The 81916-nt window shown below is 42.1% G+C and carries 75 protein-coding genes, 3 pseudogenes and 2 other annotated features (1 of these 80 cut by a window edge); of the genes and pseudogenes, 7 read left to right on the top strand and 71 right to left on the bottom strand.

Annotated features, from left to right (window positions below; all coding sequences use genetic code 11):
* The 14 genes and pseudogenes from D8791_RS03500 to treP all read right to left on the bottom strand — a co-directional run.
* Positions 1–245: pseudogene (locus D8791_RS03500) on the bottom strand (accessory Sec system glycosylation chaperone GtfB); the annotation flags it as partial.
* A gap of 30 nt (positions 246–275) precedes the next feature.
* Positions 276–1805, bottom strand: a complete 1530-nt coding sequence (gene gtfA / locus D8791_RS03495; RefSeq protein ID WP_125446261.1) for an accessory Sec system glycosyltransferase GtfA — start codon at positions 1803–1805, stop codon at positions 276–278.
* 14 nt (positions 1806–1819) lie between these two features.
* Positions 1820–2668, bottom strand: a complete 849-nt coding sequence (locus D8791_RS03490) for a hypothetical protein (protein WP_125446260.1) — start codon at positions 2666–2668, stop codon at positions 1820–1822.
* Between the two features lie 267 nt (positions 2669–2935).
* The gene (locus D8791_RS03485; protein WP_061910790.1) at positions 2936–4111 is read right to left on the bottom strand and encodes a family 1 glycosylhydrolase; all 1176 of its coding nucleotides are present in this window, start codon (positions 4109–4111) and stop codon (positions 2936–2938) included.
* 63 nt (positions 4112–4174) lie between these two features.
* Positions 4175–7075 carry a serine-rich family protein gene (locus D8791_RS03480; protein WP_125446259.1) on the bottom strand — a complete coding sequence of 967 codons (2901 nt, stop codon included), beginning with the start codon at positions 7073–7075 and terminating at the stop codon, positions 4175–4177.
* Positions 7076–7144: 69 nt separating this feature from the next.
* Positions 7145–9532 (bottom strand): accessory Sec system translocase SecA2, encoded by a 2388-nt coding sequence (gene secA2 / locus D8791_RS03475; RefSeq protein WP_125446258.1) that lies wholly within the window; start codon positions 9530–9532, stop codon positions 7145–7147.
* On the bottom strand, positions 9522–10556 hold the full coding sequence (gene asp3 / locus D8791_RS03470; protein ID WP_125446257.1) for an accessory Sec system protein Asp3: 1035 nt from the start codon (positions 10554–10556) through the stop codon (positions 9522–9524). The genes secA2 and asp3 overlap by 11 nt, the downstream gene beginning before the upstream one ends.
* A complete protein-coding gene (gene asp2 / locus D8791_RS03465) occupies positions 10553–12112 on the bottom strand; it encodes an accessory Sec system protein Asp2 (protein ID WP_125446256.1) in 1560 nt (519 codons plus the stop codon). Before asp2 ends, asp3 begins: the two co-directional genes overlap by 4 nt.
* Entirely contained in the window at positions 12099–13700 is a 1602-nt protein-coding gene (gene asp1, locus D8791_RS03460; RefSeq protein ID WP_125446255.1) for an accessory Sec system protein Asp1, read from the bottom strand. The genes asp2 and asp1 overlap by 14 nt, the downstream gene beginning before the upstream one ends.
* A gap of 6 nt (positions 13701–13706) precedes the next feature.
* Entirely contained in the window at positions 13707–14966 is a 1260-nt protein-coding gene (gene secY2 / locus D8791_RS03455) for an accessory Sec system protein translocase subunit SecY2 (protein ID WP_125446254.1), read from the bottom strand.
* 167 nt (positions 14967–15133) lie between these two features.
* Positions 15134–16357, bottom strand: coding sequence for a glycosyltransferase (locus D8791_RS03450; protein WP_125446253.1), 1224 nt, complete (start codon positions 16355–16357; stop codon positions 15134–15136).
* 348 nt (positions 16358–16705) lie between these two features.
* On the bottom strand, positions 16706–17503 hold the full coding sequence (gene pflA, locus D8791_RS03445) for a pyruvate formate-lyase-activating protein (protein WP_005590787.1): 798 nt from the start codon (positions 17501–17503) through the stop codon (positions 16706–16708).
* 378 nt (positions 17504–17881) lie between these two features.
* Positions 17882–19507 carry an alpha,alpha-phosphotrehalase gene (gene treC / locus D8791_RS03440; RefSeq protein ID WP_125446252.1) on the bottom strand — a complete coding sequence of 542 codons (1626 nt, stop codon included), beginning with the start codon at positions 19505–19507 and terminating at the stop codon, positions 17882–17884.
* A gap of 62 nt (positions 19508–19569) precedes the next feature.
* A complete protein-coding gene (gene treP, locus D8791_RS03435; RefSeq protein ID WP_125446251.1) occupies positions 19570–21537 on the bottom strand; it encodes a PTS system trehalose-specific EIIBC component in 1968 nt (655 codons plus the stop codon).
* Between the two features lie 186 nt (positions 21538–21723).
* On the opposite strand from treP, the gene treR reads away from it, so the two are divergent.
* Positions 21724–22437, top strand: coding sequence for a trehalose operon repressor (gene treR, locus D8791_RS03430; RefSeq protein ID WP_125446250.1), 714 nt, complete (start codon positions 21724–21726; stop codon positions 22435–22437).
* A gap of 355 nt (positions 22438–22792) precedes the next feature.
* On the opposite strand, the gene D8791_RS03425 is transcribed toward treR, so the two are convergent.
* From D8791_RS03425 to typA, 18 genes and pseudogenes are all read right to left on the bottom strand, one after another.
* Complete coding sequence (locus D8791_RS03425; protein ID WP_125446249.1) at positions 22793–24133, bottom strand: hemolysin family protein; 1341 nt, start codon at positions 24131–24133, stop codon at positions 22793–22795.
* Between the two features lie 90 nt (positions 24134–24223).
* Positions 24224–25870 carry a phosphoenolpyruvate carboxykinase (ATP) gene (locus tag D8791_RS03420; RefSeq protein ID WP_125446248.1) on the bottom strand — a complete coding sequence of 549 codons (1647 nt, stop codon included), beginning with the start codon at positions 25868–25870 and terminating at the stop codon, positions 24224–24226.
* A 97-nt stretch (positions 25871–25967) separates the two neighbouring features.
* Positions 25968–27092, bottom strand: a complete 1125-nt coding sequence (locus D8791_RS03415; RefSeq protein WP_062004497.1) for an AI-2E family transporter — start codon at positions 27090–27092, stop codon at positions 25968–25970.
* A gap of 343 nt (positions 27093–27435) precedes the next feature.
* Positions 27436–27738 carry a DUF1827 family protein gene (locus tag D8791_RS03410; protein WP_125446247.1) on the bottom strand — a complete coding sequence of 101 codons (303 nt, stop codon included), beginning with the start codon at positions 27736–27738 and terminating at the stop codon, positions 27436–27438.
* Positions 27739–27837: 99 nt separating this feature from the next.
* Positions 27838–28290 carry an NUDIX domain-containing protein gene (locus D8791_RS03405; protein ID WP_125446246.1) on the bottom strand — a complete coding sequence of 151 codons (453 nt, stop codon included), beginning with the start codon at positions 28288–28290 and terminating at the stop codon, positions 27838–27840.
* 194 nt (positions 28291–28484) lie between these two features.
* Positions 28485–31277: an isoleucine--tRNA ligase gene (gene ileS / locus D8791_RS03400; protein ID WP_125446245.1), complete on the bottom strand. Its 2793-nt coding sequence runs from the start codon at positions 31275–31277 to the stop codon at positions 28485–28487.
* A 52-nt stretch (positions 31278–31329) separates the two neighbouring features.
* Positions 31330–31533, bottom strand: a binding site (T-box leader).
* Positions 31533–32318 carry a DivIVA domain-containing protein gene (locus tag D8791_RS03395; RefSeq protein WP_125382407.1) on the bottom strand — a complete coding sequence of 262 codons (786 nt, stop codon included), beginning with the start codon at positions 32316–32318 and terminating at the stop codon, positions 31533–31535. Its footprint overlaps the feature before it by 1 nt.
* 9 nt (positions 32319–32327) lie before the next feature.
* Positions 32328–33113, bottom strand: a complete 786-nt coding sequence (locus D8791_RS03390; protein ID WP_125446244.1) for a YlmH family RNA-binding protein — start codon at positions 33111–33113, stop codon at positions 32328–32330.
* Complete coding sequence (locus D8791_RS03385) at positions 33107–33382, bottom strand: YggT family protein (protein WP_061910824.1); 276 nt, start codon at positions 33380–33382, stop codon at positions 33107–33109. The genes D8791_RS03390 and D8791_RS03385 overlap by 7 nt, the downstream gene beginning before the upstream one ends.
* A gap of 3 nt (positions 33383–33385) precedes the next feature.
* Positions 33386–33754 (bottom strand): annotated as a pseudogene (locus D8791_RS03380) (cell division protein SepF); the annotation flags it as partial.
* A 207-nt stretch (positions 33755–33961) separates the two neighbouring features.
* Positions 33962–34633, bottom strand: coding sequence for a YggS family pyridoxal phosphate-dependent enzyme (locus D8791_RS03375; protein ID WP_125380417.1), 672 nt, complete (start codon positions 34631–34633; stop codon positions 33962–33964).
* Positions 34634–34637: 4 nt separating this feature from the next.
* Complete coding sequence (gene ftsZ, locus D8791_RS03370) at positions 34638–35903, bottom strand: cell division protein FtsZ (protein WP_125371315.1); 1266 nt, start codon at positions 35901–35903, stop codon at positions 34638–34640.
* Positions 35904–35919: 16 nt separating this feature from the next.
* On the bottom strand, positions 35920–37284 hold the full coding sequence (ftsA, locus tag D8791_RS03365; RefSeq protein ID WP_125446287.1) for a cell division protein FtsA: 1365 nt from the start codon (positions 37282–37284) through the stop codon (positions 35920–35922).
* A gap of 123 nt (positions 37285–37407) precedes the next feature.
* Positions 37408–38601, bottom strand: coding sequence for a cell division protein FtsQ/DivIB (locus D8791_RS03360; RefSeq protein WP_125446243.1), 1194 nt, complete (start codon positions 38599–38601; stop codon positions 37408–37410).
* Complete coding sequence (locus D8791_RS03355; RefSeq protein WP_125446242.1) at positions 38598–39668, bottom strand: UDP-N-acetylglucosamine--N-acetylmuramyl-(pentapeptide) pyrophosphoryl-undecaprenol N-acetylglucosamine transferase; 1071 nt, start codon at positions 39666–39668, stop codon at positions 38598–38600. The genes D8791_RS03360 and D8791_RS03355 overlap by 4 nt, the downstream gene beginning before the upstream one ends.
* Position 39669: 1 nt before the next feature.
* Positions 39670–41022, bottom strand: a complete 1353-nt coding sequence (gene murD, locus D8791_RS03350; RefSeq protein ID WP_125380459.1) for a UDP-N-acetylmuramoyl-L-alanine--D-glutamate ligase — start codon at positions 41020–41022, stop codon at positions 39670–39672.
* 395 nt (positions 41023–41417) lie between these two features.
* Positions 41418–41675 (bottom strand): DUF3165 family protein, encoded by a 258-nt coding sequence (locus D8791_RS03345; protein WP_005590808.1) that lies wholly within the window; start codon positions 41673–41675, stop codon positions 41418–41420.
* Positions 41676–41709: 34 nt separating this feature from the next.
* Positions 41710–43557 carry a translational GTPase TypA gene (gene typA / locus D8791_RS03340; protein WP_125446241.1) on the bottom strand — a complete coding sequence of 616 codons (1848 nt, stop codon included), beginning with the start codon at positions 43555–43557 and terminating at the stop codon, positions 41710–41712.
* Between the two features lie 185 nt (positions 43558–43742).
* On the opposite strand from typA, the gene D8791_RS03335 reads away from it, so the two are divergent.
* Positions 43743–44468 (top strand): pseudouridine synthase, encoded by a 726-nt coding sequence (locus D8791_RS03335; RefSeq protein WP_125446240.1) that lies wholly within the window; start codon positions 43743–43745, stop codon positions 44466–44468.
* A gap of 35 nt (positions 44469–44503) precedes the next feature.
* Here the strand turns inward: D8791_RS03335 and D8791_RS10585 are convergent.
* From D8791_RS10585 to D8791_RS03310, 4 genes and pseudogenes are all read right to left on the bottom strand, one after another.
* Positions 44504–44671 (bottom strand): annotated as a pseudogene (locus D8791_RS10585) (DUF4190 domain-containing protein); the annotation flags it as partial.
* A 39-nt stretch (positions 44672–44710) separates the two neighbouring features.
* Positions 44711–45091 (bottom strand): rhodanese-like domain-containing protein, encoded by a 381-nt coding sequence (locus D8791_RS03325; protein ID WP_125446239.1) that lies wholly within the window; start codon positions 45089–45091, stop codon positions 44711–44713.
* Between the two features lies 1 nt (position 45092).
* The gene (locus tag D8791_RS03320; RefSeq protein ID WP_005590812.1) at positions 45093–45311 is read right to left on the bottom strand and encodes a YqgQ family protein; all 219 of its coding nucleotides are present in this window, start codon (positions 45309–45311) and stop codon (positions 45093–45095) included.
* A gap of 380 nt (positions 45312–45691) precedes the next feature.
* Complete coding sequence (locus D8791_RS03310) at positions 45692–46207, bottom strand: Dps family protein (protein WP_015605512.1); 516 nt, start codon at positions 46205–46207, stop codon at positions 45692–45694.
* Between the two features lie 165 nt (positions 46208–46372).
* Here D8791_RS03310 and D8791_RS03305 point away from each other — a divergent pair, with 165 nt between their 5' ends.
* Entirely contained in the window at positions 46373–47035 is a 663-nt protein-coding gene (locus D8791_RS03305; RefSeq protein WP_125446238.1) for a prepilin peptidase, read from the top strand.
* Here the strand turns inward: D8791_RS03305 and trpA are convergent.
* From trpA to D8791_RS03145, 31 genes are all read right to left on the bottom strand, one after another.
* A complete protein-coding gene (trpA, locus tag D8791_RS03300; protein ID WP_125446237.1) occupies positions 47004–47783 on the bottom strand; it encodes a tryptophan synthase subunit alpha in 780 nt (259 codons plus the stop codon). The genes D8791_RS03305 and trpA overlap by 32 nt on opposite strands.
* Positions 47776–48999 carry a tryptophan synthase subunit beta gene (trpB, locus tag D8791_RS03295; RefSeq protein WP_125446236.1) on the bottom strand — a complete coding sequence of 408 codons (1224 nt, stop codon included), beginning with the start codon at positions 48997–48999 and terminating at the stop codon, positions 47776–47778. Before trpB (D8791_RS03295) ends, trpA begins: the two co-directional genes overlap by 8 nt.
* Entirely contained in the window at positions 48989–49576 is a 588-nt protein-coding gene (locus D8791_RS03290) for a phosphoribosylanthranilate isomerase (protein ID WP_125446235.1), read from the bottom strand. Before D8791_RS03290 ends, trpB (D8791_RS03295) begins: the two co-directional genes overlap by 11 nt.
* A complete protein-coding gene (trpC, locus tag D8791_RS03285) occupies positions 49563–50330 on the bottom strand; it encodes an indole-3-glycerol phosphate synthase TrpC (protein WP_125446234.1) in 768 nt (255 codons plus the stop codon). The genes D8791_RS03290 and trpC overlap by 14 nt, the downstream gene beginning before the upstream one ends.
* The gene (trpD, locus tag D8791_RS03280) at positions 50327–51331 is read right to left on the bottom strand and encodes an anthranilate phosphoribosyltransferase (protein ID WP_125446233.1); all 1005 of its coding nucleotides are present in this window, start codon (positions 51329–51331) and stop codon (positions 50327–50329) included. Before trpD ends, trpC begins: the two co-directional genes overlap by 4 nt.
* Positions 51332–51341: 10 nt before the next feature.
* Positions 51342–51905, bottom strand: coding sequence for an aminodeoxychorismate/anthranilate synthase component II (locus D8791_RS03275; protein WP_125446232.1), 564 nt, complete (start codon positions 51903–51905; stop codon positions 51342–51344).
* The gene (gene trpE, locus D8791_RS03270) at positions 51902–53260 is read right to left on the bottom strand and encodes an anthranilate synthase component I (protein ID WP_125446231.1); all 1359 of its coding nucleotides are present in this window, start codon (positions 53258–53260) and stop codon (positions 51902–51904) included. Before trpE ends, D8791_RS03275 begins: the two co-directional genes overlap by 4 nt.
* A 402-nt stretch (positions 53261–53662) precedes the next feature.
* Entirely contained in the window at positions 53663–54844 is a 1182-nt protein-coding gene (gene trpB / locus D8791_RS03265) for a tryptophan synthase subunit beta (protein ID WP_125446230.1), read from the bottom strand.
* A 61-nt stretch (positions 54845–54905) separates the two neighbouring features.
* Positions 54906–55144, bottom strand: a binding site (T-box leader).
* A gap of 88 nt (positions 55145–55232) precedes the next feature.
* Positions 55233–55772 (bottom strand): VanZ family protein, encoded by a 540-nt coding sequence (locus D8791_RS03260; protein WP_125446229.1) that lies wholly within the window; start codon positions 55770–55772, stop codon positions 55233–55235.
* A complete protein-coding gene (gene rlmN, locus D8791_RS03255) occupies positions 55759–56847 on the bottom strand; it encodes a dual-specificity RNA methyltransferase RlmN (protein ID WP_125446228.1) in 1089 nt (362 codons plus the stop codon). Before rlmN ends, D8791_RS03260 begins: the two co-directional genes overlap by 14 nt.
* Before the next feature lie 9 nt (positions 56848–56856).
* Positions 56857–57420 carry a YutD family protein gene (locus tag D8791_RS03250; RefSeq protein ID WP_125446227.1) on the bottom strand — a complete coding sequence of 188 codons (564 nt, stop codon included), beginning with the start codon at positions 57418–57420 and terminating at the stop codon, positions 56857–56859.
* A 182-nt stretch (positions 57421–57602) separates the two neighbouring features.
* Complete coding sequence (locus D8791_RS03245) at positions 57603–58700, bottom strand: SepM family pheromone-processing serine protease (RefSeq protein ID WP_376739475.1); 1098 nt, start codon at positions 58698–58700, stop codon at positions 57603–57605.
* The gene (gene coaD / locus D8791_RS03240) at positions 58693–59178 is read right to left on the bottom strand and encodes a pantetheine-phosphate adenylyltransferase (protein ID WP_125446226.1); all 486 of its coding nucleotides are present in this window, start codon (positions 59176–59178) and stop codon (positions 58693–58695) included. Before coaD ends, D8791_RS03245 begins: the two co-directional genes overlap by 8 nt.
* On the bottom strand, positions 59168–59707 hold the full coding sequence (rsmD, locus tag D8791_RS03235) for a 16S rRNA (guanine(966)-N(2))-methyltransferase RsmD (protein WP_125446225.1): 540 nt from the start codon (positions 59705–59707) through the stop codon (positions 59168–59170). Before rsmD ends, coaD begins: the two co-directional genes overlap by 11 nt.
* An 85-nt stretch (positions 59708–59792) precedes the next feature.
* Positions 59793–60053, bottom strand: coding sequence for a membrane protein insertion efficiency factor YidD (gene yidD / locus D8791_RS03230; protein ID WP_185760545.1), 261 nt, complete (start codon positions 60051–60053; stop codon positions 59793–59795).
* A complete protein-coding gene (locus D8791_RS03225) occupies positions 60050–60781 on the bottom strand; it encodes a pseudouridine synthase (protein ID WP_005592340.1) in 732 nt (243 codons plus the stop codon). Before D8791_RS03225 ends, yidD begins: the two co-directional genes overlap by 4 nt.
* Before the next feature lie 133 nt (positions 60782–60914).
* Complete coding sequence (gene scpB, locus D8791_RS03220) at positions 60915–61460, bottom strand: SMC-Scp complex subunit ScpB (RefSeq protein ID WP_005590827.1); 546 nt, start codon at positions 61458–61460, stop codon at positions 60915–60917.
* Positions 61453–62163, bottom strand: a complete 711-nt coding sequence (locus D8791_RS03215; protein WP_125446224.1) for a segregation/condensation protein A — start codon at positions 62161–62163, stop codon at positions 61453–61455. The genes scpB and D8791_RS03215 overlap by 8 nt, the downstream gene beginning before the upstream one ends.
* 2 nt (positions 62164–62165) lie before the next feature.
* The gene (gene xerD, locus D8791_RS03210) at positions 62166–62897 is read right to left on the bottom strand and encodes a site-specific tyrosine recombinase XerD (RefSeq protein WP_005590831.1); all 732 of its coding nucleotides are present in this window, start codon (positions 62895–62897) and stop codon (positions 62166–62168) included.
* Complete coding sequence (gene cbpB, locus D8791_RS03205; protein WP_125446223.1) at positions 62894–63355, bottom strand: cyclic-di-AMP-binding protein CbpB; 462 nt, start codon at positions 63353–63355, stop codon at positions 62894–62896. The genes xerD and cbpB overlap by 4 nt, the downstream gene beginning before the upstream one ends.
* A complete protein-coding gene (locus tag D8791_RS03200; protein ID WP_125446222.1) occupies positions 63352–63873 on the bottom strand; it encodes a metallophosphoesterase in 522 nt (173 codons plus the stop codon). Before D8791_RS03200 ends, cbpB begins: the two co-directional genes overlap by 4 nt.
* Positions 63849–64826 (bottom strand): nucleoside-triphosphate diphosphatase, encoded by a 978-nt coding sequence (locus tag D8791_RS03195; protein ID WP_125446221.1) that lies wholly within the window; start codon positions 64824–64826, stop codon positions 63849–63851. Before D8791_RS03195 ends, D8791_RS03200 begins: the two co-directional genes overlap by 25 nt.
* Positions 64823–65617: a glutamate racemase gene (gene racE, locus D8791_RS03190; protein ID WP_125446220.1), complete on the bottom strand. Its 795-nt coding sequence runs from the start codon at positions 65615–65617 to the stop codon at positions 64823–64825. Before racE ends, D8791_RS03195 begins: the two co-directional genes overlap by 4 nt.
* A 99-nt stretch (positions 65618–65716) precedes the next feature.
* Complete coding sequence (locus D8791_RS03185; protein WP_015605536.1) at positions 65717–65965, bottom strand: YneF family protein; 249 nt, start codon at positions 65963–65965, stop codon at positions 65717–65719.
* Between the two features lie 57 nt (positions 65966–66022).
* Positions 66023–67273: a diaminopimelate decarboxylase gene (locus D8791_RS03180; protein ID WP_125446219.1), complete on the bottom strand. Its 1251-nt coding sequence runs from the start codon at positions 67271–67273 to the stop codon at positions 66023–66025.
* Between the two features lie 471 nt (positions 67274–67744).
* Positions 67745–69436 (bottom strand): AIPR family protein, encoded by a 1692-nt coding sequence (locus tag D8791_RS03175; RefSeq protein ID WP_125446218.1) that lies wholly within the window; start codon positions 69434–69436, stop codon positions 67745–67747.
* A 1-nt stretch (position 69437) separates the two neighbouring features.
* Entirely contained in the window at positions 69438–72095 is a 2658-nt protein-coding gene (locus tag D8791_RS03170) for a valine--tRNA ligase (protein ID WP_125446217.1), read from the bottom strand.
* Between the two features lie 1131 nt (positions 72096–73226).
* Entirely contained in the window at positions 73227–73808 is a 582-nt protein-coding gene (locus D8791_RS03160) for a GNAT family N-acetyltransferase (protein ID WP_125446216.1), read from the bottom strand.
* 345 nt (positions 73809–74153) lie between these two features.
* Complete coding sequence (locus D8791_RS03155; RefSeq protein ID WP_125446215.1) at positions 74154–74408, bottom strand: DUF1912 family protein; 255 nt, start codon at positions 74406–74408, stop codon at positions 74154–74156.
* 26 nt (positions 74409–74434) lie between these two features.
* Positions 74435–75796: a DUF438 domain-containing protein gene (locus D8791_RS03150; RefSeq protein WP_125446214.1), complete on the bottom strand. Its 1362-nt coding sequence runs from the start codon at positions 75794–75796 to the stop codon at positions 74435–74437.
* 2 nt (positions 75797–75798) lie between these two features.
* On the bottom strand, positions 75799–76029 hold the full coding sequence (locus tag D8791_RS03145; protein WP_005590851.1) for a DUF1858 domain-containing protein: 231 nt from the start codon (positions 76027–76029) through the stop codon (positions 75799–75801).
* A gap of 292 nt (positions 76030–76321) precedes the next feature.
* Here D8791_RS03145 and D8791_RS03140 point away from each other — a divergent pair, with 292 nt between their 5' ends.
* Entirely contained in the window at positions 76322–77254 is a 933-nt protein-coding gene (locus D8791_RS03140) for a nitronate monooxygenase (RefSeq protein ID WP_125446213.1), read from the top strand.
* Positions 77255–77625: 371 nt separating this feature from the next.
* On the opposite strand, the gene D8791_RS03125 is transcribed toward D8791_RS03140, so the two are convergent.
* From D8791_RS03125 to rlmD, 4 genes are all read right to left on the bottom strand, one after another.
* Positions 77626–77940, bottom strand: a complete 315-nt coding sequence (locus tag D8791_RS03125) for an ATP-binding cassette domain-containing protein (RefSeq protein WP_260473500.1) — start codon at positions 77938–77940, stop codon at positions 77626–77628.
* A 40-nt stretch (positions 77941–77980) separates the two neighbouring features.
* Positions 77981–78145, bottom strand: a complete 165-nt coding sequence (locus tag D8791_RS03120; protein ID WP_125446212.1) for a hypothetical protein — start codon at positions 78143–78145, stop codon at positions 77981–77983.
* Between the two features lie 12 nt (positions 78146–78157).
* Positions 78158–78499, bottom strand: coding sequence for an ATP-binding cassette domain-containing protein (locus D8791_RS03115; RefSeq protein WP_260473503.1), 342 nt, complete (start codon positions 78497–78499; stop codon positions 78158–78160).
* 181 nt (positions 78500–78680) lie between these two features.
* Complete coding sequence (gene rlmD, locus D8791_RS03110; protein ID WP_125446211.1) at positions 78681–80039, bottom strand: 23S rRNA (uracil(1939)-C(5))-methyltransferase RlmD; 1359 nt, start codon at positions 80037–80039, stop codon at positions 78681–78683.
* A 55-nt stretch (positions 80040–80094) separates the two neighbouring features.
* Between rlmD and D8791_RS03105 the strand changes: the two genes are divergently transcribed.
* The 3 genes from D8791_RS03105 to ntdP form a co-directional block, all read left to right on the top strand.
* Complete coding sequence (locus tag D8791_RS03105) at positions 80095–80871, top strand: aminoglycoside 3'-phosphotransferase (RefSeq protein WP_125446210.1); 777 nt, start codon at positions 80095–80097, stop codon at positions 80869–80871.
* Positions 80872–80896: 25 nt separating this feature from the next.
* A complete protein-coding gene (gene recX, locus D8791_RS03100) occupies positions 80897–81673 on the top strand; it encodes a recombination regulator RecX (protein WP_125446209.1) in 777 nt (258 codons plus the stop codon).
* A gap of 86 nt (positions 81674–81759) precedes the next feature.
* Positions 81760–81916: the beginning of a nucleoside tri-diphosphate phosphatase gene (gene ntdP / locus D8791_RS03095; RefSeq protein WP_005590859.1), read on the top strand. It continues 377 nt past the right edge of the window; 157 of the gene's 534 nt are visible here — the first part of the coding sequence; the start codon lies at positions 81760–81762; its stop codon lies beyond the right edge, outside the window.

Here is an 81916-nt window from a genome sequence, read left to right as displayed (position 1 = left end):
ATTTCGCCATTCACATTGCTGGAGCGAATCTCCCATAGGTGCGGTTTGCGGACAAGATTAAAATAAATCGGCCGGCCTTCTGGTGTATCCAAATCTCCTGTAAAATAACTGTAAGGAGACTCGACATCTGGTGAAAGATAGCCATCGTCTTGTACAACAACAACAGGACAATCAAGTCCTGTTGCTTTTAATGAACGTAACAAATCAAAACTTGCTTGATCATAGCGGTCAAACAAACAAATCATAGTGGTTATGCCTTTCTTTCTGAATCCTACTTAGTTGGTCTGAGCCGATCGAACTAGATCAGACCAGCGCTGGGCAATATGCTCATCAAGGTAAGGTTCAGCTACCTCATAGGATACACGGGACAAATCTTCTTGAGAGTGTTGAGTTAATAGCTGAACAATCTTTTCCGCATACTCTGTCGTCATGGCATCTAGATCATCTGGACGAGCCTTAGGAATCAGGTAGCCATTTTCTCCATCACGGATAAAGGTCGGATTGCCATAACGAACATCAAAGCCAATGATGGGCAGGCCAGAACCTACTGCTTCCAACAGAGTCAGACCAAAGCCTTCACTTGTTGATGCTGCTAGATAAGCGGAATAATTTTTGTAAATATCCGCCATATGATGATGTCCCATCAGTCGAATATACTCTTCTGCTTGCAGATCCGCAATCAGCTTCCGCAACATAGCTTCCTCACCACCGGTGCCATAGATATCAAAGGTGATTTCCGGTAATTGCTCATGCGCCTTCACTACAGAGTGAATTAGCCAATCGATATGCTTTTCACTGGCCAAACGAGAAGCTGTCATCAAACCAAACGGCTTGCGCTCGCCTTCTGGATGACGCAATTGATCCAGACTTCCTACCGGAATAGTCAAGATTTCCTTTGGTTTGATGTTCGTATATTGAGCAAACTGCTCTTTCAGCAGCTCTGTTTGAGCATCCGTCGAGTTGATGATGTAGTCCACTTCTTCTGCGTATTCAAATTGATACTCGTAGTAATTATTCCACAGGATATAATCTTGTTCTGCGGGATTTTCACTAAAGTGGTCTGCGTGAACGATGACAGCTAGTTTGGCAGCCCCCTTATTGGCGAAGATTGGCTGGCCAATATCTGTCTCTCGGTCTAGAATCAGTAAATCCTTGTCTGTCAACTTCAAGCTTCTCATGAAATGAGCAACAAACTCCTGCTTGGAGTAGAAAACCTGATCTGGAAAACGATAAACTTGCGTTTCCGGCTTACCGTCTACTTCATCGATAATCTCTTCGTAAGCCACACTACCATCTTCATTGAGCCAAGTCCGTTGGTAGAGACGAGCCCGACCATCTACAGGACTATAGTATTCAATAAAGTTTTTGGTATACGTATAATATTCTTTCTGAATGAGACAGCCACGCGAAACAATCTCTGCCCGCTCAATCAGTTCATTATCCATATCGCAAGCATAGCACGTTACGAAATCATTATCTCCAAATATAATCCGAAAGGTTTTATTCTCAGGATTACGGACGATTTCTAGAGGTTCTCTATTAAAACTAGCTAAAACATGTGCTAGAGTGTAGGTCGTTGGAGCAATCTTAACATCTGTAAAATACTGATAGAGCCAAATGACCTCAAAGTCTTCAAAGCCGATATTCTTCGTCAAATGTTCAATATTATCGGCTGAAATAAAATCCATAAAGATGAATTTTGCCTCTAAGCCCACACTGCGAAGTAATTTTGCACGATAAATTTGTGCGTACTCAACCCCGCTACTTGCCCAACCAATTCCTAGGTTGATGTTATAAATTGTCATAAACCATGTTCCTCTTACAAAAGATTATCTTTTTTAATTCTTGAAAGGCGTTTGATGATTTTTCCTTTCTTCTTTTTGTCTTTTTCTTTGTCTTCGTCTTTAGACTTCTTGACAGGAGAAGTGAAGTAAGTAACGGGAACAGAGCTATCTGTACCTGTCTTAGCAAATGTTTGCTCGATATTAACAACTTCTTTTTGTGGAGCAGAGATTTCTACTGGGACTTCTTCCTCACCAAAAACATCTGATTCATTTACTTCTTCTTCATGCGCTTCAAGAGAAGCTTCATCAAATAAACTTTCAGCTTCAACTTGCTCATTTGAAGCCTCGGCTTCTTCCAAAGGCGTATCAAACAAATGCGTAGCTTCATCTTCCTCTAAAGGAGTATCAAATATGCTTGCAAATTCGTCGTCTTCCGAAGCTTCCTCGATTAGACTTGCGATGTCAATTTGACCCTCTAAAGTTTCTTCGTCTAGAATCTGACCAATTTGACTAAGAAGCTCTTTGATCTTTTCCTTTTGCGCCTTATAAAGTTGTTCTGTTTCAAGACGTTTTTTCGTCAATTCATCGATCTCTTCAAGGATAGACGATCTTACTTGTAAGAAGTCTTTCTGAGCTTTCTCGAGAACCTCTTGAGCCTCTTTTTCTGCCTTTTCATGTGCTTCAATAATCAGCGATTTAGCATAAACAACGGCTTCACCGATTTCTCTTTCTTGGTTCTTTAAAGCATCAATTTTTTTACGTAAAGATTCAATTTTCTCATTCTTTTTACGAATTTCACTATCAAATCCTTCTTCTAACGATTCAATGTATTCTTCAACTTCCTTGGCACGATAGTTACCAAATAGGGTCTTTTTAAGTCTCATTCCGCTCCCTCTATTCTTCATTTATTCTAATTATATACTATCTTATCAATTGTAGCATAAAATGACGCTTATTACCATTGTTTTATAAGTCTCCGAGCAAAAAAATCCGGATACTACAGGAGCAAATATAATTCTATCCACCTGCTAGTTCCATGGTTCTCTTAGTTTTGTAACCTTATTCTTTTATAAACAAAAATACCTGAATAGATGACATATAATCCATTCAGGTATTTTCTTAAAAGGTAACTAGATGTAAACGCATCTACTTTAGAAATTGAGATCTACCCAGCTGAGAGGTGTATAGCCAAGAAGCTCAACGCCATCATATTCTACTGTTTTAACGATCTCTTGAATATTCGTTTTTAGCTCTTCTATTGATCGGCTGTCTGACTCATCTAATACTAGATCATCTTCCACAATAAATAGTGGCTTTTGATAGCGGTCATAAAGATTATTCATAGCTAGGCGAAGACCTACAGGATCAATTGGATTCTTATTGGTGTTATTATAGCCATATTTATTGATAAAGACTTCTTGAGAATTACTAGATGCATGGTAACTAAAGCTCACAAAATCAACCTTTCCGACTCGTAAGTCAAAGAAGTCATCATTTTCAATATCCAAAGCAATCTGCTCACGTTCTAAACGGCGCAAGAAATGGTTTGGATAAGAACCACGAACTTGTACATCTGTAAAGACATAGTTTTCACGGTTCTTAACTTCTGCTTCCATCGCATCAATCGCACTATCTAGATTTTGACTATAGTTACGACTGACTACCAACATGCCACCAAATTGAAATTCTGGATTGATTGATTTTCCAAGCTTAACAGCACGTGCCGAAGCGACCAATTGATAGTGAGCCGCCTGCCAGATTCGTTGGTTCCGATTTTCTCCATCTTCAAAAGACAGACCGCCACCAAGATATGGTAAATGATGTAAAATATTAAATTCATTAAAGGTAATCCAATATCTTACCTTGTCTTTAAAATGTCTGAAAACAGCTTCTGTATAATGCTCATAAAGTTCAATCATCTTGCGGCTCTTCCACGCACCGTATTTTTCATACAGATGAAGAGGAAGATCGAAATGACTTAAAGTTACAATCGGTTCAATGTCCTTTTGCAACACTTGATCAATGATAGCTTCATAATATTTCAAACCTTCTTCACTTGGCTGCGCTTCTTCTCCAGTTGGGAAAATGCGCGCCCAAGAAATAGAAATTCTATAAACATTGAAGCCCATTGATTGAATCATATTCAAATCACTAACATAATCCGGTTGACTCGCTAAAGTAAATTGCCCCAGAAGATCATAGGCGCCTATTGGTACCTTTTTGTAGTTGATTTCCCCTGTCAGTACTCCTATACGTGGTTCACTAATTGGTAATACATCCGTCGTTCCCAAACCTTTATTGCTGTTGGGCATCGTATTTCTAATCATAATGACTCCTTTTGATTTTGTGAATATATATGGATACTATTGTATCCTCTAGTATCTTTAAAATTATCGCTGGTCTTTCTTATTCTGAGCGATAGAAGCCAATCCAGATAATGTACTAGCGACATTTTTTAAGTCAGGAGAAATTGGCTGTAAACCTGGTCTTACCATCTGATATGCATCTTGATCTGTCACGCTCAAGTTTGGAGTTGTAGACACTTGAACAGACAGGATTTCTTGAGATAGTGCAACTGCCTCTGAAAGTTCCTGAGATGCAAGGTTCATACTATCAAGCGATTCTTGTTGATAGGCAAGACGCATTGACTCTGTTCGAGACAAGCTAAGTGAAAGAGATTCTGAGACTTGTAAACTATGTGATACTGACTTAGACTCTGAAACACTCTGTCTGTAAGAAAGCAACTCTGAGACTGAAATGCTATAAAACTCAGATAAGGAAACTCTCACAATACTTTGACTGATTTGCTCTGATTCACTCAGGGAAATCGACTCACTCAAACTAAAGGAAGTTGAGATGCTGACACTATGACTAAGAGATTCTGAAAGACTAATAGAGACTGATGTACTCTGACTAACCGACTCTGAAACTGAAATCAACTTGCTCTCATATGCAGATTGGGCAACAGAAGCACTAACTGAGAGTGAAGAACTGAGCCAATTATACTCTGAAATTGATTGACTCAAACTTAAAGAAGTTGAAAGGCTCGCACTTTCACTTAATGATTCAGAGATACTGAGACTCTGGCTAAGGCTTTCGGACTCACTCAAACTCAAGGAGCTTGAAACACTCAGGCTTTGACTCAAGGATTCTGAAACACTGAGGCTCTGACGAAGGCTTTCAGACTCACTCAAGGAAGCTGATTCACTTAAACTAAAGGCAGTTGAAAGGCTTGCACTCTGACTGAGAGATTCTGAAACACTCAGAGAGATTGAAGCACTCTGACTAATAGAGTCGGAAATCGATGTTAACTTGCTTTCCAATTCAGATTGGGCAACAGAGGCACTAACTGAGAGTGACGAACTGAGCCAAGTATACTCGGAAAGTGATTCGCTCAAACTAAATGAAGTCGAAATGCTTGCACTCTGACTCAAGGATTCTGACACACTAAGGCTCTGACTTTCTTGTTCAGATTGACTGACTGAAATTGACTCACTGAGGCTCAAAGAGTGTGAAGCGCTGATACTTTGGCTCAAGGATTCTGAAAGGCTGAAACTCTGACTAAGGCTTTCAGATTCACTCAAAGAAGCGGACTCACTCAAACTGAAGGAGATTGACGCACTGAGGCTTTCGGATTCACTCAATGAAACTGACTCACTCAAGCTTAAAGAAGTGAAGACGCTCACACTCTGACTGAGAGATTCTGAAATACTAATAGACTCGGAAATTGATGTCAATTGGCTTTCCAATTCAGATTGAGCAACAGAGGCACTAACCGACAATGAAGAACTTAACCAAGTATACTCGGCAATGGACTCACTCAGGGAGATTGAATCGCTCAAAGAGACTGACTCGCTGAGGCTAAGAGAGGTTACTGTCCATTCACTCAAAGATTCTGACAGAGAAAGGGACTGGCTATAGCTAAGTGATTCTGATAGCTGCTGACTCTCCTTGGCTGATTCGGATTCGAAAAGAAGTTGAGAAAAAGCTTCACTCAAAGAGAGAGACTGACTGATGCTCAAAGATTCAGATGCCGAAAGGCTAAGTGAAGTGAACTCAGACTGAGCTAGCCATTCAGAAGTAGAGAGGCTCAGGCTAGTGCTAAGAGAAATCAAGAAAGTATCCGGCTTATTCTCGTTTACTGAAGATGAATCAGCTTCCTCCTCATAAACTGAATCTGAAAGACTCATAGAAGTCTCTTCTAAGGCACTTAGAGACTCAGATTCTGAAAGGCTCAGACTAGCACTAATGGATTCTGACAGAGAAACTGACTGACTATCCGCTACCGAAGTTGAAACGAATTCGCTAAGAAGGATAGAAGCTGACTCGGAAAGACTCTCGCTTGCACTGATAGAAGCGGATAACCACTCACTCTCATAAAGCGAATCTGACTCTGATATGCTGAGAGATTCAGATTCAAAGATACTCCAGTACTCAGACTCAGAAAGGCTCTCACTGGCGCTTATAGAAGCGGATAGCCATTCACTCTCATAAAGCGAAGCCGACTCGGAAATGCTGAGAGATTCAGTTTCGAAGATACTCCAGTATTCAGACTCAGAAAGACTATCGCTTGCACTGATAGAAGCGGATAACCATTCACTCTCATAAAGCGAATCTGACTCTGATATGCTGAGAGACTCAAATTCGAAGATACTCCAGTATTCAGACTCGGAAAGACTCTCGCTGGCGCTTATGGAAGCGGATAACCACTCACTCTCATAGAGTGAATCTGATTCTGATATGCTGAGGGACTCAGATTCGAAAATACTCCAGTATTCAGACTCAGAAAGACTCTCACTCGTGCTGATAGAAGCGGATAGAGATTTATCCTCAAGAGCCAGCTCAGATTCTGAATCTGACTGATCGATACTGTGAGAAGAAGAGTCTAAAGAATAAGTCTCTAATGAATCATTCTCCCACAGCGAATCTTGAAGAGGACTCTCGCTTGTTGAAACAGAGTCACTATCGAAATGTTCAGCAGACAAACTCATTGAGGTCGAAACGCTCATTGATAAACTTTGACTGACATTTTTTATCAGATCATCTACTACCAAACTATTGTTGGCTTGAAAATCCTCAAAGTCTTTCATAATAGAAATTGGTTCTGCCTGTGGTTTTAATTCTTCATTAATACCTAACACAACCTGATTCTGCTCTTGGGGTTTTCGGCTAATCGGTTTTAAGATGGCTGCATCCGGATCATAATAATTATCATCCTCCGTCACCAATCGTTTAAACTTCGATATAACGCGCTTAAACCCCTTTGATTTTGCTTTATTATTCTTACCCATAAATATACATTTTCTCCCGAATGCAGTTATATCCTTATTATAAAGTCTATAGCACAATCTGTCAAAACTTTAGCCAAAGAAAACCTCTAATTTCCCTGTAGGCTGAACATTGACATAACTAAGCGCCATATTTTTTATAATTTTAAGATTCATGTCTGCATTCATTCTCTTATATGACTCAAAAGCCTCTTTATGAAACTCATATACAGGATTCTTTTGTGCATAACCTTGACTAACCACTAAAGTTTGAAATTGTTGGAGATAGTCAACTTGCTCCACCCAGCAATCATCCACTGCTCTTAACACTGCAATGCGTTGAAGCTGCCCAAATAGTTCTGAATCCTCAATTCTATCGCGTTTTCGCTGATATTCTTCAATGAAAAGTTTAGATAGAAACTTCTTAACTTGACGAATGTTTGTCACATCTAAATCTCTCGGAATGCCTTGACAATAGTAGCTAATGTTATCCAAAACAAATCGATACAAATCAGCCTGCTCTCTAAATGGATGCTTATTTATATAGGCGTCCATAGCATCTGATAAAACAGATAAAAAATATTCTAGTTTAAAGTCAGGATGAGCAATAATGTCATTGCGCTTGTTATAAATGATTTGCCGTTGAATTCGGATACTTTCGTCATACTGCTCCGTTGATCGTCTTGAAGCAGCTGCCGCATTATCGCTGTTTCTCTGAGCTTCTGTCACCTCATATTTAATACGAACCGATTTTAGATGAACCTTCTGTTTTTCCTCTGGCTTGGCGACTTCTTTTTGATAAAAATCATTGATCCACTTACTGCCAGTCTTTGTAATAATATCATCTTCAAGTGAAACAAAGAATTTACTTAGTCCAGGTGCGCCTTGACGGCCTGCACGACCACGAAGCTGCAAGTCCACTCGTTCACTGGACATTCTCTCTGTTCCGATAACCGCCAGTCCGCCTAATTTAGCAACGCCTTCTTCTAAGATAATATCCGTTCCCCGACCAGCCATAGAGGTTGCGACGGTTACCGCAGAACGCCGACCAGCCTGTGCAATCATCTCTGCTTCTTTTGCTGCATTGTAGGCATTTAGCACATTATGAGCAATCCCTTCCTGCAACAGGAGCATGGAGTAAATTTCTGACATTCTTACCGATCCTGTCGCAATCAAAACTGGCTGCCCCTTTTTGTGTAGTTTTTTAATATAATCCAAAGAAGCATAAAGTTTTTGAGGGATAGTTAGATAGATCTCATCTGGATAATCAATCCGTTGATTGGGTTTTCTAGTTGGTACAACGACCACTCCCAAGTCATACACTTCACGAAATTCATCTTCACAGACCTTCCCTGTACCCGTCATCCCCGCCAATTTAGGGAACATCTTGAACAGATTTTGATAGGTAATAGAGGCCATGGAACGTGTTTCTAAGGAAATCTTCACGCGTTCTCTCGCTTCCAAGGCTTGGTGCAAACCAGATTGAAGTTTATTCCCTTCTAAAACTCGCCCTGTTGCCTCATCCATCAACTTGACTTCGCCATTTTCTACAGTATACTGACGATCTTTTTCAAATAAATGATTGGCCCTTAAGGCCAAATTGATTTGACGGATCAGTTGGTAGTTATTTGGATCGTAGGCATTTTGCACACGGAAGTAAATTTCTGCTTCTTTGACACCTTTTCTCGTCAACCAGACTGAAGTCCGAGTCGAATCCAGCTTGAAGTCTTCCCCTTCTTTCAAGGTCTTAACAAACTCATCACAGGTAATAAATAGATTGGACTGAACCCGCGGAGAGCCTGATATAATCAGAGGCATCTGTGCACTATCCAAGAGAGCTGCATCAACCTCGTCAACCAAACAGAAATAGAACTTAGGCAAAAATTTCTTTGCTTGAGAGGTCGCTAAATTTTCTTCAAGGTAATCAAATCCCAGCGCACTATGTGTTGTATACACGATATCACTTTGATAAATCCGCTGCTTTTGCGCAACCTTCAATTTTTTAGCTGGATTTTCTGAAACACCAATCCCAACTGTCATCCCTAAGTAATGAAAAACAGGAGCCATTTGTTTAGCATCGCGTATCGCCAAATACTCATTGGCCGTAACTAAGACGGTGCTGTTTCCAGTCAAAGCATTTAAATACAAGGGAAGAACCGCTGTCAGCGTTTTGCCCTCTCCTGTCCTCATCTCGGCAATCTGATTGTCTTGCATGACTAAGGCACCTAAGATTTGTACATCGTAAGGATAAAGCCCCAAGACGCGCTTAGCCGCTTCACGAATAGTGGCATAGGCTTCTGGTAAAATTTCCTGCAGCCTTTCTCCCTTAGAAAGACGGCCTTTAAACCATTGAGTTTTAGACTGCAATTCTTCATCTGACATGGCTGCATAATCGTCAGAAAGCTGATTAATCTTTTCTAAGATCTTTTTATACCGCCTTAGTTTAAAGGAATTAGCTAAATGTAATTTTTTAGACTTCATTCTTTCTCATCCACTCTTCCGTTTTCTCCAAGTCTATTTTTTGAAGCAAAAAGGACTGATCCAACAAATAATCAATTTGGGTTAGTACCCGTGGCCTATTTTTCAGATGGGCATATTCTTTTACTCTAGCTGAGTTGAAGCGTTCCAGTAGCAAATCTCTAAATAAAGGATAATTTACCCTATTTTGATAGCGAACAAGAACATGCTGATAATCCAATTCTGGCATGAAATCATCAGTCACTAAAGCATAGGCATTTTCAAATTGCTGTGAGTAAAGCAAGGCTGCGATATTTGAAATCGGCCCATAGCCAGCAAAAGCGACCTTTTCAAAAGAATATTCTCGAGACAGCTTTTCAATTGTTCCAAGTAAGATTTCGAAGAACTCTTTTTCCATATACAAAAGAGCGTCTTTATAGGAAGAATTGACTACCAACAAATTTGGAAAATGCTCCCGAACAATTTCTGGAATGTAACCCGTCCGATTAAAATCAGGCTCCGTAAAGCAAACGTAAATCGTCTCTTGATTGACGTCCTTATGCAACAATTTCGAAATCCAATAGCGATCGACAGTATAATCTGCCACACCTTCTTCAGCAATATAGATGCTTTCAAACAAGAAACGATGGCAACCTGAACTCACTAATTGAATTTTATAATGATGGGTATTATTAGGAACACGAACGCTCATGGTCTCACCCTGCTTAATGATTTGATTAAAAATCTCCTCATCACGCGCATTCATAAATTCAATCTTCAAGTAGGTCGAATTTTCAGGAAGAGTCTCCAGATGGCTGCCAAAGATATAGTTTTCTCCTCGCTTCAATTCAGGAAGCTGGCTTGTATTTCGTAAAGCCTGATAATTTGCTTGCGAATGCCATTCATGAATGACTGTACCAGACGGCATGAACTGATTCTCATATAAAACATGCCCATCTGCTAGCAGCTTCACAGACGATCCATATAGATACTGTGATACACTTTGCATATCCCAATAAGCAAAATAGATTTCTTCCTTGTATCTCACGAATCAAACTTCCTTTCAAAACTATTCACTAATAAAGTTTTATATTGATTAAAGAACCATTCGACAATTCCTTGCGTATCATCATTGTGTCGTCCTGTCAATCCTTTACTAATGATATTAACGCGATAAGCTCGCTTTCCTAGCTCTTCTAGCATATCAGGGTAGGCCGTACCATCGTAGTCATCATGATACATATAAGACACAATAAATTTCGTCCTTGAAAAATCAGCTTCTTTGAATGCTGACCAGAAGTGCTCATTAAGTTGAGCTATTCCTTCCTCTGATAATTCTCCTGTTGTACGAAGCACCAAATCTAAAGAAGTAGGAAAACCTCCAGGACGAATCGTGGATTCATTCTCTGCAATATCGCCTAAATTTACTAAGGGCTTACCGACAATCACTGCATGAGGCTCTAACTTGGAAGCATAATACAGAGCTCCAAAGGTCCCCATTGATAGTCCAGATAAGGTCAACTGATCCCTTGTAAAGCCTAATTCATCTAAACAGTGATGAATGACCTGAACAAGCTTTTGCTCTAGCTCTTCTGAGCCGAGATAGAAAGCACCACCCTCAGAACGCGGATCTCCAATCAATAAGAAAGGCGCTCCCAAATTGTTCATCATCCAGTATCCCTCAAATCCTTCAGCTGGACGATAACCAGAAAAATAAATATTGAGAGGTGGCTTCAAATCACCAGGATGGAAGTAGTAAATCAATTCCTCCCGATTTTTATCCACGACACGATTTCCACCAATCAACAAGTCGCCATAACCCAAATGAGACTGGCGATGGTGGAATGGTCCAATTTTCACAATTCCTTGCCCCTTCACTTGAACACTGACGCTTAGGTAATAAGAATCGCTGGTATCCAAAACGAGAGGCTTATCAAAAGATTCTTCATCATAAATCCATTCTTGCATAGGAGAATTGCCAACTGGATAACCCTTGATGACATAACGAATTGCGCAATCTTCAGAATTTCTGAACTCTGGCCATAAATCCAAAGGGGCGTCTGCACTCAGAAAGATATTGTACTGATAGGTTGCTACAGTTTGGTAATCCTCACCATATTGGCCACACAGACGGAGATAGTTAGTTCCTTCATAGTTAATCTGACCTGAGAAGGAGGGATTGACAGCTAGGTGATTAACACTGAGCTTGGTACCACTTTGCTTGGAAGAAAAGCCCCGTGAAAATAGATACAGCATCTGAGCTGGATCTTCAAAAGTAGACTGAACGGCCCTTTTGCGTAAAAGGAATCTTTCCAAAGTTTTTGTAGTGATTTGACAGCGCTCATGATAAAACAAGCGATAAACCTGAATTAAGCTGTCCAATACTGTAATGTACTCAAAATGCTCAACAGTATCGACCAATACAACATCATAGGGCTTAGCAGCCTTCGGTTTCTTCCCATCCTTTTTTAAAATACCGATATCTTCTGGCAAGAGAGACATGATATCTTCTGGTTTAACAAATGTCCATGCGATATTACTAGGAATCTCATATTGGTGCTGCCAATTCTCATTGGCAATCTGTAGGACACTAATTCTGTTCATTTAGCTTTAATTCCTTTATCGTATTTTTCCACATTTCGACAATTTCTCCCCTTGTATACAGCTCAATCCTCTTAACCGAATGCACCAAAGACTGATTCCAGTGTTCCAAATCTGTGAGGTAATACAAGAGTGCCTCTATCAGGTTAGAAATATCATTCATGATCCAACCATTTTCGCCATGCTTCACATAGGAAGAATTATACAAATTCACTTGAGGAATCCCTCCGCTGATACCCGCAATTTGAGTTCGGATATCTGCCGGGCTTCCCAAATCCAAGATGACCCGAACATACTTCAGAGCCTTCGCCAAATCGGTATCACTATGAATCACTACAGTATCAATTCGCTCTCTGAGGCTATCATCATCTTCTAAGCGTGGATCACCACTCTTAGCAGCCTTATCCTTGTCAACAAGGAGCAATTTTTCTGCATACTTTGTTGATGATAAAGATTCCTCAAGAAACTGTCGAATAGAAGCTTCTCGACCAAAATCCTGACTCTGCGTCCCGACCAATAAGTCAATCCACTCATGTTGCAACATCATATCAAACAAGGAAGTAAAAACATATTGAAGATGATGTTCTGGTAAAGTATCGAAATTGACATAGATGATCAACTCTTTTTTCCGCTGACTATGCCCAAGATTCAACTGTGTATCATAAGGTGGAATTTCATAATAAGCAGGAAGTTGCTCTTCTTCTACTTCCCCCACTTGTTCTGCAATCTTCACGATTTTATCCAAGCTATCTACCACAAAAAATGGGGTATCTTTTAAATCAGCCAAGAGCTGTTCTGTATTCGTAATCGGATAACGATTGCCAAAGAAGGACAGAACAACAAGATGATCCTTCTTAATCTGTTGGAAAAAATGATTATGCTGCACATCTGCTGAAACAATAATCGAATCATCCTTGGTTAAAACAGAAGCCAAATGCTGCTCTAGCTTTTCTTTAACAAGCTCTTCAATATTCTGATAGACATCCTTAGCAAATGTGCCCTGTGCCTCAGGATTGATAATGACCTGCTGGTTATCAGCTGTCAAAAATTCTCTGAATTGCCATATTCCTTGTGCATTCAGATAGTCCTGATAATAAGGCTGATTATGCTCAAAATAGATAATACTGGAGACAAAGCCACGGTCATCAAAAACAAGCTGATAATCTATCTGATTATTTTCAAAATAGGTAATATCAAAAATATTACCTATTTGTGAAAAATTAATCTGAGCATGAGGTAGGTGATCGACGTGAACATCTATAATAAAAGGAGTATAAAAGATTTCTGCTCCTTGCGGCCATTTCAAATCATCCAAACAAATTTTTCGTGCAGGCACATCTGTCAGACCTTGTATGCTATCAAATAGATTCCACATTTCATCTGATGAAAGTCTTTGTTGATAAAAGAAAGTCCGAATATGAGGTGAATAATTCAAAATCAAGACAGAATTGGCTTCTCCTGATTGTTGAAACATCCGCAATAAATTTACGGCATCGTCAAACATCATATTTTTCGGTTGCAGATAGAAAGGTAGGGCAGTAGAATACCATTTTCGATCTTGTTTATACCAAGAAGGTACAAAGTAAAACATATCCCTCTATTCTCCTTTTACTTCTAGTTCTTTATGATAATAAGTCCCGATTCTTAAGATTCGTATTTCTTCACGCAAGGGCAAGAGCATGCTGATCAAAATGACTAGTGTGCTTGGCAAGGTCAAAAAGAAACTTGGCAAAGGCAAGAAGAAATTAATAAAATAGGGCAGGCCGACATACAAGATGAGATAAATAGCTCCTATATTTGATTGCAAAGAAATATAGTGTTTTAACACTTTTAAGGTTTCTTTCCCAGGCTGAATATAGTCAAAATATTCTCCCTGACGCTGCAAGCGCTTGGCAGTCTCTTCCGGTTCTAAATTGATATAGGCAAACAAAATACCCAACAAGTAAATCGCAACTAGATAAACAAGGAGACCCAAGGGCTTTGTAAAGTCAAACAAATTCCCAAATTTTAGTGAAAGTCCTTTCCCCGTCCAGTCTAGTAATAATTGGAATAACATCAAGACACTTGTTGCATACATAATGGGCATTCCACCAGAAGGAATGAACTTAATTGGCAAATAAGATTTATCATTGTAACGACTGCTTAACATGATCCGATTAAGAGGCAGACGTATCTCGGCTTTCTCACATACGACAGCAACAAAGGTCAAGAGAAGATAGGCTAATAGAGCCACAACTAACATCATTCCTCCTCGGACAGAAGACAAGGATTTCCCAAGCAAGACTATTAATTGGTCAGCAAACTGGAGTAAAATCCCTGAAATGATAATAATGGTTGACCCTCCCACTCCTTTACGAGTATTAAGACTTGACAACCAAATAATGATAAAACTACCTGTCACAACTGTAAGTAAAACTGCTAGATTATAGAGCCAATCATCCACGAGAAGTAGAAAGCGACCATTTCCTCTATAAGCCGTGTACATAATGGCCAGTCCCTGCACAATCGCAAAGAACAAGGTTAAGATTTTTTGAAAGAAATCCGTTTTTTTAAGGGACCAAGATTGTATATTCCAGCTTTTCTTTAGATTCATGACTTGCCATACAATCATCGTCGTAATCCAAGGTCCTAAACCCAAAGAAAATACTGAAATCTGAGAAACATCAATTCCTGCCAGCAAATACAAAGCGGCCAAGGGATTGTCTTCCTTTATCCGAAAAGCTTCCATACTGCCATTGTAGCCTGGAAGCAAGATATGTCTTCCTAATATATAAATAGCAATAATGAACAGTGTAAAGAAGATTCTCTTTCTAAAAATATTCTGATGCTTCTTTTTCTTAAGACCAAAGTGCTCCATTTATTATCCTTTATTTGTATTTTGGACTTGCCCAGAGTCCTCTTTTCATACATAAACTTGTCTTTTAAGCCAAAGACTTAAGAAAGCAAGCCCATTCCATAGAATTATAGATAAGGAATCAACTTGCTTTCTCTATTTTGATTACAAAATGTGGGGCAGTTCGTCATTTAATTAAAATCTGATCGAATTTTTTCCACCATTTCCTGATAATTCTCATGTGAGAATACTCGCTCTGAAACCCCTTCTGTTTGTACATTATCAAAGGCATAAACAGGCTTACCAGACTCTTGAAACTCTCTAATTACAGTATCGAATTTCTGATCGTGATTGATATCAAGATAAATGTCGCTGCTCGCAAGTAAATCTCTCAAAGGATATGGCAAAATTGCAGGGTGCAAACGAACATTTTCATAAGCCATCAGTTTGAGTAACTTATCAGACATCTGTGTATAGGCAGCAATATGAAATAGACAGTTTGGTAATGCATTCACCAAATCTTCAATTCCCTCTAACCTATCTGAGTTTGTCAAGGTTACACAGTGGAGAGCAAAGCCTTCATCCCTCTGTTTAATAGCCTTCTCGACATCAAATTCATCTGTCTCAATAATTGTGGACCAATCGAGAGAATTGTAAAACCACCATACTTCACGCAGACGCATGTTGGAAACAGTGTTCCATGGTTTTTGACCAGAAATATAATGCAAAACAGCAGGTAGTGGAGAAAGTGGAATTTCGAAAATCCAGTCATGCTTATCTAGCGCAGCTCCCATGTCAAAACCGATTTGAAAATTGTAAGTATCTTCCAAATCAAGTTTTTTGCCCTCAAACATCAAATTCAAGATAGACTGATCACCTTCAGTAAAATTAGCTAATTCTCTATCTGTCAACTCGACCAATTGCTGAGCCATGTTTTCTTCACGCCAACGCTTATTATTAATGAGCATCATTCCAGAATTAAAGCCAAAGCCTACTCCATATGTCGCGCGAATCGTTGCTACATAATAATCCTCCAGATCTATCTCAAAAAGATGGTCCAGATTTCGTGTCACAACAATATCACAATCTAAATATAAAACTTTATCTGCTGCAACATAATTCGGTATAAAATAGCGCCCATAAGCCATGTAGTTAATGTGAGCGTAAGTTCCAGCTTCCCATTTTGATTTCACCTGATCATCAATCTGATCATTGAATAATTTCACATCGTTCAACTGACTGCCAGCTGCTTCTACCTTCCGACGCGTATAGTAAAACCATTCTTGAGGAATATCCTGATTAAAAACATAAATATCTAGATTTTTATGATGACAGCAAAGAGATTTTATGGTCGTCTCGATCTGTCTAATATACCCATAATCTCCCGAAACCACAATGGCTTTTTTCTTTTCCAAAACACTACTCCTTCTACGCTTATTCTATTCTCTTAAAAAATCGCTATTAGGCCTTATTATACCATAAATTCCGCCTTTATTCAAACACCTTCTTGAAAGCTAGACCTAACTTTTCTAGCCTTAAAATAGAGGTGAAAGCTAATCAGGCAAAAAGAAGAAAGCTTGCTATAAGCTCTTCTAATATATCCATTCTTTTAAAATCAGACAGCCACTACCTGCAACGTACTTAAATGTGTGCTTCCATGCTATCAAATCTTATAAAATTAGGCTATCCCGAAGAATTAGCCGGTGTTTTATTGAAAAAAATGGACTGGTTTCTCTCCAGTCCATTTCCCCTACTTGCATCACTTAGTTATTATGCACCCGATTCATGTATTCGGTGTAGGATTCTGTTTGCATCAGTTCCTTGGCATTCTTGACCCGGTCAGCAGTCGGTGGCTTCACGCCTTCCAGTGAATAAGGAATGCCCAGCTCCCGCCACTTGAATTCTCCCATAGTATGGTAAGGAAGGATTTCAAACTTATCAACGTTCTTGAGTGTTTTGACAAACTTACCTAACTCAATCAAGTCCTCATCACGGTCCGTTAAGCCTGGCACCAGAACGTGACGAATCCACACTGGCTTTCCAATATCTGAGAGATATTTTGCACAGGCCAAGATGTTTTTATTGGTCTGGGTAGTCACGATTCTATGCTGCGCCTCATTAATTTCCTTGATATCCAGCAAGACCAAATCCGTCACCGCCATCAGTTTATTAAACTTTTCTAGATAACGAGGCGTATTTCTAAAAGGCAGGGCGCAAGTATCCAGCGTACAGTGAATCCCCAGCTCTTTGGCCTTGGTAAAGAAGGCAATCAAAAAGTCGATTTGCAGAAGGGCTTCTCCCCCGCTGACGGTAATGCCACCTTTATTGCCCCAGAAACCTTTGTAACGAAGGGCTTCTTGTAGGATATCATCCACAGTCCGCAGCTGAGACTTGTTAGTCTCCATCTCCCAAGTATCTGGATTGTGGCAATATTGACAACGCATATGACATCCTTGCAAAAAGACGATGAAGCGGATACCTGGTCCATCCACTGCTCCAAAACTCTCCGTAGAGTGCACCATTCCTGTTACTTTCCCATAATCAATCGCTTCTTCAACCATAATAATCCTCTTGTACCTGAAAACGTTTTACTATAACTACATTATACCACGATTCGAGTGAAAATAGATAGATTCTGCCTATTTTTTAGAAAATAAACTGTTTTTCAGTTTCATTTTCATTGTGTTACAACAGATAGAGTTTTTCAGTTTTTCTTGAAATTGCTTTTCTCCGTTTCCAGCTTTCTCCATAAAAAAAGCCGCCCTAGAGGGCGACCTTTTCGGAGATTGTTATGAAAAAAAGTGCGGAACTATAGCTATAACAGCTGCTCATCTGTTAAACTAAAGGATTCCTTCTATCAAATAAAGTTAAGAGGTCTTCATTTGATGCTTTTAGTATACTGCACCATACTTAAAAGAAGCTTAAGCTGGTTTTAATCATTATTTCACTAGAATAGCTAACGTTTCATAGGGTTTCAAGGTCATAGTCGCGGCTACTGCTGGCTCCTCGTAATTCGAAATCAGCACCTGGCCATTTTGATAGTCTGGTAGGATGTCCACGGTAATTGGGTCAGCATAGAAGTTGTTAAAGACTAAAAGTTTTTGTCCTTGCCACTCCCGCTCAAAGGCATAGACCTGAGGACTGTCCTCATAGGCTGGCTGATAGCTGCCCTCTGCGATGATCGGCAGTTCCTTACGCAGGGCAATCAATTTCTGATAAAAGGTAAAGATCGGACCCTTGATTTCATTTTCCACATTGATGAGAGGATAGGATTTGCCCGCCTTCAGCCATGGAGTTCCTGTTGTAAAACCTGCATTGACTGAATCATCCCACTGCATAGGCGTTCGAGAATTATCACGAGATTTAGCCTTGATGATCCTGAAGGCTGCTTCTGGCGATTGACCTTCAGCAAGTAAGCTCTGGTAAGCATTGAGAGACTCGACATCCACATAATCTTCCATGGAGTCGTAGTCAGGATCCACCATGCCAATCTCCTCACCCATGTAGATATAAGGCGTCCCACGCGACAGATGAATACTGGCTGCAAGCATAGTCGCTCCTTCATTGCGGAAATTTTCTACATCAACAAAGCGGTTGAGAGCTCGCGGCTGATCATGGTTGTTCCAAAAGAGAGCTGACCAACCGTCGTGATTGCTCATTTCCTTGCCCCAAGTATGGAAGAGGCGTTTTAACTCTTCAAAGTCAAAGGCCTTAAGCGTCCACTTCTGTCCAGCTTCATAGTCCACCTTGAGATGATGGAAATTAAAAGCCATGGACAGCTCCTGCCGGTCTGGTGCGGTGTAAAGGATGCAATTTTCAATCGTCGTAGCACTCATTTCACCAACCGTCATAACGGATTCGTCTTGCCCAAAAGTTGCTTCGTTCATCATACGCAGATAGTCATGCACGATTGGCTTATCAGTATAGGCTGGCTTGCCATCCTGCTCTGGACAGTCCGCCAGAACCTCATCTTTTCCGATAACATTGATGACATCAAAGCGGAAGCCCTTGACTCCTTTGTCTCGCCAAAAATTCACCACTTTAAAGAGCTCTTGACGAACATTGGTGTTGCGCCAATTGAGGTCAGCTTGAGTGACGTCATAAAGATGCAGATAATATTTGCCCGTATCGCCAAATGGCGCCCAGGCACTGCCGCCAAATTTGGACAGCCAATCCGTCGGCTCATCTCGCAGGATAAAGAAGTCCCGATAGTAGGAATCCCCAGCCAGTGCCTTTTGGAACCACTCATGTTCAATCGAGCAGTGATTGAGAACCATGTCCAGCATGAAGTCAATACCATGCTGCTGACCAACCTTGACCATCTCTTCAAAATCTGCCATATCTCCAAAGATAGGGTCTACCGCAGTATAGTCAGAAATATCATACCCATTGTCCCGCTGCGGACTCGGATAGAAAGGATTGAGCCAGATCATGTCCACTCCCAGCTCTTTCAAGTAAGGAAGTTTTTCAATAATCCCGCGAAAATCTCCCAAACCATTGCCAGTCGTGTCTTTAAAAGACTTTGGATAAATTTGGTAGATAACCTTTGTTTTATCAAGTGTCATATTTTCTCCTTTTTTGATAAAAGGGAGGGGCTCAGAGCCGCCATCCCATGAGTTAACTATTCCTAGATGCGTTTTGCTGTCATCAACTTATCGCCGCGTTTGACATGGCTAGGATATTCTCCACTCATATCTGCTACGAAAGCATCCTGATTGGTGATAATGACAGGTGTTTCTGTCACGAGACCTGCAGCCTTGATAATATCCATATCAAAAATAATCAGTTTTTGTCCAATAGCCACATGATCGCCTTGCTCAATATGGGCTTCAAAGCCCTTGCCGTCTAGACCGACCGTATCCATACCGATATGCATAAGCATTTCCACACCCTCGTCCGATACGATGCCGACGGCATGTTTGGTTGGAAAGAGAACAGTCACCGTACCATTCACAGGTGACACCAACTCACCTTCACTTGGCTCAATCACTAAACCTTGTCCCATCACACCTGATGAAAATACTGGATCTGTTGCCTGACTGAGTTCTTTTACTTGACCCGCAAGAGGACTAACGATTTCTACTGGTGCGACAATCTTTGTTTCCTGATGGGCGAATTCTGCTTCTTCTTGAGCTGCAAATTCTGCTTGTAATTCTGTATCGTCTTCCGTTTTTGTGAAAAATCCTGCTTTGCGGAAGAAAAAGGTCAAAGCCATTGGTACAACGATTGCGACAAGCATCACTCCTGCAAATGGAAGCATATATTTTGCTTGGATAGAAAGAATACCCGGTAAGCCACCAATCCCGATAGCATTGACTGTGATATTAAAGGTTACAGAGAGCAGACCAGCAATAGATGAACCAATCATTCCCGCAACAAATGGATAGATATATTTGACATTGACCCCGAAAAGGGCTGGTTCCGTAACACCAAGGTAAGCCGAAATAGTAGCCGGCAAGGAAATTTGTGCTTCCCGTTCATCATGACGATTCATAAGGTAATAAGCAAAAACAGCTGAGCCTTGAGCGATATTTGACAGAGCAATCATTGGCCAAAGACCAGTACCACCAGCATCCGCTACCAACTGAGTATCAATCGCATTGGTCATATGGTGAAGACCTGTGATAACAAACGGAGCATAAAGGGCACCAAAGACAGCACCAAAGAGCCATTTAACAGGACCAGTCAAACCTGCAAGTACGACTGTTGAAAGTCCCTGACCAATTACCCAACCGATAGGACCCAAGACTGTGTGAGCCAAGATCAAGGCTGGAATCAATGATAAGAAAGGCACAAAAATCATAGATACCACTTCTGGAATATGTTTCCGCCAGAAGATTTCTAGATAAGACAAGGAAAGTCCTGCCAGCAAAGCTGGAATAACCTGCGCTTGGTAACCGATACGATTAACAGTGAAGAAACCGAAATCCCAAACCCAGTCCTTAGCAATTTCCGCTGCTGGTGTGGATGCCACGGCGTAAGCATTGAGCAACTGCGGTGACACCAAGCAGATACCTAATACAATCCCTAGAATCTGGCTAGTCCCCATCTTACGAGAAACAGACCAAGTAATTCCTACTGGTAAGAATTGGAAAATCGCTTCACCTGGAAGCCACAAGAAATGGTTGATCCCAGCCCAAAATTGAGACACTTCTGTGATGGTTTTCCCATCCAACATAGACCAATGCACGCCTTCAAGAACATTCCGAAATCCGAGGATCAATCCACCGACAATCAAGGCCGGAATGATTGGAGTGAAGATTTCAGCTAGAGTCGTCATGACCCGCTGAATTGGATTTTGATTGCTCTTAGCTGCTGATTTAGCTGCTGATTTGGAAACACCCTCGATACCTGATATAGCTGTGAAATCATTATAAAAAATCGGTACATCATTTCCAATGATGACTTGGAACTGCCCAGCATTGGTAAAGGTTCCTTTTACGACCGGAATGGCCTCAATGGCCTTAACATTAGCTTTCTTTTCATCACCAAGTACGAAACGCATCCGAGTCGCACAGTGAGTGACCGCTGTAACATTCTCTTTGCCGCCAATCGCCTTCAGCAAATCCTTAGCTTCCTTTTCAAATTTTCCCATTTGACTTGTGGCTGGAAATCATCCAGCACTCTCCTTATATTTTTGATGTCGCTAGTTTCTTAACTAGCTTACAAACTCAATTGTAATCGATAACAATCCTGTATGCAACTTGTTTGTTGTAAAAATAGAAGATTTCTGCTAAAATTTTGATAGTTGTATGGCAAAGATAATACAAGTGAGGAACTTATGAAGAAATACAAACAATTATTCAAACAACTTGAAAGAGATATTTTAGGCGAAAAATACCAGCTCGGTGACTTTCTTCCTAGTGAACATCAGCTGATGGAAATCTACCAAGTCAGTCGGGATACGGTTCGCAAGGCTTTAGCGCTCTTGCAAGAAGAGGGACTGATTGAGAAAGTGCGGGGGCAGGGCTCCAAAGTCGTTAAACAAGAACAACTAGATTTCCCTGTTTCTAACTTAACCAGCTATCAAGAATTAGTGGCACAGCATCAGCTTCAATCCAAGACCAATGTCATCAGCCTTGATAAAATCACTGTAGATAAAAAGCTCTCAAAAACAACCGGCTTTCCAGAGTACCGCTTGGTTTGGCGCATTGTCCGGCAGCGAGTGGTCGACAGCATCGCTTCTGTCTTGGATATTGACTATCTAGATAAAAGCTTGGTGCCAGATCTGACCAGAGAAATCGGAGAGCATTCTATCTATGCCTACTTAGAAGAAACCTTAAAGCTTAACATTGCCTATGCCAGAAAAGAAATTACAATCGATCATGTTAGTGACCAAGACCAGATCCTTCTGGACATCGGCCGAGACCAACATGTCGTTTCCATTAAATCGCAGGTCTATCTAGCTGATGGCCGCCAGTTTCAGTATACAGAGAGCCGGCACAAACTAGATAAATTTCGCTTTGTAGACTTTGCTACTCGGCAGAAAGAATGAAGTCGATGATTCAGCGAGCATAAAAAATCTCCTCTGTCAGCTAAAATCTAGCGAGCAGAGGAGTTTTCCTGTTCTTTGGTTTGTTGTTTAGTTTTATACGTTTTTTATATTTAAGAGATGATATGAAAAATTTATGAAATGTTGATACGAGAATCTATTTCTTGCTTCTATTGCTAGTACTGGTTAGGCTGCTTTGTTTAACTTGGAGCGAATGAATGATTTCTGATAGGTTACTTTTACTTTATATGTCATTGGACTACCCTCATTTCTTATTTGTTGAGACTAGTATAAGACTTTCAGCTTAAGCATTCCTTATAAAAATCTTGCGGAAAACTTAAAACAAAAGAAGCTGAATTTATTTTTCAGCTTCTTCATCTTCTTCAATCATTTCAGATATTTCCACTTTCACCTTAGTGACACGGCCATTTTTAACCTTGTCATTGGTCAAAATCAGTTTTTTATTCTGGCTTTCCACTTCATAGCTGAGCCGTTCTGTTGGATTTGGAATGGTTCCAACACCAGTCAGATAATAACCAGCAATAGTATCCACATCATCACTATCGATTTCAACTTCAAAATATTCATTAAAGTCATTGAGGGTCATCGTTCCTAAAACAATGTAGGTATTCTCACCGATTTCATGAACCTCGATAGCAACCTTGTCTGTTTCATCTTCGATTTCACCGACGATTTCTTCCAACAAGTCTTCGAGCGTCACGAGACCTGCCATACCACCATACTCATCCAGCAGAATCGCCATTTGATTTTGGGTATTCCGGAGAGATTTGAGCAAATCATCCACGAAAATCGTTTCAGGGACAAAGAGTGGCTCTTGCAGAATCTTACGGAGATTGAGATTGTCGAATCCATTAGCGAAGGCTTCATTTAGCAAGCGCTTGGTATGAATCAAGCCGATCACATTATCCTTATCGCCATCATAGACAGGAATTCGTGAGAAATTTTGCTTGAGGATACTTTCAATGATTTCCTTGGTATCATCCTGAATATCAACCATAAAGGCATCTGTCCGTGGCACCATGAGTTCACGCGCCACCATTTCATCAAGCGAGAAAATCCCCTGCAGCATTTCGATTTCATCTGCATCCAGCGTCTCCTCACTATTGGTCAGCATGTACTCAATCTCATCTCGGGTCATTTTTTCATCCGCATCATCAAACTTCATCGGCGTCATCTGACTGAGAAGATTGGTAGAGGCTGAAAGCAGCCAGACAAACGGACTGACAATTTTCCCGAGGAAGATAATCACTGGTGCAGTCCGAATAGCCAAACTATCCTTAAGATTCATAGCGATTCTCTTAGGATAAAGCTCCCCCAAAACAATGGAAATATAAGTCAAGAGAGCAAGGGCCAAGAAACTAGCAACTGCATGTGCCGTCTTGGAATCACCCATCCAAAAAGCAAAGATTTTCCCTAGATTATCCGCAAAGCTTGCCCCCGACAGGATATTAATGACGGTGATACCGACCTGAATCGTTGACAGAAAGTTATTGGGACTTTCAAGAACTTTTAATAAACGAACGTATTTGGCATCGCCTTCTTCGGCTTTCTGCTCAACGCGAGCTCGATTGAGCGACACCATCGCCATCTCAGAAGCTGAGAAAAAGGCATTTAGTAAGGTTAAAACAAATAGCAGTATTGCTTGCAATAAAATACTCTGACTGCCAGGGTCTTCCATGGATTCTTCTCCTAAAAATTATAATCAATTTTGATTATAACATATTTTTGGGATTCGTGCACAAGGATTTATGGGAAAGCGTTTTGCAGACTAATCCTCTAAGTCCTGCAAGACTTTTTCTAGCCGAGAAATAGCTCCAACAGGCAGGGCAGTCTTGGGATATTTCTGATTAAAGGCCAATAGAAAGTTTAAACGAACCTGCATTCTTTCACGAATGAGCTGTCTATACTTGTCATCAAAGCTTGGAACAGCATAGCCCTTATAATCCAAGTATTCAAAACCTTCCAAAGGACCAAAAGGCTTAAATTTAGCCTTACCGTCTACAATCTGCTCAATAATATCTAAAGATACTTCCTTTGAGATACCTTTACCCATATAAAAGCCAGTATTGATAATGTAGCAAGCGACCCCTGACTCAAATAAATGACGGAATTTCCGATAATCTTCCACCAATGGATAGACTCGGAAAGGGTTGGCATAAGGCTCAATAACCAAGTCTTCGTGCAAGCCAGTGACATTCTCAGCATTGGAACGCTTGGTCATCAGGGTGCAGCCCATTGTGGAAGCCATCAGCGGATCATTGATCTTAACCAGAGGTGGGAGAGAATCATCCTTCATAATCCAGAAGATAGCGTTGATGGGCTCATCAATCCGGTCTACTCGATTTGGAGTCGCAAAACGCGATTTGACAGTCCGACCATTCCCATTGCGGATGTCCTCGGTCACTAGCTTTTTCCGCCCATTTTCATCCAGCGTTACTCCACAGTTCTGCACGGTGACAAAGAAATCCTGCTCACTATGGCCTGTAGGATAGTCATTGGTCTTGTCAAAATAAGACGGTTCGAGGGCAATAGAGGAGCCATCCTTGACTGAGATAATGAAGGCATCGTCGTGGAGAACCTTGATATCATATTTATGGTCATGTTTTGCATGCGTCAATGTGGATTTTCCTGAACCAGATAGACCAAAGAAAGATGCAACATAGTCTTCTTTTTCCGTCTTCTGCTTGAAGATTTTCAGACCTCCGTGGCAGGCAACATAGCCATTTCTAGCAGCCGTTCCCCAAGCTAAAGTCAAGGTCGCCTTTTTCAACTCCCCGAAATAATTTAAGCCCAGAATAACGGCGCAATTATGATTGGTATCAAAATAAACCAAACCTTCTGGATAGTCTGGATGCTTCCATTTAGGGTCAAAAAAGACAAAGATATCATTTTCCTCATACTTTTTAGAAGCTCGTAGGCGGTTCTTAAATTCCTCATCCAAAATCTGGAAATTCAAGAGCCAGGAGTACAGGTTATTGATTTCTTCCTGAGGCACCATCAGGTGGGCGCAAACCATGAAGTCCTCATCCAGCCCTACAACTGCATCTGCCTTATAAAAGGTCCTCTGATGTGCTTGGTAAACAGCACTACGAACCAGAAACAGCAAATGCTCGTCTTCCTGTCGATCTCTGCCATAAATCCGTCTAGCCTTGGCAGTTCGGCCGACAACCGCCCCCGAATTAGTTAATAAAACGCGGGCATAAGAAGGAAGTCCCAGCTCCTTAGTATGAATCACTGGCATGTCCAGCACAACCGTTCCAGCAGCTACCGAAGCCAGTTGATAGGCTTCTTCTACTGTCTTGATTGCCTGCACCTGATTCTCATAAAAGGCTGTCTCTACAATGGTCTTCAAGGGCGAAAAATAAGAAGAATCTTTTCTTATTTCTTGCGGAGAAAATTTACGACGTGTTACCATAACGATACCTCCTTTATGCTATTACTATTATTTTAGCATAAATATCCAATGATGAACCATAAAAAATGCAGTAAAAAAGAGAAAGGCGAGCTTTCTCCTATTTTTTTATAATACCAAATTCTTCATTCTTCTTTTGCTGCTGAGCTTCTTTGTGATTATCATAAAGGTTGGCCAGGAATTTCACGATTTCCTTGAGGATAGAGTAAGTCGGAATCGCTACAATCATGCCCATAATACCATAGATATTACTAGACAGAAGCAAGAGAACCATAATCGTAATAGGGTGCACCTTCATAACGCTCCCAACAATACGAGGATAAAGGATATTTCCATCAATTTGCTGGATAATCAACATATAGATCAAGGCTGCCAGCATTTTATGAGGGTCAGTAAAAAAGTAGGTAATCAGCATGGGAATCAAGCCGATACTAGGACCCACATAAGGGATCAAGTTAGCCAAAGCCGAGAAAATAGCAAAGACTAAGGCATACTTGAGTCCAATAACACTGTAACCAATATAAGCTAAGGTCCCAATCAGCAAGGCGTCTATCGAAATACCACTGATATAACGGGCAACGGTCGCATTGAGATTGGTCAAGAGACTAGATATATTGAGCTTATCGCGCTTGAGAACTGTCCGCTCCAACATTGGTAGGAGCTTGTGACCATCCATCAGGAAGTAGACTAAAAAAATCGGGGTCATGATGAGAATCATGAGGGTATTGATGACAGCAGACACCACACTACCCAGACTATTGGTAACACTATTTAAAATATTTTGCAGAATATCTACATAGGACAGATTGAGTTGCTGGATAGTAGACTGAATATTTAAACTCTTAAAGAGGGGATTTTTGGATAATTGATTGACAAAACTCTGGATTTCCCAATAGAGATTTTGCGTCGAATTAATCAAACTGGACAGCTGGTTAATCAAAATTGGCAAGAGGTAGATTACTCCGACTGTTACTAGGCCAAAGAGTAGGAAAAGAGTGATTAAAATCCCGAAAATTCGATTGATTTTCAACTTTTTTTCGAGCAGTGTCACCAGAGGATTTGTAATATAGTAGAGAAATCCTCCCATAACAAAAGGAATTAAAATCGTATTGATAACGCTCACCACTGGCGTAATCATATCTCCCATCTGGCGCCAGATGAAAAAGATAATCGTCAGCAGCAAGACTTCACTGGTCCAAAACATTAACTTACTTTTATGAAACATCTTTACTCTCCTCCAAGTTATTTTACCATAATTTATCATAAAATAAAGGTGATTTCATAAAAGAAAGAATAAAAATGAAAACATTATTCAGTTAGGAAAGGGAAGCAATTAAGATTGGTGATCATCTTTCTCTTTGGTTTGAACGACACTAACAGATCAATCTTGTTGAAAAGGAATTTTTAGCATGACTGACATCCAAATCATTCTTTATCAGACACAAAAAAATCACCTGAAAGCAAGAGCTGAAAAGCGGAGTCTTTCAAGTGATTTTTGATATCACTTCCATCAGGAAGCAGATGATCAATTGATAATACTATAAAAGTTTAAAATCTTAAGCAGATGATTAGCCCTTAATCGGGATTGAAATCTCAATCAGACTATTGGCATAGATCGTCCGAATGGCAGAGGCGTCAATATTCTTTTGGTCAATTTTTCGTTTCAAAAAGAATTCTCTAATTTTTTCAATTTCTTGCTCTCGTATCGTACGATGCTTATTTGAAATGAGAATTTCGTAATGGCTAGGGGCCTCTGTGAAAATAACATCACTATTGCCTGCAGAATAAACCTCTACCAGCGTTGCATCCGTACTTTCCAACTGATTTTTTACTAATTCTGCGTGGGTATTCGTCGTATTTATAAGCTTCATTCATTTGCCTCCTACCTTAAATCGTCGCTATTATTATAACACGTTTTTCAGGAATTGTGAACGATTGCCTGTAATTTATATCATTTTAAATATAGCAGGCTAGTTATTCTGATATTTGCGCTTCCACTGCTCAATTCCCCATTTATGGCTGCCACGTTTCAATTTTTCAATGGCAAGATCTACAGGAAACCATGCCAGATTATTGAAGTCTTCCAGTGGCTTCTCCACTTCTTGATAAGAAAGGGCTTCGTAAATATAGGCAGGATTATAGAAATGCGTGTCCCGATGGCGTGAATAAAAATATTCGTCCGCTTGACCAAAGTAATCTCCTACCTGGATACTAAAACCAAGCTCTTCCAGCAATTCCCGCTCGAGAGTAGCCAGCTGATCCTCTCCTTCTTCCATTTGGCCTCCAGGAAGAAACCAAGCGCCATTAGGTGCCTGTACCAAAATAATATTTTCTTTCTTTCCATCCGGAATTACTGCGTAAACTCCATAACGCGTCACATACTCGACATTTTCCTCATGAACTCCAAAAACTGGATGGGTCATTATCTTTCCTCATTCCTTCTAATCTTTATTACTATCATAAATAACTTATACTAGCCTGTCAAGAGTTTAAACTTATTTTTTCAGTTTTCACAAGGAAGCTTAGCCCCTTAGTTCTCAAGTAGAAAAAGCCCGCCTCAGTTGAGACGGAACTTTTTCTACTAGCTATCAGTCAAACCTAGTCAGATTAGACTGGATTATTTTTCTTCAAACCCTTGAGCGACTGCATCCGCAAAGTTTTCTTCTACGATGCTTGCACAGTGGTCACAGATAACTGCATGGTAACTGCGTTCAGCAGTAGTTGGATCGATACGACGGCAACGGTCACAAACTTCACCTGCAGCGCGTTCAACTGTGAAGGCAACATCCTCAAAGCTAACTGCACCTTCTGGAGCTACTCCCTCTGCGATGGTCAATTCTGACACGATCAAAAGTTGAGCTACATTGCTGTCTACTGCTCCAAGAAGAGTTTTCACCACTTCATTTGGATAGACGGTCAGGTGTGCTTCTAGTGATTTCCCAATAACCTTTTCATTGCGGGCTTCTTCCAAGGCTTTCTGAGCCTGACTGCGGAAGTCCATAAAGGCAGACCAAGTGTCCAAGATTTCTTCTTGATTTGGGAAAGTCTGTGCTTCTGGCAATTCTGACAACTGAACAAAGTCTTCAGCTTCAAACTCAAGATATGACCAGATTTCTTCCGCAGTGTGAGGAAGGATTGGTGTCAAGAGTTTAGTGATTTTTACAAGAATGTCATAGAATACAGTCTGCATTTGACGGCGTTCGAGTGATTTGGCACCTTCAATGTAGACAACATCTTTGGCAAAGTCAAGGTAGAAGGCTGACAAATCAACGTTGATAAAGTTTACCAAAGCCTTGTAGATTGTCAAGAATTCAAAGTTAGCATAAGCATCAAGAATGGTCTTAACAAGCTGGTTAAAGCGAATAGTCATGTACTTATCAACGGAACGAAGCTCATCGTAAGCTACTGCATCTTGAGCTGGGTTAAAGTCAGAGGTATTAGCAATTAAGAAACGAAGAGTGTTGCGAATCTTACGGTAAGTTTCAGAAACTTGGCTCAAGATATCCATAGAGATACGCACGTCGTTGCTTGAGTCAACACTTGTTACCCAGAGACGCAAGATTTCCGCACCAAATTGTTTTTCAACATCACTTGGAGCAATGGTATTTCCAAGAGATTTAGACATCTTCTCACCTTTACCATCTAATGTGAAACCTTGAGACAAGATTTGCTTGTATGGCGCTACGCCATGGTTAGCAACAGATGTGATGAGTGATGAGTTGAACCAACCACGGTATTGGTCAGAACCTTCAAGATAAAGGTCAGCTGGATAAGTCAGATTTGGACGATTTACCAAAACACCATTCCATGATGAACCTGAATCAAACCATACGTCCATGATGTCTGTTTCTTTCTTGAACTCGCCATTTGGTGAACCTGGGTGGCTAAATCCTTCTGGCAAGAGGTCTTTGGCATCACGTTCCCACCAGATGATAGAACCGTATTCCTCAAAGAGTTGAGCCACATGTTCAATAGTCTCAGCAGTCATGATAGCTGTACCGTCTTCTGCATAGAAGATAGGAAGTGGAACTCCCCAAGCACGTTGACGAGAGATAACCCAGTCGCCACGGTCACGAATCATATTGTAAAGGCGCACTTTACCCCATTCTGAATGGAATTTCACTTTTTCAATTTCATCCAAGATTTCTTGGCGGAATTTTGAAACTGAGGCAAACCATTGTGGAACAGCGCGCCAGATGATTGGTTTCTTGGTACGCCAGTCAAATGGATATGAGTGAGAGATTTCTTCTTGGGCAAGGAGAAGATTACCAAGTTTCTCGATAACAGTTGGTACAACCTTGTCGTAGAATTGACCTTCGAACTCAGCACCTGCATTGGCCATCATAATCCCGCGTTCGTTAACTGTTACAGCAACTTCAAGACCGTTGGCAACACCAACATTGTAGTCATCCTCACCAAAACCAGGCGCTGTATGGACGATACCTGTACCAGAGTCTGTCGTAACGTGGTCACCAAGGATCACCAACTCATCTACTGCTGTATCCCATGGGTGCTTTGTCACGATGTGGTTCAATTCTTGACCACGGTAGGTCGCCAAGACTTGCACATCAACCCAGCCAAATTTCTCAGACAAGCTGTTCAACAATTCTGCAGCAACTACAAACTTACGAGCTTCGCCAGCAGGTTGAATAACTACGTAGTCAATATCCGCTCCAACCGTCAAACCACGAGAAGCTGTGATGGTAAATGGCGTAGTGGTCCATACGACGATGTAGGTATCTGTATCTAGAACGCCTTTGCCATCTTTAACTGGATTGGCATAATAAAGGGAAGTTGAAAGCAAGTCATGGTATTCAATTTCTGCTTCTGCAAGGGCTGACTCAGAAGACCATGACCAGTAAACTGGTTTGGCACCACGGTAGATATAGCCTTTCTTAGCCATTTCACCAAAGACACGGATTTGAGCCGCTTCATAGTCTGGAGTCAAGGTCACATAAGGATTTTCCCAGTCACCAGAAACACCCAAACGTTTAAAGTCTTCTCGTTGTTTATCTACTTGAGAAAGAGCGTACTCGCGGCAAAGTTTCAAGTACTCAACCAAGTCCATTTCTTTACGTTTCACGCCTTGTTTTGCCAAGACTTGCTCGATTGGCAGACCATGTGTATCCCAACCTGGGATGTAAGGCGCATAAAATCCTGACATTGATTTTGAACGAACAATAATATCTTTAGAAATCTTGTTCATCGCGTGTCCAACGTGGATATTTCCGTTTGCATACGGAGGGCCATCATGCAAGGTGAAATGTGGTTTTCCTTGGTTCAATTCTTGACGGCGTTGGTAAAGTTGTGCTTCTTCCCATTCTTTTTGCCAGATTGGTTCTTTAGTAGGAAGTCCAGCACGCATTGGAAATGCAGTTTTCCCAAGATTCAGGGTTTCTTTGAGTTTCATTTAGTCTCCTTGTTTCATCATAATTTTCAAAATAAAAAACCACAAACTTCTCCGAAAGGACGAAAATTCGTGGTACCACCTTTGTTTAGACAGGAAAAAGCCTGTCCCTCTTAGCCCGTAACGTAGGCAAACGTCGTTTCTTACTCAATTCAGAAACGATCAAGCAGAATGATAAATCAAACAAAAGGGATTACAGGTCTCTCACCACCACCTGCTCGCTGAAAATATTCTGTCTGATTTGTGTTTCTGCACTTATTATAAAAGATCTACTGGAACTTTAGAATCTTCATCCGATTCTGAACGTTTTACTGATTCTAAAATTTCTTTCTGTTGTGCTTGGATCAACTCTTCATCTATGGTCTGAAGCGTCTGTGTTTCTGCCAATTCTCGATTTGCTTGCTCAATTCGCTCTTGCAATTCAGCTATTTCCTCAGGTGAGAATTGACGAGTAACATCTACTTCTTCCTCAAGCTCTATTTTTTCACCAAGCGCTTCTTCAACCACTACTTTAAAGGCTTCATCACTGGTTTGGAGATAGGTAGCAGTCGGACGAAGAATGTCTTCCCAATCTTGAGAATCAACAATACTTAGTTGACTTTCAATTGTCGATTTGAGACGCTGATGGAAGACACGCGTTTTATTTTTCAATTCTTCTGTCTCAACAGCTACTCTTTTGGCGTTATCTGTAGCCTGACGAAGAATATCATTTGCCTTATACTTGGCTCTATCTAATAAACGTTGCGCATCTTGCTCTGCTTGCTGCACAATATTTCCTGAACGTTCCTGCGCTGCTTGTTTGACCCGCTCTGCTGTGTCTTGCGCAATCAAAACGGACTGACTAAGCGAATCTTTCATTTCATCAAAATAAATTAGGCGCTCTTCAAGATTGCGGATTTTTGCTTCTTTCTCATGATTCTCGCGGATTAGCTCCTCATAATCATTGACAATGATATCAAGAAATTCCTCAACTTCATCAATATCATACCCTCTAAATTTGGTCGAAAAAGCTTTATCTCTAATATCTAATGATGTTAGTGCCATATTTCCTCCTTATTTGCTAGGTAATAATTCAACTGTTAGTTTATGCTTCCCGTTTTTGGAAAAACCATTTTCTGTTAAAATCTTAAATCTTCCATATTTCCTAACGCTAATCAAATCCCCCAGAGAGAGCTGTTGGCTAGGATTATCAATGGTTCTGTAGTTCTGCTTCACCTGCTTCCCCATGATTAGTTCCACAGCTTGACTACGTGATAACTTAAACACTGTCGCTACCAGCTTATCCAATCTGAGACTAGAGACCAGAACATCTGTTGTTTTAGTCGCCGGTGCGTCTTGTAACCGATTTCTGAAATCAACTCTTCTTAGCCGAACTGGAACTTTAGCTATTTTAGAAACATTCGTAACGAAATATTCTTCTAGTCTTCTATCCACAAATACTTGTGCACGGTCATCCACGACGATAATATCGCCAAACGTCCGCCTCTCAATCCCTAGCTGATGCAAAAGAGTTCCCATAATTTGTGAATGAGTTACCTTGTAGAACTTACTTGCATAGGTAATCTCTAGCAAGACCACACCAAAATCTTCGAGTTCTAATTGATAATAGCTAGGTGCAATCAACACTTTAGCAAACTCACTTGGAAAATAATCTGAACTAGCAAATATTTGCACATCATATTGCTTACTCAAATTTTTGAGAATATTGACCTGATGAGGATTCAAAAAAGCAGTCGTCTCATAGCTATATTGATTTTCTACTCTTTGAAGCAATTCCATGCTTTTATCCAGAAAATCTTGATCATCCTGAGAATAATGCTGATAGATCTTGTTTACCATAGCAATAACAAGGAAGCGAGGAAGTGTAAAAATAAGGTATCAAGCACTCTCAAGGCAAAAAGTGCCACCAGAACGGTAAAGTCTAATCTACCAAACTGCAAAGGCAACCTGCGGAACAAACGCAAAAATGGTTCAACCAGAGAACCGACAAGCCTTCCTAGGGCTGTTTGGTAAGCTCCAGGGAACCAAGACAAGAGTGCATAGACGAAGACGAGAAGGGAGTAAAGATCAATTAGATTAGAAACTAATTTTAAAATAAAGTAAATCATTAATTATCTGCTGCGTTTCATATCAAAATCGTATTCACTCAGATCCACATCGTTTGGAAGGCGAATATCTTCTACATTGACGACAACATTGATTGGAGTGAGCAAGTACATGGTACTAGCAACTTTTCTCAAGTTCCCAGCCAAAACATAGCGTGCCCCATCAAGATAATCCAAGCAACGTCTTGCTTGTACCTCTGTCATATATTGAAAATCAATTAAGATACTCTCATTCGCCACAAGTAAATCAACAACCTCTGTTGCTTCCTCATATTTTTTAGGATAGCGAACATCAATCGTAACCTTCTCACTAGATTTCACTCGATGCTGAGCCAGTTCTTGTTGGCGAGCATGCAATCTAGTAATATTTTCTGTTGTAGGCTTTTGTTGGACTTGTGAAGAAGCTGAACGAGTACGTGCGTTTTCCTTTGCTGATGCAGCCGGAACTGGCTCGATCTCTGCAGGCTTCAAAACAGAATCAGATTCATCTGAAGGCTGTACTGGTAAGTCAGACTTCTCTCCATCTTCTGTAAAGTATTCTATAAATTTATCAAATTTATCTTTAAATGACATAGTTCTTTCCTATTTAAAAAATGCTGTTCCGATTCTGACATAGGTTGAGCCGTTGGCAATCGCTTCTGGATAATCACGGCTCATTCCCATACTCAAATCAGAAAAGGGCATGTTTTTTAACTGTTTGCTTTGTAAGTTTAATTGAAGCTGATGTGCCTCTGAAAAAATCTGATTCAGCTCTTGATGATCAGCTTCGAGTGGAGCCATGGTCATCAGGCCAACAATGCAAATATTTTCTAAGACTGCAAGCTCTGGTAAAACACTATCTAGTTCTTCAACTAAAAAACCGTGCTTGCTTTCTTCTTTTGAAATATTGACTTGCAAGAAACAATTAATCACATGATCTGCTCGCTTATTGATTTCTTGAGCCAATTTGACAGAGTCTAAAGCATGGAAATAATCAACATAGTTGATCACATCTTTCACTTTTCTTCTCTGCAAACTACCAATTAAATGCCAGGTAAGGTTTTCTTCCTTTAAAGCATGATATTTTTCAAGAAACTTATCTACTCGATTTTCTCCAATATGTTTGATTCCTGTATCCACGAGTTTTTTCGCTGTTTCACAGTCAACATATTTGGTAACCGCAATAATGTTTACGGAGTCCTTCAATCGATTTTCTTTTTCAACTATTTGAGCAACATTTTGAAAAATTAAATCTTTATTTGCTTGAAAATCCATTTAATTAGCGATTTCTAAAGAATGGCGGTGTTTCAAGTTCGTCATCTTCTTCCTTAATATCTGTAAAGCGCTCTACACGGCTAGAAGGCACAGGTTCTGCTTGACGAACGATTGATTCACGACGTAAATCCCAATCTCCAAAGGCTGAAGCTCTAGAAGTTTCTACAGTTGAGCGATGAGAAGGAGCTGGCATTTCTCTTGTTTCTGCCATATCGAAGTTTCGATCATAATGAGCAGATGATTGTGCTGAGCGTACTTGCTCAGCTCGACTCGCAGGTTTAACGCCTTGCAATCCACTTACCTTATCAACCTTATCCTCTTTAACACCTGTTGCAACAACAGTCACACGGATTTCATCCTTCATAGATTCATCAATAGAAGTACCGAGCCAGATGTTGACACCATGACCAGCTGCTTGATTAACGATTTCAGAAGCTTCTTCTGCTTCAATCAAGGTCATATCTAGGCCACCAGTAACGTTGACGATCACGTCTTCTGCACCATCAATAGTTGTCTCAAGAAGTGGAGAGTAGATAGCTTTGCGAGCTGCTTCAATAACACGTTCTTCACCGCTTCCGATACCGATACCCATCAAAGCATTACCTTTGTTTTCCATAACAGTCTTCACGTCTGCAAAGTCAAGGTTGATCAAGCCAGGACTAGTAATCAAGTCAGTAATACCCTGAACCCCTTGGCGCAATACGTTATCAGCTTCACTCAAGGCTTCCAGAAGCGGAGTTTTCTTGTCAACAATTTCCAAAAGGTTGTTGTTTGAAATGATCAAAAGAGTATCTACATGTTCACGCAGTTCGTTGATTCCTTCAACGGCAAAATTACCACGTTTGTTTCCTTCAAATCCAAATGGACGAGTTACAACTGCTACAGTTAGGGCGCCTACTGATTTAGCGATGCGGGCAATAACTGGTGCAGCACCTGTACCAGAGCCACCACCCATACCAGCAGTGATAAAGACCATGTCTGCTCCTTGAAGGGCTTCTGTCAAGACTTCTTCGCTTTCTTCAGCTGCTTTACGACCAACCTCAGGTTGACCTCCTGCACCCAGACCACGAGTCAACTTAGGACCAAGCTGGATAACTGTTTCTGCTTTTGCACTGCTAAGTGCTTGCACATCTGTATTTGCTGCGATAAATTCTACGCCAGCAAGACCTTCATCGATCATACGGTTAATAGCGTTTCCGCCGCCACCGCCGACACCAATTACTTTAATGACTGCGCCTTGTGCTGCAGCCGCATCAAATGAAAATGTCATAATCTATTTATTCTCCTTACTCAAACATATTCCCAATTAAATTGCGCATCTTATCTGTAAGACTAGCTTTTGGTTCCTCTTGTGGTACTTCATTTCTAAGCGGTGCAACTTCTGGTTCCACCTCTTGAACTGGTTGAACCGGTTCAACCGGCTGATGATCAAAGCGAGGTACTCTATGACTTGGACGTTCAAAGCTAGTTGCTTGATGACGCAACTGCTCGTCTCCACGAACAGCAGCTTGTGCAATTCGATCCACTTCGGTCAGATTGCCAGCATACTCTGAAAGACTAATCACGTGGGCAAAAGCTGGATTACGGATACCGATTTGATTTGGTACATATAATTTAGCGTGAACGCCAAATACTTCCTGAGCTAATTCTACAACGCCAGGCAAGATCGCTCCACCACCAACGATGACGATACCACCAGGAAGATCTAACACGTGTCTTCTATCTAAATCTTGCTTGATTTGTTCAAAAACATGTTTGATACGAGCAGAGATGATTTCAGCTAGATAGGCTTCTGTTATTTCAACTGGATTAACTTCCCCGATGACTTCAACTGGGAAAGATTCTGTGCCTGCAAATGGTACATAAGCTACACCATAGTTAAATTTCAAGCTTTCTGCCAATTTCTGAGAAGTTTTCAAGACTTTTGAAATGTCTTTTGTGACATAGTCGCCGCCTTCTTGATAGATATTGGTAAATTGTAATTCTTGATTTTTTACAGAAGCAACTGTAGTTTGTCCGCCACCCATATCAATGACTGTCGCGCCAAACTCCCGTTCTCCTTCGTTCAAGATGGATTTTGTCATCGCTAAAGGAGAAATGATAATATTCTCCAATTTCACTCCTGCACGCTCTACTGTTTTACGAAGATTATGCAGGATTGTACGAGGACCAGTGTAGAGTAGGCCGCGCATTTCTAGGCGAATCCCCATCATACCACGAGGATCACGGATCCCTTGGAAGCCATCAACAACAAACTCTTCTGGAATGAAGGTAATTACTTCACGGTCAGGAGTCATGCTCTTGGTCAAGGCAGATCTTACCACGCTCTCGACATCTTCATCGGTAATTTCTTTGGAGTCACTAGTCACAGGAATCATTCCTTGAGTTGGCTCAATTTGCAGTAAATTTGCAGGCAAGCCAACATTCACTAGTCCAATTGAAATCCCCGCTTTTTCTTCTGCTTGAGAAATTGCTGACTTAATAGCCGCTGCTGCTGCTTCAATATCGACAATAATCCCATCTTTAACGCCAGCACTCTTTGCATTGCTGACTCCAATAACATTCATTTCACCGTTGATGTGCTCTGCCACCAACACTTTAATTGTGCTACTTCCTATATCTAATCCAGTAAAAAAGCCATCTCTAGCCATTACATCAGTCCTCTCTGTCTTCCACGTTTCCATTCTAATACAAATAACTCTAGAAAATAGGGTTATCCAAACTTTATTATATCATAAAAATACGAAATTGGCGCAGTTTTTTATCTATAATAATTAGTTATTTTCAGAAATCTCTGGCTTTTCTGCCTGAGATTGAGCAGGATGCTCGGTAGATTGCTCTGCATGTTGAGTTGAAGATTCTGTATCTTGCGCATCTTTACTAGCTTCATGGATAACTTCATTTTCTGTGCCTTGCGCATAGCTAAAAATACCAGCCTCCATATCGATCACGCTTGGCACTTCCAACTGAGGATGAATTCCTTCATAGTAGGGAAGTTTCTTAGCAATATGAGAAATTGGAACTAAAATTTGGTGTTCATCAGACATGGTGATGGTCACTAAATCTTCTGTCACCTTGCTAGGAGTTAAATCAACCCTTCTCATACTTTTTTTGATCGAATCAGGAACATTCTTCAGTTGTTGAACGAATTCCTTGATCAAGCCTGCATCCGAAAAGGTCACATCCATCCGCTCTTCGGGCAAGGCATCAGCCACAACCTCATTTTTTACGTATTCTCCACTCGTTAAAATAGGATAATACTTAGAATCTTTCTGCAAATAACCTAAAATGCCATATTCCTGAACATCGATTTTGAAAGTCAGTGGGAATTGATAGGTCATTTCTACATTTTCAATCCAGGGGCTGGAAGCTTTCAGATTTTGCTCATAATGATGGCGATTTTTGTAAACAGTGACAGTGTAATCGCGCTGATCGATTTTGCTACTGCTTCTTAGTTCTTCCTGACTCACAACCTTGTTCCCAGTAAATTCAATGGTCTTCATAGTTGCAAGCGGTGTGAGAAAATAAAGGGAAGCTAAAAAAACTAGGGAGCTTGTCACTAAAACTGGCAAAGCTCGATACCAATGAATTTTCTCAATTGGAACTTTTGAAAACTCAACCTGCTCTACTTCTTCCTCTTGCTCTTCTTCTTGTTTTTGGACTTCCTCTTGCTCCTCAACTTCAGATTCACTTTCAGAATCTTGAACTGCATCTTCTTCCTCACTTGTAGGAGAGTCTGTGTCAATTTCTTCGGAGACAGTATCCTCTTCGTTAGAAGGCTCCTGATTTTCCAGTTCCGCCTTCATTTCTTCTTTTTTCTGCTCTAGTTCAGCTCTTTTTTTCTCTAACTCAGCTTGCTTTTTTGCCTTTTCTTGAGCTTTTTTCTCAAGATACTCTTTGTTTCTGACTTGCCATTCAGAAAGAGAAAGTTGAGCCGTTTCTTGCTTGTCTTCCTTGCTTTTTTTCATTTTTTCCCTTTGTTAATATCTTGCTTCAAAATTTCATAAAAATCATCTACAGATTTTAATTCCGGCGCTTTTTCCATTCGTTGATAATAAGCATCCTTTTCTCTTAGTAAATCATCCACTGCTACTTGGAGATTGACCCGATTCAAGTTTTCTTCATTGATTTTAAGCGCATAGCCTTTTTCCAAGAAGTAATTGGCATTTTCAATCTGATCTCCTCGACTTGCCCCCAGCCCCAAAGGTACAATTACTTGCAACTTCTTCATCGCCAGTAATTCAAAAATAGTATTGGAACCACCTCGTGTCACGACGACATCTGCCATAGCCATCAGTGGCTGATACAGATCTGTTACATAGGACACCCGGTAGATACGATGGGAAAGCTCATCCAAGCTGGCATCGCCTGTCAGATTGATAATATTATATTTTTCAATCAAGCGATCCTTATTTTTTGTAATAAAATCATTGAAGACTTTCGCTCCTCCTGAGCCACCAACAAAGAGCAAGATAGGTTTTCCTTCTGTGAAATGAGCCTTGATTTTCTCAATCTCAGCTGGTTCCGTTTGAGGGAGGGCCGCAATCTTGGTCACCGCTCCAACATGTTCAGCCTTGCTCAGTCCTTCAGCTTGCTCAAAAGTCGTGAACATCTTTGTCGCGCATTTATAACCGATTTTATTGGCCAAACCAAGCGACAAGTCAGACTCATGGATAAAGACTGGAACGCCCGTCACCTTCGCAGCAATCACTGGCGGAACAGACACAAAGCCTCCTTTTGAAAATAGGGCTTTTGGACGTACTCTCAACATGATGCCCAGCGACTGGAGAATCCCACCTGCCACTTTGAAAACATCCCAGAGATTCTGCCAAGAAAAATAGCGACGGAGCTTGCCAGTTGCAATCGAATGGAAAACAACAGGTAGACCTGATTTCTGAATTTCCTTGTACTCAATCCCATGGCGGTCACCGATATAATGGACTTCCCAGCCCTCCTCAATAAATTTAGGCATCAGCAAAAGATTGAGGGTCACATGACCAACTGTCCCTCCGCCTGTAAATACTATTTTTTTCATTTTATTCCTTTAATTCTTTAAACACGGCAAGGAATTCATCGCCCCGCACTTCAAAATTCTTATACATATCCCAGCTGGCATTGGCTGGACTGAGAAGGACAACATCCCCAGGCTCCGCCACAGAAAAGGCTTTACGAGTAGCATCTCTGATATCTGAAGCGTCCAGATAACTTACCTCTGCCTGATCCGCAGCCCGCTTAACACGCGCAGCTGATTCTCCTAAAATCACCATCTTTTTCAGACCCTTGATATCTGGCACCAATTCATCAAATTCATTGCCACGATCCAAACCACCAGCAATCAGAATGACCTTGCTATTGTCAAAGCCTGATAAAGCTTTTTGTGTCGCTAAAATATTAGTTGATTTACTGTCATTGTAAAATTTGACTTGATTGATTTCGCCCACATACTGGAGACGATGCTTGACACCTCCAAAATGAGCCAGAGTTTCTCTAATAACTTGATTGTCAATCCCACGAAGTTTGGCTACTGCAATGGTTGCTAGAGCATTTTCTACATTATGGCTACCAGGCACGCCTAGTTCAGAAGCTTTCATAATGGCTTCCCCACGGAAAGTCAGCACATCGCCGTCCAAGTAAGCTCCATCGACCTTTTCTTTAGTCGAAAAAGGAAGCACTTTGGCAGCCGTCTTCTTAGCCAATTCTTTCGCCAAGTCTTGATTGAAATTCAACACGACATAGTCAGAAGCTGTCATATTTTTTTGGATATTCCACTTGGCCGCCACATATTCCTCAAAAGAGCCGTGATAGTCCAGATGCGTCGGCATCAGATTTGTAATGACCGCTATTTCTGGATGGAAGGCTTCGATTCCCATTAGTTGGAAAGAAGAAAGTTCCATGACCAATGTGTCTGTTTCACCCGCATCTTGGGCAACTTGACTAGCTGGAAATCCGATATTTCCTGACAAGAGGCCATTTTGTCCGCCTGCTGTTAGCACTTCCGCAATCATGGTTGTCGTAGTCGTTTTTCCATTGGAGCCAGTAATCCCGATAATCGGTGCATCCGAAATCAGATAGGCTAGCTCCACTTCGGTAATAACGGGAATCTGCTTTTCCAAAGCCCTCATGACCATAGGATTGTTGTAAGGAATGCCTGGATTTTTCACCATCCATTCAAAATCTTCATCCAACAGTTCCAGAGGATGACCACCAGTTATGACCTTAATTCCTTCTTCCAGCAAAGATTGGGCAGCCGGATTTTCCTCGAAAGGCTTGCCGTCATTGACCGTCACAATCGCTCCCAGTTTATCCAAAAGGCGGGCAGCTGACTCCCCTGATTTAGCTAAACCCAACACCAAAACTTTCTTATTGGCAAATTTTGAAATAGTCTTCATCATGTACCTCTTCATTCATACTACCTTCTATTTTACCTTTTTTTGCGAAAATAAAAAAGTCATATCAGCCTTTTATTTTAACTGTTATCAGCTTTCAATAAATAAGAAGAAATATTATTCTATTTGAAACCTTTGAAAAACCTATTTATACAAGCAATAACTATCCAAAACATTTAATTGCCAGTGCCTTATCAAACCTGACCTACTCACTGATGGTCAACAACATTCAAAAGAATCGGGCCTTCTTTAAATGAAAAACATCGGTAACTGTATTATATTTCTACTCAGCCAAAGCCACCATCGAAGGATCTCGCTTTAGATAAACAAAAGGAATTAGGCTACCGAAAGTCTACACGAACTTTGGAATCCTAATTCCTTCCTTATAGTTTATGAGTTTAAAGTTCTTTTGATTTCTGAGATGGTACTAGACGCTCGATGTCCATCAAGGCCCACACTGTAATAATAATCAAAAAGATACTCACAAATAATTCTCCAGGCAATTTAAAAATTTGAAAAATTGCCAAAGCAAGCAAAATGATCAAGGCAACCAGCAAAAGTACAAATGTCAAGACATTCAGTGTTCCCTTAATACTAGTTGGAATGGCAAATACATAGAAAAGCAGGATTAATATTCCAATAATCAGGTAAATCATGCTGCTCCTTTCTACCACCAGTTAACTCAATGATTTATTCTGCTGCTTGTTTTTTCTTATTTTTATTAGCTTTTTCGCGTTCTTGCTTGTTCAAGATTTGTTTACGCAAACGGATAGACTCAGGTGTTACTTCCATGTATTCATCGTCGTTCAAGAACTCAAGTGACTCTTCAAGGGTCAAGATACGAGGTGTCTTGATAACAGCTGTTTGGTCCTTGGTCGCTGAACGAACGTTGGTCATTTGTTTTGCCTTAGTGATATTAACAGTCAAGTCGTTTTCACGAGAGTTTTCACCGATGATCATTCCTTCGTAAACCTCAGTACCTGGGTTGACAAAGATGGTACCACGTTCTTCGATAGACATGATTGAGTATGTTGTAGCCTTACCAGCATCGATGGAAACAAGGGCTCCACGGTGACGACCACCAATTTCCCCTGGAATCAACGGTAAGTATTGGTCGAAGGTATGATTCATGATACCGTAACCACGAGTCATTGACAAGAACTCAGTTGAGTATCCAATCAAACCACGCGCTGGAACAAGGAAGACCAAACGAGTTTGACCATTACCAGTTGAAATCATATCCAACATTTCACCCTTACGTTCAGAAAGGCTTTGGATAACAGATCCTTGGTATTCTTCTGGAGTATCGATTTGCACGCGCTCAAATGGCTCGCACTTCACACCGTCAATTTCTTTAACGATAACTTCTGGACGAGATACTTGAAGCTCATAGCCTTCACGACGCATGGTTTCAATAAGAATTGACAAGTGCAATTCCCCACGTCCTGAAACGGTCCACTTATCTGGTGAGTCCGTTGGGTCAACACGAAGTGAAACGTCTGTTTGTAGCTCAGCCTGCAAACGTTCTTCCACTTTACGAGACGTTACCCATTTACCTTCACGACCTGCAAATGGTGAGTTGTTAACCAAGAAGGTCATTTGGAGCGTTGGCTCATCAATGTGAAGGATTGGAAGTGGTTCAATGGCGTCTGTCGGTGTGATGGTTTCACCAACAAAGATATCTTCCATACCTGAAACGGCAATCAAATCACCCGCTTTTGCTTCTTGGATTTCACGACGTTCCAAACCAAAGAAACCAAAGAGTTTCGTAACACGGAAGTTCTTCGTTGTGCCGTCTAGTTTAGAAAGAGTAACTTGGTCTCCAACTTTCACACTACCACGGAAGACACGTCCGATACCGATACGACCTACGAAGTCATTGTAGTCCAAGAGTGATACCTGGAACTGCAAAGGCTCATCTGAGTTATCGACTGGAGCTGGGATATGGTCGATGATGGTATCAAAGATTGGTGCCATTGTTTTTTCTTGATCAGCTGGATTGTCTGACAAAGAAGATGTTCCGTTGATCGCTGAAGCATAAACAACTGGGAAGTCAAGCTGGTCATCATCTGCACCAAGCTCGATGAAGAGTTCCAAGACTTCGTCCACTACTTCTGCTGGGCGAGCAGATGGTTTGTCGATTTTGTTAACAACAACGATTGGGACAAGGTCTTGTTCCAAGGCTTTCTTCAATACGAAACGAGTTTGTGGCATAGTTCCTTCGTAGGCATCTACGACCAAAACAACACCGTCAACCATTTTCATGATACGCTCAACTTCTCCACCGAAGTCCGCGTGTCCTGGCGTGTCCATGATATTGATACGAGTTCCATTGTAAGCAACGGCTGTATTTTTAGCAAGGATGGTAATTCCACGCTCTTTTTCGATATCGTTTGAGTCCATAGCACGTTCTGCCAATTCAGTACGGGCATCAAGAGTTTCAGATTGTTTCAATAATTCGTCAACGAGGGTTGTTTTACCGTGGTCAACGTGGGCGATAATCGCAATGTTACGGATATCTTCTCTTAATTTTGTCATGTTTTCCTCTAAATCTTATTATTTATTTCCAACTAAAAATTATAACACAGTTTTTTCCAAAAAACACGGGCTAACCAAGTGTAAATGTTTTCATAGGTAAATCGTAAACTGTAGCTATTTTTGCAATTTTACTTCCGAAAGTGTATGATAAAAAGAATTGATCCAAACCTTTGAAAGGAAAACTTATGCGCCTTGATAAATTCTTAGCCCTAGCTAAGATTAGCCGAAAAGAGATGAAACAAAAACTGCGACTAAGGCAGATTGTAATTGACGGTCAAGCAGCTCGCTCCCTCAGTCAAAATGTCGATAGTGGCCTCCAGTCCATTAGCCTAGCTGGTAAACCTTTAAACCACCTAGCCCACCATTATTTTCTGATGAACAAGCCCGCCGGTACTGTCACTGCCAATTCTGACTCGGATAAGATGACTGTCCTAGATCTAATTGCCCCAGAAGATTTTAACGACCAGCTTTACGCCATCGGCCGTTTGGATCGCGACACACGTGGCCTGCTCCTGATTACAGATAATGGGCCACTGGGATTTCAGCTCCTCCATCCACAATACCATATCGCAAAGACCTACTATGTCGAAGTCAACGGCCCTCTTGACCAAGAAGCCATAGTTGCTTTTCAGCAAGGCATTATCTTTCTGGATGGCACTCGTTGCAAGCCTGCCCAACTTCAAATTCATACGGCCAGCCCCGAGCACTCCACCGCCTCAGTTACCATTTCTGAGGGGAAGTTCCATCAGGTCAAAAAAATGTTTCTAGCAGTTGGTGTCAAAGTCACCTATCTCAAACGTACTCATTTCGGTGATTTTCAGCTGGATCCCAATCTAGCAGAAGGCAGTTATCGACCATTGAATCCTTCCAAACTCGAGATTATCAGAGGCTATTTAGAACAAACCTGGTAAAAGAAAAAGGCTTATTCAAGCCTTTCTCTTATTTACTACATAAATCCATTCATAGTCAGAAGAATTCCTGCAATCCAGTTGATGACAGAAATGACAATACCGACGATATTCAGAATTCTTTCTGTTTTATAATCTAATTGAGTTTCTTTTTAATGAGAATTGCTCAAAACCAGACCGATAATATCTAAAACAAGGCCAATTAAATTATAAGTAGTTAGCTTTGTATATATTTCTACAAAGAATCAGCTCGTCTTAACCTTACCACTCCAAGAATCGAGGCCGTAAGACAGGATATAAATATCATTAAAACCTTGCTTTTTCAAGTAGATTGCCGCATTGGTCACACGTTGCCCACGGCTATTTTCATAAAGAAGAACTGGTTTGTCTTTGCGAAGTGCATTGATACTAGACTTGAGCTGTTGAGACGGAATATTGCGCGCCCCAAAGATATGCTTGCGATGGAAATCCGATGGATCACGCAAGTCAATCAATTGCCCTTGTCGAATCAAAGCTTCAAACTCACTATTATCTACCACCTTAGCTGCACGACGAATACGGAAATAATTGAAACCCATCCAAGCCAACATTCCCAGCAAGATTGCCCATAAAGTCCAAATTCCCATTCTAGTTTCTCCCTTTATCTTCTAAATACTTTAACTCTACTTGATGTTCTCTGCGCAGGACAGCCTCAGCCTCTAGATAATCAAGCTTATCCATCAGGCCAGCATCGTAAATCCGCTCCAGCTCAATTTTCATCATCTCAATATCATAAAGACGCTTGCCCATATAGATAATGATCCCGAAATTTTTAAGAAATTGCTGCACATCATAGAGTGTTTTCATGAGCTATATTTTATCAGATTTTAGCAAAGTTTTCAAGATGGCAAAACAGAAAAGACAGCCACGAAGACTGCCTTTTCGGGAGATTATTATGAAAAAGAAAAGTTTAGGAGTTCTATCAAACAAAGTTAGGAGGTCTTCATTTGATAATCTTAGTATAAGGTAAGAAGCTTAAACAATCCTTAAGAAAAAACAGAGAGTGGGACAGAAATCGGTCATTCGTTAGAATTCGATTTCGTCGTCCTACCTCCGCACAGTTGAGTAGGGCTGTAAAAGCTGATGAAATCAGCGTAGTAGAGCCCACTCAACCACTGCGTCTTGCTCAAAAATCCAATGACAATTGAGAGGCTAGGACTTTTGTCACAGCCTCTTTAAACATCATTTTACAAACCTGGTGCTTGACCAAGCTCAGCTGTCAACATCCAGATCGTCTTTTCAAGGTCTGCCTTAGCACCAACGAAGATATCATTGGTTACATCATCGCCTTCTTCATCCGTCACATCCATAGCTTCTTGATAAAGATCTGTCAGATAACGGAAAATTTCAATCACGCGCTCCAAGCTTTCTTCAACATTCTTGCTAAATTCGCCAGCTTTTTCTTCAATTTTGCTGTGTTGAATAAACTCTGTCAGAGTTGAATAAGGCTTGCCACCCAGAGTAATCAAGCGTTCGCTGACTTCATCCAAGGTTTCATCAATTGTATCCATGTATTCGTCCATTTTTGGATGCCATACCATGAAGCCTGCACCACGCATATACCAGTGAACTTGGTGAAGAGCGATACGAGCTGTATAAAGATCTGAAACTACTTGGTTAAGAACTGCTTTTGTTTTTGGTAAAGAATTTTGGTTAGTGAAAGTTGCTACATCTGCTGCAGCGCCATGTTTTACTTGAGTCATAATGATACCTCTCTTTTTATTTGTAATCATTCTAATCTTTATTGATTATGTTTTAATTATAATGCTTCTAATTAAGAAAGTCAAGTATTAAAACTCAAAATTTTACTTTATTAGAAAAGTTGTAAAATTTCAGATTTTTCTACTCAAAATCACGAATAAATAAGTATGATTCATCTATACTTTTTTCTAGTCGGAACGGTTCTAGCCTCTTTTCTCGGCTTAGTCATTGACCGCTTCCCTAACCAGTCCATCATCTCTCCAAGCAGTCACTGTGATAACTGTAAGCAGATACTCAAAGCACGGGATTTGGTCCCAATCCTGTCTCAGTTGCTGAATGGCTTCCGTTGCCGTTTCTGCAAGATCCAGCTGTCTGTCTGGTATGCTGTTTTTGAGTTAGTGCTGGGTCTACTTTTTCTAAGCTGGAGCTTAGGCTATCTTTCACTAGCCCAGCTCTTACTGCTAACTATGGGCTTGACCCTAGCTATCTACGATCAGCGTGAGCAAGAATACCCTCTTCTAATCTGGCTGATTTTTCAGTTCTTGCTGATGGCTACAGCAGGTATCAATCCGCTCATGATTTTCTTTTTGGTCCTAGGACTCCTAGCCTTCTTTTTTAATCTTCGCATCGGAGCTGGAGATTTTCTCTTTCTTGCTTCCTGCTCAGCCATTTTCAGCCTGACAGAAATTCTCATTCTCATCCAAATTGCTTGCTTCTCTGGCCTCGCCTGTTTCTGCTTTAAAAAGCAAAAAGACAGGCTAGCATTTGTACCCTGTCTTATGTTTGGTGTGGTGGTTCTTATTTCTTATAAGCTGCTGCTTCTTGGATAAAGGATGCTATGCTGGCGTCCTTTTCATGAAGAGCTTTGACAATCTTGGATCCGACAATGACTCCATCTGAGACTTGATTGAAGCGGTCAACATCCTCTAAAGTTGAAACGCCAAAGCCCGTCAGCACTGGAATCTCTGCAATATCACGAAGCTTGCTCAAGTGCTGGTCCAAATCATTTCGGTAGCTTCCGCTCTTACCCGTCACACCGTTGATGGCTACAGCGTAAATAAACCCTTCTGCATCCTTAATCAGCTCCTGCTGACGTTCTAGGCCAGTCGTCAAACTCACTAAAGGAATAAGAGCAATATCTGAATCTTCCAATAAAGGCAAGATAAAGTTCCTGTGCTCGTAGGGCAGATCCGGAATAATCAATCCTTTAACCGGTGTCCTAGCCAAATCCTTGACGAAATCTTTGAGACCGTATTGGAAAATAGGATTGAAGTAGGTCATGATGATGAGAGGTAGCTGAGTGTCCAACTTCTTCAAGCTTGCCACTAAAGACTTGGCCGAAGTATGGTGGCCTAGACTTCTCAGGCCGGCTTCTTCAATAACTGGCCCATCTGCAACAGGATCTGAAAATGGCAGACCGATTTCAATGGCTGACACGCCCAAGTTTTCCAAAAATGAGATGGTTTCTGGTAATCCTGCCAAACCATTCTCATGATCACCAGCCATGATATAAGGAAGGAAAATTCCCTTACCTGCTTTTTTGATGGCTTCTAAATGCTGAGTGAGTGTTTTAGTCATGGGCACCTCCTTTTTGAGCCGCTTCTTTTTCCAAGCGTTCCTTTACCTGAACGACATCCTTGTCACCACGGCCGGATAGGCAGACAATCATTGATTTATCTGGCCCCAACTCCTTAGCCAGCTTAACTGCGTAAGCAATAGCATGACTAGACTCTAGAGCAGGGATAATCCCTTCAATACGAGACAGGAGCTGGAAGGCTTCCAAAGCTTCTTCATCCGTGACTGGGACATAAGTGGCACGTTTGATAGCATTAAAATGAGAATGTTCAGGACCGATGCCCGGATAGTCCAGCCCGGCAGAGATAGAGAAAGCTTCAAGAATCTGCCCCTGCTCATCCTGCAAGACATCCATCAAGGCACCGTGTAAAACCCCCGGGCGGCCCTTGGTTAAGGTAGCAGCATGTTCATCTGTATCCACGCCTCGCCCAGCCGCTTCTGTTCCATACATAGCCACTGAGCTATCGTCAACGAAGGGATAAAAGAGTCCAATAGCATTGGATCCACCGCCAACGCAGGCCACTAAAGCATCTGGCAAGGAACCTGCATTTTGCTCAGCAAACTGCCGCTTGGCCTCACGCCCAATCACACTCTGATAATCGCGGACAATCTCTGGGAAAGGATGGGGACCTAAGGCTGAGCCCATAATATAGTGAGTATCATCGACCTGAGCCACCCAAGCTCGCAAGGCAGCATTGACTGCATCCTTGAGGACTCGAGAACCATCGGTTACTGACTCTACCTTGGCTCCCAGAAGCTCCATCCGAAAGACATTAAGGGCTTGGCGCTTGACATCTTCTTCACCCATATAGATAGTGCAGTCCATGTTGAAAAGGGCTGCAGCTGTGGCGGTGGCTACTCCGTGCTGGCCCGCACCAGTCTCCGCAATAATTTTCTTCTTGCCCATTCTCTTAGCTAGCAGGACCTGGCCTAGGGCATTATTGATTTTATGGGCACCGGTATGGTTGAGGTCTTCCCGCTTTAGATAAATCTTAGCACCGCCAGCATAGGCTGTCAGATTTTTAGCAAAATAGAGAGGATTCTCACGCCCTACATACTGCTTCAGCAACTCATCCAGCTCTGCCTGAAAGGCTGGGTCTTTTTTACTCTCACGATAGGCTTTGTCTAGCTCCAAAACTGCTGTCATCAGCGTTTCTGGAACAAAGCGTCCGCCAAACTCACCATAAAATCCTTCTTGATTGGGTTGATTATATGCCATATTTCACTCTTTCTATAAATTCTGTTATCTTTTCTAAGTCCTTCTGGCCGTCAGTCTCGACCCCGCTGGAGACATCAACTGCGTAAGGGGCAAAATGCTGAATAGCTTCTCGGACATTTTCTACATTCAAACCACCGGCGATAAAGAAGGGCTGATGGATTTGATCTTTATCAAAAGCTTGCCAGTCAAAGGTCTGGCCACTACCAGCAAGAGGTGCATCAAAGAGCAGGTAGTCCGCTTCTTGGCTGATATCTTTTAACGCTCCCTTAACCTGATAAGCTCGAATAACCGGCCGGCCGATCTCAGTCAGAAGATCTTCATTAAAATCGCCATGAATCTGCACCAAATCTAGATTTGCCACTGAAATAGCTTCCTGCAGCTCTGCCAAGCTCGGAGAAACGAAAACTCCTACCTTTCGGACAGCAGGCGGCACCAAGGCAGCTAGCTTCTGAGCTTGCTCCAAGCCAACCCTCCGACGGCTCTCAGCAAAGACAAAGCCAATGTAATCTGCACCAGCCTGACATGCCGTTTCCACAGCGCTGGCAGTTGATAAGCCGCAAATCTTAACCTTTGTCAATTTTCAGCTCCTTGATTTTTTCTGCCACATTCTCAGCCTGCATCAGGGCTGTTCCGACTAAAACCGCATGGAAATAAGGAGCTACTAGCTCAGCATCTTCCTTGCTGAAAATAGCGGACTCAGATACGTAAACTCTGTCATCTTTGAAATGGGCAGACAGCTGGAGACTGGTATTGATATCTGTCTCAAAAGTAACTAGATTGCGATTATTAACACCGATTATCTGTGCTCCTATTCTATGGGCAATTTCCAGCTCCGCCAGATTATGGGTTTCGACCAGAACTTCCAAGCCTAAACCTGTCGCAAAATCATAGAGTTCTTGCAGCCGCTTCTCAGAAAAGGCAGCCACAATCAGAAGAATAACTGTCGCTCCAGCATTGCGGGCGCGAACAATCTGCTTTTCATCAATAATAAAGTCCTTATTGAGGGTTGGAATGGTCACTTGACTTGAAATCTCTCTCAGGTAATCCAGATGTCCTTTGAAGAAAATCTCATCTGTCAGGACCGAAATCATGGCTGCACCACATCGTTCACAGGTGCGAGCCTGCTCCACAATATCCACACCGAGATTAATATCTCCCAGACTTGGACTGGCTTTTTTAACCTCAGCAATCAGCTGCAGCTCTTTGGACTGGCTTTTGAGGTACTCATAAAGGGAATAGGTCGAGCGCAGGGGCTGCAGCTCTTCATAAGACATTACCGCCACTTCCTGTTCTTTTTGCTTTAGAATGGTTAGGAGAAATTCTTTACTCATTTCTGATACTCCTGTAGTTGCTTGAGTTTTTCATAGGCTGCGCCGCTGGCAATCACCTGGCGAGCCAAAGCTATTCCATCTTCTATGTTTTCCGTTTTCCCATTAGCAAAGAAGCCTAGACCTGCATTCAGAACTGTCATTTCCAGATAGGGGCTGGCTTGATTTTGCAGGACAGATACCAGAATATCTGCATTTTCTTTGGCATTACCTCCACGAATTGCTTCAAGAGGGATTTCTTCCATGCCAATATCTGACGGTAGAAAGCTATGCAGGCTGATCTCCCCATCTGCTAGCAAAGCGTACTGGGTACGACCATGAAGACCGGCCTCGTCCAGACCATCTGGACCCGACACGACCACTGCACGCTTGCGGCCCATATTTTTCAAAACTTCTGCCGTGCTCTCCAGCATATCTGGCCGACTGGTGCCCAAAAGCTGGGTTTCTAAAACCATAGGATGGATGAGCGGCCCTGTCAAGTTCATGATAGTGGGAACACCTAGACTGAGACGAGCTGGCATGATATATTTCATAGCTGGATGAAGGTTTTTAGCGAAAAGAAAGACTATCCCCGTCTGATCAAAGACCTTACCCAAGCTGGCTGTATCCATGTTTAGGTTAATCCCCAAAGCTTCTAAAACATCAGCTGAGCCTGATTTAGAGGTAATGGAGCGATTGCCGTGCTTAGCCATCTTGATCCCACCACCTGCTAATACGAAGGCCGCTGTGGTAGAAACATTAAAACTAAATGATTTATCACCACCAGTTCCACAATTGTCCATGGCTGTGCGGATTGTAGTAGGAATCTGCGGAGTATGCCCACGCATGGCCTGAGCCAAGGCTGTCCGTTCCTCTACTGTTTCCCCTTTCATCTTAAGAGCCAGCAAAAAGGCTGCAATTTGTGTTTCCGTTACTCTTCTAGTAACGATGCGCTCTAGCACATCTGACACTTCGGAGCTGCTTAAATCCTTAAAATCTGCTAGTTTTGCAATAATTTCTTTCATAATTCTTCCCCTATTTGACTAAGTCGATGAAATTTTTGATGGACGACAAGCCATCCGGCGTGCCAATACTTTCTGGATGATACTGAAAACCATAAATGGGCAGGCGCTTATGCTGGATAGCCATGATCGAGTTGTCATCAACTGCCCGAGCTGTCACTTCAAAATCCTCTGGCATCTCCTCAATCAAAATCGAATGATAACGCATAACTGGCTGCTCATCCTCTATCCCTTGATAAATAGGAGATTTTCTTTCAAAACGCAGAATACTCTGCTTGCCGTGCATGACTTTGGGAGCCAAGCCTAGCTTTCCGCCAAATACTTCTGCAATGGCTTGGTGCCCCAAGCAAATTCCCAAAATCGGCTTTTTACCAGCAAAATCGCGGATAAGCTCTTCCATCCGTCCTGCATCTGCTGGCCAGCCTGGACCCGGAGACAGCACCAAAGCATCTGCTTCTTCTGCCGCTTGATAAAGTCCTGCATCATCATTTCGCAAGACCTTAACTTTTGCAAAATTGCCGATATATTGGGCTAGATTGTAAGTAAAAGAATCATAATTATCAATCAATAAAATCATTGCATCTCTCCTATCTTGGTCATTGAATTGGCCTTGTTGATGGTTTCTTGGTATTCATTAGTAGGGATCGAGTCATAAACAATACCCGCTCCAGCTTGAACATAAGCTCTGCCATTTTTCAAAACCATGGTCCGGATAGCAATGGCAACATCCATATCGCCTGTCGCAGACAGATAGCCAATAGCCCCTGCATAAACGCCACGTTTTTCCTGCTCCAACTCATAAATGCGTTTCATAGCTCGAATCTTAGGCGCGCCCGAGACGGTACCAGCCGGCAAGGTTGACTTGAGCGCATCCATAGCTGTCAGTTGGGGCAGAAGCTGACCACGAACTACACTGGTCAGGTGCATGACATAGCGGAAATACTCCACTTCCATGTACTTAGTGACTTCCACGCTGTTATTCTGGGCAATTTTACCAATATCATTACGCCCCAAATCAACTAACATACGGTGCTCAGCCACTTCCTTCTCGTCAGCCAGTAACTCCTCTTCCAAGGCTTTATCTTCTCGTTCATCCTTCCCACGCGGTCTAGTACCAGCAATAGGATTGGTCGTGACCTGCCCCTGCTTGACAGACACCAGACTTTCTGGGCTGGCTCCGATGATCTGATAATCCCCGAAATCATAAAAGTAGAGATAGTTGGAAGGGTTGGTCACGCGCAGATTGCGATAGTAATCCAGCGGTCTACCAGAATACTCTGCTGAAAAACGCTGACTAAGTACACATTGGAACATGTCTCCCTGCCGAATCAAGCTGCGCACATCTCCCACCATTTTTTCAAAAGCAGTCTGCTCGATGTGGTTCTGGAAATTCAAACTGGACAGTTCCAGCGGTGAAAATTCATCTGCCGCTGGCTGCGCCAGCTCAGTCATGATATGCTCCAGACTAGCACCCAATTCTGCTTCGCTTCGGTCGCTGTAGAGTGCATCTTCGACGATATAGACCTTGTCTTTTTTATGGTCAAAAACCATGTAACTCTCATAGACAAAAAAGTGCATGTCTGGCGTTCCAATCACATCAGCTGGAATCTGGCCAATCTCTTCATAGAGGGAAATCATATCGTAACCGACAAAGCCAATGGCTCCACCGCCAAAAGGCAGGTCTGAATGATGGCCTTTTTTTACGGCCAACTCATGCAGATAGTCCAAGGGATCTGCCTCGATTACTTGCCCATTCTTTGTTAACTGGCCATTTTCATAGCGGACTTCAAAGACTGGATTATAGGCTAGAATAGAAAAGCGAGCTGTCTCGCTATCTCTCGGAATACTTTCCAAAATCACCTTGTGGTCGCCCTGAATCCGCATATAAGCTAGGATCGGAGATAAAATATCAGCTGGTAAAATCTTTTGCATAATGTTTCTTTCTATTTAATCAGAAGCGTATAGGTAGGAGCAATTCGCTAGCTATGACTGCATTTCACAAGAACAGATAGCACCTGTCCACTGTCATAACTTGCCCCAGAACTACAGAAAAACGCCCACACAGTTCATCCTGTGAGGGCGTATCATCGCGGTGCCACCTCAGTTATGGAGTTTTCATGCTCCACATCTCATTTATCTATTTGCAGTCATTTAGATCCCTTTTAGAACAAGGCAGCACACCGAGTCATAGCAAAGTAAGCTAACAAAGTAATAAAAGATCAACTAAAGGACAAAATATTGTCTCCAGCAGCCCATTTCATAACTTCTCCTGCCTGTTTACAGCACCACAGACTCTCTGAAAGGAGGAATGTTACTACTCTTCTGCTGGGTATTTTATTTTCGTTTTTCTAGATAGTCGGCAATAGCTGCCACATCCTTGTCTCCACGACCAGATACATTGATAATGATGATTTGGTCAGATGACAATTTTGGAGCTCGCTTGATGGCTTCAGCAATGGCGTGAGAGCTTTCAATCGCTGGCAAAATTCCTTCCTTTTGTGTCAAGAGGAGCAAGGCATCCACAGCTTCATCATCTGTCGCTGCCACGTATTCTACTCGACCAGAATCTTTAAAGAAAGCATGTTCGGGACCAACTCCAGGATAGTCCAAGCCTGCTGAAATGGAATAAACCGGTGCCACCTGACCATCTTCAGAAAAGACAGCGTAGGTCTTCATACCGTCCACTACTCCGACGCTTCCCTTGGTCATGGTAGCTGCGTGCTGGTCTGTATCAAGGCCTCGTCCAGCCGCTTCAACTCCCACTAACTTAACTTCTTCATCTGCCACATACTGAGAGAAGGCGCCTATAGCATTGGAGCCGCCACCTACGCAGGCAATAACATAGTCCGGCAAGCGACCCTCCTTGTCCAAAATCTGCCGACGTGATTCTTCACTGATCACCTTTTGGAACTCATGGACAATGGTCGGATAAGGGTGAGGTCCGACAGCAGAACCCAAAACATAGAAGGCTTCCAAATCACTCATCCAAGCTCCAAAGGCTGCATCCACCGCATCCTTGAGGGTTTTGGTTCCTGTTTCCACCGCGTGAACAGTCGCTCCCATCATTTCCATGCGGAAGACATTGAGGCGCTGGCGCTCTACATCCTCTGCACCCATGTAGACATCGCACTTCATACCAAACTTAGCTGCGGCTGCCGCAGTTGCCACACCATGCTGGCCAGCTCCAGTTTCAGCGATGACTCTGGTCTTGCCCATGCGCTTAGCTAGAAGAATCTGCCCCAAAACATTATTGAGCTTATGCGAGCCCAGATGATTGAGATCTTCCCGCTTCAGATAAATCTTAGCTCCACCCAGATGCTGAGTCAGACTTTCTGCAAAGTAGAGCGGGGTTTCCCGACCTGAATAGTCCGCCAAATAATGTCGATATTCATTTAAAAATCCTGGGTCATCCTTGTACTTCTCAAAAGTCGCTTCTAATTCATCCAGCAAGGCCTGGATAGGCTCTGGTACAAAGGAACCGCCGAATTGTCCAAAATATCCTTTAGTTTCTTTCATCTTCATTTCCTCTTTTCTTTATTTTCAAGCAAAACAAAAACCCACACACAGAAAAACTCTGTGTGAGGGCGTAAAATCGCGGTGCCACCTCAATCATGGAGTCAGTATAGACCACCTCCATATCTCTGCCTTGTCTAACAACAAGCTGCACTGTAAGGTGTGCTCACCGAATTTTTATTGCTTCAAATTCATTTTTTTGCATCAGCCCACTTCATAACCTTCCACTGCCTGTTTCCACCAACCACAGGCTCCCTGAAAGTAGAAAAAATTATTACTTTTCTGATGATTGTCTAAAATTATAAAGCTTCCAAAGTCTTTTGTCAAGAGAAAAAACGAAAAAAGAATCATTTTTTATAAAAAATTCTATAAAATCCGAACTTTTTCTTATCTAATTCCTCTTGAAAGCGTCATCTTGACGATTTTTCCAGATTTTTTGACCAAGCTGAAAAGCCCGCCAAGCCAGATAACCACCCAAAGTATTGGTCCAGAGATCATCAATCTCAAAGACTCGATTGGCGTTGATGAGAAGGTCCAGCAGAATCTGAGTCACTTCGATAAACAGACTCATCCCGAAGCTCAGCCATACAACCTTCTTGGTCTTCCGCAATTTTGGAAAGAGGCAAAGCAATTGAAAAACCAAGGGCGACAGCAGAAAGATATTGGCCAAATTTTGAACAAAAACCTTGACCAGCTGGATCCAAGAAGTGATCTCTCCAATATTGACAAAGGAATTAAACGGGACTAGCAAAACTACTATTCGGCCAAAGTACTGGATACCTGGTGTCTCCATTCCCGGCTCTGGAACCTGAGGAATAAAGCACAGGATGCAAAGCATCAAGAAATAGAGTCCGCATCCTCCTACTAGCAATTTCCGGCCTCGAGCTGTCAGCTCACCGTCTGAAGTCAGATAATTTTTAAGGCTGAACATTTTCAACAAGTGCTTTCTCACGATCTCGCTTCATGGTATTAGAACGCAACTGGCCGCAGGCTGCATCAATATCTGTACCATGCTCCTGACGAACCACGCAGTTGACTCCGTTTTTCTTGAGGGTGTCATAGAAGGCCATCACACGCTCTTTGGGACTGCGGCTGTATTGGTCGTGCTCGCTAACGGGGTTGTAAGGAATGAGATTGACATAAGATAATTTCTTGATGTTTTTCAGCAATTCTGCCAATTCCTTGGCCTGCTCCACTCCATCATTGACTTCATTGAGCATAATGTACTCAAAGGTCACCCGGCGGTTGGTGGTTTCGATATAATATTCAATGGCCGCAAAGAGCTTCTCAATCGGAAAGGCACGATTGATTTTCATGATACTAGAACGCAGTTCATTGTTAGGTGCGTGCAGTGAAACAGCCAGATTGACCTGCACGCCTTCATTGGCAAAGTCACGGATCTTATGAGCCAGCCCTGAAGTCGAAACCGTGATATGGCGGGCACCAATGGCCAAACCTTTATCATCATTGACCGTCCGGACAAACTTCAAGACATTCTTATAGTTATCGAAAGGCTCGCCAATCCCCATAACCACGATATGGCTGACCCGCTCGTCCTGACCACGCTCGTCAAAATACTTCTGCACCAGCATAATCTGCGCAACAATCTCACCATTATTGAGGTCACGTTGTTTTTTAATCAAACCAGAGGCACAGAAGGTACAGCCGATATTGCAGCCAACTTGGGTGGTCACACAGACAGAAAGTCCGTAGTGCTGGCGCATGAGCACCGTCTCAATCAGCATACCATCTGGTAGCTCAAAGAGGTACTTGATCGTACCGTCAGCCGACTCTTGGACAATACGCTGTTTAAGCGGATTGACAACAAACTGATCATTGAGCTTAGCAATCAAATCCTTGGACAGATTGGTCATTTCCTCAAATGACTGGACACGCTTGCGATAGAGCCACTCCCAAATCTGGGCAGCACGGAATTTCTTTTCTCCCTGAGCTTCCGCCCATTCAATCATTTCTTCTCGCGTTAAGCTATAAATCGATGGTTTCATGTTTCTCCTTTATTTCTGACGAATGACAAAATGGCGCTGCGATTGACTAGATGCTGCTTGCTTTGCCTGTTTGCCTTGTTTCTGTTGTTTGTTCTTGTTTGCCTTTGGACGATGCTTTTGCTGCTCATCCTTCGTTTTTTTAGAGCTACGTTCCCTAGAAATTTCTGGATGTTTTTTGCTGTCTGATTTTCTCTTATGATGGGATTTTTTGTCAAAGGCAGCCCGTCTTGGCTGAGCATTTTCCAAAACAAAATAGGCACAGCCATAATTACAATACTCTAGCAGATAGTCTTGTAAACGGCTGATTTTCTCTGCATTTTCCTTGGCTTTCTCATCCCGATAAAAACCGCGCAACCGCAACTGTTCATTGCCCCAATCGCCGACAATATAGTCAAATTTATTCAGAATTTCTGAAAAGCGTTGGTGAAAAGCCGTCAAGTCAAAGGCTTCTTTATAATTCTCCACCAATTCAAACTCAAATTTTTCTGCAATTATCTTGCTGCCCATTTGCTTAAATTCTGGGCCAGGGAATTTATTGTAATTATACAACTCAGGTGAAATTTCTTTACGCATACCTATCCTTTGTCACTCATCTATCTTACTTCATATTATTTTATCACAAAACAAGGGGAATTTATATTTTTTCAGAAGAAAAAGATCTTTCTGTAAAAAGTCAGACGATTTAATAAAAACTGCTAATCTTTTTTTAAAAAAGTCCTTCGTTTGCCTTTAAAAGACAAAAATCTTAGCCGAAACTAAGATTTTTTGGTTTTTTCTAAATAATCAATCGCGTCCTGAAGGGTTTTGACCGGCACGATTTTCATATCCGTTTTGATTTCCTTGGCTGCTTCAAGTGCCGCTTCATAGTTGGTCTTGGCTTTGGGATTAGCCTTTTTTTCCTCCTCGCTGACAGGATTATCTGGGGCAAAGAAGATTGTCGCTCCTATCTTGGCAGAAGAGACGACTTTTTTGTCAATCCCACCAATATCTCCAACCTTGCCCTCTCTATCTATACTACCAGTTCCCGCAATCACGCGGCCGTCTCGCAAGTCAGGATTGGCCAATTGAGTATAGATGGCTAGGCTAAACATGAGGCCAGCACTGGGACCACCGATACCTTCGGTCGAAAATTCAATCGGAACACTGCTGTTGACTTCCGTGCGGTCAATCAAACTAATACCAATTCCATTTTTCCCATTTTCCAGCTTGATGATTTTCCCCGTCGCTGTCTTAGTTTCTCCATCTTCCTCATAGGTCACCTTGACACTATCGCCCAAGGCCTGAGAATTCACATATTTAACCAAATCTTCCGAGCTTTCAAAGGTCTTGTCATTGACTCCCGTCACCGTATCTGCAATATTCAAAATCCCTTTAAAGGTCGAATTTGGAGCTACTTTCAGAACATAGACACCCAGATAGTTCATCTTGATGTCTTTTCCTGCAGCTTTGAGACCTTGGTATTTGGCCATATTCTGCGACGTTTCCATATAAAATTGGTTAATGCGCATATACTCAGCATCACTTGAGCCACCTGTCATATCCTGAGCCGAATAAATATCCGTAAAAGGCGTCAGCCAAGCATAGACCAGATGGGCAAAGGTCGCATGCTGGATCCCAACAGTTACAAAGTTGTAGGAACCCGGTGCTTGATCCTCTTTTCCGTCCACAGTCAGAACCTTCCGAATGTCTTCTGCTCCCCCAGGCACCTCAATGTAGTAAGGCAGTGGAACAATAAAAGAGAAAAGGAAGAGCACAAGCACGATAATCGAGGCTACTCCAGCACAACCAACTACTGTTAAACCACGTTTATTTTCCTTCGTCATCTTTTTCGGATTTGTCATGTCATTATTCATCTTTTTTCTCTAACTCCTCGATCACACTCGCTGGTACATAGGCAGAAAGATCCTGCTGAAAAGCGATCAATTCCCGCATCGCTGAAGAACTGATATATCGGTAAGCCGGCTGACTCAGCAAAAAAACGGTCTCCAAATCAGGTGCCAATTCCTTATTAAAAAAATGCAGGCCAGCTTCATAGTCCAAGTCCTGACCGTTGCGTAAACCGCGGACAAGAGTAGTCACACCCAGCCTTTTTGCCACATCGACCGCCAATTCATCATGCGAAGTGATGACTTCCACATTTTCCAAATGCGCCAAAGCCGCTAGAACCATCCTTTTTTTCGCATGGATGCTAAAAAATCCTTCTTTGTGAGGATTGTAGAAAATTCCCACATACAAGCAATCAAATAACCGACTGGCACGCTCAATCAAGTCCACATGTCCGTTGGTAATGGGATCAAATGACCCTGTAAAGAGCCCAATTTTATCTGACATAGACCGTCACCTTTGAAATTCCATATATTTTTTGCTTCCAGATACCCAAGTCTGCGATTTCTTCTGGCAAATCAACCGACTTATCCGTCTCGCAAACAACCATAATATCCTCGCTCAAGAGCTTGCGCTCCGCCATTTTCTCAATATCCACAATAATCTGCTCCTTGGCATAGGGCGGATCCAGCAGAACCAGATCAAACTGGCCAGTCAAATGCTCCAGGGCTCGACTCGACTCCATCTTGAGCAGCTCAAAGCGCGCTGCTTCCTTGGTCATGGCAATATTTTCCGCCACGATAGCTTGCGCCCGCCGATCTTTTTCAACCAAAACAGCCGACTCCATGCCTCGAGACACCGCCTCAATCGCCAGACTACCGCTGCCTGCATACAAATCCAGCACCCGACCACCATCAAAATAAGGCCCAATCATGTTAAAAATCGCGCCCTTGACCTTATCTGTCGTAGGTCGCGTTGTCTTGCCATCTAATGTCTTGAGGGGTCTGCCCCCATACTTTCCCGAAACAACTCTCATAAAAAATATTATAACAAAAATATTGAAAAGCTGATAGTAATTGCTAAGGCTGGGCTTTATTCTCTAGCAAAAAACGGAAACAAGGCTATTTCCGTTCTAAGTCTGTTTTAGAGTTATTTCGCCGAAGACTAAAATGGTCTGGCACTGGATCGTCCCCTTCCTCGGACCAGGGATGACAGCGACCAATTCTGGCCAAGCCCATCAGCACCCCCTTGGCTCCGTGTTTTTCAATGGCTTCAATCATGTAATTGGAACAGGTTGGCCGAAAACGGCAGGAAGGCGGAAAGGCAGGGGAAATAAAGCGCTGGTAAAGTCGAACCGGCGCTATCAATAGTTTCTTAATCATTTTTTCTTAGTTTTGGTCACAGCCAAATTATGCAACTGGCTGACTTCCTTTTTACTCAATCGACGTGCTTCACCCGGCTTGAGGCCAGTCAAATCCAAATGTCCAAACTGAGTCCGTGAAAGCTTGTCCACAGGCAGCCCCACAGCTTCAAACATCTTCTTGACCTGATGATTACGCCCTTCGTGGATGGTCAACTGAACCACTGAGCGATTCTTCACGGGATCGACTTTCAGAATCTCATAGACTGCTGGCTTGGTTTTCTTACCCTCTATGACCAGACCGCGAGTCAGCGGACGCAGAACTTCCTTATTGGCCACACCCTTGACACGCGCCACATAGACCTTGTCAATTTCATTCCGCGGGTGAATCATTTCATCCGTGAAATCACCGTCATTGGTCAAAATCAAGGCACCAGAAGTGTCCCAGTCCAATCGGCCAACGGGATAAATTCGCTCCTTGACCTGCGGCAGCAAATCAACGACTGTCTTACGCCCCTTGTCATCGGTCACGCTGGAAATCACCCCGCGCGGTTTGTTGAGCAGGTAGTAGACCTTTTCTTCATTGTAGATAGGCTGACCTTCTACTTCCACTCGGTCGCCCGACTTGATGGTCGTCGCTAGCTCACGCACTACCTGACCATTCACGGTCACCAGCCCCTGCTTGATCAACTCCTCAGCCTTTCTCCGACTGGCAATTCCCGCATGGGCAATGTATTTATTGATTCTCATCGATATTATCCTTTCACAAGATACAAAGACCATTTTCACAACTTTAACAGCTGGAAAAATGGTAAATAGGGGAAGCAGTGCCTCCCTCAAAGCTTGAAAGCGTTCAGAAAACGTCCCTTATAGAATGAACTTGTCATTCTCCGAAAAGTTGACTTTCTTCAGCAATGAGCTCCGCTTCGTCCACAATCGGCAATTCGTCCAAATGATTGATGCCCATATAGTCCAGAAAATAATCCGTCGTCACATAAAGATTGGGACGGCCAATGACTTCCTTCTTACCATCTTCCCGAATCAGCTCAAAGGCTAGTAACTTCGAAATCGCCCCGCTGGAATTGACCCCACGAATATCATCAATCTCCACCCTTGTTATGGGTTGCTTGTAAGCAATGATCGACAAGGTTTCCAGTGCCGCTCGGGATAAGCTTTGGTTAATCGGCGCCCGCGAATACTCTCGTAAAATCTCAGCAAATTCAGGCTTGGTGACCAACTTATAAGTCTTTGACGTTTCCAGCAAGGTCAAGCTGGAGTCAGGATTCGCCTGATAGTTCTCCGCCAATTTTTCCAAACTCTGGATGACACCAGTCGGCGGCAAGGAGAGAATTTCTGATAGCTGATGAACTTTCAGACCGTCTTCCCCCGCCACAAAAAGCAGGGCTTCAATCTCTGCTAATTTACTCATTCTTTCTTCCTACTAAATAAATATTTCCAAAGTTCTCCTCCTGAATGACCTGCACCTCCTGCACCTTGACCAACTCCAAGGTTGCTAGAAAGAGCGTAATCACTTCATTCATGTCTTTGGTTTCTGCAAAAATATCCTGCAGGGCAAGACGTTTGTGAGCCTGACAGCGCTGGCGCACCACTTCCATCATGTCCTCGATCTTGTACTCATCTCGCACAATGGTCGTATGACTTTTGGAAAACTCCTCCTGCTTCTTGGTCATCACCTTGGAAAAAGCCAAAAAGAGATCTACAGCTGTCTTGTCATGCAGGAGTTCAGCATCTTCATAGACCAGCTCCAGCTTGGGCTTAGAGTAGTAAAGAGCACGGTCTTCATGCTGGAGGGACATTTTCTGCCCCAGCAGCTTGAACTTCCGATATTCCTCAATCTGACTCAGCAAATCCTGTTCCAGATCATCTTCCAGATCCACCTGATCAACCACCTTGGGCAAGAGCTTGCGACTCTTAATCAGCATGAGCTGACTGGCCATGACCATGTATTCTCCCGTCACTTCCAGCCGCATAGCCTGCAAAGTAGACACATAAGCCAGGTACTGCTCGATAACCTCGGTAATGGGTACATCGTAAATATCCATCTGATACTTGGATACGAGGTGCAGCAACAAGTCCAGCGGCCCCTCAAAATCTTTTAACTTGATATCCATTCTTATCTGTATTTTTCTAATGTAATCACTGTCTTCAAGCCCAAATCACGAGCAATGTCATAGATACCGACACCCTTTTCCCGCTGGCGAAGGATAAATTGCTCTCGCAGGCTTTGGGCTGACAAGCTGGCCTGCCCCTGCTCAATCAAAAAAGCTTCCAGCTGGCGAAAGCCCCATTGGCGCGAATAGGACTTTCCATTCTTTTCAAATAAATAAGTTCCTGTCAAATAATCGCCCAACTCGCTCGTCAGACATTCAGGGATCTTAATAATCCGCTTCTGCCCAGCCTTTTCGATCCGCAAAACCTGAAAATCAAGATTGACATCTTCAACCTTGACCTGCAGGATTTCACTTGGCAAGAGCCCCATTTCCAAAATCAAGAGCGCTATCAGCCGGCCTTGTGGTACCGCAGAAGTTTCCCAAAAGGCTGATAAGTCTATCAGCTCGCTTCCCAGTTCCTTGGAAATAGCGACTTTGGGCAGAGTCAAGCGGTGAAATTCACCAATCATCTTGTTCTCGTAAAGATAGTAAAGAAATTGATTGACCGCTGAGAGCTTCCGCTTCTGGACAGCCGCCTTGAAATCCTTGATAGAGGCTTGATAAATCCGCAAATTGGTTTCCGTCACCTTGCTGTGGATTTCATTGACAAATTGCTCCAGATCGTAGGAATAGGCTAATTTTGAATTTTCTGAGATATTTTTTTGTTCTAAAAAAGGGGTGATTTGTTCTTTCATTTTTTGGAAATCTCATACTGACTCGTGAAGGTATGCATCAACGAGTTAACAGCTTTTAAAATCGACTTTCTAGTAATGATACCATAAAAATGTTGTTTTTTATCCACAACAGGCAAGAAAGACTCATCCACCAGCTTGTGCAAAACGTCCGCAATCTTGTAATCTGGCTCGACCGTCAGACCATCCTTTCGTGTCATGTGGACAATGTCCATAGACATAAACTCTTCCTCTGCCAGCTCATGCTGCATCCGATAGGCCATGATGTCCGTCAGAGAAATGGTGCCAACGAACTTTTTCTCTGCAGTCACCACTGGAATGCGTGAATAAGTCATCTGGCTAAGCAAGAGAATAGCATGATCCACATTGTGCGTGTCAATCATGACCGCCAGATTCTCCCCCGGCGTCAAAAAAGTGTCTTCATGTTGCAGTAGATAATCTTCAAATTCCTTAGCAATCATCGGGCAAACTCCTTAGACAAGCTTGGATAGAGCTCATGATTTCGCGTATAGAAATCAATTTTAAAACGGTCATCGTCAATCTCTACCTTAGCGTAAAGACGTTCGTTGATTGAGCCACGAGGCTGGCTAATGGAGCCCGGATTGAGAAAGAGAGTCTTCCCTTGTATCCAAGCATCTGGAACATGCAAATGGCCATAGAGACAAATATCTGCCCCTACTTCTTGAGCCCACAGATCCAGTTTTTGGAAGCTAAAGTTGATATTGAAAAGGTGCCCGTGGGTCTGGGCAATAATAGTCCCATCCAAATCTGTCACCAGCCGCTCTGGATAACCAGGATAAAAGTCCATATTGCCCGCCACGACATGAATCCCTTTCCAGACTTCATCCTCAAAAGGTAACTCTGAGTCTCCATCATGGAAAATAGCATCGACTTTTCCCAGATACTGATTTTTAATTTCTTCGACAATGGCACGGTCCCCATGGGAATCGCTCATTACGATGATTGTTTGCTTTGCCATGCTGGAAATACCTCCATTAATTTTTGCACTGCTTGCGCACGATGGGACTGGGCATTTTTCTCTTCAATTGTCAGTTCAGCTGACGTTTTTCCTGTCTCTCCGACCAAGAACAAAGGATCATAGCCAAAGCCATTTTCACCTTTTGGCTCATGGGCAATGTAGCCTGGCCAATCCGCTTCGACCACCAAGGATTCCTTATCTGGACTTGCGACCACCAGAGTCGTGTGGAAATGAGCAGAGCGGTCTTTAATATCAAAGACCATGGCCAGTTCATGTAGGAGCTTGATATTGTTTTCGTCATCTGTCGCACCAACACCAGCAAAGCGAGCGGACCAGACGCCTGGTAGGCCGCCTAAGACATCCACTTGCAAGCCGGAATCATCTGCCAAAACCATTTTGCCAGTCAACTGACTAATCGTTTCAGCCTTGAGGCGGGCATTTTCTTCAAAGGTCATGCCTGTTTCAGCCACTTCTGGCAAATCAGGATAGTCATTCAGGTTTTCCACCTCGTAGCCCAACTTCCCGAAAAGCTTACGAAATTCTGCTGTCTTGCCCTCATTCCGAGTCGCAATCAAAAGAGTATCCTTGACATCTTTTGCTCCAAGAAAGGCTTGTAAATCCACACCAGTTTGTGGCAGATGGACATAGAGCAATTTCCCCCCTTCAACCAAGAGAAGGGCTCCCTGTCGCTGCAACAATTCTAGCTTTCGGTCCGTTTCCTGGTTTAAAATATCCAGCAAGAAGGTCAAAAAGCGAAAGGCTGAGCCATAGCGAATGACCGTGATATTTAAGGGCAGGCCTAGCTCTTCTTCTGCCAAAACACTCTCTAAACGGTCTAAAATCTCAGAAGCTTCTGCTGGCACCTGCTCGAACTCACTGTAAGAGGCACTTTGTCCCCATTCAGCTACATACCAGTCAGAGGCATCCTTGTATTCATAAATATTTTTTGTCATAAGGTCACATGCTCCACATTGACTTTCAGATTCAGCCAGTTTTCTGCGATTTCCGCAAATCTCTTAGCATTGGCTGTAGTATAAAAACGATGGTTCAGTTCGTGCTTTTCGCGGCTACGATTGATTTCGAAATAATTGAGCAGGACAGAAATATCCCGTACACACTCAGCCCCGCTGTCAATCAGCTTGACGCTCGGCCCCATCATATTTTGAATAATCGGCCGCAACAAAGGATAATGAGTACAGCCCAAGACAAGGGTATCCACCTTGCCCGCCAGAGGATGAAGTGTCTCATAGACTACCTTTTTAGTCAGGCTAGACTGGAGCTCATTTGACTCCACCAGCGGGACAAACTTAGGACAAGCTAAACTCTGCACCTCCATCTCGGGAGATAGAGCCTCAATCTTTTTTCGGTAAATGTCGGACTGAACCGTCATAGGAGTCCCGATAACCCCTATCTTGCCACCAGTCGTAGACTTGATAGCAGCGCTGGCTCCGGGCAAAATCACACCGAGGACAGGAATGTCCAACTTAGCCTTGACTTCCTCCCAGACAACAGCTGTGGCAGTATTGCAAGCAATAACAATCATCTTGACATCCTTGGTCAAGAGAAAATTGACCAACTGCCAAGTATAGTCTCGAATCTGATCCGCCGGCCTAGGACCATATGGAGCCCGAGCCGAATCACCTATATAAACCACTTCCTCATGGGGGAGTTGCCGCATCAATTCACGGACAACAGTCAGACCGCCCACCCCAGAGTCTAAAAATCCAATCGGTCGGTTATCCATACAGTCTTCTTTCTAAAACAAGGGATTGGAAGCCTAGCCCAAATCCCCATTTTTTATATAGAAATCTCCGTCTGCCACCAAAGGGCGGCTGAGAGAAGCTTATTTTTTGTTTTTATTTTTAGCAACTGCTGCTTTTTGTTGGTTGATGATTTGACGGTAAACTTGTTGAACGCGTGCTTCACTTGGTTTTTGACCATTGGCACTGAGCAACATCCGCACTGCTTCTACATTAAGACGTGGATTTTCCGCAAATTCCTTTTCGACCTGACGGCGAAGCAAGTACATACCAAGTAAAATCCCACCAAAGAAAGCCAGCATAATCAATAAAATTGCTAACAATGTATTCATAATAATCCGAACTCCTGTTTCATTTTTTACATTACTCTTTATTATACCAAATTATCTCTATTTTTCAAAATCAAAGCCATAGAGAGTCGCGAAATAATCTTCTGGCCTCTCTGCCCGGCGAATCATGCGAGCCTGACCATTTTCCTCTAGGAGAATCTCGCTAGAGCGTAGTTTGGCATTGTATTGATAGCCCATGGAGAAGCCGTGGGCACCAGTATCGTGAATGACCAGCGTATCGCCAATCTGACTGACAGGCAGCTCCTGCTGGATGGCAAATTTATCGTTGTTTTCACAGAGGCTGCCGACCACATCAACAATCTCCGTCGGTCCTTCTGGCCGATCCATATTGGTAATATGGTGATAAGCTCCATACATAGCGGGACGCAGGAGATTGACCGCAGAAGCATCCACTCCCAGATAGGTCCGATAAGTTTGCTTTTTGTGAGTCACCTTGGTCACCAAGAGACCGAAAGGCGCCAGCATAAAACGGCCCAGCTCAGTGAAAATCTTGACCTGCCCCAGACCAGCTGGTGTCAGGATTTCCTCATAAGCCTGACGAACTCCTTGGCCGATGACCGCAATGTCATTTTCCTCGCCATCAGGCTGATAGTTGACTCCGACACCGCCAGACAGATTGATAAAGTCTAGCTTAATTCCCGTCGCTTCTAATACCTCAACCGCTAGCTCAAAAAGCTGACGCGCCAGTGCTGGATAGTAGTCATTGCTGACAGTATTGGAGGCCAAGAGAGCATGAATGCCGAATTTCTCTGTTCCCAGTTCCTTGAGGTCTTTGAAAGCCTGAATCAGCTGCGCCTTGGTCATACCAAACTTAGCTTCCTCTGGATGATCCATGATGCTGGTGCCCAGCTCAAAGACACCGCCGGGATTGTAGCGACAAGAGATCACCTTGGGAATCCCAGCCACTTCCTTCAAGAAAGCCACGTCTTCGTAAGCATCTAGATTGATGATCGCGCCCAGCTCCCGCGCCAGACGAAATTCCTCAGCTGGCGTATTATTGGACGAAAACATGATCTCGTCCCCAGCAAAGCCCAGCTTTTGGCTCATAAGCAGCTCCACATAGCTAGCACAGTCCACCCCACAGCCCTCTTCCTTGAGGATTTTTAAAATAGCAGGATTTGGTGTCGCCTTGACGGCAAAATATTCCTTAAAACCAGCATTCCAAGCAAAAGCCTCATGCAAAGCCCGCGCTCTCGCTCGAATCCCCTTCTCATCATAGAGATGAAAGGGAGTTGGAAATTGCGCGGTCAGCTCCGCCAAACGCTCACGACTGATAAATGGAGTTTTCATACACGCTCCTACTTTCTCTTTTACTGACAATATTATACCACAAGTGTGAGTTTGGGAGGAGAAAAAATAGACTCCAGAATTTCGATAATGGTTTTATCCATCACAGAAACTCTGGAGCTTTTAAGCCATAAAGCTGGAAAAGATTTATATGGAATAAGTTAGACACTAGAACATCAGATTCATTTCTGTACGCACTCTGAACTCGTTGGTCTGTTCAAATCCCAACTCAATTCCCCCAACACCTGAGAAGAAAGCTGCAATGTTGTACTTCTCAGGTCGGTTTGAGCTTACAGGATTTGTTAGGTAGTAAGCTGATTTCTAAAATATTGTCTTTTCCAATATAAATCAACATATTATTGAATTGTATATGTTTTTCGAGATTTGTTGGACTTCATTTTACATCCCCAAATCAAACATTTTAGTTAAATGCAAACATGAAATAGAACACCTTCTAGCTTACCGTACTATAATTTATTCATGAATCTTCTTTTGGATTTCGGAATAGATCCTCTGATTTTTAGTAATAGAAGAGGGAAGAGTCTTATGATATTCTTTGTTTGAATCAATGGTATGCTTCACTAAGTCAATTGCCTCCTTTATTAATACCTTATTGGTTTTTCTTTGACTTCTTTTTTTCAAATTACCTACAATATTTAATAACAATATATCTGCTGTATTAATAAATAGATATTCATTACTTAATTTTACAAATTCATCATTATCAATTCCCATAAAATCTGCAAATTCAGGATTATTTTTATTACGTCTATTTTTACGGTAAGATGTAATTATTTTAGCGATCTCTTCATACATTGTATATGATTCAATAACCTTTTCAGCGGTCATATGCATAAGTATTTCATTGATTATATCTTGTGAATACAGACCACCTTTCTGTCTTTTAGCAAGAGCTGCATGTTTATTTATATAGTACCCTGTATAATACTGTATAACATTTTCCAATTTTATAATAGTTTTATTTTTAACAATATCATTATCGACATATTTTGCTTTATGTTTGGCTTCATTTATTTGTCGTTCTAAAAAATAATCATATTCTAAAAGCGCAGTTTGCAAGTCTCGTACAATTGAATTATTAGCAATAAAATAACTACTCTTTACAGGATTTTGCGAATTCAAAAATTCTGTAATTTTTGATCGTTGCTCATAATCAGATATTTCAATGATTCTCGTCAATATATCTACATCTTCACTTAATTTGCCTTCTTCATTCAACTGATACAAACTTGTAACTGTTTGACAACCATTAACAATGGATGCACCAACTATTGTCAATAGTTGAGATGTTGGGCTTGGTGTAAATTTATCGCAAATAAAAGTAATTCCATTATTATATAGGTAGAACATACTCGCTTCTTCAGAAGAGGCTGTCTTCTTCATACCATTGTTTACAGATGAATTTTTCTCCAATAACCTTACATTTTCATCAAAAATGACACCAATAACATCTTTAATATTCTCTACTAAAGCTTTTGCATTAATCACACCTACAGATGAGGTAATTCCATTATTAGAGTATGCTGGTTGCATAGTCTTAAACGGTATTCTCACTTCTAAAGATGTATTACGTTGGATTTTTTCATAAATATTAGAAATCTCATTTTTTGAAAAGTATTCTACATCTATCTTTGCACCTGTATTACTTTTAAAAATAGAAACAAAATTATTTATTTGTTCCCTATTAGCATCAGCTACAATTCCTTTATTAAAAGACACAAAATTAATTTTGAAATATTGTATTTCAGCATCATTTAATGAGTCTTTGAAATTTTTAAAAGAAGAATTAGATTGTTCCACAGAAACATTACTTGATGGTTCTACTAGCGTGTTAAAACCATTCAGGGTTTTTAGAATATCACCCTGTTTAATTTCTTCATTGAGCGTTTTGGCACTACTCGGAAACTTAAACTGAAATATCTCTAAAGACTTATTTTCTTCATTATGAATGATAGCATCTATCCCATTATCACCATTTCCATCAATTATAGATTCTGCAACCTCTTGTTCAGACATCTCATATTGATTTTCTAAAAACCAATGAGCAAAAGCAAGTGATAAATTAGCATAATTTTGCTCTGTTTTAATAATTTCTAATTTCTCAACTATCTTGTTATAGTAAGATTCATATTTTGTAATTACCATTTTATTTTCCCTCCTCAAGTTTCTTCATCTCATCAATACGCGCCACTGTCACATCATATTTAGCTTGGTAGTCGGCTTGTTTGTCGCGTTCTTTTTGGACGACTTCTGGTTTAGCGTTGGCTACGAAGCGTTCGTTAGAGAGCTTCTTACCAACCATGTCCAGTTCTTTTTGCCATTTAGCCAGTTCCTTGTCGAGACGAGCAAGTTCTTCTTCGACATTGAGGAGGTCAGCCAGTGGCAAGTAGATTTCTGCTCCTGTGATGACGCTTGACATTGCGAGTTCAGGTGCAGGGATAGTTGATGCGATTTCCAAGTGTTCTGGATTTGTGAAGCGTTTAATGTAGTTGACATTGCTGTTAAAGAAGGCTTCCAAGTCGCTATCGCTTGTCTTAACAAGGATGGTGATAGGCTTACTTGGTGCTACGTTTACTTCTGCACGCGCATTACGAACAGCACGGATTAAGTCTTTGAGACTTTCCACACCAGTATGAGCCGCAAGGTCTTCAAAGGCTGGGATGACAGTTGGGTACTCTGCTGTAACGATAGAACCTTCTGAGATTTGTCCAAAGATTTCCTCTGTCACGAATGGCATGATTGGGTGAAGGAGACGAAGGATCTTGTCCAAGGTGTAAAGGAGAACAGAACGTGTGATGACTTTCTCTTCTTCGTTATCGCTATAAAGGACTTCCTTGGTCAACTCAACGTACCAGTCCGCAAACTCATCCCAGATGAAGTTATAGAGGATGTGTCCAGCTACACCAAACTCAAACTTGTCAAAGTTAGCAGTCGCTTTGCCGATAGTTTCGTTGAGGTTGTGGAGAATCCAGCGGTCTGTGACATTTCCAGCTTCCTTGTTGGCAACTTTTTCGACATTGGCAGTTGCTTGCTCGAGGGTCAAACCTTCATTGTTCATGAGGATATAGCGAGAAATGTTCCAGATCTTGTTAATGAAGTTCCATGAAGCATCCATTTTCTCGTAAGAGAAGCGCACGTCTTGGCCTGGTGCAGAACCGTTTGAAAGGAACCAACGAAGGGCATCGGCACCGTATTTCTCGATGACATCCATCGGGTCAATCCCGTTTCCGAGAGACTTAGACATCTTGCGTCCTTGCTCGTCACGAATGAGACCGTGGATAAGAACGTTTTGGAATGGCTGACGGCCAGTGAATTCCAAGGATTGGAAGATCATACGAGACACCCAGAAAAAGATGATGTCGTAGCCTGTTACCAAGGTTGAAGTTGGGAAGTAACGTTTAAAGTCTGCTGAGTCAACATCTGGCCAACCCATGGTTGAGAATGGCCAGAGGGCAGAGCTGAACCACGTATCCAAGACATCTTCATCTTGAGTCCAGCCGTCGCCTTCTGGAGCTTCTTCACCGACGTACATTTCACCCTCGGCATTGTACCAAGCAGGGATTTGGTGACCCCACCAGAGCTGACGTGAGATTACCCAGTCATGGACATTTTCCATCCATTGAAGGAAGGTATCGTTGAAACGAGGTGGGTAGAATTCTACCTTGTCCTCTGTGTCTTGGTTGGCAATCGCATTTTTCGCCAATTGGTCCATCTTGACGAACCATTGCGTAGACAAGCGTGGCTCAACCACTACACCCGTACGCTCTGAGTGACCAACACTGTGGACACGTTTTTCGATTTTAACAAGGGTACCGATTTCTTCCAACTTAGTAACGACTGCCTTACGAGCTTCAAAACGGTCCATACCTGCAAATTCAAAGGCCAAGTCATTCATAGTTCCGTCGTCATTCATGACGTTAACTTGTGGCAAGTTATGGCGTTGACCAACCAAGAAATCGTTTGGATCGTGGGCAGGTGTGATTTTCACGACACCTGTACCAAACTCAGGATCTGCGTGCTCGTCCCCAACGATTGGGATCAATTTATTAGCGATTGGCAGGATAACGTTTTTACCGATCAAGTCCTTGTAGCGTGGGTCTTCTGAATTGACCGCAACGGCAACGTCCCCAAACATAGTCTCAGGACGAGTTGTCGCCACTTCAAGGGCGCGTGAACCATCTTCCAGCATGTAGTTCATATGGTAGAAGGCACCTTCGACATCCTTGTGGATCACCTCGATATCAGAAAGAGCTGTGCGAGCTGCTGGATCCCAGTTGATGATAAATTCACCACGGTAAATCCAGCCTTTCTTGTAAAGGTCCACAAAGACCTTGCGCACGGCTTTTGACAAGCCTTCGTCAAGAGTGAAACGCTCACGAGAGTAGTCTACAGAGAGCCCCATCTTGCCCCATTGTTCCTTGATGGTCGTCGCATATTCGTCTTTCCATTCCCAGACTTTCTCTAGGAATTTTTCACGCCCCAGGTCGTAACGGCTAATACCCTCACCACGCAAGCGCTCCTCAACCTTAGCCTGAGTCGCAATCCCCGCGTGGTCCATCCCTGGCAACCAAAGGGTATCAAAGCCCTGCATGCGCTTCTGACGGATGATAATATCCTGCAAGGTTGTGTCCCAAGCGTGACCAAGGTGGAGTTTCCCAGTTACGTTTGGTGGTGGAATCACAATCGAATAAGGCTTGGCCTTTTGATCTCCTGAAGGCTTGAAAACATCGGCATCAAGCCATTTTTGATAACGCCCAGCCTCAACCTCGGCTGGATTGTATTTAGGTGAAAGTTGTTTAGACATGTGTTTGCTCCTTAATTTCTTTTTTTAAATTTTTTATATACTAATCTTCTAGTTTGCTTGTTTTGATGTTTAGTTAAAGTCTCATTATATAAATCAACAAAATTGTCAAGTTTATATAGACAGAGGAAATCTCCAATTTTGATAAATAACTTTCCTATAAAATTGTGACTTAAAGAATTATTTCTTGAAAAGTAAAATCTAGAAAAGGCATAAATTAAAATAATTACAACAGTTGTACCAAAAAATGTATAAAACCTCATCGTTCCTCTTTCAAAAAAAGTTGAGTTAGATTTTTCAATTAAAACACTAGAAAAAAGAAGCGACAAATATAGGATAAAAGTTGCGATATAAGAAATTATTTTATTTACTTGCCATCTATATTCTAACTTAGCAGGAATCTCTATCTTTGTATCCCCCTTATTCAAGAATATAAGAAATTCCCTAGAATTTATGTAGTTCCATAATACTAAAAGACTTGTAGCTAACGCCCACCATTTAATGTCAAAAATCCCAACAATAAATAAACTCACATAAATTGTAACAGATAATAACGTTAGTGATATAAAACTTAGCTCAGTAAGAATCATCATTGTAGAAATCATTAAGCGTAATAACCCTAACGTTGTAATTATACTACTTATTTCTCTATTTGGTTTATTATTAGAAAATAAGCTTAGTAAAAACAAACAAAACATGATTAAACTAATTGAGAAAAATATTTCTCTGAAAAAAGAAACATATTGTTTATATATACTACTTTTATGCAAATAATTTATTCTTTTGTCTCTTGGTCTATAACAAACAAGGTAAAATAATAATATTATTGCAAAAATCCAAGCATAAATATTTAAACCTAGTAATTTTATNCTCTTTACTAATGTAGTCTTATCCATCATAACTATTATCACAAGCATTATGAGAGACAATAACGGTTTGATTCCAATATCGTTCAAAAAATCAAATATATTCTTTTTGCTAGACTTGATTATTTTATAACCTCCTTTCAAAAAGTACATCTTCTAATCCAATTGGTAAACATTAACCATTCGGAAATTGCGAACAGTTGGAAGTGTATGATTTATTTACAAGTCAATGAACCTCAACTCGTGTAAATTTTGTACTTGTTCAATTTCATAGTGTCTGCATCCCCCACTCACTCCTCAGCAAGCCATAAGCCAATTCTGCACAGCGATTGCCTCGGGCATCTTTGCGGTCTCGGATGCGAGCTTCAAGGGTGAAGCCAAGTTTCTCAGCGACTCGCTGACTTTGTTTATTGTAATCAAAGCATCGAATTTCAACCTTGTGAAGTTTAAGAATGGTAAAAGCAACTTCTATCAAAGCACTGACGGCTTCTGGTACATAACCCTTCCCCCAATAATCTGGATGCAGGAGGTAGCCAATTTCAAAGACATCATCTTCATGGCGATGATTGAAGTCACAAGAGCCAATGACTCGGTCATCCCCCTTAACTGTAATACCATAGCCAGACGGAAGTTCCTTCTTTTCTAGATTTTCAAAATAGCGATTTTCAAAATAATCACGTTCTGCTGCCAAGCTATCTACAGGAGGAAAGCCAGCTGGATAACAGACTTCAGGCAGACCAGCATAAGCAAACATATCCTCCACATCATCTGCCGTTCGCTGACGCAATATCAATCGCTCAGTTTCCAACCTTGGCAACTCTTTGCCATTATAAGATTCAAGAAGTTTCATTCAGACCTCCTTTCCGTAACATAAAAATAATCCCTTCCTAGTCAGACTAGAAAGGGACGAATGTGTTATCCGCGGTACCACCCAATTTCGGGCAGAAGCCCGCAACTTTTCTCTTCTTCTTTCTCTTTTATGACGGCGTTAAGTCGCTTTGGCATACGTTAGTATAGCCTGCAGCTCGCTGCCTAGTCCTAAAAGGAAACAAAAAGACACTTTTATTTCAATTTATCATCTCATCAGCAACCAGCTTTGACACATTTGTGGACTTCTCAGCACCGCCACTTTCTGTAAAATGCTTGACTCAAAACACCTCTGATGAACTTATTCTATCACCTTTCCAGCGAAAAATCAATAATTTCTCTCACCCAAAAGCCCGTCTGGCAGGTCGTGAAATGCTTTGCCCGACTGATAGTTGGCGAATTTCCCTAAAAGGAACTGGTAGGCATCTAGACGACTCTCATAGCGAATGGCCGCTTCCTTGGCCCGCTCATCCTGGTCCGCCTCGTAGACTGCCTGACTCTCCTTGAGGGCCATCTCGTTAATCATGACCTGGGTCTTGACCCAAGCTTCAAACTCCTGTAAAAATTCCTGTTCGTAACTCATGTTTCTCACTTTCTAACTGCAAATACCTAGTCCAAATCTCGGTAAAAATCACTGTCAATGTCACGGAAGGGCTGAATATCCTGCACATACTCCAGCACCCCCTGAAATTCACCAGCCTCATCTCGCACTGCCGCATAGGTCACATGGACAAACTTGCCCCGCGATTCCGACTTAAACCACATCTCAAACTTGTCCCGCTCTCCCTCACGCAGAGCCTTGAAAATCCGACGCACCTTGTCCAAAAGCTTGGGCGGGTGACAGAGCTCAACATTGCGCCCTATCTGGGACGGCGTTCGCTTGAAAATCATCTCATCCGCCGGCACACTGTCATTATAATACTGGAAAATATCGTCCTTATTGACAAAGGTAATCTCCATGGGCAAATGGTCCAAAATCAGATTGGCCTCCGCCACCGACAGATAGCCATGACCAAAAGGCTGCTGAGAGTCCCGATTAAAGGCTGGCTCCTTCTTTTCCTTGGGCTTAAAGGAAATAGTGACCTGACCATCTGGTGTATCAATGACCTGCTCAAACCTGCCATCACTAGTCTGCTCCGTACTGGCTGGCGCTTCGCTTCCTTCATCAGCAGCATCCCCAGCTTCCTCCTCCGAGAATGAGTGACGCGCAGGGATCCATTTCTCCGTCGGCTTGATGATAGCATAGCCATAAGCATCGCTCTCCTCAGCAATCTTAAGCCAGTCATCCTGAGTAAAGGATTCAAGAAGAATCATCAGTAAAATAGACTCTTCCTTAAAAATCATAGCTTCAAACTCAGCAGCAAAAGTCTCAAACTTGTCCTTGACTTCTTGAATCGAAGTATCAGGCAGCTGCTCTGCAGCAATCTTAGCCTCTTGGAAAAGGTCACGAATCTGGTCATCTACCCCCCACATGACCTTGGGCGGCGAATCGTGGCCGTAGCTCTCCATGATAGGAAACATGAGCTCTTCCTTACGCTGATAGTGGACATCAAACTGTCCCACCAAACTCAGCTGGCGCTGGAGTCCCTTGCGGATTTCTGGAAGAAGGTCCTCATCTTCTGTACTTTCATAGGTGGATAGGAGCCTGCGAACCCGCATAAGGGCAGCCCGAAGCGCTAGATTTTCCTGCTTGAAGATCTGAACCGGATGGCCTGGATGGTCGGTATCAACCACCTCCACATCCTGAATGGCACCTTTAAAGAGGTTGGCATGGACATTGCAGAGGGACATGACATCTTCAAATGTCACTCCCGTATCTGAGTTCATCAGCTCATGCTCCATCAGGCTGATCTCGATAGCGGACACACCAGCAAAATGCTCATTAAAGAGCTCCTGAACGGACTCCGCCGAAGCTCCCTTATGTAGGTCCAGCAAGATAGACTTGAGGACTTCAATGCGTTCAGTAGCCATTTCTAAATCCCCACCACTTCATAGCCGTTCAATTCCAGCGTTTGCTTGATTTTATTCAGGTCAATGCCATTCATGCTGGCTCCTTTTTTGATAGAAACCACGCGCCCGACTGTATTGCGCATGACGGGATTGGCCAGAGGCTTAAAGCCCAACTCGACCAAAACATCCAAAACCTCTGGCTGCTTCTCAATCACTTCTGCCACTGGGATAGACAAATCAATTACATTATCCATATGCTCTACCTCCGTGTATTTTTTATTATTATATCACAAAAGATGCATCCTATAAAAATCCTTCCCACACTTGCTCAAATTCGATCTTAGAGAATATAACAAATTCTAATAGGCTATAAGTTATTGTTATAAGGACACTGATCAATTTAGTTTCACAAGGAAAAGCTAGTCCTATCAATCGCTTCTGAGATTTTTTTCACAAACCACTATCTTTTGACAGTCTACAGCTTCATTGAAAAAGCTTTACTATAGTGATATAATGATTTTAAATACAGAATAAAGGAGATGCCTTATGTCTATTACAGAGTTGTTGAACATCAAGTACCCTATCTTCCAAGGAGCTATGGCTCAGATTTCCCACTACCAACTGGCGGCAGCTGTTTCTGAAGCTGGTGGGCTGGGAATCATCGCTTCAGGAGGAATGACGGGTGAGCAGTTGCGCGAAGAAATCCGTGAACTGCGTAAATTGACTGACAAGCCATTTGCCGTCAATGTTATGCTCATGATGAAAAATATCAAGGAGATTGTAACAGTCATCATTGAAGAAAAAGTTCCTGTCGTAACGACTGGGGCTGGTACACCGAAATTCATCATGCCTTATCTGAAAGATGCAGGTATCAAGGTAATCCCTGTTATTGCCAGTGTCAAACACGCGCAAAAAATGCAAGAACTCGGAGTTGATGCTGTGATTGCCGAAGGTTCTGAAGCTGGTGGTCACATCGGTGAAACCAATACTATGGCTCTCATTCCTCAGATTGTCGACTCAGTTGATATTCCAGTCATCGCTGCAGGTGGGGTTGCTGATGGTCGTGGTCTCGCTGCTGCCTTTGTCCTCGGTGCGCAAGGGGTTCAGATGGGAACTATCTTCCTAGCTTCAGAAGAATGCCCAATTGCCGCAGCTTACAAGGATGCCATTGTCGCAGCCAATGACACTGCTACTGCCGTTACTGGTCGTATTGCTGGTGCGCCAGTTCGTTGTATCCGCAATGAAATGACTGACCACTATATCGAACTAGAAAACAAAGGCACCAATCGTAATGAACTCGAAGAAATCACCATCGGTTCTCTTTCTAAAGCTGTTTATGAAGGAGATACCGTACATGGCTCTATGATGAGTGGCCAAATCGCAGGCTTAGTCAAGAAAATTCGTCCATGTAAAGAAATCCTCGATACAATCGTTGCCGATGCCCAAAAGGTTCTCCAAAACACTGAAATCAAGCTATAATCCTCTAACTCAAAAGAGAGTGGGACAGAAATCGGTAATTCGTTAGAATTCGATTTCGTCGTCCCACCTCCGTACAGTTGAGTAGGGCTGTAAAAGCTGATGAAATCGGCGTAATAGAGCCCACTCAACCACTGCGTCTTACTCGACATTCCAAAGACAATTGAGAGGCTAGGACTTTTGTCCCAGCCTCTTTTGCTGTTCATTTAGGCTTGTTTTTATCGTTGCCTCAAATATGCTTCAACAAATCGCTCTTCTACTTGTCTTTTTTGACCAATTTCACCACTGCTTCGGTTCGTGTTGTCTTTCCCTTGAGAATAACATCTTTTAATCCTACCATTGATAGATATTCATTAAGTTTTTCAATATCTAAACTAAGCCCTTATATTTGCTATTAACTTCAAATTTTTATAAGCATCAAGATGACCATAAAATAAAGGTTCCAAAACTAATCCTATTCTAGATAATATATTTTCGGAATTCTGTTCTACGGTTTGATTAAAAATAGTTATTTCCCCAGAATATGGTTTTAAAATCCCTAGAATCATTTTGATAATTGTAGTTTTTCCAGCTCCATTTGGTCCAACAAAACCATATACTTTTCCCTTCCTTAAATAAAATGAAGTGTTATGAATAACGTCAGTATCTTTAAAGCTTTTTGTTACATTAATAATTTCAACTATAGCCATCCCTACTCCTTAGCTTACAGCAAGAAATTATGCTTAATTCTTATCGTTTTTTGTAAGAAATCAGCGAACCCAATAATATTCCATTCAACAATCCTAAAGAAATACCATATTCAACTGGAGAATCTAAAAAAATTGCAAACACTATTCCAATCATCATCCCTAGTGAGGCTGCTATTGAAATCACATCTTCATTTTCTTTCTTCATTTTCTTTACACCTCATTTCCTTTTTGTATATAAGCTGTAGTACTCTCCACCAATAGCCATTAAGAACTTATGATTTCCTGACTCAACATTCTTACCATCTTTTATTACAAAAATAATATCCGTATCCTTAATCGTTGACAATCTATGGGCTATAATTATTTGAGTACAGCCCTGGCTCTGTATATACTTTGTTATTCTCTCCTCATTAATAGTGTCTAATGCACTAGTTGCTTCATCTAAAATTACAATACTAGGATTATTTATTAATGCACGTGCCAGTGCTATCCGTTGTCTTTGACTACCTGAAATATTTGACCCCATCTCTGAGATGATAGTATTAAATTTCATCGGCATAGCCACGATTTCATCATACAACAATATTATCCATTACCAACAATAAAATTAGGGAATTTTAAAAAATTTTCTTCATATTTAGACTTCCTTTCAGTTTTTATTTAATGTTCTCGTTAAGTTAATTTATTACTGACGTATCTATTTTTTCTCTACGCAGTCGACATCCAAACAGACGTTCACATCAATATACTTTTTTGACCAATTTCACCACTGCTTCGGTCCGAGCGGTATGCGGAAACATATCAACCGACTGGATATAGTGGACATCGTAGACCTGACAGAGCTTGACCAAATCCCGAGCCAGAGTTGAGACATTGCAGGAAACATAAACCATCTTTTCAGGTGCATAGCGGACAATCGTCTCCAGCAGCTTATCATCCAGACCTGTTCGCGGCGGATCGACAATCAAGGCATCCGCCCGATAACCCTCAGCATACCAGCGAGGAATAATCTCCTCTGCCGTTCCAGCCTCGTAAAGTGTATTATCAAAGCCCATCTGTTTCGCATTGCGCTTAGCGTCTTCAATGGCCTCAGGGATAATATCCATACCACGCAGAGACTTGACCCTTTTCGCAAAGGCAAAGCCGATGGTCCCCACTCCGCAATAGGCATCGATCAAATGGTCCTCAGCCGTCACATCCAAAGCCTTGACTGCTTCCGCATAAAGCACCTCTGTCTGCTCAGGATTGAGCTGATAAAAAGCCCGAGGCGACAAGGAAAACTCATAGTCCAGCACACCTTCTTGGATGGCTTCCTCGCCCCAGATAATCTCTGTCTTATCCCCATAAATCTCACTGGACTTGCTCGTATGATAATTAACTGCAACTGTCTCCAGCTCTGGAAATTCAGCCACTAGGTCTCGAACGACTGGAGAAAAGTCTAACTTGCGCCCTGTCACAAAAATCATCTGCACCTGACCCGTTTTTCTGGCTCTGCGAATCATGACGGTACGTACTCCAGCAGTCTTTCTCTCATCATAGATGGGCAGCCTGTACTTGCCTAAAAGCCGAGCTACCTTATTGACAATAGCCTGCGTCACCTTGTCCTGAACCAAACAATTTTTCAGCGAGACCAGATAGTGGGAGTTCTGGGCATAGAGCCCCGCCTTGACTTCATCCTTGAACTTCCGAGTCTGAAACTGCAGCTTGGCCCGATAATAGAGCGGCTCCTGCATACCAATGGTCGGACGGATTTCATAATTTTCGTAGCCAGCTGGCGCAAACTTTTTCAGAGCCTGACGCAGCAAGTCTTCCTTAAATTCCAACTGCTTGTCATAGTGGAGGTGCATGATTTGACAGCCTCCGCAGCTTTCATAAATCTCACACGGCGCTTCCACCCGAAATTTCGACCGCTTATTGATGGTCAAGAGCTTGGCCTCGATAAAATTCCGCTGTACCTTGGTCACCTGACAGTAAACTTCTTCACCTTTCAAAGCCCCCGGCACAAAGACCAGCGTTTTCTTATAAAATCCAATTCCTTCCCCATTGATTCCCATTTTCTTGATTTTGAGAGGGATTCTTTGCTTCACTTTTACATTCATGCCTCTATTATACCACGCTAGAGTCAATTCGTTGAGAATATGTTACAATAAAAGTATGAAAGCAGAAAAAATATCCCTTCCACTAGCCCATTTCCCTGAGCAAATCCGAACTTATCTAGAGGGAGCCAACTTTTACGACAGCTCCTCACATTCAAGTGCCCGTGTTCTCTATGCCGATACGGGCTATTATTTGAAAATTGACCCAAAAGGCCAGTTAGCCCAAGAAGCCACACTTGCCAAATGGTTTGAGAAGCAAGAACTCGGTGTGCCTGTCACTCACTACCTATCAGCAGATCATGACTACCTGCTGACTAGAGAAGCCGAGGGCAAGGACGCCCTAGCCTTTCTTCAACAGCCAGAAGAGCTTTGCCAAACAATGGCTGCCGCACTCAAAAAACTTCACAGCATCCAACCCCAGCATTTCCCAATCCAGCATCGCCTCCAACACTATAAAGAGCAGGCAGAGGAAAATTATCAGAAAGGTTGCTTTTATCAAAAAGCCTTGCTGCCTCAATTTCACATCCAAAGCCGTAAGGAAGCATATCAACTTATCCAAGAACAGGGACATCTACTAACGGCGGACGCCTTGATTCACGGAGACGCCTGTTTGCCCAATTTCATTCTGAAAGACGCAGCAAACTTTTCCTGCTTCATTGACGTTGGACTCGCAGGCTTTAGCGATCACCACATTGACCTTTACTGGGCGATCTGGTCCCTTACTTATAATTTATCTGACCCTCAATATGCAGAGCTCTTTCTCGACTACTATGGCAGGAAGGATGTTGATACAGACAAACTGCGCTTGATAGCTGCCTTTGAAGCATTTGGTTAAAAGAAAGGACTTTACCAAATCCCCTATGAAAATCACAAAAATCGAAAAGAAAAAACGGCTCTACCTCTTGGAGTTGGACGACAGTGAAAAGCTCTATATCACAGAGGACACCATCGTTCGCTTCATGCTGTCTAAAGGGATGGAAATCTCGGAGCAGGAACTAAAAGAAATTCAAACTTACGCCCAATTTTCCTACGGAAAAAATCTAGCCCTCTATCATCTCTCCTTCAAGCAAAGAACTACCAAGGAAGTTAAGGACTACCTGACCCAGCACGACATCCACCCCGAAGTCATCAGCCAAGTCTTGGACGCTTTGAAAAAAGATAATTGGATCAACGACAGAAAATATGCCAATTCTTATATCCAATCCAACCTTCTCACTGGTGACAAAGGCGCTTTTGTTCTAAAACAAAAACTCAGTCAAAAAGGGATTTCTGCCACTATCATTGAAGAAGAATTGAGCCAGTTTGATTTCACTGAAGTAGCCGAGCGAGTTGCTGAGAAACTTTTAAAGAAATACCAGGGAAAGCTTCCCAGCAAGGCGCTACAGGATAAAATCCTCCAAGCCCTGATAAACAAAGGATTTTCATATAGCCAAGCCAAAGAGGCCTTCCATCATCTAGACATCGAAGAAGACCAGGAAAATCAACAAGAGCTGCTCTATAAAGAGCTAGATAAGCAATACCGCAAGTACTCAAAAAAGTATGATGGCTACGACTTAAAACAGCGTCTGACCCAAGCTTTGGCCCGCAAAGGGTATGATTTTTCGGACATTGCCAGCGCTCTAAGAGAATATCTTTAAGATTTTCTATGAAAACTTAGGCATTTTTATGAAAATATGTTACAATAAAGAGGATAAACTTAAAAATTGTAGAAAGTTGGTAGGTTATGAAACTTCCCAAAGAAGGCGACTTTATTACAATTCAAAGTTATAAGCATGATGGGAATCTTCACCGCACTTGGCGAGATACCATGGTACTAAAGACAACAGAAAATGCCATTATTGGCGTTAATGACCACACACTGGTAACAGAAAGTGATGGCC

Source organism: Streptococcus cristatus (assembly GCF_003943515.1).
GTDB lineage: Bacteria > Bacillota > Bacilli > Lactobacillales > Streptococcaceae > Streptococcus > Streptococcus cristatus_D.
Note: the sequence above shows the minus strand (reverse complement) of the source record. Positions and strands in the feature narration are given on the sequence as shown.

Coding starts and splice junctions, on each gene's coding strand:
- gtfA (WP_125446261.1), bottom strand. CDS start 1,805: ATGACAATTTATAACATCAACCTAGGAATTGGTTGGGCAAGTAGCGGG.
- D8791_RS03490 (WP_125446260.1), bottom strand. CDS start 2,668: ATGAGACTTAAAAAGACCCTATTTGGTAACTATCGTGCCAAGGAAGTT.
- D8791_RS03485 (WP_061910790.1), bottom strand. CDS start 4,111: ATGATTAGAAATACGATGCCCAACAGCAATAAAGGTTTGGGAACGACG.
- D8791_RS03480 (WP_125446259.1), bottom strand. CDS start 7,075: ATGGGTAAGAATAATAAAGCAAAATCAAAGGGGTTTAAGCGCGTTATA.
- secA2 (WP_125446258.1), bottom strand. CDS start 9,532: ATGAAGTCTAAAAAATTACATTTAGCTAATTCCTTTAAACTAAGGCGG.
- asp2 (WP_125446256.1), bottom strand. CDS start 12,112: ATGAACAGAATTAGTGTCCTACAGATTGCCAATGAGAATTGGCAGCAC.
- asp1 (WP_125446255.1), bottom strand. CDS start 13,700: ATGTTTTACTTTGTACCTTCTTGGTATAAACAAGATCGAAAATGGTAT.
- secY2 (WP_125446254.1), bottom strand. CDS start 14,966: ATGGAGCACTTTGGTCTTAAGAAAAAGAAGCATCAGAATATTTTTAGA.
- pflA (WP_005590787.1), bottom strand. CDS start 17,503: ATGGTTGAAGAAGCGATTGATTATGGGAAAGTAACAGGAATGGTGCAC.
- treC (WP_125446252.1), bottom strand. CDS start 19,507: ATGACACTTGATAAAACAAAGGTTATCTACCAAATTTATCCAAAGTCT.
- treP (WP_125446251.1), bottom strand. CDS start 21,537: ATGGGAAAATTTGAAAAGGAAGCTAAGGATTTGCTGAAGGCGATTGGC.
- treR (WP_125446250.1), top strand. CDS start 21,724: ATGAAGAAATACAAACAATTATTCAAACAACTTGAAAGAGATATTTTA.
- D8791_RS03425 (WP_125446249.1), bottom strand. CDS start 24,133: ATGGAAGACCCTGGCAGTCAGAGTATTTTATTGCAAGCAATACTGCTA.
- D8791_RS03420 (WP_125446248.1), bottom strand. CDS start 25,870: ATGGTAACACGTCGTAAATTTTCTCCGCAAGAAATAAGAAAAGATTCT.
- D8791_RS03415 (WP_062004497.1), bottom strand. CDS start 27,092: ATGTTTCATAAAAGTAAGTTAATGTTTTGGACCAGTGAAGTCTTGCTG.
- D8791_RS03410 (WP_125446247.1), bottom strand. CDS start 27,738: ATGAAGCTTATAAATACGACGAATACCCACGCAGAATTAGTAAAAAAT.
- D8791_RS03405 (WP_125446246.1), bottom strand. CDS start 28,290: ATGACCCATCCAGTTTTTGGAGTTCATGAGGAAAATGTCGAGTATGTG.
- ileS (WP_125446245.1), bottom strand. CDS start 31,277: ATGAAACTCAAAGAAACCCTGAATCTTGGGAAAACTGCATTTCCAATG.
- D8791_RS03395 (WP_125382407.1), bottom strand. CDS start 32,318: ATGGCACTAACATCATTAGATATTAGAGATAAAGCTTTTTCGACCAAA.
- D8791_RS03390 (WP_125446244.1), bottom strand. CDS start 33,113: ATGGTAAACAAGATCTATCAGCATTATTCTCAGGATGATCAAGATTTT.
- D8791_RS03385 (WP_061910824.1), bottom strand. CDS start 33,382: ATGATTTACTTTATTTTAAAATTAGTTTCTAATCTAATTGATCTTTAC.
- D8791_RS03375 (WP_125380417.1), bottom strand. CDS start 34,633: ATGGATTTTCAAGCAAATAAAGATTTAATTTTTCAAAATGTTGCTCAA.
- ftsZ (WP_125371315.1), bottom strand. CDS start 35,903: ATGACATTTTCATTTGATGCGGCTGCAGCACAAGGCGCAGTCATTAAA.
- ftsA (WP_125446287.1), bottom strand. CDS start 37,284: ATGGCTAGAGATGGCTTTTTTACTGGATTAGATATAGGAAGTAGCACA.
- D8791_RS03360 (WP_125446243.1), bottom strand. CDS start 38,601: ATGAAAAAAAGCAAGGAAGACAAGCAAGAAACGGCTCAACTTTCTCTT.
- D8791_RS03355 (WP_125446242.1), bottom strand. CDS start 39,668: ATGAAAAAAATAGTATTTACAGGCGGAGGGACAGTTGGTCATGTGACC.
- murD (WP_125380459.1), bottom strand. CDS start 41,022: ATGAAGACTATTTCAAAATTTGCCAATAAGAAAGTTTTGGTGTTGGGT.
- D8791_RS03345 (WP_005590808.1), bottom strand. CDS start 41,675: ATGATTTACCTGATTATTGGAATATTAATCCTGCTTTTCTATGTATTT.
- typA (WP_125446241.1), bottom strand. CDS start 43,557: ATGACAAAATTAAGAGAAGATATCCGTAACATTGCGATTATCGCCCAC.
- D8791_RS03335 (WP_125446240.1), top strand. CDS start 43,743: ATGCGCCTTGATAAATTCTTAGCCCTAGCTAAGATTAGCCGAAAAGAG.
- D8791_RS03325 (WP_125446239.1), bottom strand. CDS start 45,091: ATGGGAATTTGGACTTTATGGGCAATCTTGCTGGGAATGTTGGCTTGG.
- D8791_RS03320 (WP_005590812.1), bottom strand. CDS start 45,311: ATGAAAACACTCTATGATGTGCAGCAATTTCTTAAAAATTTCGGGATC.
- D8791_RS03310 (WP_015605512.1), bottom strand. CDS start 46,207: ATGACTCAAGTAAAACATGGCGCTGCAGCAGATGTAGCAACTTTCACT.
- D8791_RS03305 (WP_125446238.1), top strand. CDS start 46,373: ATGATTCATCTATACTTTTTTCTAGTCGGAACGGTTCTAGCCTCTTTT.
- trpA (WP_125446237.1), bottom strand. CDS start 47,783: ATGACTAAAACACTCACTCAGCATTTAGAAGCCATCAAAAAAGCAGGT.
- trpB (WP_125446236.1), bottom strand. CDS start 48,999: ATGGCATATAATCAACCCAATCAAGAAGGATTTTATGGTGAGTTTGGC.
- trpC (WP_125446234.1), bottom strand. CDS start 50,330: ATGAGTAAAGAATTTCTCCTAACCATTCTAAAGCAAAAAGAACAGGAA.
- trpD (WP_125446233.1), bottom strand. CDS start 51,331: ATGAAAGAAATTATTGCAAAACTAGCAGATTTTAAGGATTTAAGCAGC.
- D8791_RS03275 (WP_125446232.1), bottom strand. CDS start 51,905: ATGATTTTATTGATTGATAATTATGATTCTTTTACTTACAATCTAGCC.
- trpE (WP_125446231.1), bottom strand. CDS start 53,260: ATGCAAAAGATTTTACCAGCTGATATTTTATCTCCGATCCTAGCTTAT.
- trpB (WP_125446230.1), bottom strand. CDS start 54,844: ATGAAAGAAACTAAAGGATATTTTGGACAATTCGGCGGTTCCTTTGTA.
- D8791_RS03260 (WP_125446229.1), bottom strand. CDS start 55,772: ATGTTCAGCCTTAAAAATTATCTGACTTCAGACGGTGAGCTGACAGCT.
- rlmN (WP_125446228.1), bottom strand. CDS start 56,847: ATGAAACCATCGATTTATAGCTTAACGCGAGAAGAAATGATTGAATGG.
- D8791_RS03250 (WP_125446227.1), bottom strand. CDS start 57,420: ATGCGTAAAGAAATTTCACCTGAGTTGTATAATTACAATAAATTCCCT.
- D8791_RS03245 (WP_376739475.1), bottom strand. CDS start 58,700: ATGAATAATGACATGACAAATCCGAAAAAGATGACGAAGGAAAATAAA.
- coaD (WP_125446226.1), bottom strand. CDS start 59,178: ATGTCAGATAAAATTGGGCTCTTTACAGGGTCATTTGATCCCATTACC.
- rsmD (WP_125446225.1), bottom strand. CDS start 59,707: ATGAGAGTTGTTTCGGGAAAGTATGGGGGCAGACCCCTCAAGACATTA.
- yidD (WP_185760545.1), bottom strand. CDS start 60,053: ATGATTAAGAAACTATTGATAGCGCCGGTTCGACTTTACCAGCGCTTT.
- D8791_RS03225 (WP_005592340.1), bottom strand. CDS start 60,781: ATGAGAATCAATAAATACATTGCCCATGCGGGAATTGCCAGTCGGAGA.
- scpB (WP_005590827.1), bottom strand. CDS start 61,460: ATGAGTAAATTAGCAGAGATTGAAGCCCTGCTTTTTGTGGCGGGGGAA.
- D8791_RS03215 (WP_125446224.1), bottom strand. CDS start 62,163: ATGGATATCAAGTTAAAAGATTTTGAGGGGCCGCTGGACTTGTTGCTG.
- xerD (WP_005590831.1), bottom strand. CDS start 62,897: ATGAAAGAACAAATCACCCCTTTTTTAGAACAAAAAAATATCTCAGAA.
- cbpB (WP_125446223.1), bottom strand. CDS start 63,355: ATGATTGCTAAGGAATTTGAAGATTATCTACTGCAACATGAAGACACT.
- D8791_RS03200 (WP_125446222.1), bottom strand. CDS start 63,873: ATGGCAAAGCAAACAATCATCGTAATGAGCGATTCCCATGGGGACCGT.
- D8791_RS03195 (WP_125446221.1), bottom strand. CDS start 64,826: ATGACAAAAAATATTTATGAATACAAGGATGCCTCTGACTGGTATGTA.
- racE (WP_125446220.1), bottom strand. CDS start 65,617: ATGGATAACCGACCGATTGGATTTTTAGACTCTGGGGTGGGCGGTCTG.
- D8791_RS03185 (WP_015605536.1), bottom strand. CDS start 65,965: ATGAATACATTGTTAGCAATTTTATTGATTATGCTGGCTTTCTTTGGT.
- D8791_RS03180 (WP_125446219.1), bottom strand. CDS start 67,273: ATGAAAACTCCATTTATCAGTCGTGAGCGTTTGGCGGAGCTGACCGCG.
- D8791_RS03175 (WP_125446218.1), bottom strand. CDS start 69,436: ATGGTAATTACAAAATATGAATCTTACTATAACAAGATAGTTGAGAAA.
- D8791_RS03170 (WP_125446217.1), bottom strand. CDS start 72,095: ATGTCTAAACAACTTTCACCTAAATACAATCCAGCCGAGGTTGAGGCT.
- D8791_RS03160 (WP_125446216.1), bottom strand. CDS start 73,808: ATGAAACTTCTTGAATCTTATAATGGCAAAGAGTTGCCAAGGTTGGAA.
- D8791_RS03155 (WP_125446215.1), bottom strand. CDS start 74,408: ATGAGTTACGAACAGGAATTTTTACAGGAGTTTGAAGCTTGGGTCAAG.
- D8791_RS03150 (WP_125446214.1), bottom strand. CDS start 75,796: ATGGCTACTGAACGCATTGAAGTCCTCAAGTCTATCTTGCTGGACCTA.
- D8791_RS03145 (WP_005590851.1), bottom strand. CDS start 76,029: ATGGATAATGTAATTGATTTGTCTATCCCAGTGGCAGAAGTGATTGAG.
- D8791_RS03140 (WP_125446213.1), top strand. CDS start 76,322: ATGTCTATTACAGAGTTGTTGAACATCAAGTACCCTATCTTCCAAGGA.
- D8791_RS03125 (WP_260473500.1), bottom strand. CDS start 77,940: ATGGCTATAGTTGAAATTATTAATGTAACAAAAAGCTTTAAAGATACT.
- D8791_RS03120 (WP_125446212.1), bottom strand. CDS start 78,145: ATGAAGAAAGAAAATGAAGATGTGATTTCAATAGCAGCCTCACTAGGG.
- D8791_RS03115 (WP_260473503.1), bottom strand. CDS start 78,499: ATGCCGATGAAATTTAATACTATCATCTCAGAGATGGGGTCAAATATT.
- rlmD (WP_125446211.1), bottom strand. CDS start 80,039: ATGAATGTAAAAGTGAAGCAAAGAATCCCTCTCAAAATCAAGAAAATG.
- D8791_RS03105 (WP_125446210.1), top strand. CDS start 80,095: ATGAAAGCAGAAAAAATATCCCTTCCACTAGCCCATTTCCCTGAGCAA.
- recX (WP_125446209.1), top strand. CDS start 80,897: ATGAAAATCACAAAAATCGAAAAGAAAAAACGGCTCTACCTCTTGGAG.